We start from the raw sequence: 99864 nt of genomic DNA on the forward strand, positions 1-99864 counted from the left end.
ACCACTCCCCACACCACCCCCACTTTTGCTGGGCTCTCTCCTCATACGCGGTCCGTTTCGGCGGCCCCATATCCCAACCGCCCGCCCCCCCCCCCCGCCACTGTTCGAGGGAGGATAAATGGCTGAGTTCAAAAAACGCGCACTGGTCACCGGGGCGGCCATGGGCATCGGCCGTGCTGTCGCCGAAAGACTAGCCGGGCAAGGCGTCGACCTGATTCTGTTCGACCGGGCGGGCGATCAGCTGGATGACGTCGCGGCGCAGCTTTCGGCGCGCGGCGTGACCGTGCACACCGTGCTTGGCTCGACCGCCGACACTGAAGCCTGTGGCCGCGCCGTCGAGCTTGCCCGGTCCGCGTTCGGCGGGCTCGACATGCTCTCCCACAATGCCGGCATCCAGCGTTACGGAACGGTGGAGACCACGGACGAGGCGCTTTGGGACGAGGTGATGAACGTCAACCTCAAGGCTGCCTACCTGCTCTCCCGCGCGGCGATGCCGCTGCTGCGGCAAAGCCGCGGCGCCATCGTCCATATGAGCTCGGTGCAGGGTCTGGCCAGCCAGGAAGGGGTTCTGGCCTACAGCACGGCCAAGCACGGCCTGATCGGGCTGGTCAAATCGATGGCCGTCGATTATGCGCCGCTGGGTGTGCGCGTCAATGCCGTCGCTCCGGGCGCGGTCGACACGCCGATGCTGCGGGATGCGGTCAAGCTCAACGATAAGCCCGACGAGATCCTGCGCATCCTCGACAACATGCATCCGCTCGGCCGTACCGCCCAGCCGCAAGAGATTGCCGCAGTCGTCGCCTTCCTGCTGTCCGACGATGCCTCCTTCGTCACCGGCGAGGTCGTACGCGTCGATGGCGGCCTGCTGGCGCGCATCGGCGGTTCTCCGCGCAAGGAATAACGTCGGCGCTGCTGCTTGCGCAGGCATTTCATGAACGGCTTGACGCTGCAGAGCCTATAAGGGGTCGCCGATGGCAGGGCTTTTGGGAATGCGGACCACCACCGAGGGGCGGTTGGGCGAAACCGGCCCCGGCGTATCGGTCGCGGCGAGGACGTTCGAGGTTCTGCTCGACCAGATCCTGACCTTCCGTCTGAAGCCGCATGAAGTGATCTCGGAAAAGGCGATGTCGGAAGCCCTTGGCGTGAGCCGCACGCCGGTCAGGGAGGCGCTCGCCCGGCTGGCCGGTCTTGGCTTGATCGACATTTATCCGCAGCGCGGCAGCATGGTGGCGCCGCTCCGGATTGCCGATCTCGAGAAATCGCAGTTCCTGCGCGAAGCGCTCGAAGTCGGCCTGATCAAGCGCGCGGTCGAGAGCCCGCGCCGTGCCGACCTGCTTGCCGTGCTCAAAGGCGAACTGGCCGTCCAGGAGACGTTCGCCTCAATCGCGGACGACAGGCGCTTCTTCAAGTCGGACGAGCTGTTCCACCAGCACATCGCCAGCCATGCCGGCTTCCCCGGAATCTGGGCCGACATCAGCGCGGCGAAGCTGCACATGGACCGCTTCCGCTTCCTGTCTTTTCCGCGCCTCGACAGCATGTCGGTGGTCCTCGGCCAGCATCGGCGGATTGTCGATGCGCTTGAGCAGGCCGACGCGTTTGCGGCGGAAGAGGCGATGCGAACGCATCTTCGCCGCATCTTCGAGGTGCTCGAAATCGTCCAGCAGCGCTATCCCCACTATTTCGAGGCCCCAGGCTCGACGGGAAAGAGGACCGAAGCAGCTGCCGTCGGTTTGGCCGAACGTCAACCAATAGTGTGAGCCCGCTGTCAGCCGGCTCAATCCAAGCCTGGGCCTTTCTTCGGCGCTTCCGAAGGTGTCTTGGTCTTGCTGCCGGATTTGTCGGAAGCTGGCTCGGCTTTGCGATCTTGACCCTCGCCGCCTTGCTCCTTGCGGAGCTGCTTTTCCACTATCGATCGCGATCCTTCCGCCGGGTCTTGTTCAGGATGAGTATCGGTTCCCGTCATGTCGGCTCCTATCCATTTTGATCAATTGCGTGCGGCGTGGGCTGACCTCCGCCGCCGGTTCTGTCGCGCCCGATCATCAGCCAGGCGGCGAACAGCACGACCAGTACGACCACGATCCAGGCGACGAAACGAGGCATCGGCCTCATGTCCCTCGCCGCCGCTTGCTGCCGCGTGCCTCCGGATCGGAGCCGGCCTCGACCGTTGGATCGGGCACGACCGGGCCGCGTTCGGCCTCGGAACCCTCAGCTTCGATCTCCTGCACGGCCTGATCCCAGTGCTCGCGCTCGCGTCCTTGCGGACGGCCTTCGCGCTCCCAGATCTCATGGGCTCGCTGCCTGATACGCTCTTCCCTGTCCATGGCCTTTGCCTCCTCATCCCCTAATCCGGCGATCGCTGGTTTGTTCCGCGGTGCCAGCGCCGTTCATCGCGGTTCAGTTGACCTGATCACCCAGCGCTCTAGATCAACCTTCGCGCCGAAGTCGCTTGGTGCGGGGAGAACAATCGTGTGGCAGCAACGCTACAAGCACGTATTGTAAATGCCGTTACAGCCGTCGGTCTTCGACCAGACCGCCCGTGCTTGCTGCTGATAATATTTGTATTGACGGCATGCTCGCCTTCCGACCAGGTCGAGCAGCAGTCGAAAACCGCGGCTTCCGCCACACAGACCGCATCGCTGGTCCTGGAGAGCTGGATCGCCGGGGGAGCCCCGTCGGAATACACGTCGCGCACTTTGCAATCGGTCGGCAAGGCGCTCGCCGATGCCGGTGCGCAAATCCAGTCCGCCAAGTCGCCTGAGCCCAGCGGGCAAGCCGGTCTGACGATGGCGGTTGGACGGCTTTCGGCAGCGGTAATTCGCGCGGCGACGGCCGTGCAGAACGGCAACCGCTCGGAAGTGGAACACGCGCAGCAGGATCTGCGGGCCGCCGCCGCCGATCTGAGCACGTCCTACGCGAAATATTTCGCGCCGAAATCATGAAGAAGCTGCTCGAAATATCGCTCGGCGTCGTCACCAGCGTTGGCGGCTTTCTTGAGGTCGGATCAGTGGCGACCGCCGCTCAGGCCGGCGCGGCGTTCAGGTTTCAGCTGATATGGGCCGTCGTCCTGGGCACGATCTGCATCATCTTCCTGGTCGAAATGGCCGGACGCTTCGCCGCAGTTTGCCATCACACCATCGCCGACGGGATCCGGGAACGGTTTGGCTTCAACGCCTTTCTGTGGCCGTTGCTTGCGACCTTGCTGGTCAATTTCCTGGTCATGGCAGCCGAAATCGGCGGTGTTGCCATTGCGCTCGAGCTCGCCACCGGCATCGGCTTTCATTGGTGGGCGCTGCCGGTCGCTTTTCTGGCATGGCTGTTCCTCTGGAAAGGCACGTTCGGCTTCATCGAAAAAGGCGTCTCGATCCTCGGTCTCGTCACGCTGTGCTTCGTGGTTGGCGCTATCATGCTGAGACCCGATTGGGGGCAGGTCGCGGCCGGCGCCGTGCCCACTCTGCCGGACCACGACGCGGCCAAATACTGGTTCATGGCGGTCAGCATTCTTGGCGCGTCGATATCGCCTTACCTGTTCATGTTCTATTCGTCGGGAGCGATCGAGGATCAGTGGGACAGGAGCTATCTCGGAGCCAATCGGGCGATTGCCGGCATTGGCATGAGTTTTGGCGGCACGATCGCGATCGGTGTGCTGATCGTGGCGGCGCTCGTGCTGGCGGCGCACGGCATAGAGCAGGTCGACGACTACCATCAATTGCCGCTGATGCTGATCCAGATCTTCGGTTTCTGGGGATTCATCCTGTTCGTCGCATCGCTCGGCATTGCCTGCTTCGGTGCCGCGCTCGAAATCGGGCTGCAGCAAGCCTATCTCGTGGCGCAGGGTTTCGGCTGGACGTGGGGCGAGGACCAGAAACCGCGCGACGATCCCGGCTTCAGCACCGTCTACACTGTCTCGCTGTTTCTCGCCGCCATTCCGATCGCACTGGGTCTCGATCCGCTGAAGCTAACCATCTTTTCCATGGCGCTGACGGCCGCCAGCCTGCCGCTGACCGTGGTGCCGTTCCTTTTCCTGCTGAATGACGAGCGTTATGTCGGCGAGCACCGCAATGGCATGATCGCGAATGCCGCGGTCATCTTCATCATTGCGCTCGGTTTCGTGCTCGCGATCGTGACCATTCCTTTGCAGATATTCGGAGGCACGTGATGGATTTGCTACGCGACATTCTGGACAAGCAAGTGGTCGACCGCGAGCAGGTCAAGATCGGCAAGGTGGACGGTCTGGTGGCCGAGCTCAGGCCAGGCAAGCCGCCCAAAATCGTTGCGGTCGAGCTCGGCTCGATCACGCTGGCGCGTCGGCTTGGCGAGCGACCCGGGCGCTGGATGGCGCGGCTTGCGGCAAGGCTCGGCGGCAAGCGCCATGCCGAGCCGCACCGCATCGCCTGGAACAAGGTGCGCGACATCGGCGTCGACATCGAGTTCGATATCGACGTCCGCGAAACGGCGATCTTCGACTGGCAGGACTGGCTGCGCGATCATGTCATTGGGCGCATCCCGGGAGCTGGATGATGGCCACCATCAATCTCGAGCAATTGGCTGGCAGGAATGTGCTTTCGCAGCGCGGCAAAAGCATCGGTCATATCGAGGAGATACGCGCCGAACCGGATGGCGACGACCTTGTGATTAGCGAGTACCATGTCGGCATCTACGCGGCCTTCGAGCGTCTGTCCGCTTCGGCCATCGGCATTGCGGTCCTCAATGTCTTTGGACTGCGCAGTCGCGACAGCATGTACCGCATCCCTTGGGACAAGCTCGACATCTCCGATCCGGCGCGGCCGCGGTTGTTATGCGCGACGGAAGAACTTTCCGGTATGAAGGGGAGTATCGAGGGCGATAAACCGGAATGAACGATACTTTCCCGCCGTCGGAGAATGGGGTCCAGTGAAAGTCCTGGTTACCGGCGCCACCGGCCTGATCGGTGCCTCGGTCGTGGCACGCCTTCTTTCCGAAGGACATGAGGTGATCGGATTGGTCCGCAGCCCCGGCGCAAACCGGACCGGCAATTATCAATTGCTGGTGCTGGACATGGCGGTGGCGCTGCAGCCCGAAGACTGGCTACCGCATCTCAGGGGCATAGACGCCGTCGTCAATTGTGCCGGCGTTCTGCAGGATAGCCCTCGTGAAAAGACGCGCGAAGTCCATCGCGAGGCGGCGGCAGCACTCTTCCTCGCCTGTGCGCGGGCAGGGGTTGCCCGGGTGATCCACTTCTCGGCAATCGGCGTCGATCGGGCGCAGGCTTCGACGTTCTCGGCGACGAAACTGGCCGGCGACCAAGCGCTTATGGCGCTTGATCTGGATTGGGTGATCCTGCGCCCGTCCGTGGTGCTCGGCCGGCCGGTGTTTGGGGCCAGCGCATTGTTTAGGGGTCTCGCCTCGCTGCCGGTGCTGCCGTCCATGCCCGCCACCGGCCGGCTCCAGGTGGTACTACTCGACGATGTGGTCTCAACAGTCGTCTTCCTTCTCGATCCCGACAGTCCGTCTCGCGTCGTGTTGGAACTTGTCGGTCCCGAACAGCTGAGCATGGACGAGGTCGTCGGCAGCTATCGCCGATGGCTCGGCTGGGCTCCTGCAGCCAGGTTTGTCTTGCCGGCGGCTGTTGCAAGGCTTCTCTACCGCCTCGGCGACCTTGCCGCGATGTTCGGCTGGCGTCCACCGATGCGCACCAACGCGGCCAGAGAGATCGGCCGAGGAGCGGTTGGAGATCCCTCGGACTGGACCGCTGCGACCGGCATACGCCCGCAAACCCTGGCGGGCTTCCTCGCGCTCAATCCGGCAACGGTGCAGGAAAAATGGTTTGCCCGGCTGTATTTCATCAAGCCGGCGATCTTCGTCGTCCTGCCCTTCTTCTGGATCATGACGGGAATCGTGTCGCTGACAACCGGCTACGGCAGCGGCGTCGATCTGATGCAAGGCACGGGGGCCGGCATCCTGTCGGCACCGGCCGTGATCGCCGGCGCTCTTGCCGACATCGCCGTCGGCGTGCTCATAGCCTGGCGGCCGGCGGCGCGAAAAGGCCTCTATGGCGGCATCGCGCTCTCGCTCTTCTACCTGGTCGTCGGAAGCTTCCTGAGCCCCGAGCTGTGGAACGACCCGCTTGGGCCGTTCCTCAAGGTGTTGCCGATCCTGGTGCTGCACTTTGTGGCCTTGGCAGTGCTGGAGGAGCGTTGATGCTCTATTTCCTGCTGAAATTTCTGCATGTCATCGGCGCATCCGTGCTGCTTGGTACCGGCGCCGGTATCGCTTTCTTCATGCTGCTCGCCCACAGGACCGGCAATGCCGCGACGGTTGCGGCGGTGGCGCGTATCGTCGTCGTCGCCGACTTCCTTTTCACCGCGACGGCCGTGGTCGCGCAGCCTTTGACCGGAGCCGCGCTTGCCTGGCAGGCAGGCTACTCGCTGTCGGAGGGCTGGATCGTACTTTCGATCGCGCTCTATATCTTCACCGGAATGTTCTGGCTCCCGGTCGTCTGGATGCAAATGCAGATGCGCAAGCTGGCATCGCAAGCCGCCACTGCAGGCGCGCCGTTGCCGCCGCGCTATCATCGGCTCTTCTGGCTGTGGTTCGCCTTCGGCTTCCCCGCCTTCGCTGCGGTACTCGGGATTTTCTGGCTGATGATCACTCGGCCTGCGATCGACTGGTGAAGACAGGCCGCGTGCAGCTGCCGGGATCAGCGATGACTTTCATTTCAGCGAATAGAGATAGGCCGCGATATCCCGCGCCTCCTGCTCGGAAATTCTGGTCGAAGGCATTGCCGTGTGCGGATTGATCTCTCTTGCGGCGCGTATCCAACGAACCATGTTTCGCGGGTTGTTGGACAATACGCCGCCGATATAGACCCGGGTGGCCAAGCTGGCGTCGAGGCGTGGACCGACCAGTCCCTGCGCGCCGGGCACGCCAGTGATCGTGTGGCATCCGGCACAGCCATTGGCCATGATGATTGGTATGGCGCGGGCGCCAACACCGCCGGTTGCATTGTCGGCCTTCTGCTCCACTCGACGGCTTTGCTCGAAGTACAACGCGATCCCGGCCAGGGCTGCAACAAGCACGACAATTGCCGCGGCGCCGAGGATGGGTCCGGACGGAGTGAAGCGCGATGTTGCGCGCACGCCGATGCTGCCAGGGGCATTGTCCGTCTTATGCGCGACCCTGACGAGGCGCTCCGGCCACAACGTCAGCGCCGCCCAAGCTGCGGCCAGCACGGCAATTGCCGTCCCGGCACCAATGACCAGCTTAGACAGCCTGGAGCGCATGCGACGCCTCCCATCTTCTCTGTCCACTTGAGCGAATCCACAGACCGGCCAGCAGCAACGCGGCTCCGCCATAAATCAGGCCGGCCGGAACCCACATCACCGAGCCGGCGAGCTGCTGGTCCTCGAGCGGGCTAAGGCTCCACAATTCCGCGCCGGCTGCGTTTACCGGGTACCACAGCCTTGGCGAGACCAGCAGCAGCACCCCGAGCAGGCCGGTGTGCAGCGAGGTGAAAAAGAGGTGCATGACTGCGCTGCCGTAGGCTTGTTCGCGGCCTGAACGCGGCAGCAGCACCCACCAGAACAGCAGCCCCGTACCGAAGAAGCTGGCATGTTGCGCATAATGCAGGACACCCTGTGCAAGCGCCGCCTCGAACAGCGCCGGAACGTGCCACGCCCATATCGCGACGCCGTGCAGGAAGGTCGCGGCTAGAGGGCGGCTGACGGCGGCCCAAACGGCTCGAAGCACCTTCGCCTGCCCGGCTGCGCCAAATGCCAGCCGCAGCTTGATCGGCAATGCCCACATCATCGCCGCCGCCGGACGGGAGGCGACCAGCAGGGGTGCCGCCACCGCCATCAACAGCTCGTGCTCGATCATGTGGGCGGTGAAAACGCGCTCACCCAATGCATGGAGCGGACTGACCAGTGCTGCCGCCAAAATGGCCCAGCCGGTCGCAAACAGCAAGGCTTGCCGCAACCGCAACGGGCGGCTGCGGGCACTCCGCCGCCACAGCCGAAAGGCGCCTGCCGCGTAAAGCAGTGCGATCATGGTTAGTGGCAGCGTGATCGGCAACGCCAGCGTCCAGCCGGCCTGCGGGGCGCCGGCACCGTAGCAGATCGAGGTCGAGAAGAGCGCGTCGAAGCTCATCGTAGGCAGCCGTCAACAATGAGCGAAGCCGCGCCTTGCATGACGATTACCAGCGCAAACAGCACCGCGCTGAGAATGCCGATATTGGCGACGAAATGCTCGGTGCCGCGCGTACGATCCGGTTTAAAGGCGGCGCCACCTTGCTGTCGCGCCCGCCACGAAAGCACGCCGCCGAGCAAGGCCAGCACTGTCAGCACCAGCGCAATGACCGGTATGACGGGAATGCCGTGGGAGCACTGCCACTCCACGACCGCGTAATTCAGCTGCGTCGACACCGCCCAGGCCAAAGGTCCGGACAACAGCCCGCCCCATGATGTGCCCAAGCGAAGCGCACGCATCTCAGTCAAGCCTCGGCATCCAGTAGATCAACAGATAGATCGGGATCCAGGTCGCGACCACGAAATCCCAGTAGAAGACGTTGTCGCCAACGTCCCCGAAACGCCGGCCGCTATAGCCATGGCGCGTGAACATCAGGACCGTCAGCACCAGCGTGTCGCCGACGTCGGTAATCAGGTGCGTTGTGTGAAGGCCGAGCAGGACCCACAACATCGAGCCGTACGCATTGGTATCCCAATAAATGTTGAGGGCCGGAAATTCGAACCACCGCACGACAAGCGGTGCGATACCGAGCAGCGACATGACGATCAGGCCGATGCGCACGGGCACCATGGCACAGGCTTCGGCGTAGCGGTTCAGTATGTGATTGGGCACCACGCTGGCGAGCAGCAACAGCGTGACGATGGTGCCCGGCCAATGGTTGGGCGGCGGCACGCCCAATGGCCATTTGGGCGACAGATAGGCGAGGTAAAGATAGGTGCCTGCGGCGAGCGCAAAGCCGGTGCCTTCCAGCGCCATGAAGGCGAGAGTGCCCCACCAGGTCGGGCTGCGCGGTCCGATCCCGAAGGTCGGGAGTTTGGAAAGATCGGCGACAAGACGCTGTTTCATTCCTCATCCTCCGGATCGCCTTTCGGCCAGAACCAACCGATCAAAGTGATGGCGATCGGCCCGGCTCCCCAGACCACCGCCCACGGGCTGAAGATCGAATAGAGAAAGGTGGCGCCGACGGCGAGCGCGGCGAACAATGGCCAGATCGACGGCGTCGCCGACTTCTCGCGCACCTCTGGATGCGCCTCTGCCACGGTCGAAATGACAAGTTCGCGCGCGTCGACGCGAAGCCCGGTCGCGACAGGCAGCGTGTCACGTTCGGCCCAGAGCGGCTCGGCGTGGGTAACCACCGGGATCCGAGCGAAATTATAGCTCGGCGGTGGAGAGCTCGTCGCCCATTCCAGCGTGCCGGCATTCCAGGGATTGTCCCCGGCCGGGGCGCCCCTCGAGGCGCTGTACACCAGGTTTATAGTGAACAGAACGAAGCTTAGGAACAGGATGATCGCGCCGGCTGTGATGAACAGGTTGATGTTGCCCCAGCCGAGTTCCACCGGATAGGTGTAGACCCGCCGCGGCATGCCCCACAGGCCGACAATGTGCATCGGAAAGAACGCCGCATTGAAGCCCAGGAAGGCAAGCCAGAAGTGCCAGCGTCCGAGACGTTCGCTCATCATCCGGCCGGTGATCTTGGGGAACCAGAAATAGGTCGCGCCGAGCAGCGGGAACACCGACCCGCCGATCAGCACGTAATGGAAATGCGCGACCACGAAATAGGTGTCGTGCACTTGCAGGTCCAATGGCACCGACGCCAGCATCACCCCAGTCAGGCCGCCCGCGACGAACGTGAAGAAGAAGCCGAACACGAACAGCAGCGGCGTTCTGATTATCGGGCGTCCGTCCCACAATGTCGCCAGCCAGCAGAAGATCTGCAACCCGTTCGGAATGGCGATCAGCATGCTCGAGGCCGTGAAGAAGCTCGCGCCGAGCTTGGGCAGACCGGTTGCGAACATGTGGTGAACCCACAGGCCGAACGACAGAAAGCCGACTGCGATCAAGGCGAGTACCATGCCCAGATAGCCGAATACCGGACGCCGGGCGAAAGCGGCGATGATCGAGGACACCATGCCGGTAGCCGGCAGGAATATGATGTAGACTTCGGGGTGGCCGAAGAACCAGAACAGGTGCTGGAACAGCAATACGTCGCCGCCCTCGGCGGGATTGAAGATATGGGTGCCGACCAGCCGGTCGAGGATCAGGAACGTCGACGTGATCATGACCGCCGGCATGGCGAACACGATGACGAAGGAGGTGACCAGCATCGCCCAGACATAGAGCGGAATCTTGTCCAGCGACATGCCCGGCGCACGCTGCTTCAGCACGGTGACGATGGTGGCAACCGCGACCGCCAACGATGACACTTCGGTATAGGTGATCATCTGCGCCCACACGTCGGAACGCTTGCCCGGCCCGAATTCAGGGCCGGACAGCGGCACGTAGGAGAACCAGCCGACGTCGGGCGCCATGTCGAGTGCAAACGACACCCAGGCGAAGAGGCCACCGGAGAGATAAATCCAGAAGCTGAATGCATTGAGGCGCGGAAAGGCGATGTTGCGGGTGCCGACCATCAGCGGCACGAGGTAGATGCCGGTCGCCTGGACGATCGGCACCGCAAACAGGAACATCATGGTCACGCCATGCATGGTGAACAGCTGGTTGTAGCGGTCGGGCCCGATCAGCCCGCGCTCCGGCCCCGACAGTTGGATGCGCATGGCAACGGCGCTGAGGCCACCGAGGCACAGGAAGGCGAAAGCGGTGATCAGGTAGCGCCGCGCGACAATCTTGTGGTCGACGCTCGAGAGCGCACCGATGATGCCCGGCGCCGTCTGCCATGTCCGCGCCAGCCAGCGGTCGAGGCTGGAGTCGTCGAGGCTGGTATCGCGAGGACCGTCGCGCTCGGGGGCCAGGTCTCCTTTGCCGGCCGCTGCTCGCTCGCCGGCGAGCCGACGCTCACGGGCCACGTCGGCGCTGCTCATTTCAGGCCCTCGAGATAGGCGACGATCGCATTCAGTTCGTCCCCGTCCAGTCGCACCACGGGCATGTGGGCGCCTGGCTTGATCCCCTGCGGATTGGCTATCCAGGCTGCGAGATTGCCGCGGCTCATTGTCAGCGTGCCGGCAGCGAGCGTTTGCCTGCTTGCGATATGGGTGAGGTTTGGGGCGACCGTGCCGCCGGCGATGGTGCCGCCGATCTTGTGGCACATCACGCATGGCCGTTTGAGGAACAGGTCGTGGCCGGTTTTGGCCTCGGCCGACACGGGAGCGGCCGCCGGCCGCAGCTGATCGTTCAGCCAGGCATCGAAGACGGGCCGAGGTTCGGCGATGATGAAGGTGCTCATATTGGCATGCTGCGCGCCGCAGAACTCGGCGCATTGCCCGCGATAGACGCCGGGCTTGTCCGCCTTCAGATCGAGAACGTTCTCGTGGCCGGGGATAAGGTCCAGCTTGCCCGAGAGGTTCGGCACCCAGAAGGAATGGATAACGTCGGTCGAGGTCACCACAAGCCGCACCGGCTCGCCCGCCGGGATGTGGATTTCATTGGCGGTCGTCAGGATGCGGTTCGGCTGATCGTTTTCGTAGCGCACCTCCCACCACCATTGATGCCCGGTCACCCGGATCGTCAGCGCCGAATCCGAGCCGATGGCGGCGAGCGTCCGGTTAGCGAAGTAGCTCAGCAGCGTCAGGCCGACCAGGATCAGGGCGGTAGCGGCGAGTGCGGCGACGACAATTCGCATCTTGCTGCGCTCGGCGGCAGCGTCGAGGACAAGCGGGTCGCCGAGCGGCGCCGGGCGCCGGGCCAATGGCACGATCAGCACGGCCATCACCAGAAGCCAGACCACCGTGCACAGCGCGGTGAAGAACCAGATCAGCCATGCGAGTTCGCCCGCGGCCGGCCCCTTTGGGTCGAGCGCGGATTGCCAGCCGCTGCACCCTGCAAGGAGCAGGATGCAGGCCGTGCCCCCGCACACCGTCCAGACACCGCGGCTCACGGCGACTTCCCCAGCGTCGCGGCGTCCGGCAGGCGATTCTCGGATGGATGGGGCATCATGTCGTCGTCGCGGCCCGGCGCGGCGGAGGACGGTGCGTTGCCGCTCAGTGCCCGGACGAAGGCAGCAAGCTCCCATATTTGGTCATCCGGGATCGTGTCGCGGAAGCTCGGCATGCCGTTTGGCCGGCCGTCCCTGATCGTGGCGTGGATGCTTTCGATCGAGCTGCCATAGAGCCACTTCTGGTCCATGAGCGCCGGGCCCATGCCGCCGCCGCCATTGGCATGGCAGCCGGAACAGTTGAACCAGTTGAACAGACGCTTGCCCTCGCTGAGGTGGAAGGCGTTGGCCTCGAACACGCCGGCCTTGCTGTCGGACGAGGTCGGCCGTTGGCCGCCCGGCTCGAGGGCAGTCACGGCTGCCGGTTGATCGCCCGAGCCGAGCGCCGATTGTGGACGCGTGTCGCGTTCCTCACGCCGGCAAGCGGCAACCGCGAGGATTGCGAACACCAGCAAGAGAAGACCTCGCTTCATTTCAAGGCGCTCCGACAGGATCGAGGCGGGGCACCTGGTAGGTCGCCAGGATCGCGTCGATCTCGGCGCGGCGTCTGGTCAGGGCGGCGTTCACCTCGCTGCGCAGCGTATCGTCGCCACGGCGCACTCCCATCGAGATGTCGAAGATCATCGGCAGTTGCGGGCCGTCCACGCGCGGCGAAACCGGCGTGATCCGCAGCGCCACCTTCTGCCTGGATGCAAAGTAGCCGGCCAACGGCCCCCAGACGACGGCCATATCGATGTCGCCATTCGCGACCGCCTCAATGATGCGCGCTGGCGGGTTCGGCGCCGAATAGTCCCCATAGACGGGGAAACCGATGAGATGGCCGACGATGCCACGACGGCCAAGCGCCTGGACGGGGGGCGAGTTGGCGCCATCGTCGCCGATCAGCTGGACGCCGATGTGCAGATCGCGCAGGCGAGGATCGTTGAAGGACGTGATTTCCGGCGCATCCTTGCGTGTCACGAACACATAGGAAGACCGGTAGTAGGGCGCGGTGGTGCGCAGCATCTCAAGATTGGCGGGCGCGCCGGGCACCAGATCGCATAGCCCGGCCTTCAGCGTGTTGCGGACGAAGCCACGGCGCTGTGCCCACCATGTGTAGGAAACAGTCGCGCCAAGCTCCGTCGCGACGAGTTCGGCGATCTTGTTTTCAAAGCCTTGCCTGGCGGCATTGGAGAACGGCATGTTGTTGGGATCAGCGCAGATCCTCAATTCGCGCGCATCGGCAACGGCGGCGACGAGCGAGAGCGCCAGTGCGCCGACCGCGGCGCCAACCCGCCGGGAAGATTTTCTCCGTGCGCGCGCAACTCGGCCGGTCGTCTCAAGGGAGCCGGAACACATACAGTGTACCTCCCGGCGTGGTTACATCCTTCAGATCCTTCATGACGTTGACGAAGCCGAGCGCGGCGGTGGCGTCGCGCGGATCGAGATCGCCGGATACGATCGCGCCGGCCCAGCCGCCGACGCCCGAAAGAATCGCGACATATTGGTGCCCGTCCGGGCCGCGATAGGTGACCGGCTGGCCGATGATGCCGGACGACGTTTTGAACTGCCACAGCAGTTCGCCGGTCCTGGCGCTGACCGCCTTGAACCAGCCTTCCATAGTGCCATAGAACACGATGTTGCCGGCGGTGGCGACGGCGCCGCTCCACACCGGAAAGTTCTCCTTCAGGCTCCACGCCGGCTTGGCGGCGGCGACATCCCAGGCGGTGAAAGCACCGCGATTGCCGCCCGGCCCGGGGATCATGCGCACGTTCATGCCGACATAGGGCGTGCCGGCGATGTAATTCACCTCGACGCCCTCTTCATCCATGCAGAGATTGTTGTGCGGGATGTAGAGCAGACCGGTCTTGGGCGAGAATGCCGAAGGCTGCCAGTCCTTGAGGCCCGATGCGGTCGGGCAGATGTCGCGCACGACCTTGCCGGTGCCGGTCTTCTTGTCCGGATTTACAATCAGCCGGCCGGTCTTGAGGTCGACGCCCGTGCTGGAATTGACTGGCCCGAAGGGGACTGCCGACAGGACCTCGCCTGTGGTGCGATCCAACAGATAGACGTAGCCGTTGCGTTCCGGTCGGACCAGCACCTTGCGGGGCTTGCCCTGCCAGGTCATGTCGAGCAGCACCTGTTCGTTGATGCCGTCGTAGTCGTGCAAATCGTGCGGGGTCCATTGATAGAACCATTTGGCTGCGCCGGTGTCGGGATCGCGGGCAAAGATTCCGGCGGTCCATTTGTTGTCGCCGGGCCGCAGATCCGGATTCCACGGACCGGGATTTCCGGTGCCATGGAAGATCAGGTTTAGGTCCGGGTCATAGGAGATCCAGCCCCACACATTGCCGCCGCCGATCTTCCAGGCGTCGGGCGGCCACGACGTCACGCCGAGATCCTTGCCCTTGTCCATGTCGTAATGCGGCTTGAAATCGGGGCCGATCAGCACCTCGGCGTCCGGGCCGGTATTGTAGGCCGTCCAGACGACGTGCCCGTCGCTGGCGTCGAGCGCCTTGATCCAGCCGCGTACGCCCATTTCGCCGCCGGAATTGCCGACCAGAACTTTGCCCTTCACCACCAGCGGCGCCATGGTGATGGTCTCGCCGATATTGACGTTGCCGATATGGGTGTTCCAGACCGGTTTGCCGGTGGCCGCATCGACGGCGATGGCATGGCCATCGAGCGTGTTGAAATAGATGCGCCCTTCGAAGAAGGCTGCACCGCGGTTGACCACGTCGCAACAGGCAACTCCCTGCGCGGCGGGCTCGGGGTTGGGCTCGAATTTCCACTTCATCGGCGCGCCGGGCTTGGTAAGGTCAAGCGCATAGAGGATGTTGGGGAAGGGCGTCACGATGTACATCGTGTTGCCGACGACCAGGGGCGCGGCCTCCTGGCCCTTGTTGACGCCGGTCGAGAAGGTGAAGGCCACCTGCAGGTTCTTGACGTTGTCCCCGGTGATCTCCGCAAGTTCGCTGTAGCGGGTCGAGGCGTAGTTCTTTGCCGGCATCGCCCATTGGCCGTCGTCGGGCGGAGCAGCTGCGGCAGGCGGATTTATCGCAAAGCTTGACGTTGACTGAGCAACCGCCGCGGTAGTCAGCGCGAAGCCTGCCAGCAGCGTCCATCCCAGCATCGCAGCCAATGGCCTCTTTCCCCTTTTGCCAGGCACCCTATTTTTCGCCGCCACCAGTCGCGCTTGCCTCATTGGCTGTCGAGTTTGCCGACGTTGGCGCAGAGCTCCATTAGCTGCAGCTGCGCCGTGTTTGTTGAACACTCTCCAACGCGTGAGCGGCGCAGAAGTGCCAAATGCAACGAAATAAATGTCGGATTCGGTTGGCCAAAGTCGGCGGCCGGGCGCTCGGGACAGCCGATCCGAATGTTAGCACTCAAGTCGGAAGTAAATCTATTCCCGGTGGTCCGGGTTCGGCTGGAACGGAGCGGCGCTTTTCGCAGTTGTGTCGAATGCTGTCTGCAGTCGAGCAACTGGCTCAATCGGTAAAAGAGCGGCGAGCGATCTTGTTCGTTGGAGCCGGGGTGTCGATGAGCGTCGGCTTGCCGTCCTGGCAAAAGCTCATCGAACACATGCAAAAAGAGCTCGGTCTGGACGAGGATACGATCGGTGCGCCGGAGGCCAGCTATCAGGCGCTTGCCGAATACTACCGGCTGAAGCAGGGGAGCCTCGGCCCTTTGCGCAGCTGGATGGATCGTGAATGGAGCGTCTCGCGGGAGAAAGTGCAGGGCTCGGCGATCCACAAGCTCATCGTGTCGCTCGATTTTCCGATCATCTACACGACAAACTACGACCGAAATCTCGAAGTTGCCTTCGAGATCCATAGCCGGCCCTTTGTCAAAGTCGCCAATGCGAAGGATTTGCCAAAGGCCACTGGCGAGGTGACGCAGATCATCAAATTCCACGGCGATTTCGACGACGACAAATCTTTGGTCCTGGCGGAGACCGACTATTTCGACCGGCTATCCTTCGATTCGCCGCTCGACGTGAAATTTCGGGCCGACGCGCTCGGGCGCACCATCCTGTTCATCGGCTACAGCATGTCCGACATGAACATCCGTCTGCTGCTGCACCGGCTTTGGCAGACCTGGCGCCGCTCCGGCTATGACAAGAATCGCCCGAAATCCTTCATCTTCATGTCGCAGCCGAGCATCGTCCAGGAGGCTGTCCTCGGCCGCTGGGGCATCGATATGCTGACCGAAGCGGCCGACGATCCTGAGGACGCGCTGCTCGCATTCCTGAACGAACTCAAGGACAGGGTGGGCCGGCCAGAAAGCGCGTGAGAGAACCTGCGGAAAGCGGATTGGTCCGGCAGTGGGAACCGGCTGATCCGATGTGAGTTCGGGAGGACTAACGTATCCGGGACCGAGCCTCGATGAGCGGACGCAAACACAAGCGCAGAGTGCATGCCAAAGACGGCCTGTCGGCCGAGCAGGCCTATGAGGTCAATTTCTTTGCCCGCAGGTGCGGCCTGACCAGGGACGAAGCACTCAAGATGATGCGAAATGCCGGCAGGTCCAACGATGGCACCAAGGCATCTGGCGAATCCGGGCCGAAGTAGCCGCATGGGTTCTACATAGCGGGCGGCCGGGACGGTCATCCGGCACAGCTGCTTCGTCGTCGGTCTCGGTAATCCGCATGGCAGTCGGTGGTGGCGCGCACCGCTGAGGATCGAGCGATGCAGCGGCCGCCGATGGAACATCCGCCGACAATTTTCGTTGACATGCTCCACAAGGCGAGAGGTCGAACATGTCGAAGTTCCAAGCCGCTACCCCGGAGCGTTTGCAGCAGCTCAGGCTTGAGGCGACAGCGCACTTTGCGCCGCTCATACTGCGCGAGGCGCTGGTGCGTCTCTGCCGAGCGTGTGGAAGCGAGAGCCTCGAACGGTTCGAGAAGACCATGGTTGACCAAATCGAGGCATCGCGTGACGAAAAGGCCGATTTCGACACGATGAAGGAATTTGCCATCGAACAGCTCTATGGCTGGATTCGAGAGGTCAGGTCTTCACCGGACATGACACAGCCGCTGGAGAATGTAGACACCCGAAGGACCCCTGGCCGCTCGGAAGAGCCGCAGACGCTGGAAGACCAGCTGCAGGCGGGTCTGGAGGATTCTTTCCCCGCAAGCGACCCGCCGGCTGTTGTTTCCACCGCGATCCCCGGCGGATCGAAGAAGCTGGTCGGAACCGACGAGGTCCTCAGGCAGCAGCGGGAGAAAAAGGCCGAGGAAGCCAGCCATTCGTGATAAACGGCTCTGCGGGGAAGCAGCCTGCCGGTTCACCCGCCGTCCGGCATGAAGGCTGTCCGGGCATGTGTGTCATGCGGCTCGCCTTCGACAAGAATCTTCGCTTCCAAAGCCGCGTCGATAAATGCTTCGCGGGCTTCCGCTGCCGTAATCTGGCCGATCTGGGCGCCATCCAGTGCATCTCCCGCCATCAGCGACAACGGGGCATTGCGGGCAGGCCATTTCTCGCTTTTGAGGCAGTAAGAAGCCTCGAAAACGGAGCTGACCATTCGCGATCGTCCCGGCTTGCCGAAGTAGATGCAAACCGGAGCATCGAACTTTATCTCCAGCATGGCGGTCCTCCCGATTTAACCACCCTTGATATAAATTAGCCTCAGCGGGTCACATGGCCTGCTGGGCATTTTAGCCGACGTCGCGAACCGCAGTGGGATTGATGCCTGCTGGTATTTCGGCGGCGATATCGTAGGCCAGAATGCCCGCCTTGCGGGCGAATGAATCGAACGCCGCGCGCACCGTCTCGACGTCGACCTCGTCAGCCAGCCCGGCGCGACAGGCGTCGAACGCCGCCTTGTGCGCCGGACCGCGGCTCGGCCATTCGTTTAAGACGTCATAGGCCTGCCAGATATTTTCGACATGGCGAGGGAAACCAAGGCCGACGAGAATTGGAACGGGGCGGCCAAACGATTTTTTTGTCATCTGTGTCTCCGCGAAAGAGCCTGTCGCATCAACGCTGGGCGGACGCGAGGCCCATGCTCTTTAACGCGGGATTGCTGCACGGGTTGCAGCGGGTTTGTTCGATCGTGCGCCGGCCGATGCTGGCGTCATTTGTTGGTCCGCATCTTTTGCCGGGGATTGATACCGCCTTGAGGCGTGGTGTCGTTCTCGACATCGCCTTCGAACGTGTTGTCGCCCTGATCGAGCCGGTCGCCCTCCTTGATCGTGCCCTTGGAACTGCCGATGCCGGGATCGTTGGCAAGGTCGCTATCGGCCGGCGTTTTGCCTTTGGCGTGCTTGTTTCCTGTCATGGGTTCCTCCTGTTTTGAGGTGGCGGACTGTCCTTGAGGTGGCGGCCCAGGCTCGCTGCGAAAATCGCGTTTCGACACGCCAATGGCGGCGCCCCGGATTTTCGGACGGCTTAGATTCCAACTCCGCGATCCCGACGGTTGTTCCGTCAAAAATATCGCCGTCGGCCGGGATTGCCCAGCCAAGCCGCTCCGGTTCCTGGACCGGGTGATTTTCGCCAGCCGGAACGATCTTTCGCCCAATGCATTTAACTGGTCTGCGCTCACGAACTCATTCTGGACGGGAGCTGGACCATTGCCACCTACAGCCTACGCCTTGGCGACTCGCGAAACCGAAGAAGTTTCCATCGTCGACCTCATACCCGCTTTGAGGGCTTTCGCCCGCACCTTCTGCCGCACTCCCGATGATGCCGACGACCTGGTCCAGGAGACGCTGACCAAGGGCTTGGCCAACATTGACAAGTTCGAAGCTGGAACGCGCATGAAGTCATGGCTCTTCACGATCATGCGCAACACCTACTACACGCGTGTCAGGGCCGCGGTGAGGGAAGCGCCCGGCCTGCTCGACTGCGCTTCGCTGCGGCCGATCTCGGAAGCGACGCAGGAATGGTCCGTACAGGGCAAGGAGGTCCACCAGGCCATCCAGAGTCTTCCTGAGCACCAGCGCGAGGTTCTGATGTTGATAGGCGTTCTGGGCATCAGCTATGAGGAAACGGCCGAAATATGCGGTTGCGCGGTGGGAACCGTGAAGAGCCGGCTCAACAGGGCACGCGCCGGCGTGCTGGAATACCTTGGCGAAAGTTCCTCACAGACCCTGATGGAAAGGCGCAGCTATCTGTCCGAAGGACAGCTGGACTTCGAAGCCGAGAGGCGCCGCTAATACACGTCACGTTAGTTGCTGGTCTCGCGCAAGCGCCTTTCGACAAGCGCATGCTGCAACTCGATCGCAAGTTTGGTCAGCCTGTCAGGAACCCTTTCCTGCTCGATGGCCGCAAGCAAGGAAGCGATTTCCCGGTCTATCGTCAGATCGGCACGCGTGCTGACGGAATCTTCCCTTGAGCGAGACATCGCGTTCTCTTGGCAAATGTTGGTCCCTTCACCTCACTCTGGTGGCAACAGTGCGAGTTTGCAAGAATTTGCAGGGCGTCCATGCGACCGGCTTCGGTCCTTGCACAGCTTCGTCAGCGGTTGGGTTCTCGCGGTGTTTCAATTGCTCGCCGGCCGCAAGCCACATGCTGCCGCAACGATCAGTCTTCAGGCCGCCGATCCGCTGAATGATCCTGGTACTGCTCGGACTTGACCCGATTGCCGTCGAGCCCACGCTCCTTGGTGTGCTGCTTCTTGTCTCTGTTGGACAGAACGGCGTTCTCTCCGATCTTGTCCTTGGGAAGATCGGTCATCGCGCCAGCGCCAGCGCCTTTGCCGTGACTGCCGCGACCGATGTGCTTCTTGCTGCCGGACGCCATCTTGTTCTCCTTCATACTGTCGAATAGCGGCTTTTCCCGTTCGGCATCCGAACCAGCGTTGGGCCGCAATGTTCCGATGGAAATCGTAAGCAGGAAGGCATCGCCGTCCCAGTGCCGGAAAGGCTTTTCGCCGTCGACGAGGACTTGCATGCCATTTGCGTTGGCGAAGTTATGGACATCGGCGCGATCCAGCGCCGGCGATCCGCGATATGAATAATTCAAAAGCACGGCCATGCCCGGCCTCTTCAGCACGCGCGCGATTTCCACGAAATGTCGCTCCGCAAGGCCGGCCAGCACCAGATAGGGAAAGCTGTCGACGGCCAGCACGCGGTCGAAGCTGGCATCGCAAAAATCGGCAAGATCGAAACCGCGCGTAGGGCGGAATTCTACATTGCCGAGCCCGGCGCATCGCCGGCGGGCGATCGAGATCATCGCTGGGGATATATCGCTGCCGACGATCCGGTGCGACAGAGCGGAGAGCGCCTGTTCGAACCGACCGATACCACAGCCGATATCCAGTATGTCGCGGTCAGTGCCGGTAAAGCCTCGCCTCTCCAGCCATGCAACGATCTCAGCCGTAGCGGCAGAGAGCTTTTCCTCATTGCCCAGCGATGACAGCTGCACGCTCGCCGCCGGGGAGATCGCCGCCGCCGCGTCAAACCCGGCCGCCAGCCGCTTGACGACCGCATCGTCGGTCTCGTCCTCGCCACGCTCGTGCCGAACGGCACCACCTGTTTTGCGCAGCGTGGCGAAGATCTCGGGCCTGCGCCGCAGCAGGTCGGCAATCCGTTGCAGTTTTGCCGTGTTTCGCGGGTCAGCCGAGTGCGTGTTTTGCGCAATCTTCGCCAATTCTGCAGCATCGATTCCTGTCTCGAAACGGAGAGCCAGCCTTGCGATGACGGCTTCGACGCCGGCACCGTCTGCCATGCAATCCTCCAGCACCCGCCTTGCTGATGTCGACCGCCGAGATTCCGGCTGGGTCGCGCTCATCGCCCTTTGCTCCGCGTCCAGATCTTGCGCATCGTCCACCGGTCTACCGCGCCCCAGCTGTACTTGTAGGCCTCTTGTCCGCGCAGAAAATCGAACTCTTCCGCGCCTTCGCAGATCGCCTGCCTTATCGCTTGGCCGATGAGCAGCGCGCCGGGACTTTCCTCGGCATAGGCCGGATCGAAGCCACCGAGATAAGCGCAAGCGCGGCCACGATGATGGAACCCGTAATAGGCGCCCACGATCGCGTTACCGATCGTGATAAGCCAGCATCGGGCAAGCACCTGTGCGACCAGCTGCGGCAGCGCCTGACGGTGGAATGCTTCCACGCGGGAATCGGACAGAACGCCGTCGCCGTGTCCGGCCCAGCGCGCGCGGTGAAGGCGGATCAGATGGTCGAGGAATGTCTGCGGATCGGACAAAGCGGGTTCGATGGAGACACTGCCGCGTCTCGACGCGGCCCTGTGGGCGCGGCGCAATTGGCGCCTCCGCCGCGCCGGAACACAGCCTTGAAGCGTCTGGTCGCCGGCGAGGGCGAGCACCGGGCAAGCGGCGTGACCGACGGCTTGGCACGATTCGAGCGCGGCATGCCTGATGGCAAGGCCGGCGCCGCCGGGAGGCAGGTCCTGCAAGATCCACTGTGTCCAGCCGACGGAAAGAACGGCGCCACCGATGACTGCGCCGACCGGTTCGGCGATCTCGGGAAGACAAAGGACATCCAGATAGTCGCTCAACGAAATGCCGAGCGGAAGCAATCGCGCGCCGGCATCGTGGCGTTCCAGATAGAGTGGCGCCAGGCCGACCAGATCGTCGCCACGCCAGATGGCGACCGTCGCTAGCTCGCCGGGAGCAAATGTCCGCCACCATGGCAGCAACCATGCGGGAGACTGGAACGGCGTCGCCGAGGAACTGCGCGACCAGAGTTCCCACCAGTGCGGCTCGAGGGCTTCGAGGTCCGCTGGATCGTCGATAATCTCACTGCGGAGCATGTCGCGCTCGCTTTGCCGTCGCGAGCTGCCCGCTGTCTGTGCCGAGCCGTGCCAGCGCCCGATAGGCGTCCATGTAGGAGGAAATCATGCGGTCGAGTGAAAAGCGCCGCCGCGCCTCGGCCCGGCAGGTCTCGGGGTCCAGGCTGGGTGCGGCAGCGATGGCTTCGGCCATCTCGTCGACATCCCCGACCAGATACCCGGTCTTGCCGTGCTCGACCACATCCGGCAGTGCGCCATTCGGGAAGGCCACCACGGGGGTGCCGCAGGCGAGCGCCTCCATGGCGACGAGCGAACTGGTTTCCGCGGCAAGGCTCGGGATGACTAGGCAGCGGGCTGTATTCAGCAGGCGCCGCTTGGCGACAAAGCCGAGCGGACCAAGGAAGCGGCGCCGGTCGTCCAGCCGGGGTTCGACCTCGTCGCGAAAATACGCTGTGTGCGTTTCATAGGGGTAGACCTTGCCACCGATGACCAGCGGCACGCTGGCCTTCTTGGCTGCGTCCAGCGCCAGATGGATGCCCTTTTCCGGGCAGACGCGGCCGAGCACGAGCGCAAAGTCGTGTTTGGCCTGCGGTTCGCTCAGCGCGTCGAAGTCCACTCCGTTGGGAATCGGCCCGATCAGCCTGGCTCCCGGCGGCGCGGTTCTTTGCTGAGCCGCCGATACCGCATGCAGCCACAGATCCTCCCGCGCCGGATTGAGAGCGTCGGCCGGATACCAGTCGAGCGGCAAATGCAGGGTCACCAATGTCGGCCCGTCGCCCGGCAGATAGGCATCGAAATCGATACCGTGCAAATGGACCACGTCGATTGGCCAGCGAGCGCGTGCGGTAGCAATTGCGGCACAATGAACACGCTGCGCCCGGCGCTTCGCCGCTTCATCGAGCACGCCCGGTTCGGCCGGCGTCTCGATGAGGACACCCGCAGCGCTCGAGCCCTGGCAGCCGATCACGATCGAGCGGTGTCCGGCCTGTACGAGCGCCTGGTCGAGCACCGACAGCACCTGCTCGGCACCACCGACCGCATCCGGCCCGACCGGGGCGAGGGGATAGGCGACGTTGAGGACGGTGAGCGTCATGGCTGGAGAGCCGAAGCTCCTCACGCTGCGGAGGCGCGCAGCCTGCCGACCGAAGGGGCAGCGATGCTGCCGGCATATCGGCGCGTCATTGCCGCGCAGAAGTCGGCGAATTCCTCCGGCACCAGCGGCGGACTGCTGTGGTGCGGCATCATTCCGCGGTGTTCCGGCGTGAAGCAGAAAGTAACCGTCACGTCGAAGTCGGCCAAAGCCTCCATCTGCCGGTCGAACCAGTCAAGTGCGTTCGGCCTGAAGCTGTCGGCCCAGGAAAGCCCGGTGCGCAGATTGGTGACGCCGAGCCGTTTCATCCAGGCAACGGCGTCGTCCAGCCGGTGATCTTCGAAATGGAACCACTGCACCAGTCCCATTGCCGGCGTGTGGTGCAGGAACTCCTCGAGCGCGGGCTTTGGCGTGCCGTCCTGGCGGAGCAGGCCCATGTAGAAATGGCGGTAGTAAGACGAGCCTTCCGCCTCGCGATGGCGCGTCGTCGCTTCCCACTCGCGCGGCAGGTCGTAGAGGCTGTACCATTGGATGCGCGGTGCGTTGCCGACCAGCAATTCCGCGGTCCGGCGCAGGCCCCAGACCTGTACCTCCTCGGCGCCGAAGGTCGACACGCCGACCTCGCTGACCCATACCGGAAGATCGGTAACAGCCGAAATCTCGCCGATCTTCTGCGGCCATTCGTGGATCTGCCAGAGGTTCCAGTCGAGCGGAAAGCCGTGCACGGCGACCGCATCGACATGATCGAGCACGCCGAACTCCCTCATCCGTGTCATGAAGCCGGCATCGATCGGCGAGATGCCGCCGAGGACTTTGGTCAAGGCGGGATTCTCCGACGCGATCGCGTCGGCGGCCAGGATTGCCGTAGTGGCGAAGCGGCTCCAGTCGGGGTCGAGCTCGGGATCCCAGTGGGATTTGTTGTTGGGCTCGTTCCAGATCATCGCGGCTTCAATCATTTATCTGTCCTTTCGACGGGTAGACGGCGCCGCCGCCGGCCGGGACGTCGGCGGTGCGGCAGAAATAGACCTCCTGCTCCGGTTGCAGCACGATCTCGAAGCCGGCGCTGCGCAGCATGGCTTCGGTGCAGGCGCGATTGGGAATCCACCAGTTGGTAGGGTCGTCGGCGTAACGATGCTCGATGAAATGCAGCTTTGGGAACTCCGGCCGGTCGAACAGGTCGTGAGTCCAGAAATGATAGTTCTGCTCGAGCGCCGGCACGTTGGTGCTGCCGCGCTGCATCGACTGGAAGATCATCAGGTCGTCCGCGACATGCTCCCGGATCAGATCGAGTGCGAGCAAGGGATGGCGCAGATGGTAGAGCACTCCCATGAACAGCACGATGTCGAACCGCTCGCCCAAGGCGCCAACGTCGTAGACCGAGAGCCGCCGGAATTCGACGTCGCAGTCCGCAACCTCGGCGGCAAAGCGCGCCTGCGCCAGGTAAGCCTCATCGAAATCGATGCCAAGCACGCGGCCGGCGCCGCGGCGTTTCATCTCGATCGAATAGAAACCCGCATTGCAGCCTATGTCGAGCACCGCCTTGCCGGAAAGATCGGCGGGGATGGCGTCCGCGAATTTGCGCCATTTGATCAGCGGATAGTTGCCAAGGAAATGGTCGGGAGCGGTTTCGATGCCGGCCAGTTCCATATTGTGGAACCATGGGCCGAGCGCATCGATACGGCGGCGGATTTCGGCATCGGAATGCAGCATGGCTAGCCTCCTTCGCCTGCGAGGACAGGGACGTGCTGGTGGCCGGGCAGCGTAATGGCGACTTGGTCGTCCTTGGTACCGGCGGCGCTTTCAAGCAGGCGAAGTGCGGTGCGGTAGCCGTTGAAGGTGCCGACGTCGACATAGGCGGTGCCAGCCTTGATGCCATAGGCATCGCCTCCGGCGGCGAGATAGGCATTGACCAGCGTGCCGATATATTCGTCGCACCGGTCCCGTTCCCGCCACAGCGCGGCGAGCTGGTGAAGGGTGCGGCCGGGCATCTTGAACGCACCCCAGATCCAGTTCGATTGGGCATTCTGCTGCTTGACCTGGATTTGCTTCACCCGGTCGTCCTGGTCGACAACGACGGCATCGAAGAACTCCGGCTGGTCCACCGGAAACAGCAGGAAGGACAGGCCGTCGTCCGGGAGGGCCAGGAAGCCGTCTTCGGGAAACCAGATCGTATCGGGCAACCCGACCAGAACGGTCTCATCGGCTGTGACGAGCGGTGCGGCACGGAAGATGGCGTCGCAAAGGCCGACCGGAGAGGGCTGCACCACAAACAGCCCAGTCGCGTCGGCATAGCCGGCAGAATAATATTCGAGGATATCCGACTTACCCGAGCCGATGACGAAGCAGATCTTGTCGGCCCCCGCGCGCACCATGCGGCGCACCAGGTATTCGCTGACCGCGCAAGGCCGCTCGGTGTTGCCGTCGATGCGGCTGCCGACCGGCAGAAGCTCCTTCGAAAAGCCGAGCGGCTGGATGCGGCTTCCCCGTCCGGCTGCGGGCACGATGCCCAACATCAAACTGCCTCCTTCAACGGCTCGCCATGCGTGGAGCCGTGCAGTGCATCGGACAGGATGCGGTCGAATTCCTTCGCGCGCCGCGCCGAGGTGTGTTCGTCCAGCACCCGCTCGCGCGCTCGGCGGCGGATAGCGTTAAGCTCGGCGTCGGACAGGTCGAGCGCGGCGACCACGTCGTCGGTGCTGTTCGCCACGACGATCTCTTCGCCGGGCCGGAAAAAGGCCTCCAGTCCCGGCCATGTGTCGCTCACCATCGCGGCACCGCAAGCGGCGGCTTCGAACAGCCGGCCGGAAGGACACCAGCCCCTTTCGGCCATCGCCTCGCGGGTCACGTTCAGGGTCAGCCGTGATGATGAAAAGAAGGCGGGGTGGTCGGCCGGCGGCAGATGCCGGACGAAGAAAATATTGTCGCTCCACGGGAATTCCTGCGGATATTGTGCGCCGCCAATGATGAAGCGGCGCTCCGGCAGGCGCGCAGCCGGACTGACCAGCAGCCTCTCGACCCCGACCTGGCGGTCTGCCGCATAGGTCCCGAGATAGGAAAGGTCGCCGGCAAACTCCGGCCTGGGCGGAGCCGGCCGGTGTCGCTCTGGATCGACATGGCCGTAGAGCGGCATGACGCGGCGTGCACCCAGCATCGACTTCAATGCGTCGATCGCGGTGCCTCCCGTGTAGCTCAGCACGAGATCGAAATCGCGAAGCCCTTCCGGCCCGAAATAGGCCGGAGGCTCACCTTGTTCGATCCGCGCCAGCGTCACCGGCGTATCCAGATCGTAGAACACCTTCAGCCCGCGACAGGCCTGGTGGGCAAGGCGCGATGCGCTCACGGCATCGGGGCAATAGGAGGTGACGATGACCACATCGGCCTCATTCATCGCCTGCTCGGCAACGCGCTGGATGTCCTCCCAATCCTGATAAAGGACGAGGTTGCCGCCATCCAATTGGTCGAGGTCGCGCGTCCCGGCATAATAGGGAGTGTTGCGTTCGAAGAAGGTGATAGACCAGCCCAGCCCGGCCATCGCCCGGATCAATCCGCGCCACAGCGTGGCGTGCCCATTGCCCCACGACGATGTCACGGTAAGACCGAAAATGACCATGCGCATCCGGCAATTCCTCGTCAGGCAGCTTCGTTGAGTCTGATCAGCTTCGACCCCCAGTCCCCCCAAACAACCGTGGTGATCGACGCTGGGTCGATATCGAAGCGAAAGCAGTTTCCCAGCGACAGGCCGAGCACCTTGCACACGGCGGCCTTGATGACGTCGGCATGGCTGACAAGTGCGACGCCCTGGTTCTGGTAGGTGCCGCGGACCTGCTCGATCAATGAGACGACGCGTTGCTGCACGTCCAGCATGGTCTCGCCGCTCGGTGTTCTCGCCTGCTGACGCCGGTCGTTCCACACCCGCCAGTCGGCATCCTGGTTCAGCTCTTCGAAGGTCTTTCCCGACCAGGTGCCGAAGTCGATCTCATCGAGTTCCTCGCGGATCACGATCTCACCGGCATTGCAGGCGAGCGCGATCGGGTTGGCAGTCTCCTGCGTGCGTTCGCGCGGGCTGCAGAAGATTGCCGCTATCGCCTCGCGTGCCATGCGGTCTGCCAGATGCGAGGCCTGTGCCTTGCCGGCTTCGCCGAGGCAAACGCCGGCCATCCGTCCGGCAAGATAACAGCCGACATTGTCGTGCGCGGCGTGGCGCACCAGAAAGAACGTCGTCGTCATTCCGCGGCATCGAGCATCGGCTCGTCCTTGCCGGCGATGAAAGAGAGCGTGCGCTGGCGGGCTTCCGCGTCGGTGAACTGCTCGGGCGGCGATTTCATGAAATAGCTGCAGGGACCGGTCAGCGCGCCCGCGATACCGCGGTCGAGCGCCAGCTTGGCGCAACGCACCGCATCGATGACGACGCCGGCCGAATTGGGCGAATCCCACACTTCCAGCTTGAGCTCGGCATTCAGCGGCACACCGCCGAAGGTCGTGCCTTCGACCCGGATATAGGCCCACTTGCGATCGGTCAGCCACGGGACATGGTCGCTCGGCCCGACGTGAATGTTGCCGGGCTCCAGGGGAACGTCGATCTGGCTGGTGACGGATTGCGTCTTTGAGATCTTCTTCGATTCCAGTCGCTCGCGCTCCAGCATGTTGAGGAAGTCGGTGTTGCCGCCGAAATTGAGCTGGTAGGTGCGATCGATACGCACGCCGCGCTCGCGGAACAGGTTGGCGAGCAGACGATGTACGATCGTCGCACCGACCTGGCTCTTGATGTCGTCGCCGATCAGCGGCAGGCCGTGCTGCTCGAAGCGGCGGCGCCACTCCGGCCGCGAGGCGATGAAGACGGGTATGCAGTTGACGAAGGCGCAGCCGGCCTCGAGCGCGCACTCGGCATAAAAGCGCGTTGCCTCCTCCGAACCGACAGGCAGATAGGACACCAGGATTTCGGCGCCGCTTTCGGCGAGGATCTTGCTGATGTTGGCGACGGGGTCGTCGGCCTCCTGAATCTCGTCGCGCAGATATTTGCCGATGCCGTCCAGTGTCGGCCCGCGTTCGACGCGAACGCCGGTAGCCGCCACATCGGCAAAGCGGAAAGTATTGTTCGGCGCGCTGTAGATCGCGTCTGCCACATCGCGTCCGACCTTGCCCTTGGCGACGTCGAAAGCGCAGACCACTTCGATGTCCTTGACATGATAGCCGCCAAGATCGGCATGCATCAGCCCGGGTATGGGCTCATTGCTCCTTGCGTCGCGGTAATAGGTGATGCCCTGAACAAGGGAGGAGGCGCAGTTGCCGACGCCGACTATTCCGATCCGAACTTTCTTCGATCCCACGAAACCGCTGCCTATGCTGTTGAAGGTAAGTTCTTCGTGCCAAACCGCCTGCCTCGCTGATTGTTCCTTGCCGGCTGCAAAAATCGTGCAACCGATGGTGGATCAAAGTAGCGCTCGCCGAGTTGTGCAGTGAGGCCAACCGGGACGGGACAATGATCGTCTATGGCGACCACAAGCGAATTGAGAGCGCGGGATATGTTCGCGGCTCAGCCTGCAAAGCGGCCGGGCACATTGCGGACATGCCAAGCGGGATCGAACGCCACGCAGCCCTGGTCGGCCTGTTCATCAAGATCTCGGAATTGGTCCAGGGCCTTGCCGATGCTGAATTCGAGGCCAACTGCATGGACAGGAATTCCCGACAGCGGATCGCGGGCGCAAATCTCCTGGTCGGCTTGGCCCGGGACGTGGGCAGATCGTGGGCGGCCGGATTCGCGATCGACGGCCCGGTCCGTGCGGACGTGCCGCGAATGCTGGCCGAACTCGATTGCGACGGCGAAATCCTCATCGACACGGCCGAGGGCTACGCCCATTACGCGCTCTATCCGGAGAGCTATTTCGTCGCCGCGCGGCAGTCGGGTCTCGATGCGAACACATGCGTAATCGGCATCCGCAGCATCGGCCTGGGGCTTGCAGCGATGGTGGCTGCAGCCATCGGCGCACCGGCACCCGTCAGCGTCCGTCCGACCGGTCATCCGTTTCGCAGGCGGCTTGCCGCCGATCCGGAACTGATCGGTAGCTGGATGACGAAGCCGTCGGCCCGCTTTGCCATCGTCGACGAAGGCCCGGGCCTGTCAGGAAGTTCGTTTCACGCCGTCGTCGCATGGCTGCAAAGGCTGGGCATCGATGCCGGGCGCATCCATCTGTTCCCCAGCCATTCGGGCGGGCCGGGTCCCGAGGCATCGGCGGACAGTCGTGAGGCATGGACGGTTTGCCAAAAACACACCGCGGATTTCGAACGGACTTTCCCCGCTGGATCCGCTGTCCCGACGTTGCGGGATTGGGTGGCCAGGACGATCGGCCGCACAGCGGCCAGCCTGACCGAAACATCCGCCGGAGAGTGGCGTCGCTTGCACTATGGCTCGCTGGATCATTGTCCACCTGTTCACCGCGGCTTCGAGCGGCGAAAGTTCCTCGCTTTTGCGGGCCGGGGAAAATGGTCGGTCAAATTCGTTGGCCTCGGCGAAATCGGAATGCAAAAGGCCGAGACCGCCAGGAAGCTGCACGATGCAGGCTTTGGCCCGGAAGTCGCCGGGCTGTGCCATGGCTTTCTCGTCGAACGCTGGATCGACGGTGCAACGCTGGACCGGGCAAGGCTTTCGAAAGAAAAAATGGTCACTCGTCTCGCGCGCTATCTGTCCTGGCGGGCAGCCAATCTGCCCGCCTCCGAACCGGGCGCCTCGCTGGAGGCGCTTGCCGACATGGCCGTGCGGAATACAAGCGAGGCTTTGGGCGAAAGCCGCGCGGCGGAGCTGCGGAACTGGTTCTCGAAACAGGCTCCACCAAAGACCATGCAGCGGGTCGAAATCGACGGGCGGCTTCATCCGTGGGAGTTCATCCTTTCGCGCGGCGGAACGCTGATCAAGACGGACGCCCTCGACCATTGTCGGTCGCACGATCTGGTCGGCTGCCAGGACATCGCCTGGGACATTGCCGGCGCCCGTGTCGAGTACAGCCTCGCCGACGCGGCGACTGCGGTACTGTGCAAAGCTGTCGAGGCGACTACGTCTCGTCCCGTCGATGCCAATCTGGTCCACTACTACGAGCCCTGCTATCTCGCCTTCCAGCTTGGCTTGTGGAGCATGGCTGAGCGATCGGGCGATGATCGGGAACAGATCCGGCTGGCGGCCGCGGCAAGACGTTACGCTGCCGCGCTGCTTCGTTTCCTGGAAAGCCAAGGCGACCTGCCGCCGCTCGACCAGGATCAGTCCAGCCGGCGCAGCATATCCGCTTCCTTTTCGAGGATGGCCGCTACCTCCTCGCGCTGAAGATGCGTCATCATCAGGCTCACACAACATTCCAGATAGGTGATGGAGGCGCGCCGCAGGAAGGCAGCCGTCTCCTTTGCGGCCATTTGTTCGATGTCTTTGGCGGATCGCTTCGGATGCACAATCGTCTCCATGCCGGTACCTTGACAGAACCAGAAGCTGGACGGGTTGTTCCCGCGACGAGAAAAAGTGACCAAATCCGAGACGACGGCGCTTTCATGCAGCGGCCAGACGCTCCCCGCCTCAGGCCGGCAGGTTTTGCAGCCGGCCTGAGGCAGAACGCACGGTGGCGGCAATTCGACGTCTTCTGTCGACCATCTGCGCCGTCTCAAGCTCGGCAAAATAGGCGATTGTGCGCATCAAACCCTGCCTGAGCGGCACTTTGGGCGACCAGCCGAGAAGCTTCCTTGCACGGGAAATGTCGGGTTGCCGACGACGAGGATCGTCTTGCGGCAGCGGCAGGAATTTCAAGTCCGATTTGGTGGCGGTCATGCCTCTCACCAGGCCCGCCAGTTGCAGGATGGTGAACTCCCCCGGATTGCCTAGATTGATCGGCTGGCGCGGGTTGGGATTGACCTCCATCAACCGGATCAAGCCGTCGACCAGATCGGAAACGTAGCAGAACGACCTGGTCTGCAGCCCGTCGCCGAATATCGTCAGCGGCCGTCTCTCGAGTGCCTGCATGATCAGATTGGAAACGATCCGTCCATCCGCAGGATCCATCCTGGGACCATAGGTGTTGAAGATGCGCGCTACACGGATATCGGCCTTTCCCATTCTCAAATAATCGAAGCACAAGGTTTCGGCGGTGCGCTTGCCTTCGTCATAGCAGGCGCGGGGGCCGATGCAGTTCACGTGGCCGACATAGTCTTCCTTCTGCGGATGCTGTTCGGGATCGCCATAAATTTCGCTGGTGGACGCCTGCAGGAACCGGGCGCCATTGCGGGCGGCGAGCTCCAGCAGATTGAGCGTTCCGATGACGCAAGTCCGCGTCGTATGGACCGGGTCGGCCTGGTAACGCGGCGGCGAGGCCGCGCACGCCATGTTGAAGATGCGATCCACCGGCTCGCCAAGCTCCAACGGTCGGCAAATGTCCTGCTTGATCAACCGAAAATCCGGACGATCGGCGATCGATGCTATGTTCTCCATACGGCCGGTAAGGAAATTGTCGACGCAGATCACGCGCCAGCCGGTCTGGAGCATTGTCTCGCAAAGATGCGAACCGAGGAAACCGGCGCCGCCGGCGACAAGCACGGTCCTGGTCCGTTGCGCCTTTCTTGATAGCTGCATCTCTATTTTCTCCCGTCTGCGGGTCATGCTGCACTCTCGACATCCAGATCGAGAGCAGAACGTGGCGATTTGGCCTGCGCCAGCAGCGAAACGAATTCGCGGGCTCTCGCGGTGCTTGTGTGGGCTGCCAGGATGAGCGCGCGCGCTTGCCTGGCCATGGCAAGCCGGGCGCTGTCGGATTCCCCAGACAGGATGCCGATCACGTCCTCGGTCCTGCGCGCCATGTGGATCGTTTGCCCCGGAAACAGGCTGTCCAGTCCCGCCCAGCTATCGCTGATGATCGCCGTGCCGCAGGCGGCTGCCTCGAAGAGGCGCACGCTGGGCGACCATCCGGCCGCGATCATGGAACTGCGCGTGACGTTCAACGTATAGCGTTGGCGGCTGTAAAAGGCGGCGTGATCTGCCGGCGGCAGGTGTTCGATGCGATCCACATTGTCCGGCCAGGCGATTTCGCGCGGATATTGCGAGCCTGCCACGACGAAGCGGCGCTCCGGCATGCGACGCGCCGGTTCGAACAGCAGGGCCTCCAGCGTCGCCTGGCGGTCGGGGCTGTAGGTGCCGAGATAGCCGAGATCCCAGCGGATTGGATCACCGGTTCCGTGATGCCGTTCCGGGTCGACGGAGCAGTAGAGCGGCTCGGCCCGCCTCGCGCCGAATTCCGCCGTCAGACGGGCAAGCGTCGGCCCGCCGGTGAAGGAGAAGTAGACGTCGAAATACGGGACCTGCCGCCTGGCAATGTACTCGCAATCATCGGTCGAAAGCTTTGCCAGCGTGATCGGCGTGTCGATGTCGTAGAAGCAGAACTGACCCGTGCATAGCGATGCCACGACGTCGATGATTTCAGGGCCTTCGGGAACGAAGGAGCCGACGACCACGATATCGGCATCGCGCAAGCAGCGAGCAAAATTGCGGCGAAGATCATCGATCGTTTCATAGTAGCGCAAGGCGCAGAAATCGGGATCGCGCAGATCCCGGTGACTTGCGTACCACGGCACGTCGCGTTCGAGAAAGGTGACGCGGTGACCGAGTTCGTGGAAACCTTTAAGCAGCCCCCGAAAGGTGGTGGCGTGGCCGTTTCCCCAGGATGAGGAGAGCGACAGGCCAAGAAAGACGATGTCGAGCGGCTTTGTCATTCGGCCGCCTCCACGGTCGGACGCTCGAAATGGCGCCTGAAGATAGCGTCGGCTAAAACGGCACGTGTCGTATAGGTATGTTCGCCAAGCACGCGCCGAAGCGCCGATGTCCCGATCGCCTTAGCCCGTTCGGCACTAAGGCTTTGCATGATCTCGGCGACGTCCTCGCCATCGCGCGCGACCAGGATTTCCTCGCCGGGTTTCAGGAACAGGTCGACGCCGAGCCAGGCGTCGGTGATGAGGCATGCGCCGGCGCCCGCCGCCTCAAAAACGCGCGTCGCAGGTGAAAAGCCATTGGCCGCCATGCTGTCGCGGCTGATGTTCAGCACCGCCTTGGCCGTGACGTTCAATGCATTGTGGTCGCGCGTGCCGACATGGCCGAGCCATCGGACATTGGCGGGCATCTGCTTGTCGCCCCAGCCCGATCCGCCGAGCAGGAAGCGCTGATCGGCGGAGCGGCCGGCCGGGTCGAGGAAGAAGGCCTCGACGCGCGCCTCGCGGTCCGGCAGCCGGTTGCCGAGAAAGGCGAGATCACAGGCAAAGCGCATGTCCTTGCCGACCGGATGATGCGTTTCCGGATCGAGCGCGTTGTAGATCGGCACGCATTCGGCCGCCCCCATTGCCCGATAGGCCCAGACCACCGGGTCGCCGCCGCCATAGGTCAGCACGAGGTCGATTTCCTGCAGCGCGCGATGCAGCGGATGGTCGGGCTCGTCGCGCAACTGGCCAAGCGTCGCCGGCGCATCGACATCCCAGAATACGGTGAGCGCACCGGCACGGGCGTGATCGAGCACCGCCCGCAACAGGGCGTCGTCGGCGAAACCGACGCCGCTCGCCTTGACGACGATATCTGCCTCCGCCGCCCGCGCCGCCACCTGCATCAGCGCCTGTGGGGTCGCCTCATAGACGACGACGGCACACCAGTCCGGCGCCTCGATGTCGCGGTTCTTCTGGCGATCGTAGACATCGGGCTCATAGAAGGTGATGTCATAGCTGAGCCTGGCCAGAGCCTTGAGCAGCCCGCGGTAATAGGTGGCCGCGCCGTTCCAGTAGGACGACAGCAGGCTTGACCCGTAAAATGCAATCTTCATTCGGCGGCCTCCGTTGCAAGGATCGTGTCCGCGGCTTGGCGGCGCCCACATTCGGCGAGCACGCCGAACAATTGATCCGCCCGGTGCCGGCATGTGTGCCGCAAGCGGATGGTCTCGAGGCCCGATGTCGCCAGAGAAGCGGCGAGATCCGCGTCGTGCAGCACGGCGCGAAGATGACGCCGCATCTCGGAACCGTTGTTTGCAAACAGAAAATCTACGCCGGGCCTGAACAGGCGTTCGACATCGGACCACGGCGCCGAAACGAGCGGGATGCCGCAGGCGAGCGCCTCGAACATGCGGATGGTCGGGATGCCGGGCAGGCTTTCGCGGTATGGACGCCTGGGGATGTGCACTGTGATGCGGTTTGCTGCAAACGCCTTCGGCACGTCGGCGTTGGCGATCCAACCTTCGTAGTGCAGGCCGGCGGCCGCAAGGTCGGCGAGCGCTTGCCGTGGATAGCGAACGCCGTGGACAGTGCCGCTCAATCCTAGCTCACGCACCGGCTCGACCAGGAATTCCCCGATTTCGGCGCTGCGCTCGTCGTCGCCCCAATTGCCGATCCAGATCAGGTCGGCGCTGCGCTCGATTTCAGGATGGGGCTGGAACAGATGATCATCGGCTGCCTCGTGCCAGGTAAAGACCCGCTTGCCCCATCCGGCGCGAAGATAGCTTTCCCGCAGCGCCTCGCCGAAGGCGAGCACGCCGTCGTAATGTTCAAGCTGCAAGGCAGAAATCGCTTGCGTGGCCGAGATGGCGCGATGGTGCGTGTCGTGGAACAGCAGCGTGAAACGGCCGCCAGTTGCTTTCGCCTTGCCCAGCCGCGCAACAAGGTCCGGCTCGGTCCACTCATGCACGATCACCACATCGGCATCGGATATCCAGGCTTCGTGGTCGAAAGCGGCATCGTAGGTCACCGGCATCAACTCAGGGAAATCCTTCCGGAATCGCTCGATCGCGAAGGACCCTTTCTCGGCTACCAGGTTCGACCGGCTCCAACCGTCGGCGGGTTCCAGCGCGATCGCCTGGTGCCCGCGCGCGACCAGCTCGCGCATGATGCCGCGCAGGAAATGTGCGTTGCCGTGGTTCCAGTCGGAAACGATCGAATGGGTGTAGAATAAAAATCGCATAATCAATTATCCGCCATGGTGGCCAGGGCCGCCTTGTCGTAGACGCCGCGCATGGCGGTCGCCTGCCTTGCCAGTGAAAATCTGCGGCTTCGGCGCGCCGCCGCCTCACCGAGCTCTCGCCGGCGCTGCGCGTCAATGCAAAGGCCATTGATGCAGCTGGCGAGATCACTCGGATCGCGCACATCGTAGAACAGGGCCGCGCCGTCCCACAGTTCCCGGTAGGTCGCGATATCGGCAAGCACCAAGGGCGTTGCCGACATTGCGGCTTCCAGCGTGGCCAGGCCGAACGGTTCGTAGAGCGACGGCGATACGAAGATACCGGCCCGAGCCATCAGCGAGCGCACTTCCTCATGTGGCACCGGCCCGAGGGGAACGGCGCCACTGAAGCCAACATGCTGGCCGTCCGGCCCTTGCTGCGAGCCGGCGACGAAGACCGGCCATTGCGTCAGGGAGGCGGCCTGGTCCAGCACCGTTGCATTCTTTCCTTCGTCCCACCAACGCGCGGCGGCGAAAACGACCGATTCCCGCCTTTCGCTCTTCGCGCCGGGCCGTGCGCCGTTGCCGACGACGCTCAGGCGCGCGATCGGCCCGTAGCAGGTTTCGAGCATGTCGGCATGGCTGCGGCTGGGCGCAACGACCATGCCTGCTTTGTCGAAACCGCGCCGGTTGCGGTCCTTCTGCCAAGCCCATTCGCCGTCCGCCGCCTGTCCCTTGACGGCGTGGAACCATGTCACCACGCAGGAATGCGACACCGCCACGACGGGGCAGGGCACGTCGAGCCCCGCGGCCTGCGTCGGCGCGTTGAGATGGACGACGTCGATAGCGTAGTCACGTAGGAGTGGGTGCAGCTCCTGCTGCAGGGTGTCGAGGTCGTGCTCGTTGCGGGTCATCCAGTCGGGCGGCGTGTTGAGCCAGGTCAGCGCCGCGAATGACTGGGCCTCCTCCGCCTGCTGCCTGGACGGTTCCGGACCAAGCCCGGCAAGCACGACGCTGTCGCCGCCGGCGACCAATTGCCTGGCCAGATCGAGCGCATAGCGCCAGACGCCACCGACGGCATCGACGGTCATCAGTATGCGACGCGGCGGGCTCAGCGTCCGCAACATGTGGCCTCCAATTCAGCCAGCGGACGCGGACGCTTCTCCTGGATGTCGCTGAACGTTCGGAAGGATGCGAGGTAATGTTCATGCGCGCGCTCCCAGGCGAGATCGTCCGGCTCGCCCCAAAGTTCGCGGTAGCTCGGCGAACTCGGATAAGGATAGAGCGGCACCGGTTCGTTGGCCCAAACGCCGTTGTCGATCAGGTGCTTCCGCCAATAATCGACGAGCGCGGGATCGTCCTCGACCACGCCGATCAGATTGGCCTGCACGAACGGCACGTGGCGCCTTGCGTCGACCAGCAGCGCGGCCAGCTCCTCGGTGCCCAAACGGCAGCGTTTTGCCAGCATGGCGCGGCCTTCCACAGTCAGGCTTTCGAGGCCCGCCTCGATCGAGACGCAGCCGGCGGCACCGAGCAGCTTCAGCAATTCCGGCTTCCAGAGGTCGATACGGGTCTGCACGCCGAACTTCACATCACGATCGACCAGCGCTTCCAGCAATGCCTTTTGCGGCAGGAAGATCTCGTCGATGAAGTAGATGTAACCGACACCCTGTGCGATCAGCCGGTCGATCTCGGCGATCACTGCTTCGTGGTTCCGGCGGCGATAGGCGTCGCGGAAATCGATCTTGGCGCAGAAGCTGCAATTATACGGGCAACCGCGTGACGCCTCGACCTCCGCGCCAAAACCGACCTGGTTGTCGTCGAAGCGATGATGGTGGTGCGAATGCGCGGCAATCCAGTCCGATGGCCATTCGAGCGGCGGGTGATCGATGAACGAGCTCGCATGCACGCCGCCGTTCGAGACCAGTTCTCCATCCTCGAAATGGGCCGTGGACGGCACCGCAGTCCAGTCGTCGCGTCGGGCAAGTTCCGCGACCACTTCCTCGCATTCGCCGCGCACGACGATGTCGACGCCAAGCTTGCGCAAAGTCGGCGTCGGCGTCGCCGAGCCATGCGGCCCGACGGCGACGGTGCGACCGCCGCGCCCGGCAAGATGGTTGAGGAAATCGGCCGGCACGCGCAACTCGGGCGGTGCGCAGCGCCAGAACAGGTAGGTCGGCGCGGTGCTGACGACGGTCATGCCAGGCTCGAATGCGGCGACGCGATCGGCGAGCGCGGCGTTGTCGAGCTTCTGGATCTGCCCGTCCAGCATCAGCACCTCGTGGCCGGCGGCTTCGAGCAGCGCTTTCGAATAGCCGAGTTCGAGCGGCAGATGCGGTTGGCGGCAGCCGAAATAGATGCTGTCCTGGTACGTCCAGGACGGATTGACCAGGGCGACCTTCATGCCACGTACCTCGCCGGTTCGGGATGCGGGTCGAGGCGATGACGCTGCAGCCAGTCGGCGAGGTCGCGGATGCCGTTTTGCCACGGGACGTGCGCTTTCCATCCCAGCGCCGCCTCGATCGCGCGTGTGTCGGCGACGAAGAACGGTTGGTCGCCGGTGCGTTCGCGGTCGTAACGGATCGGAACGTCACGTTTCGTTATGTCGCGAATCTCCTTCAGCAGCATGCGCAGGCTGACGGCGTTTTGTGGTCCGCCGCCGAGATTGAATGCCTGGCCGCTGATTTCCTCGATCCGGTCGAGCACGGCGCGATAGGCCGCGACCGCATCGGCAACGTGGAGGATGTCGCGCACCTGCTTGCCGTCGCCATAGATGGTGATCGGCCGGTCGGAGAAGGCGCTAAGCAGGAAGTGGGCGACCCAGCCCTGATCCTCCGTCCCGAACTGGCGCGGTCCATAGATGCAGCTCATGCGCAGCACCGCCGTCGGCAGGTCGTATGACTTGGCGTAGTCGAGGACATACTGGTCCGCCGCGCCCTTGGAGCAGCCATAGGGCGTGCAGAAATCGAGGCCGCGCGTCTCGTCGATGCCGTGCGCATGGATGGCCGCGTCGCGAGGCGCGTATCTGCCGTCCTCTTCGCCCATGGCGAGGTCGGCGAGGCGGCCATAGACCTTGTTGGTGCTGGCGAAAACGACGGGGATGCGCTTGCCGCCGCGGCGAGCGGCTTCCAGGACGTTGAACGTTCCGCGCAGGTTAACGTCGAAATCCTCGTCCGGCCGAACCAGGCTCGTGGTGACGGCGGTCTGCGCGGCAAAGTGGAAAACCGCCTTCGAACGCGCCACCAGCGGCGCGAGCGCCTCTGCGTCGCGGATATCGGCGATTTCGATGGTCAGGCGGCTGCCGTGCTTTTGCGTCAGCCATTCCAGGTTCTGTTCGACGCCGGGACGGCTCAGGTTGTCGATGACCAGCACCGGTTCGCCATCCGACAACAGGCTGTCGGCGAGGTTGGAGCCGATGAAGCCGCTGCCGCCGATAATGGCGATGGGCATTTCGCGAAAATCGGGTGACTCCGGTCTCATGATACCAGCCCTCGCGCTTCGAGTTCCCGCTTCATCTCGGCACTGCGATCGATGGCGACCGTGTTGCGCACCCAGGCGACGAAATCGCCGAGTGAATGCTCCAGCCGGTACTGCGGCTGGAAGCCGAGCAGTTCGCGCGCCTTGGAGATGTCGGCAAAGCAATTGCGGATATCGCCGGAGCGTGCCTTGCCGAGGATTTCCGGCTGGCGGCCAGGCACGCCCATCGCTTCGGCGAGCAGCCGGGCGACATCGCTGACCGCGTAGGCTCGCCCGCTGCCGATGTTGATGACGTGGCCGCGTGCCTGCGGCTGTTCCAGCGCCAGCCGGAAGGCGCGGGCGACGTCGCGTACATGCACGAAATCGCGCTGCTGTTCGCCGTCCTCGAAGATCAGCGGCCGCTGGCCGTTGGCGATGCGCGAGGCGAAGTTCGCGAGGACGCCGGTATACGGGTTCGAGAGCGCCTGTCCGGCGCCGAAGACATTGAACAGGCGCAGCGCCACCGCATCGACCCCATAGGCTTCGCCGAAGATCAGTACGGCGCGTTCCTGGGCGTATTTCGTCAGCGCGTAAATTGAGGCGAGATCGACCGGTTTCTGTTCGTCGGTGGGCAGCGGCGACAGGACTTCACCTTCCGGGGACAGGGGATTCCATTGGCCGCTGCGGATGTCGTCCGGCTGCCGTCTTGCATTGTCGATGCGCCGGCCGTCCGGCGTCGCATAGAGACCCTCGCCATAGACGCTCATCGACGAAGCAACGACGATCCGTTCGATCGGGCGTTTGATTAGCGATTCCAGCAACGTGGCGGTGCCCAGATCGTTGGCGCCGACATAGCGGGCGATCTCGTACATGGACTGGCCGACGCCCACTTCAGCCGCCAGGTGAATGATCGCGTCGACATCGTCGACCGCCTCTGCGATGGCGTCGCGATCGCGAACGTCGCCTTTGATCAGCTTGGCGCCTGGCGGCAGGCTGATTGCCTCGCCACCATGCACCTGGTCCAGCAGCGCATCGAGAATTGAAACCCCATAGCCATGTTCAACGAGTTCCTGGGCGACGTGGCGGCCGATAAAACCGCAGCCTCCCGTGACCAGTATACGTTTCACGACAACTCCTCATACGAATGGCTTTGCCGCCCCAAACTTCCGGGCGAAAGGTTTGTTCCCTTGCTTCAACAAAGTTCCCGGAACGCTGCGCTCCGAAAGCGACCCCGCCTTCGGCTGGGCACGGGAACATCGAAGCGCGCTTGGTGTTAGGAGCCATAATCAACCAACCGCGCGCACATGCCGGGCAACAATGCATCTGCTGGTTGTGTGAGGGCAGACCGGAGCAACGCGTGAGATCTCGCGGCCTGCGGTGGAATCGAAGGGAGATTGCGATGTCTGAATCCAGGACGACCACCGATCACGACGAAATCCGCCGTTGGGCCGAGGACCGCGACGGGCGACCGGCGGTGGTGCGCACCAAGGGCGAGGGAGGCATACTGCGCATCGACTTCGGCGAGCCTGAAGAGACGTTCGAGCCCGTTGAATGGGACGAGTTCTTCAGGATCTTCGATGAGAACGAACTGGCCTTCCTCTACCAGGATGAGACCAGCGGCGGAAAGACCAGCCGCTTCAACAAATTCGTCGAGCGCAGCCGGAAAGGCTAACATCGTCTAGTACCCCTGCACAGAGGATTCGACGGGTTCGATGGGTTGTAGCCTGGGTAGGATATCGGGTTTGACGAGCAGTTCAATGCTGCGCGCGAGGCCCGGTTGCCTGCGGATCAATCCGGCCCGCTCGAGGGTGAGCACCATCTGATGGACGGAAGGCGCGGTGACGCTGAAGAAGCGCTGCATGTCGCGTTGGCCGCAGAACTATTCGAGACGACGGAAGCGATCGAGCGCGTCCTTGTCATAAGGGATGCCTCCCAACTCTCGGGGTGCGCCGAGGCTAGACTTCGCCTGGAAAAGGCGACGACGCGCATCATCGACTATGGCGGCGGCGACCTCACGCAAGAACCCTTTCACGTGAGGATCGTGCTTGCAGATGGCGTCGCCGCCTACGTCGGATCGGCCAACCTGCTCAGGCGCTCGAAGGCAGCAAACCCGAGTGCGGAATGTTATCGAGGGTCCGGCTGTTCATGCCGTCAAAGTGCTCATCGATGCGGTTGCCAACATGGGCGGAGGCAATCTCCACCAGGTGCTGACCACGAAACGGTATCATGGAACTATTGCCAATGCCGTCATGGCGAGAGTGTTAGCGCAATCGCTGTCACCGGAAGCGCGCGCTTATGTGCCGTGCTGGAATGCACATGAAGAATCCGCGTCCGCGCGGCCTCGTCGATTTCCTTGCCTTCGAGGAAATCGTCGATCTGTTCATACGTGACGCCATGGGCATCTTCGTCAGGACGAAGCGGGACAAGGTTCTCCAGGTCGGCGGTCGGGATCTTGTCGACGAGTTCGGGCGGAGCGCCCAGATGCGCGGCCAAGGCTCGCACCCTGCGTTTGTTTAGCCCCGAAAGAGGAAGGATATCGGCGGCGCCGTCGCCGAACTTGGTGAAGAAGCCCATCAGTGCCTCGGCCGCATGGTCGGTGCCGATGACCAGTCCTCGGCTGGCGCCGGCGAGCGCGAACTGGGCAATCATGCGCTGACGCGCCTTGATGTTGCCAAGCAAGAAATCCTCGCGGCCTGCGTCGCCGAACTCGACACCAGCCCGCTTGATCGAATCTAGCATTGCGTCGGCAGCCGGCTTTATGTCGACCCGATGCACTTCGTCCGCCCCTATGGTGTCCAAAGCCCGCTGGGCGTCGCTCTCGTCGGCCTGGTTGCCATACGGGAGCCGAACGGCCAGGAATTTGGCGTCGTATCCAGCCGTTCGCAGTTCCTCAACGGCCCGTTGAGCCAGAAGGGCCGCGGCAAGTGAATCCACCCCGCCGCTGATCCCCAGCACATAGGTGCTGAGCCCTGATGCACGCAGATACGTGCCGAGAAAGTCGATACGCCGGCGTGCCTCCAGCGCGACGTCAACACTGGGAGCGACACCCAACGCGTTGATAATCATTTCCTGTTCGGTCATTGGCAGTGGGTGGTCCTGATATCACAGCAATGACGGGTTCGATGGCTTGTAGCCTGGGTAAGATATCGGGTTTGACGAGCAGTTCAATGCTTTGCGCGAGGCTGGGTTGCCTGCGGATCAATCCAGCGCGCTCAAGAGCGAGCACCATCTGATGGACGGAAGGTGCGGTGACGCCGAAGAAGCGCTGCATGTCGCGTGCGGCCGGCGCGCGAGGCCCGTTGGACACTGGATCTGCTGGCCGATGCGTTCGTCAAGCTGACCGAGCACGAACAGCTGTCGCGCGAGACGGTGCGCCGGCGCCTGGCCGAGAACGATCTCAAGCCGTGGCGCAAGGACATGTGGCGCATTCCAAAGGTTGACGCGGAGTATGTCGCGCGCATGGAGGATGTGCTCGACCTCTATGCCGAGGCACCGGACCCGAAGCGGCCGGTGGTGTGCTTCGACGAAAGCTCGACCCAACTCATCGGCGAGGTGCGTCAGCCAATCCCGGCCGCGCCGGGAAGGCTGGAGCGCTACGACTGCGAGTACAAACGCAACCGCACCGCAAACCTGTTCGTCTTCCTCGACTCGCATCGTAAGCGCTGTTTGCCTCGCACCTTGACCAAGACGCCGTTGTGCCGTTTCGAAGACTGCCGCTGTGACGGAGATGGCAACAATGCGCCAACAGCGGACGTTGTTGGATTGCGATCCGCAGCACCAAGGTGACGAAGGCCGTCAATATTCTTCGCGTTGACAGCGGTTCTGTGGGAAGCGAAAGCTGCGTCCAATAGGAAGCTCGCGCTACCTCTTCTCCAGGCCTTTGAGATGTTCGATGAAGGCCCGCAGTTTGGGGTGAACTTGAGACCGCTGCGGGTAGTAGAGGTACACACCCGAGCTTGTCCCGGTGAAGTGGTCCAGAACGACTTCGAGCTTGCCGCTCGTCACCTTGTCGCTGATCGCTTCTTCAGGGCTGTAAACGACCCCTAAGCCGTCGACGGCCGCATCGATCGCCAGCAGAACATCATTGAGGATCAGCGGCCCCTTTACCTGAACCTCAAATTCCTTGCCGTCGCTCTCGAACTCCCACCGATCGTACACACGATTGCCAGCTCCCGCGCAGATGCAAGGATGGGCCAACAGGTCTTTTGGATGTTCAGGGTGCCCATGCTTGTCAAGGTAGGCCGGTGCAGCAGCCACAACCCATCGGACGGGACCGAAGAGTTTGAGCGCCACGACATCTTTGGCAAGGATGTCTGACACCCGTATTCCTGCATCAAACCCGCGCTCGAATATGTTGGTGGCCGCGTTCTCGAAGAAGATCTCAACCGTCACATCCGGGTACTTTTCGATAAAGGTCGCGATCAGCGGCCTAAGGAAGTTCGGATAGACGGTCTGCGGGACATTCAAGCGCAGACGACCGGCAGGCTTGTCCGCTGCGCTTCCCGCGTCCTTCATAGCGGAAAGGATCGCATCCAGCGCCGGTCCCGCCTGTTGCAGGAATTTCTCCCCGGCTTCGGTCAAGCTCGTAGCTCGTGTCGTTCTTGTAAGCAGGGTGACGCCCAGGCGAGTTTCGAGGTGTCTGATCATCTTGCTTATCGCAGGCGGCGAAACCCTGAGTGCTTCTGCCGCCGCCGTGAAGTTCCGCTTCTCGGCGACAAGCGCAAACGCCACAAGCCCATCAAGCTGATCCTTGTCCATTATGAACCTCTGGTTAATGTCGCATCAACCCGAATGCCATTTTTTGAAAGGAACGGCCATCGTATTCTGCGCTCACTCACGAAGACACAGCCGCAAACGCTGATGTGTTTCGGAGGTTGATCAAACCCAGTGGAGGTGCAGCACCATGAAGAACTATGCAGACGATTTCGAAACAGGCGCTCCCGAGATGCCAAGCCGCCGTAAATTGTTCGCCGCTGGGCTAGGCATCGCCGCAGCGTCACTGCTGCCTCTTTCCGAGTCGAGAGCTCAAACGGCAACATCGGGTGCCGCAGCCACAGGTGCAAGGTCATCGAACCTTCAGCGTCGCATGCTCGGCTCGCTGGAAGTCTCTGCCATGGGGATGGGCTGCCAAAACTTTGCCGGGATGTACAGCCCGCCGACGAACAGGCAGGAGGCCGTGCGGATCATCCGGGCGGCGCATGACCGGGGCGTGACCTTTTTCGACGTCGCTGAAGTCTATGGACCCTTCCTGGGCGAGGATATTGTTGGCGAGGCGCTTTCGCCGATCCGCTACCAGGTGATCATCGCGACCAAGTTCGGCTTCGACATCACGCCCGAAGGCCAGGTCACAGGCCTCAACAGCCGCCCTGACAATATCAAGCGGGTGACCGAGCAACAGCTTCGCCGCTTGAAGAGGGACTACATTGATCTTCAATACCAACACCGTGTCGATCCGACCGTGCCCGTCGAAGACGTGGCCGGAGCGGTGCAGGAATTGATCCGTGAAGGCAAGGTCCGCCACTTCGGCTTGTCCGCTGCAGGCGAAGCGACCATCCGCCGCGCCCACAAAGTGCAGCCAGTCACGGCGGTGCAGAATGAATACTCTGTCTGGACCCGCGATCCGGAGGTGGAGGTTCTGGCGACCTGCGAGGAGCTTGGCATCGGGTTCGTGCCATGGAGCCCGCTCGGCATGGGATACCTGACCGGTACAGTCACCCCCATGTTCGTGCATGGCCCTGCCGACCTACGGGCCAACCTGCCGCGCTTCACGCCTGAAGCCCGCCGCGCCAACTGGCCGGTGGTCGAACTGCTACAGCGCGTAGGCGCACGTCATCAGGCTGCGCCCGGCCAGGTCGCCCTTGCCTGGTTGCTCGCCCGCAAGCCGTGGATCGTGCCCATTCCCGGCCCGATAACGGAGGACCAGATGGACCAGAACATGGACGCGCTGCAGGTCCAGTTGAGTGCGGCCGATGTCAAGGAGATCGATGACGGCTTTGCCCGGATCACGGTCCAGGGCGCGCGTCTGAGCCCACCAATGCTCGCGATGATCGATACCGGCGCAAAACTTGGAACGAGTTCCAAGGGCGGAACCGGCATGTCACCGGTCAGGTGACCAACCCACAAGAACCGACGGGCTGAAGTCTAGCCGGGTACCTGCGGCGCTTCTTGTCCGAGGCGCTGCCACCTCTGTGGTCCTCGCTCCGGTCTTTCCGGATCGGTAGGGCCAGCCAGAGAGCACAACGAAGGAGACTACCATGAATAACAACAATCGGGTCGCTGTAATCACTGGTGCATCCTCCGGAATCGGTGAGGCGCTGGCACGTGAGCTTCTTTCAGAAGGATATCGCGTAGCCCTTCTAGGGCGGCGCCTCGAGCGTGTCGCGGCACTCGCAGACGAACTCGGCGAAGGCGCTATCGCGATCCAGGCTGACGTGACCGACCGGGACTCCATCGCTGGAGCCGCCGCGCGCGTCCAGGAGTTCGGCGGCGCCGATGTTCTAGTCAACAACGCAGGCGTGATGCTCACAGCGCCGTTTGGATCGGGCAAGCGATCCGAGCATCGGCAGATGGTCGAAACCAATCTCCTGGGTGCCATGACTGTGACTGAGGTTTTCCTTGACCAACTCCGCGCCAAGAAGGGAGATCTGGTGAACATCTCTTCTGTGGCAGGTCGCGTAGCTCCAGCCGGGTTCGCCGCTTCGCGTCGAACTCCAGCCAGACATCCGCGTGATAGTCATCGAGCCTGGTGCGGTGGCGACAGAATTATCCGACCGCATCACACACGAGGAAAGCAAAAAGTCTGCTCAGGACTACCGCGACAACGTTGCAATTCCGGCTCAGGACATCGCCGAAATCATAGCCTTTGCTCTCAGCCGGCCGAAGCGGACGTCCCTCAACGAGATCCTGGTCCGCCCGACCGTGCAGGCGATGTGAACAACTGTCTTACAGCCCCATGCGCCGCAAGATCGGTGAAGGGCTGACAACATGAAAGGACACATGAGATGAGTAACAAAGTGTGGTTCATCACCGGGGCAGGACGTGGCCTCGGCCTGGACATTGCCAAGGCGGCCCTGGCAGCCGGCCACAAGGTGGTCGCGACTGGTCGTAATCCAGACAAGGTGGCGAACGCTCTAGGTGCTTCCGACGACCTTCTTGTCGTGAAACTCGATGTCACCAAGGCCGCTGACGCCGCCGCCGCCGCGCAGGCGACCCTTGAGCGGTTCGGACGGATCGACGTGCTGGTCAACAACGCGGCCAGCTTCTACGCCGGGTATTTCGAGGAACTGTCTCCCAAGCAGATGCAGTTGCAGCTAAGCACGAGCCTTGATGGTCCGATGATCGTGACGCGGGCGTTCCTTCCGGTCATGCGCAAGCAGCGCTCCGGCCAGATCGTCTCGATCTCCTCGACGGCAGGTCTGATGGGCTTTGAATTCTGCACAGCCTACTCTGCTTCGAAGTTTGGCCTCGATGGCTGGATGGAAGCGCTGCAGACTGAAGTCGGTCCGTTCGGCATCGAGACGATGATCGTCAACCCAGGCTTTTTCCGCACGGAGCTTCTGACGGAGGAGTCCACCAGTTACGCGGAAATCGCGATCGAAGATTATCACGAGCGACGCACGGCACAGATTGCCTTCTGGAAGTCCCAGAACGGCAAGCAGGGCGGTGACCCCGCTAAGCTGGCACGCGCTCTAATCACGCTCGCTGAGCAGGACGAACTGCCACGGCGCTTCCTCGCTGGCTCTGACGCTATCCAGGTGGCGGAGCAGAAGATTGCTCTCTTGCAGCAGCAGATCGAAGCGTACCGAGAACTGTCGAGTTCTCTCGCCATAGACTGAGGACGCTGGAACGCCCTGAGTCCACACCCTGCGTGCGGGCTTTGGGGCATTCGCCGATCCTCTATCTGCGTACCTTCCGAAGTCCGCTTGGGCCGACTGTAGTCTTCGGGGCCACATTACTTCCCCTTGTAAGCCCAAGGCAGCAGCTCATCGATCCGGCTCTGCTTGTGACCGTTGACGATGGCGGTGAGCGTAGTGGTCAGGTAGGCCTGCGGATCGACGGCCTTGAGTTTGCAGGTCTCGATGAGCGATGCGATGGTGGCCCAGTTCTCGGCTCCAGCGTCGTGCCCCGCAAAGAGTGCATTCTTACGATTGAGGGCTATCGGCCGGATGGTTCGCTCGACGCTGTTGTTGTCGATCTCGATGCGGCCGTCGGTCAGGAAGAGCTTCAAACCATCCCAATATTTGGCGATGTACGCCAAGGCCTCGCCGAGTGGAGACTTGGTCGCGACACGGGCGCGGTGATGGACGAGCCAGGTCTGCATGTCGGTGACCAGTGGCGTTGATCGTTCCTGTCGTCCGGCGAGGCGAGCCTCCGGATCAAGGCCACGCAGTTCGGCCTCGATCCGACCCAGTTCGCTGATCCGCTTGACGCCCTCTTCGGCGATAGGTGCTGCTCCGTTGCGGGTTATCTCCACCAGCTTGCGGCGAGCGTGTGCCCAACAATAGGCAAGCTGGATGTCCGAGCCGACACGGTCAGGTGCGATCAGTCTGTTGTATCCGGCATAGCCATCGACCTGCAGGATGCCGGAGAAGCCCTGCAATATCCGTTCGGCATGAATGCCCCGAGCGTAGGTGAAGGCCACACCAGGCGGAGCACCGCCGCAACTGTATGTTCTCAACCGAACAGGCGCGCCTCAAATTGGCCAAGGCCTATCCAAAGCCAACCGCCAAAGAGTCATAATCCATGTGCAGCGATACTAGTTGCCGGCCGGCATGGTCAGTGCAGCAGGTTTGCTCCGCGTGCCTTGACGATGTTTCGCATGATGCCGTTAAGCCAGTCCTCGGTGGAGGAACCGGATCGTCTCCTGTCGATCTCGCCGATGGCCTGCTCGAGCGTCCGCTCGACCAGCCGGTCGGAAGCGTCAACGTCTCCCAGCAGCAGACGCGCTGCGAGCCTGAGCTTAGGCAGCAGGGAAAATACGTCGTCTGACGGCTCGGTCGCCAGATTTCCGCTTGATGCTTTGGGCTCGGAGGGGAAGAGAGCATCGAAAACAGCCTGGCCGTCCGAGGATTTTCTGAGGCTGCTGGCATACCGAAGGCGCTCAGGAATAACGATGTCTTCGTCGCCGCTGAAAAACACGAACGGCACGCCGCGGCGCATCAGTTCGTCCGCGATCGGGAATACCCGTCTTCCGTTGAGATTGACGTCCAGGATCGCGGCTTCCGCCTCATCGGTATGCTTCGACGCCTGTTCGACTGTCGCCACGGGGCCAAGCACGACGGCGCCCATCTTGCTGAAATAACGTGCAAGATCGCCCGCCAGCATCCATTCGTCCTCGACGATCAGGATATGCAAGCCTTGCAGGTCGCGCACCTCATTGTTCCTTCTTTCTGCGGGAGTCACGGCTGTCGGCGCGGACTTGTACAAAATGACGCGACAAAGCCTCTTGCAACCGTTCCGCGCGCGCGAGGAGACGAGGCGGGATTTCTTCGGATACCGGGACCTTGGCCAGATCCGGCGAACGTAACGAGATTTGTTTTGCCGGCTTTATCTCAGGTGGTCGTTTTGCCATTGGAACCGCCTCGAAAACCGGATGTTAATGCCCACCGGCGGTGCTTTGTTCCGTTCGAGGACTATTTACTGGCATGAGGCTCGGTCCGGTCCCTAAAGCACGTCGCGTTTTGCCGGCCTCATGCGACGCGCTTTAGGCTGTTGTTTTTATTCATCTCGTTATCGCAAAACCGCTGCACATTTTTGCGCGACATGCATTAGTCTGAGGTCCGATTTGGCGGTTTCGCAGCCGCGGCTGTTACCGAGGCGTGGCATGGTGTTCCAGAACGGAAGATTTCCCATTGTCGGCGTCGGCGCATCGGCCGGCGGCATTCCCGCGATGGAAGGCCTGTTCAAAGGACTGACCGGCGGCACCGGCATGGCGTTCGTCGTCGTCACTAATCTGAGCCCAGAGCGCGAAAGCCTGCTGCATGACGTTATCGCACGTTACACCGGCATGCCGGTCATCGTCGCCGAGGAGGGCATGGCGGTCCAACCCGACCAAGTCTATGTGATGCCGCAAAACGTCGTCCTCACCATCCGTAAGGGCGAGCTTTCGCTGCGCCGGCCGAACACGCTTAACCGCGAGCGCAAACCGATCGACATCTTCTTCCGTGCACTGGCCGAGGACCAAGGGGAGTACGCCATAGGCATCATCCTGTCGGGGGGGGATTCGGACGGCACGCTGGGCGCCAGGGCGATCAAGGAACATGGCGGACTGACGATTGCCCAAGCCTCCAACGGTTCCGGCGCGCGCAACCCGGACATGCCGCAAAGCGCGATTTCGAGCGGCCTGATCGATATCGAAGCGCCCGCCGAGGAGATCGGCGCAAAGCTTCAGGCGTTTGGCCGCGGCTTCAATGTGCTGAACGGGCTGGCCGAGGGGGGTGGCGAGCACAAGGCTGACATGGATCGGGCCGCCGATGAAATCGACCCCACTCTGCGCGGCCATTCCGGTCACGACTTTTCCAGCTATAAGACGAAGACGTTCTCCGCCAATGAAGAGGCGCAGTCGACTAATGTGGAGCTTGAGGCCTCGAAGGAGGAGAAGCAGTCGCTCAACGAAGAGCTCAGCACCATCAACGCAGAGCTGACCAGCAAGATTGAGGAGCTCGACCGCGCCAACAGCGATCTCAGAAACCTGTTCGAAAGCACAGAGATCGCAACCATCTTCCTCGACCGCAACCTTGTGGTGCGGACCTTTACCCCCGCTGCATCGGCCGTCTTCAATCTGCGCCCATCCGATGTCGGACAGCCGCTGACCGACCTTTCAAGCCAGCTCGACTATCCCGAGCTGAAGCCTCACATCGAGGCAGTGTTCGAGACGGGAGAGACCCTGAACCATCACCTTGCGCGCGACGACAAGGGCCGGTTCTACCTGGTTCGCATCAACCCGTACCGGGACAAGAGCGGCAGCATCCAGGGCGTCGTCGTGACCCTGATCGACGTGACGACGCTGGCGCAGGCGGAAGAGCGTCAGCAGGTGCTCATCTCCGAGCTGAACCATCGCGTCAAGAACATGCTGGCGGTTGTCGCCAGCATCACCAACCGGACCCGTGAAAACTCGGCATCGAAAGAGGAGTTCGCCGAAGCCTTGATCGGGCGCCTGCATGCAATGTCGCGAGCCTATAGTCTGCTCTCGCGCGAGAGCTGGACGGAAGCCTCCGTCGAGGAGCTGCTGCGTCAGGAACTCGATCCCTTCGGCCCCGAACGGTTTGAGCTCGATGGCAAGAGGGTAAATCTCAAGCCGGCACAAGGGCTTTCCTTCGGCATGGCCATCCATGAACTGGCGACGAATGCCGCCAAGTATGGCGCACTGTCGAAACCTGCCGGGCGGATAGTTGTGAAATGGTCGGTGGCGGACGGAACCTTCAAGCTCGTCTGGCGCGAGAAGGGCGGCCCCCGCATCAAGGAGCCAACCGACAGCGGCTTCGGCCTTACCCTTCTGCGCGGAGAAATCGGCTACAGGCTGGGCGGAAAAGTTGAAACAAGTTTCCGCTCAAATGGTTTGGAGGCGGAAATTGCATTCCCTCTGACCCGCGAGGGCTCGTCGTGACCGGAAAGGTGCGTGTGCTGATCGTCGAGGACGAATGGCTGATCGCCGACGATGCGGCGGCTTACCTGCGCAAAGCCGGCCATCAGGTGGTTGGACCTGTTTCGTCGGTGACGGCGGCACTCCGGCTCATTGGCGAAGGCGGCGTCGACGCGGCGTTACTGGATATCCAGTTGAACGACGAAACCAGCTATCCGATTGCGGAAGCGTTGCGGACGCGTGGTGTTCCGTTCGCCTTCCTCTCAGGCTTTGGTGAACGCGAAATTCCGGCCGGGTTCCGCGCTTGCAGGATCGTGCAGAAGCCGGCGAGCCAGAGTGCGATCCTGAATGCCGTGGATGAACTCGCGCGAGCCGGCTGAGGTCGCGATTTGAAAGTCGCGCCAGGTCACATCGGCGTGGTGCGTGCCTGCCGCGAACGACGAACGCCTATGGCAATATCCGCACCGGTACCGATTTGACCGCCGGAACATGAGCCTTCTCGGCTCTGTGCCACAAAGGAACCAGCGGGTTGAGCTCGGGGTAGTAACCGGCGCAATTTCCCTCCGGCACCGAGTAAGGTGTAACGCGCAGCCCGTGCACGCGGCGCTCCACACCGTCCTGCGCATTGGCTTCGAGATCGACTTCCTGTCCGGCGCTCAAACCGAGGCGCTGGATATCCTTCTCGTTCATCAACAGCACCATGCGTGTGCCGCTGATGCCGCGCAGCCGGTCGTTGTAGCCGTAGACGGTCGTGTTGAACTGGTCGTTGGAGCGCACCGTGATCAGTGTCAGCACATCGCGGCCGGCGACATCGATGTCGGGATCAGTTTCAAGGCCACTTGGCAGCTTGAAGTTGGCCTTCTTGTTCGGCGTCTCCCACACCCGCTTGCTCGCCTTGATGTCGCGATGGAAGCCGCCGGGCGTCAGGAAACGCTCGTTGAAGTCGCGGAAATGTTGGGGGTAGCAGCGCTCGATTTCGTCGCGGATGCGGGAATAATCCCCAACCCACTCGTCCCATGGGATCGAACTCCTGCCCGGCACTGTCGCCTTGGCAAGCTCGGCAACGATCCTGGGCTCGGAAAGCAGATGCGGCGAAGCCGGAGGTCGCGATCCGAACGAGCCGTGGATACAGGCGGTGGAATCCTCTACCGACACCCTTTGGTCGCCGCTCGCCTGATGATCTCTTTCCAGCCGTGACAGGCAAGGCAGCAGGTAGGTTGTCCGGCCGGCGATCAGCTGGCTGCGGTTGAGCTTGGTCGCGATCTCGACATGCAGGTCGAGCCCACGCCAGGCTTTCTCGACCAGGCCGGTTTCCGGAACGGCCCGCACGAAATTGCCGCCGAGCCCGACGAAGCCCTTGACCGAGTCCGTCGATGACGCCTTCGCAGGTCTCGACCGTATCGAGGCCTTTTTCGCGCGGCGGTTCGAAGGCGTAGAATTCGGCGAACTTGTCGAGCGGCACGAGCTCGGGTTTTTCCGATATGCCGACGGTGCGCTGCCCCTGGACATTGGAATGGCCGCGCAGCGGCGAAATGCCGGCGCCGGGTTTTCCGATGTTGCCGCGCAGCATCAAAAGGTTGCACAGCATCTGGACGTTCTCGGTGCCGTGCCGATGCTGGGTCAAGCCCATGCCGTAATTGCCGATCACCGCGTTGGCATGGCTGTAGACCTCGGCGACATGCTCCAGGTCGGTCTGCGCAATGCCGGATCGCGCGACGATATCGCTCCACTGGGTTTTGTGCAGGAAGGCTTCGAATTCGGCGAAGCCATGCGTGTGCTCGGCGATGAAAGCTGTGTCGAGGACACGCGTCCTGCCGCTTTCGCGGGCGGCATCGTCGAGGGCCAGCAACGCCTTGGCGATACCCGTCATCGCGGCGATATCGCCGCCAGAACGAACCTGGAAGTAGTCGCTGGACATTTTGGTACCCGGTCCGGGCGACAGCATGTCGAGGGGGTTTTGCGGATTCTTGAAGCGCTTCAGTCCCCGCTCGGGCAAGGGATTGAAAGTGAAGACGGGCACGTTGCGTTGACGTGCCTCCTGCAGCGGATGCAGCAGGCGCGGCGCCGTCACCCCGGTGTTGTGCCCGAAGAAGAACATCATGTCGCATTTCGCAAAGTCTTCGAGCTGCACGGTCCCGACCGGCGAGCCGATCGATTCCGGCAAGCCGACCGAGGTCGATTCATGACACATGTTGGACGAATCGGGCAGGTTCGAAGACCCATAGATCCGCGCAAAAAGCTGGTACATGAACGAGGCCTCGAGCGAGGCCCGGCCAGACGTGTAGAACACTACCGATTTGGGATCGAGCCGCCGCAGTTCGGCAGCTATGTCGCGGAACGCATCGTCCCAGGAGACCGGCTCGTAACGGTCGGTGGCGGCACTGTAGCGCATGGGCTCTGTTAGCCTGCCCTGTTTCTCCAGATCGTGGTCCGGCCAATCGAGCAGTTCCGTCACCGAATGCTCGGCGAAGAAAGCGGGTTCGCAGCGCAGCTTGGTCTGGTCCCACATCGTCGCCTTGGCGCCGTTTTCACAGAATTCGAAAGGCCTCGGCTGGGCTGGCTTTGCCCATGAGCAAGACACGCACATATAGCCGTCGGCCTTGTTCTGCTTGAGCAGCGTGCTCCATATCCCGGACAATAGCAGGCCTTCGCCTCGCGCCTTGCGGACCAGGGATTTGAGCGATCCCCAGCCGCCTGTCGGGTGGTCGTATTTCTTGGTTTCGATGCGATCGGTTACGGCGGGTCTCATGCAAGCCGCTCCCTGTGGAAGAGCACTCATACGAACCCGCCGTGAGGCTGGATGTTCCCGGGCCGGCTCCGTATCGTCACGCCGTCCCGTCTAACCGGAACCATTTCCGCCATTGTTTGTTCGGCTCGAAGAAAGGAGCCGCGCGAAATGGAGCGACGTAACGCGTTAATTGCGATGGTGATTTCGGCCATCATCATCGTCGGCTTTCTCATAGGCTTTTTGTACGGCGATATGGGCTGGCAGACTTCGCCGCTCAAAAGAGCCCCTGAGCAGAACCAGGGTGGCAATGCTCCGGCCGATACCTCGCCTGCCGCCGGCATCAAGAAGAACCCAAAGGAAAATACCGAAATGCCAGGCCAGCAATGACGTAGGGCCAGCAATGAAATCCAGCAGCAAGGCAATACCACGAACTGAAACGGGGTCCTGTTTTTGCGGCGCCATAACGGCGGAGATGCGCGGCGAGCCTTTCTGGATTTGCTCCGATCACGATGACGACTGCCGCAAGGCGATAGGAAGCCCTCTGTCGGTGTGGGTCGGTTATCGGCCTTCCGAATTCACCTTGCTCACCGGCACGCCGAAGACTTTTTCGAAAACCCCCGGCGTGCTTCGGTCCTTCTGTGCGGATTGCGGAACATCGATCGGCTATGTCGACCAGGGCCTGCCCGACGAACTCTATTTGGCGATCGGCTTCCTCGATCATCCCGAACGGTTTCCGCCGCAGGCTCACGCATATTGGGACATGAGGCTGCCCTGGGTCGACTTTCCAGACGAGCTGCCGCGGGTGGGGACGTATTCGAGGCGGCGCGATCCGGCCTTCGGAAACCCGGCGGAACGCTAGCTTTCGATCCCATCGCTGGTTGGGAAACGTGCCTTTCGCGACTTGGTATGAAAACGACAATTGGCGCACGGCTGAAAACGCGCGATCATGTGCCAATGGGCCGCCGTTTGGATGACAAGCTCGATTGCAAGGCGTGCGGGACGATCCTGATGGAGATTCCCGACAATCCGAAGGATTCGACGCCGATCCATTGCAGCAATTGCGGCGCCTATCTCGGCGAATGGGGCGATCTGCAGGAGGATTTCTTCAGGCAGGCGTTCGGTGCCCAGGCCTTCGATCTGAACAACGGAAACATCATCAAGAAATAATCCTGGATCCCGCCGGCCCCAAGCCACGGCCTGTGGACCCGGCTCGTTGCGGCAATCACCGTTAGTGTCGGACCCTTGGGAACCTTTCTCCCGAGCCGCTTGTTTGGGTGGCGGAAGGAGAAACGCCATGAGCACAAAACCTCCGCCTGTGCCGCCGAAGAATCTGAGCCCAAAGGGCGCCGGTGACAAAAAATCGGTAGCAGCCGAACAGGGACCGCAATCAGCCGTTCCGGATCCCGACAAGCAGGGCCAGCAAGGCAATACGAAGGTCAACACCACCCATCAAGGCAACGTCCAGGATCGCTAGGTCATGTCCACGTCGAAGAAGACTCCTGCCAGCATCCGCCATGGCGGTCCCGGCGCCGCGCACGAAAACGCTAAGAAGCCGCTGAGCATCGAAAAGCCGCCGGCCGACTCCGACCGTCGCAGCCTCAGCAAGGTCTCCGGCGGCGGCGGCGAACGCGACAGCCACCATACCCACGACCCCGAAAAGAAAGGCGACACTCGGCCCGCGCATGAGGACAAGTGACGTCGGGCGGCGACGCGACGATCGGTGAGGTTCGAGCGAAGTGTCAGCGGGGACGGCGCGCCAAGGCAAACGGCACGACGTTGTCGACCACCGGCAAGTCGAACAGCATCGGAAGCCCCCTCGTCGCGGCCATTTCCACGATCAGCTCCTCGATGGAGTGATCGGTCAGACGGGTCTCGACGCCCAGCCGGATCATCGCCGCCAGCTTGTGCACCGGCACTGGCACGGACTTCGCCCGGTCGTCGAGCAGCTTGCTGATTTCGATCACGACGTCGGCGTCGATATTCCTGGGCAAGTCTCGCATAAGCGCCTCCCCGCTAAACGAAACGAAAAGCCCGCCGCACCTTTCGATACGGCGGGCGATCCAGTAATGCGTACCGGCGAGGGGATCGGGGTGGGCGTGCCGGCGCGCGCAGATCGCAAGTAATTTTAGTTAAATCCGTCAACTTCGATGTGTCACGGAAAAACGTCTGTACGTTTTTTACCGAACCGCGCGGATCGTTAGCTGTCCCCGCCGTCGCGCGGCGCGGCAGCACGGATGGCGCGATCCATTGCCCTCCGGACAGCGAACTCAAACAGTATACATTATAAACTTAAAACATCTTGCCAGGTGATCCAGCCTATGCTCCACTTGAGCCGGGAACATGGCTGATAGGTCAATTTCTGCCGACACGTGGCTGCATTTCAAACGGCACGACTGCGAGAACACAGCCTCAAACGATATACGAAATCTTCGCATGGGAAGGCGTGGATGACGGAAACGATCGAGCTCAAACGGGTTGGCGATGGCAATCTGCGTGCCCAGGTCTATCAACAAATCCGGCTGACGATACAGCATGGCGAATTGACGCCTGGCCAGAAGCTCGTCGATGTCGATATTGCCGCCCAGCTCGGCATTTCCAGAATGCCTGTCCGCGACGCCTTGATGCAGTTGGTGCATGAGGGCTATCTCGTCGGCACCACACGCGGCTTCACCCTGCCCACGCTTACCGCGACGGATGTCGCCGACATCTTCGAGGTCCGCCGCCTGCTTGAGCCGCGGGCCGCCGCGCACGCCGCACGGACACTTGACGCCGCTGGCCTCAAGACCCTGGCAGCCGCGCTTCGGGAGGCCGAGGCTGCGGCCGCCGCCGGCGATGCCGACCGCTTTTTCCAGGCCAATTCGGCATTCAGAAATTGTTGGCTCGGCGCCGTCGAGAACGAGCGCCTTTCCCAAACGATTGCAAGGTTCGCCGACCATGTGCTCGTCGTCCGTTTAAGGACGCTGTCGCACCAGCCGACACAGGCCGTTATCGTGGCCGGCATGCGCGCCATCTACGAGGCCTTCGTCAAGCGCGACGCCGTCGCCGCTTACGACCGCATGACCCACTTCATTCAGAACGCCGAGGAGCGTTTCATGAAGCTGAGCCCACCGTCTCAACATTCCGCCGGTGAAGGTGAGAGCATGTCGCAGCGGGGGAAATCATGATCAGGAAGCAGCACCCGCTGAAAGGGCCGAACAGGTTCAAGCTCGGCGTCTTTTCCATGAACGCCGATGGCGGCCTGGCAATGACCACCGTCCCCGAGCGCTGGCGCGCCCGCTGGGAAGACAACCTCAATTCCGCCTGTATCGCCGACCGCGCCGGCCTCGAGTTTCTGCTGCCGATCGCCCGTTGGCGCGGCTTCGGCGGTTTGACGCATGTGCGGGAATGGTCGTTCGAGACTTTCACCTGGGCGGCGGGCCTTGCTGTCGCCACGGAAAACATCGGCCTGTTCATGACGGTGCATGTGCCGCTGGTTCATCCCCTGCAGGCTGCAAAAGCGCTGGCGACGGTCGACCACATCTCCAACGGGCGTGCCGGCTTGAACATTGTCTGCGGCTGGAACCCCGACGAGTTCGCCATGTTCGGGCAGACGGTCGGCGATCGAACCTACGATCAAGCGGAGGAATGGATCAACATCATCGTGCGTGCCTATCAATCGAGGGAGCCGTTCGACTTCGGCGGCGAGTTCTATGATCTGAAGGGTGTCGTCAGCCGGCCGCCAAGCCTGCAGGCGCCGCGACCGGTGACCATGAACGCCGCCTTCGGCGCGCCGGGGCGCAACTACGCAGCGCGCCACTGCGACTATCTGTTTTCGACTTTTTCCGAAATTGCCGACGGCCGTGCGCATGTGGTCGACATCACAAACCGAGCGGCCGAAGTCGGGCGCGAAGTCGGCGTCTACACGGTCTGTCACGTCGTCTGCCGGGAGACCCAGCAGGAAGCCGAGGACTACTACCGGCATTACGCGCTGGAATGCGCGGACGAGGGTGCGGTCGACGAGCACATGCGCAAGAAGAAGGAATTCGCGAACTCGCACGATGCGAAGGCTTTCACCGAATATCGGCAAAGGTTCGCCGGCGGTGCCGGAACGTTCCCGCTCATCGGAACGCCGGAAAAGATCGTCGACGATCTCACTGAGATTATGGACCAGGGTTATTCCGGCGCCGCCCTCACATTCGTCAACTACACCTACGAATTGCCCTTCTTCTGCGACCGCGTGCTGCCGCTGATGCGCCAGGCCGGGCTTCGAGTAAATTGATGCCGGAGGCCGCCATTCCGACGCCGTGGGTGGATGGGCACGACGCCATCAATCCGCGCGCCTTCAAGCAGGCGATGCGGGCCGTGGCGGGCTCGGTCGCCATTCTCGCGTCGGAACATGACGAGATCGGTTTTTGCGGCATCACGGCGACGGCCCTCTGTTCGTTCAGCGCCGAGCCGCCGTCGCTGCTGGCCTGCGTCAACCGCAGCAGCACCTTTGCTTCGGCCATTCGCGAAGGTTTGCCTTTTTCGGTCAATCTTCCCGCCGGCGACCAGGAGAACGTTGTGCGCGCCTTTGGCGGCATGACCAAAGCCAAGGGCCCCGCGCGGTTCTCGTCCGGATCATGGGTGCGCGGCGAAACCGGCGCGCCCTTGCTTGTCGGCGCACGGGCAATATTCGAATGCCGGGTGGCCGAAATCATCGTGCGGGCGTCGCACATGATCGTCATCGGCATCGTCTCGGGCGTTGCACTGGATCGCGCTGACCGATCGCCGGTCTTCTACGCGCATGGGCGGTTCCTGACAGTAGGAGATGATGCCAACTAACCGCCGTTCACGCGGCGCAGCGATTGCAATTTCAGATCGGCCCGATCATGGGCCGGATCATGGGCGAACTATCAGAGGGAGTACGGCAATGCGCATTTGGAAATCCCTTGTTCTGGCTGCACTCATGTCGGGTGTGGCGGGTATCGCCACGGCCGAAGAGGTCGTCCTCAACGCCGTGCATTTTACGCCGACGCAGAACGGCTACGCCCAGAGCTTCCTGAAGTTCGTTCAGAAGGTGAACGAAAAGGGCAAGGGCGTGGTCCAGATCAACGTGCGTGGCGGGCCGGAGGTCATTCCGCCGATCCAGCAGGGCGCGGCGCTCAGGAGTGGCCTGATCGATGTGATCGACACACCGGCAGGGCAGTTCCTGGAGCTCGTGCCCGAAGGCGAGGTTTTCTCCGCATCGACGAAGACGCCGTGGGAGGTCCGCGACAATGGCGGCTGGGACTTCATCAGCGGGATTTTCGAGAAGAAGGCCAATGCCCATCTGCTGGCGCATGTCGACGCGGGCTCGGGCTTCAACGTCTTCACCGTCGACGAACCCAAGCTCAATAGCGAAGGCAGCATCGACTGGGGCGGCCTGAAAATCCGTTCCTCGCCGCTCTACCGCGATTTCCTCGAATCGCTAGGCGCGACGGTGATCGTGCAGGCGCCGGGGGATGTCTACACCTCGCTCGAGCGCGGCGTCGTCAATGCCAACGCCTACACGGTATTTGGTTATGCGTCGTTCGGCTGGGACAAATTCACCAAATACCGTGTCGACCCGCAATTCTTCAAAACCGATGTGCTGATCTCGATCAACAAGGCGAAATGGGACACGCTGTCACCCGAGGCGCAGAAGCTGCTGGCCGACACGGCCGTCGAATACGAGCGCGCGAGCTATGACGCCAACCTTGCCGAGTCCGAAAAACAGGCACAGGCGATGATCGCCGGCGGGCAGAAGATTGTCAGCTTGACCGGCGCCGGCCGCGACAAATTCCTGGCGGCTGCGACGCAGGCGAGCTGGGCGAGAATGGCCAAACGCGATCCCACCAACATCGATCAGTTGAAGAAATTCTTCCAGTAGCCCGAGCCGAGGGCGCTGGTGCGCCCCTTCATCAAGGTGGATATGAGGGTCGTGGGAAATGGACGGATTGTTTGCAGCGATCGGGAAGCTGAGCCTTGCGTTGGCGGCGGCGGCAAAAGTGGTGCTTGGCCTCATCATTGTCGCTGTGGTTGCTGATGTATGCGTCCGCAATCTCGGCCTGAGGCCGCTTGCCTGGGCGGTGTCCGCGACGGAATACGGCCTGCTTTACGCGGCATTTCTGCCGATGCCCTGGCTGGTCCACAGCAAGGGCCATGTCTTCGTCGAGTTCCTGCGCCAGGCGCTGCCGGTGCGGGCACGGGCGGTGCTTGAAAAGCTGGTCTATCTCGCCTGCATTGCCGTCAGCCTCTACCTCGGCAGCGTCGCTCTGTCTTCGCTGACAAGTGCCGTTGCGGGCGGCGAATATGAAACGCGCAGCTTCGACATGCCAAAATGGCTGGTCTTTCTGCCCATCATGCTCGCCTTCTACCTCTCGGCGCTGGAATGGCTCAGATACCTGCTCGGCCGTGACACGCTGTACACGCTCGATCCGCTGGAAATGGAAGGGCTCTGACCGGTGGCCTGGCTGTTTCCATTCGCCGTGCTCGTTGGCACCATCCTGGTGTTGATGGGGCTTGGGCTGCCGGTCGCCTTCGCGTTCTTCGTCACCAATGTGATCGGGCTGTACCTGTTCTTCGGCGGTTCGATCGGCGTGACGCAGATGGTCGCCAACTTCTCCGACGCTGTCTCGACCTATGCGCTTGCTCCGCTGCCGATGTTTCTCGTCATGGGCAGCCTGTTCTTCCGCTCCGGCCTCGGCGAGAAGGTCATCTACGCGCTCGACCTGTGCATCGGCAATCTGCGGGGACGCCTTGCCTATGTCGTCCTCGCCGCCGGCACGATCTTTTCCGCGCTGTCAGGTTCCAGCCTTGCCAATACCGGCATGATGGGCTCGCTGATGGTGCCCGAGATGCTGAAGCGAGGCTACAAGCCGCATATGGCCTACGGCCCGGTGCTTGGCGCCGGAAGCCTTGCCGTCATCATCCCGCCATCCTCGCTGGCCGTCTTGCTCGGCTCGCTTGCCCAGATCGACGTCGGCGCGCTGCTCATAGCGGGGGCTCTGCCGGGACTGCTGCTCGTTCTCATGTACGCGGCGCTGATCTTCGCGCAGACAAAGATCGATCCGGACGCCGCTCCGCACTATCCGGTGCCCGCCGTTCCCGCGGCCGAGAAGGTGAGGGCGGTCGCCGTCAACATCATTCCGATGGGCGTCATCGTGTTCATGGTGGTCGGCACGATCATCCTTGGGATAGCGACGCCGACGGAATCGGCCGGACTCGGCTGTGCCGCCGTCTTCGCCTTGTTGTTTGTCTACCGACGGTTCAGCTGGTCGGTTGTCTGGAAGTCGCTGGACGATGCGATGAAGGTCACCGGCATGACCTTCCTGATCATCTCGGCTTCGACGACGTTCTCGCAGATATTCGCCTTCTCCGGCGCCTCCAACGGCTTTATCCAGTTCATCGTCGGCTACGATCTTGGACCGTATCCCATGCTGCTCATGATGGTGCTCGTCATCCTGCTGCTCGGCATGTTCATGGATCAGGTCTCGATGATGCTGATCACGCTGCCGATCTTCCTGCCGATCGCCCAGCAATTCGGGTACGAGCCGGTATGGTTCGGGCTGATCCTGCTGCTCGCCTACGAGGTCGGCTTCACCACGCCGCCGTTTGGTCTGCTGCTGTTCATCATGATCGGCGTTGCGCCGAAAGGCACATCGCTCAAGACGGTTGCCATGGCTGCGGCGCCTTACATCGCGCTGACGCTTCTGCTGATCCTGCTGATTGTCCTCTTTCCGCAGATCGCTCTCTTTCTTCCGAATTTGATCTAGTCGAACTCGATCCAGCAGGTGTCCACATGCGCTTTGCCTATCTTGCTTTCTTCCATGATGACCGCGAGGCAAATTTGGCCATCGCCGGTGAAGACGTTGACGCCGTGCGGCGTGTGATTGCTTCAACGCCGGGCCTTGCGCTTGCAAACATCTATCTGCCCGAAGTGGCGACGGACATGTTCAACAACGATGGTCCACCGCCGGTCTTTGGCTTCCAGCTCTATTTCGACGAACTGGCGGACATGGAGGCGGCGCTGGCGCCGTCCGGCCATCTGCAGGCGCTTGCCGCACCTGGTATGCTGTCGAGCATCGCCGGTTCGAGGCCGACGCAACAGGCAATGTGCGTGCGTCCGTTTCCCGTCGACGACGCTGGCGTCAAGACGTCCGGGCTGCCCTGCAGCTATCTTGTCCACTATCCCGGGCCGGCCGAAGACATGAATGCCTGGCTCTACCACTATGTGACGCATCATCCGCAATTGATGCGGGGCTTCCCCGGCATTCGCCACATCGAGGTTCTGTCGCGACTGGATTGGTGCGGTTCGCTGCCCTGGCCGCGGATCGACCACATGCAGCGCAATCGGGTCATGTTCGACAGTCCCGCGGCGCTGACGCACGCGTTGCAATCGCCGGCGCGGCTGGAGATGCGCGCCGACTACAAGACCTTCCCGCCGTTTTCAGGCGGCAGCCGGCATTTCCCGATGTCGACGGAAGCCGTGCATCCTTCGTCAAGGACCACATAGGCAAACAGGTTTTTTGCCGACGCCGAAAATTTCTGGAGATTTCATGTACGACTTTCGCAAGAAATGTGTCTCTCTCGATCGCCTCATCGGTACCTTCTGTGCCATCCCGCACCCTGTGGCGGTCGAAGTGGCCGCCGCCAGCGGGGTCGATTTCTTGTGCATCGACTGGGAGCATTCGCAGATCGGCCGCGAACGGCTCGAGGATCTGATCCGCGCCGCCGATGTCCACAAGGTTCCCGCGATGGTGCGCGTTCCCGGCCACGCGCCGGAGTGGATGGCGGCCGCGCTCGACGCCGGCGCGTCGGGTGTCCTGGTACCCCGCGTCTCCACGGCCGAGCAAGCGCGCATGGCGGTCATGGCCTGCCGGTACCCGCCGGTCGGCGCCCGCGGTGTCGGCCCGGGCCGCGCCGCCGGTTACGGCTACAGGATTCCGGACTACCTCAACTCGGCCAACGAGGTCCTGACGGTCGCCATCCAGGTCGAGACGGCCGAAGGGCTCGCCAACATCGACGACATCGTCCAGGTCGACGGCGTCGACGTGATCTTCATCGGTCCCGGCGACCTGTCGGTTTCGATCGACGCGATGGGGCCGGCCGGCCAGGAAAAGCTCAATGCAGCGATTATGAGGATCGCGGCCGCGGCGCGCACGGCCCGCAAGGCCGTCGGCATCTTTCGCCCTTCGGCGGATGATGTCAGCAAATGGTCGCGGCACGGCATCAGCTTCTACATCCTGGCCAGCGACACGATGTTTCTCGGGGCCGGCCTTGCCGCCGGCGTCGCCTCGGCGCGCAGCGCCTCATAACAAGAGTTTGCCATGAAGATCATCAAGACCGACGGTGTGCTGTCAGTCGAGGAGGAGCAGCTGCGCTACCTCGACGGCTTGAACGTCGAATTTGTCGAAAAGACGCTGCTCACGGAAGACGCCCTGATCGAACACTGCCGCGACGCCGACGCATTGATGGTATTGCGGGAGCCGATCACGGCTCGCGTTTTGGCGGAACTGACGAGGCTCAAGGTCATCGGGCGGTTCGGCGTAGGGCTCGATTCGATCGACGTCGAGGCCGCCAGCCGTGCCGGTGTTCAGGTAACCTACGTGCCGGACGCCAATCTGGTTGAAGTCAGCACCCACGCCATGGCCCTGATCCTGGCCTTGACGCGCAGGCTGAAACAGTTCGACAGCGCGGTGCGCGCCGGCCGCTGGGCTGCAATGACCGACGGCGCCGGCATCGCGCGGCCCGACAGGCAGATCCTCGGCCTGATCGGCTTCGGCCAGATCGGGCGGCTGACTGCCGAGCGGGCGCGGGTCTTCGGCTACCACATCATCGCCTACGACCGGCATATGCCGGCCGAGCGCATCGCGGCCGGTGGTGCCGAACCGGTCGGCTTCGACGAGCTGCTGGCCAGGGCCGACATCGTCTCGCTGCACGTTCCAGCGACACCGGAGACCAGAAACATCATGTCGGCGCAAGCCCTGTCGTGGATGAAGGAAGGGGCGATACTCATCAACGTGGCCCGCGGCGGCCTGGTCGACGAGGTCGCATTGGCGGACGCGATCCGGCGCGGCCATCTGGCAGGCGCCGGCATCGACACGTTCGAGCGGGAGCCGCCTTCGCCCGACAATCTGCTGCTGGCGCTGGACACCGTCCTGGTCAGTCCACACGCGGCGCACTACTCGACCCAGTCTTACGCGGAGGTTCGCAACAAGGTGTTTGCCGATGTCGCATCGGTCCTGCGCGGCGGCAAGCCGGTATATCCGGTCAACCGGATATGACCAATTCCCGATGTCGGCACCACCTCTATCCGCCTGCTCCGCGGAACCCAGGTCCTGCAAGTCGGCGTTCGCAGGGCGATAAGGGGCAGCGCAACCTGTCGCGGTTGTCCGGTTTGCCACATTTTGTTCTTGCTTTGTGCCGGCAGCTATGCTACTAATTTGGGTATGGTGCTGATTCGAACCGAGGACCCGCCGCAAGGCGGTTTTTTGTCTTTAGGTTTCAGCGTCATCCGTCGAGGCTCAACTCGGCTTGTCGCGACGCTCGACGATGTAGATGTGATCGGCGACCAGTACCACGTCGCCATGCTGGTTGATCACCTCGCAGCGCTCGACGACCCGGCCTGAATCGGGTCGCTTCGGGTCATCTTCCCTAGCCGAGATGGTGGTGCGGGTCCTGATCGTATCGCCGATGAACACCGGCTTGATGAAGCGCAGCCGGTCGTAGCCATAGGAGAAGGCAACCGGGTTGACGACGCTGGCCGTCAGCCCGACGCCGACCGAAAAAACCAGCGTGCCGTGGGCGATGCGCTGGCCGAACGGCGTCGTCTTCATGAACTCGGCGTCCATGTGGTGGGGAAAGAAATCACCGGTATGGCCGGCATGGACGACGAAGTCGGTCTCGGTGATCGTGCGCCCGCTGGTCATGCGCGACGAGCCGATCCGGTAGTCCTCGAAATAGACAGTCTGCTCCATGTCAGGGCCTCGCCGCTATCGGTGTTGCCGGCGCCGCGCTCGATCGGTAGGCGGCTTCGACCAGCGCCATAGTATTCCAGCCGTCCTCGACGGAACTGACAAGCTCGGCGTCCTCGCCCGACGCGTAGCGCTGGACATTGGCCATGCGGCCGGCAAAGGCGTCCGGAAACCATGCGCCGAGGAGTGGAACCGCAATCCAGTCCGTGCCGCCTTTGGGGTAGATTTCGAGAATGTCCGGCTCGCCGCGCGGATAGTCGAGGTTGACGCCCAGTTTGAGGTAAGCGGCGCCTTCGGTGCCGCAGATGCGGAATTCGCAGGCCTGGTGTTTTCGACCGAATTTGTGATCGTGGTTGATCGACAATGCACAGCGCACCGTGTCGCCATAGTCGAGAATCGCGCTGGTGCGCGTTTGCGCAACCTTGTGGCCGGGATGGCCGAGCGACTTGGCGTGAACCCCCTTGGGGTCGCCGAGCAATTGCCGGATCAGGTCGAGATAATGGATCGAATGCATGGCGATCTCGACGCGCGGCGCCTGCAACAGGAATTCCCAGAGCTGCCAGGGTGTCGCCAGCGCCAGCCATGCATCGAAATCGACCACTTCGCCCAGCCAGCCCTTGGCGATCGCATCCTTGAGCGCCAGCATCATCGGCGCGAAGCGGAGCTGGAAATTCACCGCCGCCTTCAGGTCTTTGGAGCGGCAGATTTCGAGGATCTCGGTCGCCTCGGCGAGATTGCTGCCCATCGGCTTCTGGATCAGCGCTACCGCACCATCGCGCAGCGCCCTGAGCACGCCGGCGTGGTGAGCCGGCGGCGTCGCCAGATCGAAGACGGCGTCCTTGATTGACGCAGCTTCCTCGGGCGACCGGTAAGCGGTGACGCCCCATTTCTGCGCCAGTTTTTCCGCCTTGGCCAGGTCGGGGTCGAAAAGCCCGGCAACCGGAAAACCGGCTTTCCCATAGGCCGGGAAATGCGCATCGCCGACGATCGAGCCGGCGCCGAAAATCACGATCGGCCTGGGCTTTGACGGCTGTGCCCAGGCCTGGGAGAGCGAGGCAGGATCGAAAATGTCATCAGTCATAATGGAAGACTTCGTCCATCGACGCCCACCACTCGCCCTCCTTGCGGGTCGGCAGCGGCTCCTGGCATGGCATGCAGAGCGCCCACCATTCCTGCGTCGTGGGATCGGCGGCCATCTTCGCCATGTCGGCGGCATAGTCGGTGCCGTGGTACTCGAAGGTGCTGAACAAAAGGTGCTCCGGCTCCCTCAGATAAATCGAATAATTCTTGATGTTGCAGGCAGAAATCATCTTGAGGACGTCCGGCCACACAGCAGCGTGAAGCCGCACATACTCGGCGACTTTCTCCGGCTTGAGGCCGAGCACCATTCCCATTCGCTGCATGTCCGCCTCCTATTTTTCTATCGCCATGGTGAATTCCGCGATGCTCTTCGCCTTGATCGCATCCCAGTCCCAGTCGATGCCGATGCCGGGTTCGTCCGGTGCCAATGCGTGCCCGTCCTCGATACGCATTTTCTTGCCGGTCAGCTCGTCGAGCTGGGGAATATACTCGACATATCTGCCGTTCTGAACGGCGCATGTCAGGCTGACATGCAATTCCATCAGGAAATGCGGGCAGACCGGTATGTCGAACGCCTCGGCTGCATGCGCCACCTTCAGCCACGGCGTGATGCCGCCGATGCGGCCGACATCGACCTGGACGATCGAGCACGCGCCCTTCTGCATATATTCGCGGAAATGCCGGATCGAGTAGAGCGACTCGCCGACGGCGATCGGCGTCGACGTCGCATTCGACAGGCGGACATGGCCGTCTATGTCGTCGGCCGGCAGCGGTTCCTCGATCCAGGCGAGGTCGAGTTCACGCAGGCGTTCGGCCCGGCGGATCGCCTCGTCGACCGAAAAGCCCTGGTTGCAGTCGGTCATGATTTCGTAGGAATCTCCAACCGCCCGGCGCACCGCCGTCAGCCGGGCAAGATCCTCGGAGCCGTGCGGCTTGCCGATCTTGACCTTCGAGCCGCGAAACCCCTTGCCCTTGGCGGCCAGCGCATCCGCGACCAGCGCCTCGGTTTCGATATGCAGCCAGCCGCCTTCGGTCGTGTAGAGCGGGCAGCGGTCCTTGGCGCCGCCGGCCAGCTGCCACAGCGGCAGCCTCTGTTTCCTGGCCCGCAGGTCCCAAAGGGCAGTGTCGATGGCCGCGAGCGCGATTGCCGTGATCGCGCCGATCGTCGTGGCATGGGTGGCGAACTCCAGCTCGTGCCAGATCGCCTCGATCATGTCGGCGTCGCGGCCGATCAGCCGCGGCGCAAGGTGGTCGGCCAGCAGCCGCATCACCGAGGAGCCGCCCGTGCCGATCGTATAGCTGTAGCCGGTGCCGACCGCGCCGTCGGCGTCGGTGATGGTGACGATCGGTGTTTCCTGGCTGACAAAACTCTGGATGGCATCGGTGCGCTTGACCTTCGGCACCAGGTCGACCATCCGCAGTTCGATTTTCTCGATCTTTGCCATGGTTTTAACCTCGCAATGTCTTGCCCGTTTCAGCAGAAAACAGATGGGCCTGCGACAGGTCCAGGCTCATCTTGACCCGGTCGCCGGCTTTCAGCGGCTTTGGATTGAGCATCCGCGATACCCAGTCGCTGCCGTTGAATTCGGCGAACACCAGCGTCTCGTTGCCGAGCGGCTCGGTGACGGTCACCGGCAACTCCACCTGGTGGACGTCGACGTCTTCGCCGGAGCTGATGCCATGCCCGGTCGGATAGATGTCGTCGGGCCTGAGGCCGAACACGACTTTGTCGCCGGCCTCGATATTGGCCTTGAACTGGCTGGGCAAAGGCAGCCTCTCGCCGCTGGCGAACAGCAGCTGTCCGTCGTCGACAACCGCCTCATGCAGATTCATCGGCGGCGAGCCGATGAAGCCCGCGACGAAGCGTGTCTGCGGCCGGCGGAAGACCTCGTCGGGTGTGCCGACCTGCTCGATGAAACCGTCACGCATGATGACGATGCGGTCCGCCAATGTCATCGCTTCGACCTGGTCATGGGTGACGTAGATCACCGTCGACCGGACCTTGGCGTGCAGCTTCTTGATCTCGGTGCGCATCTGCGTCCGAAGCTTGGCGTCGAGATTGGAAAGCGGCTCGTCGAACAGGAAGACGTCGGGATCGCGCACGATGGCGCGGCCCATGGCGACGCGCTGGCGCTGTCCGCCCGACAGCTGCGATGGCCGGCGGTCGAGCAACTGGTCGAGGCCGAGAATGCCCGATGCTTCGGCGACGCGACGGTCCATTTCTTCCTTTGCGGCGCCGGCTATCTTGAGCGAGAAGCCGAGGTTTTCGCGCACCGTCATATGCGGGTAGAGCGCGTAGGACTGGAACACCATCGAGATGTTGCGCGAGCGCGGCGGCAGGTCGTTGACCATGCGGCCGCCGATCTCGATGATCCCGTCGCTGATCGCCTCGAGGCCGGCGATCATGCGCAGGGTTGTCGACTTGCCGCAGCCGGACGGCCCGACCAGCGCGATGAATTCGCGGTCGGCGACCTCGAGATCGATGCCGTGCACCACCGCCACCGGGCCGTAGCTTTTGGTGAGGTTCTTGAGCGATACGGTTGCCATGTCAGCCTTTCACCGCGCCGGAAGTGAGGCCGCCGACGAGATGTTTCTGGACGATGAAGGTAAGCGTGAGCGCCGGTATGACCATGACCACGGCGAGCGCGCACATGCCGCGCCAGTCGATGGTGAATTCGGCCGTATAGTCGAGCAGGCCGACCGGCAGGGTCTTGGAGTTGATCGAGCGCGTCAGCTGCGAGGCGAGCGCGAACTCGTTCCAGGAGGTGAGGAAGGCAAAGATGCCGGCCGAGGCGATGCCGGGCCCGGCCAATGGAAACTCGACCTGCCAGAAGGCCTGCCAGCGCGTGCAGCCGTCGATCTGCGCGGCTTCGGCGAGATCTTTCGGCACCTGGCGGAAAAAGCCGTCGATCAGCCAGACGGTGAACGGCACGTTGAGCGCGACATAGACGAGGATCAGCCCGAAATGCGTGTCGATGATGCCAAGCCGCGCAAAGACGAAGAACAGCGGCAGCGACAGCGCGATGCCGGGCACCGTGCGCGTCAGCATCAGGCCGAGGAACATCGCCGACTTGGCGCGAAAGCGGTAGCGCGCAAAGGCATAGCCGCCGGCCATGCCGATGACGATGGCGATCACCGTCGAGGTCACCGAGATGATCAGCGAATTGCGGAAGTAGTCGAGCACCGGAATGCCGCCCTGGCCGACGCCGCTGAACATGGCGATGTAGGCGTCGAGCGAGAGTTGCTGCGGGATCCACACCGGCGGCTTGGCCATGATTTCGACGGTCGGCCGCAGCGACGACAGCACGATCCAGATGCCGGGCAGGCAGATGACCAGCATGGCCAGGAACAGTCCGATGCCGTGAACGATGCCGAGCGCTTTGTTGCCGACGCGATGCAGGCTGTTCTGGTCCATCCTCACCACTCCGCCGCGATCTGCGTGCGCGCCGCGGCGAGCTTTCGGTAGAAATAGACGGTGAACAGTATCGATAGCAGGATCGAGAAATAGGCCATGGCATTGGCCATTCCCATCCTGGCATCGCCATAGGCGGTGCGGGCGACCAGCGTCCAGACCAGTTCAGTGCGGCCGGCGGGGCCGCCGTCGGTCATGATCTTGACGATGTCATAGGCGCGCGCGACGTCGAGTGAGCGGATGGTCATGGCGATAAAGGCAAACGGCATGATGAACGGCCAGGTGACATAGCGGAATGTCTGCCACGGCGTGCAGCCGTCGACGCGGGCTGCCTCGACCGGTTCGCGCGGCATCGCCAGCAGCCCGGCAAGGATCAGGATCGCGAACACCGAGGTCGACGACCAGATCTCGGCGATCAGGATGGCGATGAAGGCGAGATTGCCGTCGATCAGCCACGGGATGGCGCGATCGGTCAGGCCGAGCCCCTGCAGGGCGTTGTTCACCAGGCCGATATTGTCATTGAACATGAATTTGAACTGGAAGCCGACGAGGATCGGCGAAAACATCATCGGAAACATCATGATGGTGCGCAGGATCCGCTGGCCGCGCGATGCCTTCTCCACCAGCAGTGCCAGCCCGAGCCCGATCAGCATTTCCAGGTTGAGCGCCACCGTCAGCAGCACCACGGTGCGGGCAAAGGCGACCCAGAAAGCGCGGCTGGTCAGGATGGCGACGTAGTTGCGCGCGCCGATGAAGACCCAGAACGTCTCCGGCCTGGTCAGCCGGAACGGCGTGAAGCTGGAATAGAGCGAAAGCAGCAGCGGCACCACCACCACGGCCGCCAGAACGATCACCGCCGGCAGCAGGAGCAGCAATGGCGGCGAAGGTCTCCAGCCTTTCATGGCGATCCGGTTCTAGTTGGTGCCCGGACACCGAAGGCCGCCATCGGCGAGCTGGGATCAAGACAAAGCGTGTTGCGCATGGTTCGTAAAAAGTTCGGGGACGCCGCTCTTCGATGAGCGCGGCGCCCCCTTGGGAGAATGGTCAAAGCTTGCCGGCGTCCTCGAGGATTTGCGTGGCCTTGGCGGCAGCGTCGTCCAGTGCCTGCTTGGAGGTCTTGTCGCCAAGGATGGCGGCCTGCAATTCGGGATAGACGGCGTTGGAGATTTCGATCCATTCAGGTGTCTGCGGCACGGCAAAAGCGTGCTTTGCCTCTTCCTGGAAAGCCGCCAACACTTCCTTCTTGTAAGGATCGCTGGCCGCCTGCTGGATGTCCCAGTCCCACACCGCCGTGCGGGTCGGCAGTGGGCCGCTTGCCGCCTCGAGCTTCTGACTGTCCTCATTGGTCAGGAACCAGACAAGCGATGCCGCGGCTTCCTTGCTGGCGCAGTTTTCGGTGACCGAAAATCCGTGGTGCCCCGACCAGCCGGTGCGAATGCCGGCCGATCCCTTCGGCGCCACCTTCACGCCGACATTGCCGGCGACCTTCGATGACTTCGGATCGTTGAAGAAGCCTGCCCAGCCCGGCCAGTCGAGGTTGATGGCGACGGTGCCGGAGGCAAAGCCCTGGCCGAGATCGTCCCACAGATAATTGGTGGTGCCGGCCGGCACCGCCTTGGCCTTGTAGAGATTGACGAACCAGTCGAGCGCGTGCACGCCGGCTTCCGAGTTGAAGGCCGGCTTGCCGTCCTTGTCGAGGTATTCGCCGCCGTCGGCGATGAGCATCTCGTAAAAGCGTCCGTTGATCGCCTCTTCCTTGCCGGCGAACTGGGTGCCGTAGAAATCGGGCGGGCTGGCGAAGAATTCCGCCTGCTGGGCGACCTCGTCCCAGGTGTCGGGCGGTGTCAGTTCCTTGCCGTACTTGGCCTTGTAGGCGGCCTTCTTGGCTTCGTCCTGGTAGAGGCTCTTCTGGTAATAGAGCGCCGACACGTCGAACTGCGCGCGCGGCAGCATCACCAGCTTGCCGTCGAGCGTCGAGGCCTTGATCGTCGACGGCACGAAGGCGTCGATCTCCTCCTTCGGCAGCAGCTTGTTTAGGTCGGTGTAGATATCAGGATATTGCGGCGCGAAGGACGAGTGGTTCGACCCGACGCACCAGTTGATGCTGCCGGAGGCGATGTCCGATTTGATTTCCTTGTCGAGCTCGAAGTGGTTTTTCTTCGAGATCACGTTGACCTTGGCGCCGGTCAGTTTCTCCCATTCGCCGATGCGTGCGTACAGCCCTTCATATTGCTGGCCGCCGATCAGCTTGGCGTCGATGGTGACGCCGTCGAATTTGCCGGGCAGGTCGGCAGCAAGGGCACTCGCACCCAGTGCGAGCAGCGTTACGCCGGCCGACAGGCCGCAAAACAGTTTCGTCATTGGTATCCTCCCAAGAGTCCGCGTCGATCCATAGCGAGGCCGGATCGGCAGCTTCATTCATATACAAACAAAACATTTACAGGATCGTCAAGCCGAAAGTTCTTTCGGAAACAATACCGTTATGCGCATATGAAAAGTGCAATTCACTGGAGAAGCGGAATGGCAGAGGACGAGGAAGACGACCGCTATCGAGCCCCGGCGCTGGACAAGGGGCTCGACATCCTCGAGCTGCTGGCCGGTGTCGATGGCGGCCTGACGCAGGCGGAAATCGCCAAGAAGCTCGACCGCAGTCCAAACGAGTTCTACCGCATGCTGGACCGGCTGGTGCGGCGCGGCTACGTCACGCGGCCGGATGGCGACCGTTATTCGCTGACGCTCAAGCTGTTTGGCCTGGCGCAGCTGCACGCGCCGGTGCGCCGGCTGGTTTCCTATGCGACGCCGCTGATGCGCGAACTGGCCGAAACCACACAGCAGGCAAATCAGCTCGTCGTCTTCGACCGCGGTTCCGCGGTGGTGATCGCACAGCAGGAGGCGCCGGATTACTGGGGCATCTCCATCCGCGTCGGCTCGCATATCAGCCTGTTCGACACCGGCTCCGGCCATGTGTTGCTGGCGTTCCGCCCGCCGGAAGAGCGGCAGATGATGATCTCAGAACATCTGCGCAGCACCGACAAGCCACCGCAATCGCCGGAGTTCTTTGCCCGCCTCGACCAGATCCGGGAACGCGGCTACGAGATGATGGCATCGATGCAGACCGCCGGTGTCTTCAACCTGTCGACACCGGTTCTTGGTTCGGACGGCAGGGCGATCGCCGCGCTGTCGATTCCCTACATAACCCTGGTCAACGCACCCAAGGCGCCCGACATTACGAGGACGATTGAGCTGCTGCTGGCAGCGACCGAAAAGCTGTCGCAACTGGCGGGATCGACCGTCAAGCAATCGCGATGAATTCTTATTTGAATGAAGAATTTCTCCGTGAGATGATCTCGAAGTCGCCAAGGAGGAGCGCCACCATGATCTTCGACACCCATCTGCACCTGATCGACCAGTCCGCGCTGCGCTATCCCTGGCTGGCCGGCGTGCCGGCACTCAACCACGATTTCTCCTACGACGAATATGCAGTCCAGGCCCGCCGCGCCGGCATCGAGGGCGCATTGCATATGGAGGTCGATGTCGATCCTGCCGACATCGAGGCTGAAACCAGCCGTGTCAAAGCGCTGTCGCGGGAAAAGGCCAGCTTGCTGCGGGGGGCAATTGCCTCCTGCCGCCCTGAGGAGCCTGGCTTTGCCGCCTATCTCGAGCGCCAGCGCGCCGATCCTTTCGTCAAAGGCTTTCGCCGCGTGCTGCACGTCATGCCGGACGAGCTTTCGGAGGGCGCGCTGTTTCGTGAAAACATCAGGCGGCTTGCCGGCAGCGGCCTGACCTTCGACCTTGTCGTTCTGCCGCACCAGATCCCCAAGGCGATTGCACTCGCCGACCTCGCGCCAGATGTGCAGTTCGTGCTCGACCATTGTGGCGTGCCCGACATTAAAGGCGGTGCCGAGCACCCCTGGCGCGAGCACATGGCGGAGATCGCGCGGCGCCCGAACGTCGTCGGCAAAATTTCCGGTGTGGTCGCCTATGCGGATGCCGGATCCTGGACTGTCGAAACGCTGCTTCCCTATGTCGAGCACACCATCGGATGCTTCGGCCGGGATCGCGTCGTCTGGGGCAGCGACTGGCCGGTCTGCACGCTCGGCGGCGGGCTTGCGACCTGGGTGGCGGCAACGCACGCGCTGCTTGCCGGCACCAGCGCCGATGAACGGCAACAACTGCTGTCCGGCAACGCCAAGCGGCTGTGGCGTTTGTAGAGCATTTTGCAGCCAAGTGACGGATCACTTGGCGTCGCACAAATGCGGCTCAAACGAATAGGTGGCCTCAGATCGTCGCCGACACGTGCCGCTCGCGACCGTAGAGCGAAACCAGGAGCACGATGACCAGGCCAAGTGCCGCCTGCACGGTCGAGGGCCGGAAGCCGAGGCCGATCAACAGCGTGTTGATCTCCGTCAGCACCAGCACGCCGGCAATGGTGCCGAAATAGCTCCCGCGGCCGCCGACAAGGGCGGCGCCGCCGACCACCACTGCCGCGATCGTCTGGAACAGATAGGGCTGGCCGACATCGCCATAGGCCGAACCGGTGAAGCCGAGCAGCAGCACGCCGGCCGCGGCGGCGAAGAAGGCGCTCGCGGCATAGGTCACGGTCCACATGCGGACTGGATCGATCAGCGCCAGCGGCGTAGCACCTGGATTGCTGCCGAGGGCGTAGAGACGGCGACCGTATGGCGTGCGCGCCAGCACCAGCGCCACCAGCAAGGTCAGCACCGCGACGCATGGCACCAGCCCCGGCACCGGCAGCGGTCCGACCGAACCGCCGATCGATACGAAGGCGGAAACCGCTTGCGGCGCCGATCCGGATGGAAAACCACCGGTCCACAACAGGACGGCGCCTTGCACAATCATGCCGATGCCGAGCGTGACGATCAGCGGGTGGATGTCGAGCCCGCGCGAGATCAGGCCGTTCAGCGCCCCGATCAGTAAGGCGAGCGCGCTGACGACCGCGCAGACAAGAGCAAAATTCCAGCCGACGCCGTAGAGCTGTGCGGCAACGACATTGGCAAAGCCGATGATGAAGGGGATCGACAGATCGATACCGCCGAGGATGACGACGAGGGTCTGGCCGATCGATGCCACCGCCAGCAGCGAGGCGATCACCAGCAGCGCCCGGATGGCGAACGGCTGGGAGTAGCCCGGGATGAGCAAGGTGCCAAGGAGATGCAAGGCGACAGCGACGGCAAAGGCACCGGCGACGCGGGCATTGCTGGACTGGAACCAGTTCCGGCTCATGCTTCTCAGCCTTTCCGTCCCGAGAGCCGCTCCTGCAGCGCCGTCATGATGACGGCCACAACCAGGATCGCGCCATAGGCGATCTGCAGCACATAGGTGGAGACGTTGAAGGCGGTCAGCACGCTCTGCAGCAGAAAGATGTCGATGGCGCCGATCGCGGCCCCGGCGAGCCCGCCGCGTCCGCCGGCAAGGCTGACGCCACCGAGCGCCACTGCGGCAATCGCGATCAGCGTGTAGGTTGGCCCGATATTAGGGTCGGCCGAACCGATCAGGGCGGTCAGCATGAGGCCGGCACAGGCGGCAAGTATGCCGGTCATGACATAGGCTATGAAACGTACTTTCGTCACCGGAATGCCGGCCGTGTAGGCGGCGCGGTCGTCGCTGCCCACCGCCATCAGCTGGTCGTAATAAGGCGTCTGCCGGACCAGCCACCAGAACAGCAAGATCAGCGCCAGCGGCAGTGCCGACCAGGGTCCGGCCATTGCCTTCAGCCAGCCCGGCGCCGGCCCGATCGGCGCCGGCAGGACGGTCAGCGTCATGCCGGTGAGGATCAGATAGGTGCCGAGCGTCGCAACGATCGGCTGGATGCGAACGATGGTCGCCAAGAAGCCGTTGGCAGCGCCGACGATCGCGCCGATCAGAAGCGCCGCCGGCACGATGACCAGCGGCGAAGATATGCCAAGCCTGAGAAACAGCACCTGGATCACCATCGCATTGACGAAGCCCATCAATGGCCCGACGGAAATGTCGATGCCGCCGCGCCCGGCGAGGATCACCGGAGCCGAGGCGAGCGCTGCGCCGATCAGCGGCGCGGCGAGCCCGATCAGCGCGCCCCAGGCGGCAGGATGGAAGCGCGCCGGATTGAGCAGCAGATTGACCGCGATCAGGATCACCAACAGCACTGCCGCAAAGCCGGCGCCGCGCCATCGCGCCGCCATGCGCCGCAACCCGCTCATGCCGCGCGCCCGAACATGGCGGCGATCACCGTATCGCTTTTCATCTCGTCTCCGGTGATTTCAGCCGCCACCTGCTGTTCGCGGAACACCAGCACGCGATGGCAAAGCAGCAGGATCTCCTCGATCTCGCTCGACAGGATGACCAGAGCCATGCCGTCCGCCGCCAGTCGACGAAACACATCATAGAGGACATGGCGCGTCGCCACGTCGACACCGCGCGTCGGATCATTGAGGAGCAGGATCGCCGGTTCCAGCGCCAATGCGCGGGCCAGCAGCACCTTCTGCTGATTGCCGCCGGAAAGCGTGGTGATCGGGGCGTCCGGCCGTGGCGCGATGATCGACAGTCTGTCCCGATAGCGTTCATAGCGCTGCCGCCGCGCGGCGAAGCTGAGCAGACCGAAACGCATATCGCGCGACAGCGTCGAGACGGCAAAATTGTCGAGCACCGATTGGGTCGGAAAAATGCCGGTGGTGCGCCGGTCGCGCGGCAAATAGGCGATGCCGCCGGCGACCGCCTTGCGGAAATTGGTGATCGCAAGCGCTCCGGTTGGCGCCTCGACGGTCACCTCGCCGCCGGCCGGGCGTTCCAGGCCGGCCAGCACTTTCAGGAACCGTTCCTGTCCATGGCCGTCGAGGCCGGCAAGGCCGACGATCTCGCCTGGCGCAATGGTTTGCGTCATGGGGCTTGCGCCCGGCGCGATCACCAGGCCGCGCACCGAAAGGCTGGCGCGATCAGCCATGCGCCAGCTCCGCCGCCGTGCGTGGCGCCATTGCCTTGAGAAGTTCGGATGCGGTGGACGTGCCGCGTTCCTCAGTCGTCACCACGCTGCCGCCGCGCAGCACGGAAATCCGGTCCGAAAGCGACATCACCTCGTCCATGCGGTGGGTGATGAACAGGATCAGGCAGCCTTCCGAGGCAAGCTTGCGCATCATGGCAAAGACCGCCTCGCGATCGGCAAAGTCGAGCGCCGCTGTGACCTCGTCGAGGATGAGAATGCGCGGGTTGCGGACCACGGCGCGGGCAAGCACTACCAATTGCTGAACCGCCAGCGGCAATTGCCCGGCCAACTGGTCGAGCGGGATCTCGGTCACCGCGAAGCGCTTCAGCACCGCGTGCGCGCGTTGCCGCCGCTCGGCACGCGGCACGGTGCGCGCCAGCAAGCCGTCGAGGCCGAGCAGGATGTTGTCCGTCACCGAACGGTCAGGCGCGATCAGCACTTCCTGGAACACGGCGGCCAACCCGGCGGTCTGGAACGCCGCCGGCGAGAGGCCGGTAAAGGGCGCTCCGTCGAGCAGGATCGCGCCGCTGTCCTGCTGCACGATCCCCGACAGCAGCTTGACCAGGGTGCTCTTGCCCGAACCGTTCTCGCCCAGGATGGTGTGGATCGTGCCGGCGCGGAACGCGATGGAGGCATTGGCCAGCGCAATCGTTTCGCCGTAGCGTTTCGAGATGGCCTGGACTTCCAGCATGAGCAATCCTGATGGAGAAAGCCGGCACCGCTGGTGCGGAGCCGGCCCTCATAAATGCTACTTGGCGCAGGCGTCCGGCACCTTCGAATAGTCCCAGCCCTTGGTCGGTGCCGGATTGGCGAAGTAGGCATCGAGCCATTCCTCCGGCATCGGATCCTTCGGCGGGACCGGGAAGATCGAGACGGCGTCCGGCGTCATGCAGTCCTTGTACCAGGCGCCGAGGTCGGCATTGTGCACCGGCGGAATCGGGATCAGCAGCGTGTTGAGCTTGGGCTTTTGCCCATCCAGCATGCGCGCCGCGACACGAAACAGCGTCTCGGCCGTCCAGTGCGGCAGAACCGCATGGCCTTCGAAGCGGTATTTGTCTGGATTGGCCTTCCAGTAGCCGAGCGCATCGCCGGTGATCGAGCCGGTGATCAGCGGGGCAGGGCGGCCGGCTTCGGCAAAGGCCTCGGCGACGACGCGGCTTTCGCTGCCCGTCGTCCACACTGCATCGATCGGCGCCGGATTGGTGGCGATCGCCTGCAGCACCGCCGTCTTGGTAACGTTGGCCGTCCAGTTGCCGTTGACGCTGCGCGAGACCTTGAGCTTTGAATTTTCGGCCAGCGCCTTGTCGCCGCCCTGGCGCTCCTGCACGACGATCGGGTGACCGGCAATGCCTTCGACCAGAAGCACGCTGCCGCCGTCCGGCATTGCTTTGCCGATCGCGGTCATCATGTCGTAGCCCCAGCGCGCATAGTTGGAATCGACATTGATCGAATTCGGGCTGGTCACCGACCCAGCTGCCGTGATGAAGGGGATGCCGGCTTTGGCTGCGGCATCGATGGCATCGTCCAGCGCCGTCGCCGAGCCGGGGATCGAGGTGATGATCGAGCATTTCTTGTCGATGAAGGCGCGGATCTGGTTGATCTGCTGACTGGCGTCGTTGTTGGAATCCGACACCTCGAAGCTCGCCACGGTGCCGTCGGCGATCAGGCCGTCGACCAGCCGCTTCAACTCCTTGGTCACGGTGACGCGCCACGGATTGCCCTGGTAGGACTCGGAGTGGCACCATTTCCACGGCTTTGACGGCGGCGTGAAATTATCCCAGGCCGACGGCAGCACCTTTTGCGGCGCACCGTCATATTGTGCCTTCAGTTCGGTCGGCAATCCAGCAATCACGCCCGAAACGTCTTGAGCGCAGGCTATGGTCGTGACCGATGCAAGTGCGGTTGCGGCCATAAGGCCGCGGATCAGGCTGTTCATGTTCTCCTCCGTTCGGTTGTTTCAGGCTCCTCCGCCGGCAACGCCGGACACCTGCGTCGAAAGGCTCTCCCGAAACAGGCGATTGAGATCGGCAACGACGCGAGCGGCATTGTGCCTTTCGCTCAGGCCGAGATTGATGCGATCGGACGCCGCCTGCTGGAACGCCATGTAGCCGTCGTGCCGCGGCCTCACCCAGGCACCTTCGAGCGTAGCCCGCGTGTCCTTGTAGAAATTGCCGGCGGCGGCGTTGACGGCGGCATCCGCCCAGGCCGCCGCATGGCCGGGCTGGCCGCCGGCCGAGGCGTAAGGGCCGCGCTGCACCTCACCGCTGGCGATCCAGTAGGCGAAGTCGATTGCTTCCTGTCCGGCCTTCGAGAAGGCCGACACGGCGATGCCGGTCCCGCCGAGCGCCGAGCCTTTGGGGCCGGCATTGCCAGCGGCCGGGATATCCGCGAAAGCCAGGCGGTTGGGTCGAAACCCGGCGATGGCATAGGAGACATAGCCATAGATCAGCGGCGCGCAGGCGATCCGCGAGCCGGATCCGGCCATTTGCTCCAGAACCGCGATCGGATCCATGCCAAGACAGGCCGGGTCGACGAGAGCTGCGATCTCGCGCATCATCTCGAAGACCTGCTTGCCCGCTGCCGGATCCACATGGTCGCCAGGGCCTTCACCGGCGGGCCGTCCGAGATTGCCGGCAAGCGTGTAGAACACCATCAGCGCATGCGGCGGCCTGAGCGGCAACAGCACGTGGCCTTGCCGGGCCAGATCGAGAGCATCGGCCCAGCTCGCCGGCGCTGCCGAAAGCATGTCGGGCCGCCATGCCTGCACCTGGCTGGCCGCGTCGATCGGAAACGCCCACTGCCGGCCTTGCCAGTTGTAGCTCGGAAAGGACGGGCCGACACTGCTCGCCGCAAGTGCTGCACGTTCGGCTTGCCGGCCGGCGACATCGAGCGGCGCCAGGCAATTCTCGGCGGTGATCTGGCCGACATGCGGATGGTCGACGACGATCAGGTCGTAGGCACGGGCCAGTTCCTCGACCGGGAAGGATTCAAAATCCTGCAGCGAGCGCTTGTCCCATTCAACGGCGATGCCAGTTTGTTGCTTCCACAGTCTCGAACAGGCGACCATCGGGTCATAGCCGCGCGGATGGCTCCAGGTCATGCCTTTGAGCGTGACGTCGCTCACAGCCCGAACTCCGCGCGGATTTTTGCGCTGTGCTCGCCGATGCGTGGCGCGGCCCGCTCGACCTTCGCGCGGATGCCGTCTACCCTGAGCGGCGAGCGCGTGGTGAGGATCGAAACGTCATCCTCGCGCGTCACCGTCTGCAGCATGTCGAGGACCTGGAAGCCTTCGCTGGCCATCATTTCCGGCCAGGTCAAAACCTTGGCGCACCAGATGTCGGCAGGCTCGAGAATGGCAAGCCATTCGTCGACCGTCTTCGTTGCGATCTTTTGCGCGATGATCGCCTTGATCTTGTCGCGGGCGGTGAACCAGGTCGACGGCTGGTCGCGATAGGGCGCAAGCTCCTCGAGCCCGAGGAGATCGGCGAGTTTCGAGATCGGCGTCATGGCGATCGCCAGATAGCCGTCCTTGGCCGGATAGACGCCGTAGGGCGCCGAGAGATAGGCGTGCGCGCTGCGGAAGCTCGACCGCCGCGGCAGCCTGCGCCCGTCATTGAGGTGCGTGGTCAGCACCTCGAACTGGAAGTCGACCAGCGCTTCGAGCAGGCTGGTCTCGACATGGCTGCCCTTGCCGGTCACGCCGCGCCGCACCAGTGCGGCGAGGATGCCTTGCGCGGCGGCGGAACCCGCCAGCATGTCGGCGATCGCCAGGCCGAAGGGCACCGGCCCCTGGTCCTCGTCGCCGTTCAGCCACATCACGCCGGAGCGGGCCTGCGCCAGCAGATCCTGCCCCGGCCGCTTGACCCACGGGCCTTCCTCGCCATAGCCGCTGATCGAGGCATAGACCAGGCGCGGATTGATCTTGCGCACCGCCTCGTAATCGAAGCCCAGGCGTTCGATGACGCCGGGCCTGAAATTCTGGATCAGCACGTCGGCCCTGGCCAGCAGTCCGCGCAGCGCCGCAAGGTCGGCCTCGTCCTTCAAGTCGATGGCAAGGCTTTCCTTGGCGCGGTTGATCGCATGGAAAATGGTGGAATCGCCGCCGATCTCGGTGTCGCTGAGATAGAGCCGGCGCGACAGGTCGCCGCCGTCCGGCCGTTCGATCTTGATGACGCGAGCGCCGAGGTCGAGCAGTCGCAGCGAGCAGTAAGGCCCGGACAGGAACTGGCTCATGTCGACAACGATGAGCCCGGTCAGCGGCAGTTCGGCAATGGCAGCCATTGCCTATTTCTCCGTCTTGCAGGCGAAATCGGCCGGATTGCGGTACTTCACCGTCTGCAGGTGCTCGCAATAAAGCACGAGCTCGCCTTCACCCTTGAAGACTTCATAGCTGGCGCGGATCAGCCCCATTTCCTTGTATTTTGGCTTCTTGTCGAGGTTGGAGCGGATCGAATAGATCGTGTCGCCTATGAACACCGGCTTGATGAAGCGCAATTTGTCGTAGCCATACGAAAAGGCGTTGATGCAATTGGTGGCGACGAGACCGAGCCCGGCCGAGAACACGAAGGCCCCTGCCACCAGTCGCTTGCCGAAAATGCCTTGCGTCTCGGCGAACATCTGGTCCTGCACGTATGGATGGATGTCGAGCACCAGCGTGTTGAAGAGATGGCTGTCGCCCTCGGCAATGGTCCGGCGCAGCGAGCGGATCTTCTGGCCGACCGGCCAGTCTTCGTAGAACCAGTTCTCCGCGTTCCAGACGGGAAGGTCAGCGTGATCCCTAGGCATGTTGGCGGGGTGTGTCGATGCCACGCCCACGGTTGGCGCGAAACCACTCATGACGACTTCCTCTGGGAGCGGGAATCGTCCATCGGGGCGCGCCACAGACCAGCGAAATGCATGATCGATCCTCCCGTCAATCTTCTTTTGTGAATAGTATTTTCACATATGGGGTTGTGTTGCAAGCGTGAACAGGCGAAATTTTGCCTGCTCCGTCGGGGCCAATGCCGGCGGAACAAGGAGGAAGTGATGCAGAATGCCTGTCTGGTTTTCGTCGGCAGCCTCAATCGCGACGCCCCGTATTTTCAGGGCGCGCGCGGCATCGGGCTGGGTGTCTACAGTTTCGACGAAGGGACGCTGCAGACGAAGAAACTGGCCGAGACGGGAGACATCGACAATCCCACCTTCCTGTCGGTGACGCCGGACGGCTCCCACATCTATGCCAACTCAGAAGTGTTCACCTGGCGCGAAGGGGTGGTCTCGGCCTACCGTTTCGACAGGCAGGCCGCCACGCTGTCCTACATCAACAAGCAGCCGACGCTGGGCAGCATCACGGCGCACAACACCATCACGCGCGACCGGACCAAGCTGCTGGTCGCCAATTACGGCATGGGCGAGGGCGGCCCCGATCGCTCGGTCGTGGTCTATGGGTTGGGTGAGAATGGCGGCCTGACAGCGCCGTTGTCGAGCGTTGCCCATAGCGGGACCGGACCAGATCCTGCCCGCCAGGAGCGGCCGCATGCCCATAGCGTAACCGAGACGGTTGCCGGCGGCATGGCGATCGTCGCTGACCTCGGCATCGACCGGCTGGTGTCCTATCGCATCGGCTCAGACGGCAGCCTGACGAAGCTCGCCGAGTCGGCGCTTGCGCCAGGCGCGGGTCCGCGCCATCTCGCACTGCATCCGGGCGGTCGCTTCGTGTTCGTCATGAACGAGCTGGATTCGACGGTTGTCTCGCTGGCGCTGGACGAAGCATCAGGCAAGCTTACGGTGATCGACAGCAAGCCGGCCGTGCCGCCCGAGGCGCGCGACGGCAATCACTGCGCCGACATCCAGATCTCGCCTGACGGCCGCTTTCTCTACGGCTCCAACCGCGGTCATGACAGCATCGTGGTGTTTTCGATCGACCAGCAAACCGGCAGGATTGCCCTTGTCGACTATACGCCTTGCGGCGGTGCCACGCCGCGCAATCTGGCACTGACGCCCTCGGGCGGCCATCTGTTCTCGGCCAACCAGAATGCCGACCGCATCTCGATTTTCGCCCGTGATGCCGCAACCGGCCGGCTGACCGACACCGGCCGATCCATCGAAATTGGCACGCCGATGTGCGTGAGGATCGTGCGTTGACGCGATCTCAGAACTCGAGCGCCTGCCTGAGTGCCGGGCCGCTCCTGACGCGCAAATCGAGGTCGGCCTCGATATGGTCGATGTGGTGCAGCATCAGCGCGCTGGCGCGTTCGGCATTGCCATTTTCCAGCGCCTCGAGGATCTGCGTGTGTTCGTTGTGGCCGCAGCTCGAGATGCCCGAGCGGCCATAGAGTGCGATCACCAGCGATGAACGAGCGACCAATTCCTCCATGAAGCGCTGCAGGATGACGTTTCCCGCGACCGACGCCAGAAGCAGGTGAAAATCCCCCGACGCCTTGATCTCCGATCGCCTTGCGTTCGGTCCGCGTTCGGCGATGAAACGGCCTTCTTCGTCGAGCTGGGCCTTGAACGCGGCGACATGCGCCGGCGTCATCCGTCCGGCGGCGGCAATCGCGATGCCTGGTTCGATGAGCCGGCGCGAAGCAAAAACCTGCCGCGCTTCCTCCGGCGACGGGTTGGCGACGAAGGCGCCGCGATTGCGCTCGGTGCGCACCAATCCCTCGAAGGAAAGCATCTGCAGTGCCGCACGCGCCACGGTGCGGCTGACATCGAACAGCGTGCCGACTTCGCCTTCGGAAAGCTTTGTTCCCGGCGCCAGCCGGCGATCGACGATCGCGTCGCGCAACTGGTCGCGGATCGCCTGCGCGCGATCCTCGTTGGCGGCCTCGATAGCAGGGAAGGTCTGGTCGGCAATGTTCATGGCAGTGGTCCTGCGTTCTTCTACCCTGAATCGCATCGCTTGGACGAGAGACAAAGTGAATACAGAGATGAAAAAGATTGCATACGATCTTTGCGAAGATCGGCGGCAATCGCCTATAATTTGTGCATTGCACAAGGGCGACGTATCGGCAGCTATATAGAGGCGGCCCTGATTTCTTCGAGGATTCAGTCGGTTGGTGCGGCGGCGCGCAACTGGCACGCATGATGCTTTGGCTAATCCGACCAAAGGGGAAGCTGGATGTCCAAAGCCGCCGAAATCGACATTGTGTCCGTTTCGAAAGTCTATGGCGCGACGACTGCCGTCGAAGGCATCAGCCTGAAAATCCCTGCGGGAACCTATTGCTGCCTGCTCGGTCCGTCGGGCTGTGGCAAGACCTCGACGTTGCGCATGATCGCCGGGCACGAGAGCATATCGAGTGGCGACGTGCGTCTCGGCAACACAGTGGTCACCGACCTGCCGCCGGCCAGGCGCGGCACTGCCATGATGTTCCAGTCCTACGCACTGTTTCCGCATCTCGACCTGATCGACAATGTCGCCTTCAGCCTGAAGATGAAAGGCGTCGGCAAGGAGGAGCGCCGCGCCAAGGCACTCGACATGCTGAAGCTGATGCAGATGGAGGCCTATGCCAGCCGCCGCCCGGCGCAGCTTTCCGGCGGGCAGCAGCAGCGCGTTGCTCTTGCGCGCGCATTGATCACCGATCCCGAGGCGCTGTTGCTCGACGAACCGCTTTCGGCGCTCGATCCTTTCCTGAAGATCCGCATGCGAGCCGAACTGAAGAAGCTGCAGACGTCGCTCGGCATCACTTTCGTCCACGTCACCCACAGCCAGGAAGAGGCGATGGCGCTGGCCGACCTGATCGTGGTGATGAACGACGGCCGTATCGAGCAGGCGGCGCACCCTCGCACGGTGTTCGAGCGGCCGGCCACGGCCTTCGTCGCTCGTTTCATGGGCGACCACAATGTCATCTCCGGCCGTGTCACCGGTAGTCGCGACGGCATGGTCGTTTTCGATGTGCCCGGCGGCGTCACGCTCGCCGCCAGCGGGCAGGGCAGGGAGACTGGGGAGCCCATCGACATCGCCATTCGCACCGACCACGTGCGCATCGGCGAGCCGCCGGCAGCCGGGCTCGGCTTCACCGGCATCGTTTCAAACGTCGAGTACCGCGGTTCGACCGTGAAGCTCTCGGTCAATGGCGCCGGCATCGAGGATTTCACGGTAATCGTCGACGACACCAGCTTCTTCGCCAGGCCGGTTGCCGTCGGCGACGCAGTGCCGATCGCCTGGGACGCCGAGGACGCGATCGTCCTTGGCCGTCTCGATTCCTGAAATCCAGCATAACCAACCAAAACAGGGGAACTGAACATGACCAACACCACCGACAAGAAGACTGGAATATCGCGACGTTCGCTGCTCAAGACAGGTGCCGCCGCCGTCGGTTTCGCCGCCGGTTCCGGCGCCATATCAGGCTTTCCGACCATCTGGGCGCAATCGAACATCACGCTGCGCCAGTTCGGCACCGGCGTATCCAACCTCAATGCCATCGCCGACAAGTGCAAGGCCGACCTCGGCATCACGCTGGAGATGACAGCAACCGATTCCGACGCCGCCGCGCAGCGCGCCGTGACGCAGCCCGACAGCTACGACATCGCCGACATCGAATACTGGATCTGCAAGAAGGTGTTCCCGACAGGCGTCCTGCAGCCGATGGATGTCACCAAGCTGAAATATTACGACGAGCTGGTGCCGCTGTTCAAAACCGGCAAGCTGACGCCGGACAGCGTCATTGCCCAGGGCACCGCGCCGCATACCGTCGGTTACGTCGAGGCGCAGGACAGCAAGGTCTTCGCCAAGGCGCCGACCAACTGGTTCACCATGGTGCCGACGATCTACAATGCCGATACGCTTGGCATCCGCCCCGACCTCGTCGGCCGCGATATCACCACCTGGGCCGACATCATGGATCCGGCCTTCAAGGGCAAGACCGCCATCCTCAACATCCCGTCAATCGGCATCATGGATGCGGCGATGATCATGGAGGCAACGGGCAACATCAAATACGCCGACAAGGGCAACATGACCAAGGAGGAGATCGACAAGACGATCGACTTCCTGATCAAGGCCAAGCAAGCCGGCCAGTTCCGCGCCTTCTGGAAATCCTTCGACGAGAGCGTCAACCTGATGGCTTCAGGCGAAGTCGTAATCCAGTCGATGTGGTCGCCGGCCGTGGCCGCGGTCCGCTCCAAGGGCATCGCGTGCCGGTTCCAGCCGCTCAAGGAAGGCTACCGGTCCTGGGGTGGCGGGCTTGGCCTGGCAGCCCATCTCTCCGGCGCCGAACTCGATGCCGCCTATGAATACATCAACTGGTACACGTCCGGCTGGGTTGGCGGCTATCTCAACCGCCAGGGCTATTACTCGGCCAACATGGTGTCGGCCAAGAAGTTCATGTCCGAGGACGAGTGGGGCTACTGGATCGAAGGCAAGCCGGCAAAGGGCGATATCCTGTCGCCGGACGGCAAGGTCATGGAAAAGGCTGGCGCCGTGCGTGACGGCGGCTCGTTCGAAGAGCGCATGGGCAAGGTCGCCTGCTGGAACTCGGTCATGGACGAGGACCGCTACATGGTGAAGCGCTGGAACGAGTTCATCGCTGCTTGATGCAAGGCAGGCGATAACTGAGATGTTGCATTCCTTCGCGCCCCCCTCTGTCCTGCCGGACATCTCCCCCACAAGGGGGGAGATCGGCTGTGGCTCTCTTCAGCGCTCTTCGTCATACGGCGATCATTGGCGTGGGTCGGCATGCAAGCCAATCTCCCCCCTTGTGGGGGAGATGTCCGGCAGGACAGAGGGGGGCGCGAAGGATCACAGCCCGGCAAAATACCACCGAGGCTGTTCCAGATGACAGTGGCACTCGATCAGCCCGCAACCATTGCCACAAAGCCTGCCAGACGTAGGCGCTCCTTTGCCGCCATCGCACCCTATCTCCAGGCAACACCACTTGCCCTGATCCTCGGCGCGTTCCTCCTGCTGCCGATCCTGATGATCGCCGTGGTCTCATTCTGGGATTACGATTTCGCGGCGATGTATCCGGATTTCCTGACCACCAATTATTCCGACACGCTCGGCTCCTGGGTCACCTGGAAAACCTACCTGAATACGCTGAAATACGCCGCCATCGTCTGGGCGCTGACGCTGTTCATCAGTTTCTGGGTCGCCTATTTCCTTGCCTTCCATATCAGGACCACGGCCATGCAGATGGTGCTGTTCCTTGTCTGCACGGTGCCGTTCCTGACCTCCAACATCATCCGCATGATCTCGTGGATTCCGGTGCTTGGCCGCAATGGCCTGGTCAACTCGACGCTGGTGCAAATGGGGCTGATCCCGAAGCCGATCGAATGGCTGCTCTATTCCGAATTCGCCGTGGTGCTGGCCATGGTGCATCTCTATACGCTGTTCATGGTGACGCCGATCTTCAACACGCTGATGCGCATCGACAAGTCGTTGATAGAAGCCGCGCGCGACGCCGGCGCTTCCGGCTGGCAGGTTCTGTGGAACGTCGTCATTCCGCTCGCCAAGCCCGGCATGGCGATCGGCACCATTTTCGTCGTCACCCTGGTGATGGCCGATTTCTCGACGGTGCAGGTGATGTCCGGCGGGCAGAGCGCCTCCGTCGCGCTGATGATGAAGAACCAGATGTCGCTGCTGCAATATCCGGCAGCCGCCGCCAACGCCGTTGTGCTCTTGGTGCTGGTGCTGCTGATGGTCGCGGGCATCCTGCGCATCGTCGACATCCGCAAGGAGCTGTGAGGCGATGAGCCAGGACAAGCGCACCCTCGAATTCTATGTGTTGGCGGCGTTCTTCGGTCTTTTCGTGTTGTTCCTCTACGGCCCGCTTTCGGCGATCCTGATCCTCTCTTTCCAGGGCGAGAACGGCGGTCTGACATTTCCGCTGAACGGCGTGTCGCTGCACTGGTTCGCCAATTTGTTCGAGCGCCAGGCGGTCGGCGACTTCGGCGGCAGCTTCAAACGCTCGCTCGTCCTTGGCCTGATGGTGATGGTCGTCACTGTCGCCGTGTCGCTGCTCGCCGGCCTGGCCTTCCGGCAGAAATTTCGCGGCGCAACCGCACTGTTCTATCTGGCCGTCGCCAGCCTGGTCGTGCCGTCGATCATCATCAGTCTCGGCATCGGCGTCGTCTTCCAGCAGATCGGCTTCCGCCCCGCCTGGTACACCTCCGCTTTCGGCGCCCATCTGACCTGGACCTTGCCTTTCGGCGTGCTGATTATGTTTGCTGTCTTCAACCGGTTCTCGCCAGCCTATGAGGAAGCCGCGCGCGATCTCGGAGCATCGTCGTGGCAGACCTTCGCACATGTCGTGCTGCCGATGATCGCGCCCAGCCTGATCGGCGTCGGCCTGTTCGGCTTCACTCTGTCATATGACGAGTTCGCCCGCACGCTGATGACCTCGGGCACGTTCAACACCTTGCCGCTCGAAATCTACGGCATGACGACCAATGTCACGACGCCGGTGCTCTATGCGCTGGGCACCGTGACGACCGTGTTTTCCTTCCTGGTGATCCTGCTGACGCTCGGCGCAATCGTCTATGTCGGCCGCCGCCGCGAGCGTGCCTGACAGTGCAGATCCTCGTCGTCAATCCAAACACCACCGCCAGCATGACCGACACTATCGCGGCGGCGGCCCGATCGGTCGCTGCCCAATCGACGAAGATCGTTGCCGTCACCTCGTCGATGGGACCTGTATCGATCGAAGGCTATTACGATGAAGCACTTGCCGTGCCCGGCCTGCTGGTCGAGATCGCCGCCGGCGAACGCTCGGGCGCGCAAGCCGCGATCATTGCCTGTTTCGACGACACCGGCCTCGATGCCGCGCGCGCCATGGCCAACATTCCGGTCATCGGCATTTGCGAGGCATCGCTCAGCACGGCCTCGTTCATCGCCCAGCGCTTCACCGTCGTCACCACCACCGGACGTTCGCGCGTGCCGGTCGAAGGGTTGGTGCAGCGCTATGGCATGGCAGGGCGCGCGCGTGTGCGCGCCGCCGACATCCCGGTTCTTGCCCTCGAAAATCCGGCGTCCGACGCACTGCTCAGGCTGCGCAACGAGATTGCGCGCGCCATCGACGAGGATCGCGCCGAGGCGATCGTGCTCGGCTGCGCCGGCATGGCCGATCTGGCGGCGGCGCTGCAGCGGGAATTCGGGCTTCCGGTCATCGACGGCGTGGGCGCTGCCGTGAAACAGGCCGAGGCATTGATCGCCCTTGGCCTGACGACATCCAAGCGCGGCGCCTATGCAAGCCCGTTGGCAAAGTCTTATCATGGCGCGTTGAAATCCTTCGCGCCTGGCGCCGCCGAGTGATCGCAATGCCCCGAACGATCCGAACGCTCGCACGTGAGGAAGTGCAAACCCTAGTCGATTGGGCGGCGGCGGAAGGCTGGAATCCCGGCCTTAACGATGCCGCGCTGTTTCAGGCAGCCGACCCGCAGGGCTTCATCGGCGCCTTTATCGATGGCGAGATGGCGGCCGGCATTTCGGCCGTTGCCTATGGCGACGGTTTCGGCTTCATCGGCCTCTACATCTGCCGGCCGGACAAGCGTGGCCAAGGCCATGGCAAGGTCGTTTGGGATGCCGGCACGGCGCGGCTCGGCAAGCGCACGATCGGCCTCGACGGTGTCGTCGAACAGCAGGCCAACTACCGCAGCATGGGTTTTGCACCGGCCTACCGGACGATCCGGTTCATGGGGTCACCGAATGTCCCGGCAGCAGTCGGCAACGACATTCGCGCCATAGGGCCGGAACTCGTGCCGGACATACTGGACTATGACCGCCGCTTCTTTCCCGGCCCGAGGCGATCCTTCCTGGAACACTGGCTGCGCCCGCCGCATATGGCGCTTGCGATCCTCAAGCACGGCGCCATTGCGGGATACGGCGTCGCGCGCCAATGCCGGGACGGCTGCAAGATCGGCCCGCTCTTTGCCGACAGCCTGGACGCGGCAAGCCATCTCTTCGCCGCGCTCGCGCACATGTCCGGTCCCGGAAACGTCCATCTCGACGTTCCCGAAACCAGCCGGCAATTTGCAGACTTGCTGTCGTCCGCAGGCCTTCAACCGGGCTTCGAGACGGCTCGGATGTACAAGGGAAAGGCGCCGCAGCTCAAGCAGTCCGGAGTTTTTGCGATAACGACGTTGGAGTTGGGGTGAGGCGGTACAAGCCGACTTCCAGTGCAAAGCCGGGCAACAGGACTACGTGTAGCGCGCAAAATCACTTGGCACCTCCGCGCAACTTCAGTTGGCACCAAATCGCGAGCTTTCAACGGCCGTTAAAGGCGGTTCCAGCGCTGCTTGCCGTCCCGTTTATTTTCCTGCTGCGCAAGCCAAAGGCTGCGCCGCCCGCCGGTGGAGCGCCGGCCTCTTGACGAGACCGCAAGCAGCGCGAGAATTCCTGGGCATGGAAACCCCAGCGAGCGCGCCGGCCTCCAGCCGGTGCGCATGGAGCAATCCGAAAGGCATGTTCGTTATGAAGCATGGAATCTTTGAAGAAGTTCCGTGGTCGGACTCCATCACGGTTTACGACAAGGAGCATTTCACCATCTACCTGCAGATCCTGGACGCCTGCGCTGACAATGCCAGCGAAGAGGAGATGGCCAAGCTCATTCTCGGCATCGACCCCGTCCTTGAACCGGTCCGCGCTCGCAAGGCTCTTCGCAGCCATATCGACCGGGCGAACTGGATGGTAACGACTGGCTACAAGGAATTGTTCGCCAGCTGACCCATCGCGAAGAGCATCTGGCGGCGATCCCCGACATCAGCTAAAGAACGGCTGGGTTTGGGGGATTTAAGGCACATGGGGCTCATCAAGATCAGGGGCATCCTTTCCATATGGAAGGGGCGCGTTATCCCGCGGAGTATGGTTCCGTGGTCAGATCACTGGACCGTTCGGACGGCGGCGATCGCGGCGCACCTGCAATGGATAGGTCCAAATAGCCTTATGCTTGTCGGGGACTCGCTCTTGGAACTTGTTCCGCCGCACCCGCTCGAAGGTCTCAAGGTAGTAAACGCCGGCTTTGGCGGTGCGACAGCGGCCAACGTCTATGCTTCCATTGCATCTTCCGTCGTGTTGTCGGCTCTGAAAGCAAACCCGCCGGCAAAGGCTGTGATCCAGGTCGGAACGAACGACAGCAAGACAGGCGCCAACCCGGTCGCGGTCGCTGAAAAGACCATGGCGATTTGTTCTCTGCTTGGGAGCATCGGCACCGAGGCCATTGTGTTCGCGATCCCGCCAATCGAAGAGAAGAAAACCGCCTTCAGATCGGCTTCTGTGGCCGCCGCGATCAATGATGCGACACGCCTGGCGTGTCTCGGAAGCGGCGTTTCTTTTATAGACCCGTACATCGCAATTCGCGGCTCGAACGACGTGACCGAGGATGGCATCCACTTGGCCCGTGGCGCGACCCTCGCGCTCGTCGACGCCATTCGAGCGGCTTAGGATTTCTTATGATCAAAAAAGTCCCGACAATCTCTGGATTGCACTATCTTCGGGCGATTGCCACCGTGCTGGTGGTTGTGACTCACAACGTAAGCGCCGCTTCTCTGGACAAGTATTTCGGGCCAGGAACGCTCACAAGATTTTTCACGAGTGGCGGCGGAGAAGTGGATTTCTTCTTCATGATGAGCGGCTTCATCATGGTCGTGACGGCGACGAATTCCGCGACCGGCGCCCCGAGATATACACCGCTGGAATTTCTGTTCAGGCGAGCGGTTCGCTTGCTGCCAATGCTCTATCTTGCCGTGGCGTTTTTCAATGTCGCGCTCATGGTGTCCGGCGCGCAGCCAGATTTTTGGGGATCGCTTCGCACGCTCATAATATGGCCCGTTGGAGAGGTAACCCCATCAGTGGCTTGGACGATCCGGTATGAGGTCGTTTTCTACGCTGTTTTTGCATTGTGCTTTCTAATCCGCTCTCAGCTCTGGTGGTTTCTTTTGCTTTGGGCGGCATTGCCGTTGGCGCGATACGTCTTGACCGGGCCATCGGGAGAGACAGATAGCTTGGCCTCCTTCATTATGAGCCCATTCAACATCGAGTTCGGCATTGGGGTCCTGCTCGCGTTGTCAATTCGCAAATGGAAGCCAAGCTTCACCTTCTCCGGCCAGATATTCAGCATGATCGTTCTGTCTTTGGCGATACGCGCGTCTGTTGTGCATTTCGGCCTGGAGATCAGGACATTGGCGATGGTCGTTTCAATATCACCATTGCTACTGGTTACCATGTTGGTTGCGGTTGGCACCACGACGACGCGCGAGAGTCGGCTTGGCCTGGCCCTCGGCGACGCATCGTATTCGATCTTTCTCTTCCATCAGCCTTGCATGCCCGTCACGCTTTTGATCTTAGCCAAGACAATGCCGTGGCTGCCATCCAGTGTGGCCGCGCTAATCAGTTCCTTGGTTGGGATCGCAGTCGGTTACCTCGCGCACATTTTTGTCGAGAAGAGAATTCAGCGCTACTTTGAGCCGATCAAAACGCAACCAAAGCTCCAGCCCAATCCGGCTCATCCCTAGACGCTCACTAGCGGTGCTATAGCCGCAGCCAACTCCGCAGAGCCAGTGTCATTCGGATGGATGCCGTCGCCGATCGAGCCGGTGCCGTTGGTAGTCAGCGTCAGACCATCGATATAGAAGATGTTGGCATCACCGGCCGCCGTTAGCTCGTTCACGGCATCGAGTTCCTGCTGCCGGTAATCTGCAATCTTCAAGGTCAGCGTGTCATTAGCCGCCGAAATCCAGTTCGACGACACAACGTAGATTTTCACTGTCGGCTTGATCGCCCGAACGTTGGCTATCAGTGTCTTCAAAGCAGCCTTGAAGGTAGCGAGAGCGGTCTGCGCCGTGCGATTGTTGAAATCGAACGTGACGAAGGCGACATCGGGATTGGCGTTGCCGAGATCGGTCCCCCACGCGGAATTCACTAGGGAAGAACCATAGCCGAGATTGATGTGCTGCCAGCCCTTGGCGCGACAGAGTATCTCCATCCAGGTCTTGTCGGTGCTGGTGGCATTGAACCCTTGCAAGCGGCTGTCTCCAAGGAACACGGCACGTGGCAGCGTCGATCGTGGCGTCGGCAAGGTGATTGGCGCACCGTACGTTGTGATGCCGAGATGCGCGACCGACGACGAGTAGGGCATGACGATCTCGATCAGGCGATCGGCATTCGACGCGAAATCCAGCCTGACAAAGAACTTGCCGAGTGCCTGCGCCGAGGTGAAGTACGTGTTATGCACCCCGTCGACGAGTATCTCTCCCTTGCCATTATAGCTGCCGGTGACGAGATTGAGGTTCTGGAAATGCAGGACAACGGAGGTCGCGCGCGTTTTGAATCGACGGCGCCACCCTGGATTGGCATTCTGGTAACTGCCGAAGGAGATCGGCCTGACACCGCTGACCTGAGACGACGTTGCGGTGAGCGCGGCTGCGTAGTCGCTGTCCTCGATGTTGGAATTGTTGGGTACGACGTCGACCAGCGGCTCCGCGCCGGCAAGGCCGAAGTTCGACATGGCGGTTAATTCTGACGCGTCCTGCGTTCTGAGCCGAAGGTTGAGCCTTGCGATGGTACCGCCGAACGGGGCCGTGCCTGAGAGACCACTCCCGATGCGAAGAGTGGTGAGCCCTGTCGGGATCGTCAGCGAGCTATCCTGAGCCCCAACCGAACCATCAAACGCCGCCTGCGCATAATTTGGAACAGTGCCCCACGAGGCCGCAAGACGAGAGGTCTTGTCCACAACCGTAATACCCGGAAGAATGTTTGCCTTCACGCTGGTGTCAGTGATCGAAAACTGCCCACCACCAAGCGATGACATCGTAAATACCAACGTCTTTGTGGTGGTGCCGTCATCGATCTGCGCCATGGTGCGTGAAACATTGTCTGGAGCCTGAGTGCGCCCTTCAATGAAAACGGCTCCAAGCGTCGTGTTGAACGGGATGCCTGATAGCGCGATGCTGTTCTGGTCAAGGCCGCGCGAGAAGAACGCCGTCGTTGTCACCATCGGGCTGGTACGATAGTTGCCATTCTCATTCTGCACGAGATCGATGGCGAAGCTGTCGCCGCTGGTGCCGATCTTGAAGCCGACATTAGGATTCGGGAGCGTCTGGGACGGAATGCTCATCCGGTTCCAGTAGCCGTCGGTCGGCGTGACATCAGTCCACGTCGTGCCGCCGTCCATGGTCATGGAGATCGGCCCGATGCCGACCAGGCGCTTGATGTAGGCCGTCTGGAAATAAGCGGCCGAAGCGATGGCGATGGCCTGAAGGACTGTTCCGTTGGCAGATGTGGCAGTGATGGAAGAGGCCGAAGCGGCGTTGCCGTCGAGACCCACCTGGTCGAGCGCCGCCGTTACATTCGACTTGGTCCACGCCGCATTTGTCAGGTCGCGGTTCCACAGCACCCGGTTGGCGCGCGCCGGCTCGCACAGTAGTCCCCTCGGCGCAAGCGACTTGTAGTCGTAGGTGAAGCGGGGGACGTTGACGCCGGCCTGCTTCAACAGCCCCAGCTTGTCGAAGTACCAGCCCGCTGTAGTGCGAGTTGTGGACAGCTTTGCAGTCAAACTGCCGAAGAACCGCTTGGCTGGAGCGGCGGCGTCCTTGATCAGAATGCTTGGAATTGGAGTGTCGAAGGCAATGGCGACGCCGCTGTCGTCATACTGCAGGGTTTGGGAGAGGTCATTCAGGGTCGCGAGCTGCAGCGCGTCGAGGCGGTCGTTCAGAGCCACGTAGGGGCCGCGCGCGGTCTGCACTTCGGCCGCATAACCCGGCTCTATGCCCTCCGGCGAGAAGATGAGCGCCGTCGTGCCAAGCGTAATGCCTGCCGCAGCCATCGCCAGCGTCCAGCGCTCTCCGGTGCCGACTGTGCCGCTCTGCACGACGAAGCCGATATGCGCCAACTCTGCCGCGCTGTCGGCGAAGATCGCACGGGACGCGGCGCCAGCCGCCACTACGGTGTAAAGCCCATTCTCGGCCGGCAGCGTCTGCGAGCCAAGGAAGACGTGATCTCCGGTCACCAGAGCGACGCCGTTGAGTACCGCGGCGTTGATCAGGCCGCTTGCGAGGTTGACGTTGGCGGTCGAGCGAACCTTGACGATCTGGGTAGTCCAAATAACTCCGGCTGTTGCAATAGCCTCGACAGCATCGACACGGCTGGTCAGGTCTTCGACGTCCTCCGGCAGCGAAGCTACTGCGTCGACGCGTACGTTGAGCGCGACATCCGCGGCCGCCCGCGCCGCGCCCTCGGCCGCCAGCGCATCCGCAATCGGCCCGTCGGCTATGATCTGCTCGGCGTGATCGGCCATCGACTGTCGTGCCGTGCGCCGAATTCCGTCGAGTATCGCATTGCCGATCACCTCGTCCAGCGCGGCAACCAGTGGGAGGTCGGTACTATTCATGCCAGTTTCGGCCATCTCAGTTCCCTCGGTTTAAGGCGCGACGTAGCCGCCGCAGTTGAAGTAGACTTGGGCGCCGGTGGTCACGTTGGCGACGTTCAGCGCCGTGTTGACGGTCGACGACAGCGGCGATCGGAATTCGATATCCAGCCGCCCGCCGGCGGCTTTGAGGAAGCCGCGATAGAGGACAGTCGCGGCGCCATCCTTGACCAGAATTTCGGTGTCGACCGTGGCGTGGGCATTTACGGCAGTCAGCCAGGTGATGTGGTTGCGTTGGCCCGCCACCGCTGCCTTCACCGGGACGTCTGCGGTCCCGGTCTCGCCACCGGCAGCCGCGGGGTAGCGCCAGGTGGCGGCCGGGTTCAGCGCCGTCAGGTTCTGGGCAATGCGCTGCAGCCGTCCGTTGAGGCCCGAGGAGGCCGTATCGCTGGCCGGCGCGGCCTCGGTGAGCGAGCCGAGCAGCGCATCGTCGTCGGTCGACAGCGTGACGCTGAGGCTGTTGGCGGCGCTCTTTGCGCCGAGCGTCGACGGCAGCTTGACCGACAGCAGCCGCTTGACCAACGCGATCAAGGAGAACGTGCCGGCGTCGGACGTGGCCGCCGCGTCGGCCGTCCCGCCCAGCGCCTCGTCCATGCCGTCGCGCACGCCATGCATGGGATGGTGCTTGCCGGCGACGAGCTCACTGTCGATCGCGACCGGGGCGCCGGTGACGCTGTCAGTTGTGTTGATCTGGCTGGCGGCCATTTGTGTCCTCTAAAGCACGAGCAAAAGGGTTGAGTTCGCCGCGACTGGCGGCACGAAGTCGTCGGCGCCGATGGTCACGGAAACAATGTCGGTCAGATCGCTCTCGACGCCGGCGACGCTGACGGCCCAGGCCTGCAGCTCGACTTCGTCGCCGAACAGGTAACCGGTCACATCGAAAGCGCCCTCGGCCGGCGAGCAGGACAGTGGCGGTTGCCAGACCAAAGCACCCGAGAGCCTCGTCTGCAGCTTGAAGGCGGCGACGGCGATCGCGTTCGCCGTGCCGCCGCTGACCATAACCCGCAGTCCGTTGGCGTCGCCGGTCTCGACAGTGCCGGTTTCTATGCCCGTGAACTTCGGTATCGCCGGGGGGATCAGGGATAGGTCGATCTCGGCGCCGACGCGGCCGCTCCAGGCCGGCGGCACCTCGGCGTCGGTCAACTCGTCGATGATCGGTGCCGCCGGCAGCATCGCCAGCACCGTCGAATTGTTCTTGCCGCGTGTGATGCCGGCAACGATAAGCGGGATGCTGTCGAGCGCGGCCGGGCCGAAGTGAATGATATCGCCAGCCTTGGGCCTCTCGCCGCTGCCGGTGAGCCGCACGGCCGCGCTCTCGCCGGCGACGGTGGCGATGGTCCGTACCACGCTGGTGCCGATCGTGTCGTCGGCGTCGAACTGGCGGAAGCGAATGGCGTAGCTCTCGCCAGCGACCATCGTGAAGACGCCGTCGGCCTCGACAAGATCGCCGCGTACTGCCTTGACGCGCGCCGAATGCATGGCGCGCTTCAGCACGTCGCGCGAGGCCACCACCAGGTCGCCGGTGGTGGCGGTGCGTGCAGTGCCTTGCTGCACCGCCGAGTAGCTGACGGCGCGGTTCATGATCTCGTATTGCCGGCGGCGGGCCTCGCGCCAGATCTCGTCCGGGTTGGTCTTGCCGGGCAGTTTCAGCTCCTCGGTGATGTCGATCGGGCCGACATAGCCGGGCCACGGCACTAGGCGCTCGCCCTGTTGATAATCGTTGGTCTCGTCGATGAACGGCACGCGCAGCGCATGTGGCGGCTCGAAATAGGAGGGCGACCAGCGGAAGTCTGATGAATTCCTTGGGTTCACATGGTCGACCACCAGCTCGCGCGGCCGATCAATGACGACGGTCCATTTGCGGCCGTCCCATTTGACGGCGGCCCGCCCCGCGGCGCCGATCGCCGCCAGCGTCTCGCCCAGCGTGCTCTCGAAATCGTGGATGCGGTTGTATTTTAGGCCCTTGAGCACGCAGAAGACGTGCCAGTCCTGGAAGGCAGGAAAATCGATCTCCTCGTCCGGAGTGGGCCGGTACAGCCCTGGGCCGCGCAAGGCAAAGAGGGCCAGGGACGCTGGCCATTGCGTGGCCCTGTCTATCCATGTGCCGCTGTCGGCGTCCCAGTCCGGCGCGATCCGCTTGTCTAGCGTGTTGAAGGTGTCGAGCGTGCCGTTGAGCTGCGCCGTCGCCTTGATCCGGAGAGCAGTCAGCGCCACCGGTTTCCTGAAGTTGAACGGGTATTCCGGCCGGAAACTCTGCAGGACCACCCATGTGCAGTTCAAGATAAATTGCGAACCGTTGCCCGGCTCGACCTCCGAGTCAGTCAGCCGCTCGTATTCGATCTCATAGGCACCTCGTACGGCATAATCTATGCGGTCGGCCCGGTAGAAGCCGGCCTTTTTCGTGTTGCGGATGGAGAGATCGGGCAGGTCGGTCCAGGCTTCGGTGCCGGCCAGTCGAATGCGGCGCTTGAACACCACTTCCACCGAAAACTCCTCGCCCTCGTCATCGATCTTGATCAGGCCGGCGGGAAACGACAGGATCGAGATGGACCAGGCGGTATCGCGAGCGGTAAAGCGGCTGACCGGCTTGGCTTCGGACGGCTCACCCTTGATGATCTTGCCGTAGTCGTTGTGCTTCAACGGCCGTTCCAGATCGGTGCCGATGCGCTCCTCGAGCACTTGGTTGGTGTAGAGCGACAGCGGTTCATCGTCGGCATAGCCGAGCCGCGTCTCGATCTCGACCTCGTCGAATTTCGTCAGCAGCGTGTCGCCGAGCTTCTCCTCCGAGATCTCCAGCGGCCCGTAACCGTGCAGGAAGACGGCGCGATCGTAGAGCCAATCGCCGACCACCTCGATATAGGACATCGCCCCGAACGGCGGCGCATAGCGGTGCGTGCCCATGACCATCGGCACGGGCGCGTCGGGGGTGAACTGGTTCTGCCATCCGGCGATCGCATAGGTCGGCTTTTCCTCCCCCGGGGGTTTGGGCAGCGGCAGCAAGGCATTGATCAGCAAGCCGCCGAGCGCCGTCAGGCCAACCGTGAGGGCGGTCTTCGCCACGTTGGCAAGCAATTCCGAGCCAAACAGCGTGGCGCCGGCGGGGAAGAAAAACCCGGCGACGGCGATCGCCGCCACCGAGACGAGGATCTGCAGCACTGATCGAAACGAGTCACCGCCGGGAACGACGCGGATTACCACATGGACGCCGGCATTGGGCCGCGCCCGGTGCCACAGGGCGCGCGGTACCACCTGCATGCCGTCGCCCTTGACCAGTGCGACCCGAGTGCGCTCCAGCACCGGGTTTGTGGCGCCAGGCAGCGCGATCGCCACCATCTCGGCGATCGTCATGCCTTCGGGAAGCGTCAGCTCGATGCGGGCGCGGTCGGGCTGGAAGGCGATGGGTGCCGCGGTGACGTGGACGCTCATGCGCCCCTCCAGCGGTATATGCCCGTCAGCTTCTCCGCCCAGGGCGAGCCGTCGTCGAAGCGCTCGATTTTCGAACAGTCCTGCTCGACCATGTGCATCATCAGGCCGGGCCTGAGATACAGCCCGCAATGGGCGTCGAGCCGGCCGCGCCGGAACCAGAGGATGTCGAGCGGCTGCGGCGTCTCAATCTTCAACCAGAGCGGCGATTGCGCTTCGCGAGCGACTATGGCGGCGACTTCGCGCTGCTCGGCCGAGCTGGGATAAAGGCCGGCATAGGACGGCAGCTCGTTGCCGGCATGCTCGGCATGGACGAGGCGGACAAAGCCCCAACAGTCGCAACCGGTCCAGTCGCGGCCCTTGTCAGCGAAGGGCAGGCCGATAAAGCCTTGCGTCCAGCGGAGATCGCCCTGGGCTGCTACCATCAAGGTCATTTGTGCAGCCCCGGAAAACGTTCCTTCGTCATGCGGTCGGCCGGATAGGGCTCCTCGGTGATCGGCTCCATCGAGAACTTGATCGATACCTGGCCGCTGTCGCCGTCTGCGCCGGTCATCAGCATGCCGATCCATTCGGCCTCGACATTGTCCGGGCTCGACCCAAGTACTATCGCCATGTGGCAGGTCGCCTGCACGGTGGTCGACGTCAAAATATCGGCGATGTCGCTGTCGAGGATCTCGAGCACCAGCGAGGCCTGCGCCGGAGCGTCGTCTTCCTCGTCGGGGACGAGCGCGTCGAGCATGATGAACAGGAACGGCGAATCATCTTCGGTGCGCCAGGTCGAGCGGGTGCCGTACATCAGCGGCTCGACCGAGATCCGGTCGGCATTGTCGGAGGAGAGCCGCACGGGCGTGTCGAGCAGCGGGTGCTCGATGATGACCAGCACAACCTCCAGCTCGTCGGTCGCGACCTGGTCGAGAGCCAGACGGGCGTTGAGCGAGACCCGCCTCATGGCATCACCGCAACGTCGAAGCTGACGCGCCACTGGATGCCCGTGGGGGAGCTTGGGGCGCGCGCCGGCAGCTGCTGGCCGATCAGGCAGAGCCACGTCTCTGCTATCAGGATCGGTGTCCCGTCCTCGGTGGTGATCGGCGTGCCGTCATCGGTCAGCAGCGGCAGGCCGTCGGTGTCCCACGCCGGCATCAGGAAGGGCTGCGTGCCCTGCTTGATCTCCTCGTTGTACCAGCGGTCGAAGCGGGCAAGCTGCGCCCTGGTCAGCACGGTCGAGAAGGCAACGGTGTCAGCGACTGCCGAGAAGCGGCGCCGCACGTTTGGCGGGCCGGCGTCTTCGGCCCTGCGGGTGCGGCCATCGCCGCGCGTCACCTGGTAGGGTGCCCGTTCCGGTCTGGGCAATTCAGGGGGATACCAGACCAGGCTCATCGCCGTTTCACCGGCTGCCTGGCGCCGCGACCCGCGAGCGTCTTATTGAAGGAGCTGCCGCGCCGGTTTGCGGCGGCGGTCAGCTTTTCTTCGATGATGATGTCCTCGCGGCGGCCGCCCTTGCCGTCCTCGGTTTCCTCCTCGCGCACGCTCACGCCGGCATAGTCGTGATAGTGCCGCTCAACACGGGTCGGCTGGGCCGACTGCGATGACCAGCCGCCCATCGAGGGAGAGCCGGAGCTACCGGCCCCGGGCATGGCATAACCGCCCTCGTAGTAGCCGCGGCCCGATTTGGCTGTGCGCCGCAGGCTGTCCAGGAACGGCACGCCGAGCGCTCGCACCACCGGGGCATCCATGACGTACTCCTGCTCATGGACCAAGCCGGCGACCCTGCGCGGGTCGTTGCCGCCGGTCGCGCCGCCCACATCGTAGAGACCGCCGGCGCCCGACTGGATCGCCGACCAGGCTGCTGGTGACCTGAAGAAGCCACTGATCATCGACCAGATGCTGGAAAATCCAGACAGACCGCCGCCCGCCGGCGCCGCCGGGAACTGGCTGAGCGCATTGCCGAGCTGGCCAAGCCCGCCGCCGAAGGTGCCGAGGTCTTTCGTGGCAACGTTTGCCGTGCCCTGGAACCTGGCCAGCGCATCCTGCGAGGCGGTCAGCCGCTTTTGCCAGAGCGCGATGTTTTCCGGATTGGCCTGCGACCAGCCCTCCGCCCGCTCGAAGCCGGCGAAGGCGCCGGTCGCCGAGCGAACATCGGTCGAGCCTAGCAGCCGCTTCAGCACGCCGCTCTCCGGCCCTTGCAGCTCTTTCCAGATATAGTCGAGCTGTCCACCGACGCCAGGCAGCTTGCCGCCATTGGCCGACAGCAGCCCGGACAGCCTTCCGCCCAGCCATTGCGGCAGGCCGCTGGCGCCGCCGTTCGGGTTGACGGCATTGGGGTTCAGGCCGCTCTCGGCGCTCAGATTGCCGATGATGCCGGCGATCTGATGCGACTGCAGGCCCTTGGCCGCGAAGTAGTTCCAGATCTGGGCGCCGACGCCGCCGGAGGCAGGTGCTGCCATCGTCGTCTCGCTGCCGCGCATCCCCGACCACGGATCGGCTGAATTGCCGTTGGCGGGGGAGAACAGCCGCTTGACGCCGTCGACCAAGCCGCCGGCGCCGCTGCCCAGCTCGCCATTGATGTTGACGACGCCGGCCTGCACATCCATAGCGCCGACCGACTGACCGCCGGCGGGCTGCGGACCGCCGAGCAGCGTGCTCAAAAAGCCCGGCAGCCCGCCGATGCTGTCCAGCGTCGGCAGGCCCTTGTCGTAGACCGCGTTGGCCAGCGGGTTCTTGATGCCGAGCTGGGTCAGCTGCTTCAGCACGTCGTCGGCTGCACTCTTGAGAACGCTGTCGATGTCGGCGAAACCGCCCACGGCGCTGTCGACGATGCCGCCGATTGCGTCGACGCCGGTCTCGCGCACGTCCTCCCAGATCTGCTTTTGCTGCTTCAGCAGCTCGTTCATGCGGATGACTGCCGCCGCTTCGGAATTGAGGTCGACCGCCAGCCCGGCGCCCTTCAGCCGGTCGGCAACCGCCGCCTCGATCGGCGAGCGGCCGAGCTGGTCGCGCTCGAACTGCAGGTCGCGCGCCCGATTTGCGCGGGCCCCGGGGTCGGCCCGCGCCGCCCGCGACCCCACGGTGGCGCGCCAAGCCGCCGCGTGCCGGGCGGTGAGGGGC

109 protein-coding genes and 5 pseudogenes are annotated in these 99864 nt (G+C 62.9%); 48 read left to right on the forward strand and 66 right to left on the reverse strand.

The genetic code is table 11. The features are described from left to right. Positions 1-118 precede the first annotated feature (118 nt). Together NKJ55_RS20840 and NKJ55_RS20845 are read left to right on the forward strand one after the other, a co-directional pair. Positions 119-901 (forward strand): SDR family NAD(P)-dependent oxidoreductase, encoded by a 783-nt coding sequence (locus NKJ55_RS20840; RefSeq protein ID WP_352451506.1) that lies wholly within the window; start codon positions 119-121, stop codon positions 899-901. Between the two features lie 70 nt (positions 902-971). Beyond that, positions 972-1757 (forward strand): GntR family transcriptional regulator, encoded by a 786-nt coding sequence (locus NKJ55_RS20845; RefSeq protein WP_352451507.1) that lies wholly within the window; start codon positions 972-974, stop codon positions 1755-1757. A 17-nt stretch (positions 1758-1774) separates the two neighbouring features. Here NKJ55_RS20845 and NKJ55_RS20850 read toward each other — a convergent pair whose 3' ends face one another. From NKJ55_RS20850 to NKJ55_RS20860, 3 genes are read right to left on the reverse strand one after another with little or no spacing between them, the layout of a single operon-like run. Further along, complete coding sequence (locus tag NKJ55_RS20850; RefSeq protein WP_352451508.1) at positions 1775-1963, reverse strand: hypothetical protein; 189 nt, start codon at positions 1961-1963, stop codon at positions 1775-1777. An 8-nt stretch (positions 1964-1971) separates the two neighbouring features. Then, entirely contained in the window at positions 1972-2100 is a 129-nt protein-coding gene (locus NKJ55_RS20855) for a hypothetical protein (protein WP_280952094.1), read from the reverse strand. Positions 2101-2105: 5 nt separating this feature from the next. Further along, positions 2106-2321 (reverse strand): DUF2934 domain-containing protein, encoded by a 216-nt coding sequence (locus tag NKJ55_RS20860; RefSeq protein ID WP_023676165.1) that lies wholly within the window; start codon positions 2319-2321, stop codon positions 2106-2108. Between the two features lie 240 nt (positions 2322-2561). Here NKJ55_RS20860 and NKJ55_RS20865 point away from each other — a divergent pair, with 240 nt between their 5' ends. From NKJ55_RS20865 to NKJ55_RS20890, 6 genes are read left to right on the forward strand one after another with little or no spacing between them, the layout of a single operon-like run. Then, entirely contained in the window at positions 2562-2939 is a 378-nt protein-coding gene (locus tag NKJ55_RS20865) for a hypothetical protein (protein WP_352451509.1), read from the forward strand. Next, positions 2936-4156 carry an NRAMP family divalent metal transporter gene (locus NKJ55_RS20870; RefSeq protein WP_352451510.1) on the forward strand — a complete coding sequence of 407 codons (1221 nt, stop codon included), beginning with the start codon at positions 2936-2938 and terminating at the stop codon, positions 4154-4156. Before NKJ55_RS20865 ends, NKJ55_RS20870 begins: the two co-directional genes overlap by 4 nt. Continuing rightward, on the forward strand, positions 4156-4518 hold the full coding sequence (locus NKJ55_RS20875) for a hypothetical protein (RefSeq protein WP_352451511.1): 363 nt from the start codon (positions 4156-4158) through the stop codon (positions 4516-4518). The genes NKJ55_RS20870 and NKJ55_RS20875 overlap by 1 nt, the downstream gene beginning before the upstream one ends. Then, positions 4518-4856, forward strand: coding sequence for a hypothetical protein (locus NKJ55_RS20880; protein WP_352451512.1), 339 nt, complete (start codon positions 4518-4520; stop codon positions 4854-4856). The genes NKJ55_RS20875 and NKJ55_RS20880 overlap by 1 nt, the downstream gene beginning before the upstream one ends. A gap of 34 nt (positions 4857-4890) precedes the next feature. Further along, positions 4891-6177, forward strand: coding sequence for an SDR family oxidoreductase (locus NKJ55_RS20885; protein WP_352451513.1), 1287 nt, complete (start codon positions 4891-4893; stop codon positions 6175-6177). Further along, complete coding sequence (locus tag NKJ55_RS20890) at positions 6177-6650, forward strand: DUF2269 family protein (RefSeq protein ID WP_352451514.1); 474 nt, start codon at positions 6177-6179, stop codon at positions 6648-6650. Before NKJ55_RS20885 ends, NKJ55_RS20890 begins: the two co-directional genes overlap by 1 nt. Before the next feature lie 39 nt (positions 6651-6689). Here the strand turns inward: NKJ55_RS20890 and NKJ55_RS20895 are convergent, their stop codons facing one another. Genes NKJ55_RS20895 through NKJ55_RS20935 form a run of 9 tightly spaced genes read right to left on the reverse strand, consistent with a single transcriptional unit; the run spans position 6690 to position 15224 of the window. After that, positions 6690-7259 (reverse strand): c-type cytochrome, encoded by a 570-nt coding sequence (locus NKJ55_RS20895; RefSeq protein WP_023676158.1) that lies wholly within the window; start codon positions 7257-7259, stop codon positions 6690-6692. Continuing rightward, the gene (locus NKJ55_RS20900) at positions 7240-8124 is read right to left on the reverse strand and encodes a cytochrome c oxidase assembly protein (RefSeq protein ID WP_352451515.1); all 885 of its coding nucleotides are present in this window, start codon (positions 8122-8124) and stop codon (positions 7240-7242) included. The genes NKJ55_RS20895 and NKJ55_RS20900 overlap by 20 nt, the downstream gene beginning before the upstream one ends. Beyond that, positions 8121-8462, reverse strand: coding sequence for a hypothetical protein (locus tag NKJ55_RS20905; RefSeq protein ID WP_352451516.1), 342 nt, complete (start codon positions 8460-8462; stop codon positions 8121-8123). The genes NKJ55_RS20900 and NKJ55_RS20905 overlap by 4 nt, the downstream gene beginning before the upstream one ends. Before the next feature lies 1 nt (position 8463). Beyond that, positions 8464-9069, reverse strand: a complete 606-nt coding sequence (locus NKJ55_RS20910; RefSeq protein ID WP_352451517.1) for a cytochrome c oxidase subunit 3 — start codon at positions 9067-9069, stop codon at positions 8464-8466. Then, positions 9066-11042: a cytochrome c oxidase subunit I gene (gene ctaD / locus NKJ55_RS20915; protein WP_352451518.1), complete on the reverse strand. Its 1977-nt coding sequence runs from the start codon at positions 11040-11042 to the stop codon at positions 9066-9068. Before ctaD ends, NKJ55_RS20910 begins: the two co-directional genes overlap by 4 nt. Then, positions 11039-12055, reverse strand: coding sequence for a cytochrome c oxidase subunit II (coxB, locus tag NKJ55_RS20920; RefSeq protein WP_352451519.1), 1017 nt, complete (start codon positions 12053-12055; stop codon positions 11039-11041). Before coxB ends, ctaD begins: the two co-directional genes overlap by 4 nt. After that, complete coding sequence (locus tag NKJ55_RS20925) at positions 12052-12585, reverse strand: c-type cytochrome (RefSeq protein ID WP_352451520.1); 534 nt, start codon at positions 12583-12585, stop codon at positions 12052-12054. Before NKJ55_RS20925 ends, coxB begins: the two co-directional genes overlap by 4 nt. A 1-nt stretch (position 12586) precedes the next feature. After that, complete coding sequence (locus NKJ55_RS20930) at positions 12587-13450, reverse strand: substrate-binding domain-containing protein (RefSeq protein ID WP_352451521.1); 864 nt, start codon at positions 13448-13450, stop codon at positions 12587-12589. Beyond that, positions 13431-15224 (reverse strand): methanol/ethanol family PQQ-dependent dehydrogenase, encoded by a 1794-nt coding sequence (locus NKJ55_RS20935; protein WP_352451595.1) that lies wholly within the window; start codon positions 15222-15224, stop codon positions 13431-13433. Before NKJ55_RS20935 ends, NKJ55_RS20930 begins: the two co-directional genes overlap by 20 nt. 329 nt (positions 15225-15553) lie before the next feature. On the opposite strand from NKJ55_RS20935, the gene NKJ55_RS20940 reads away from it, so the two are divergent. The 3 genes from NKJ55_RS20940 (at position 15554) to NKJ55_RS20950 (ending at position 17345) form a co-directional block, all read left to right on the forward strand. Further along, on the forward strand, positions 15554-16384 hold the full coding sequence (locus NKJ55_RS20940; RefSeq protein ID WP_502894793.1) for an SIR2 family NAD-dependent protein deacylase: 831 nt from the start codon (positions 15554-15556) through the stop codon (positions 16382-16384). A 92-nt stretch (positions 16385-16476) separates the two neighbouring features. Next, the gene (locus NKJ55_RS20945; protein ID WP_352451523.1) at positions 16477-16662 is read left to right on the forward strand and encodes a hypothetical protein; all 186 of its coding nucleotides are present in this window, start codon (positions 16477-16479) and stop codon (positions 16660-16662) included. 188 nt (positions 16663-16850) lie between these two features. Then, entirely contained in the window at positions 16851-17345 is a 495-nt protein-coding gene (locus NKJ55_RS20950; protein ID WP_023676147.1) for a hypothetical protein, read from the forward strand. Positions 17346-17377: 32 nt separating this feature from the next. Here the strand turns inward: NKJ55_RS20950 and NKJ55_RS20955 are convergent, their stop codons facing one another. The 3 genes from NKJ55_RS20955 to NKJ55_RS20965 form a co-directional block, all read right to left on the reverse strand. Next, positions 17378-17677 (reverse strand): DUF982 domain-containing protein, encoded by a 300-nt coding sequence (locus tag NKJ55_RS20955; RefSeq protein ID WP_023676146.1) that lies wholly within the window; start codon positions 17675-17677, stop codon positions 17378-17380. Positions 17678-17747: 70 nt separating this feature from the next. After that, complete coding sequence (locus tag NKJ55_RS20960) at positions 17748-18041, reverse strand: DUF982 domain-containing protein (protein WP_352451524.1); 294 nt, start codon at positions 18039-18041, stop codon at positions 17748-17750. A gap of 125 nt (positions 18042-18166) precedes the next feature. After that, the gene (locus NKJ55_RS20965) at positions 18167-18370 is read right to left on the reverse strand and encodes a hypothetical protein (protein WP_023676144.1); all 204 of its coding nucleotides are present in this window, start codon (positions 18368-18370) and stop codon (positions 18167-18169) included. A gap of 313 nt (positions 18371-18683) precedes the next feature. On the opposite strand from NKJ55_RS20965, the gene NKJ55_RS20970 reads away from it, so the two are divergent. Together NKJ55_RS20970 and NKJ55_RS20975 are read left to right on the forward strand one after the other, a co-directional pair. Beyond that, on the forward strand, positions 18684-19247 hold the full coding sequence (locus NKJ55_RS20970; RefSeq protein WP_023676143.1) for a sigma-70 family RNA polymerase sigma factor: 564 nt from the start codon (positions 18684-18686) through the stop codon (positions 19245-19247). A gap of 50 nt (positions 19248-19297) precedes the next feature. After that, complete coding sequence (locus tag NKJ55_RS20975) at positions 19298-19426, forward strand: hypothetical protein (RefSeq protein WP_352451525.1); 129 nt, start codon at positions 19298-19300, stop codon at positions 19424-19426. A gap of 188 nt (positions 19427-19614) precedes the next feature. Here NKJ55_RS20975 and NKJ55_RS20980 read toward each other — a convergent pair whose 3' ends face one another. The 10 genes and pseudogenes from NKJ55_RS20980 to NKJ55_RS21025 form a co-directional block, all read right to left on the reverse strand. Then, positions 19615-19833, reverse strand: coding sequence for a hypothetical protein (locus NKJ55_RS20980; protein WP_023676213.1), 219 nt, complete (start codon positions 19831-19833; stop codon positions 19615-19617). A 222-nt stretch (positions 19834-20055) separates the two neighbouring features. Next, positions 20056-20823, reverse strand: a pseudogene (locus NKJ55_RS20985) (class I SAM-dependent methyltransferase); the annotation flags it as partial. Continuing rightward, positions 20820-21809 (reverse strand): GNAT family N-acetyltransferase, encoded by a 990-nt coding sequence (locus NKJ55_RS20990; protein WP_352451526.1) that lies wholly within the window; start codon positions 21807-21809, stop codon positions 20820-20822. The pseudogene NKJ55_RS20985 and the gene NKJ55_RS20990, both read right to left, overlap by 4 nt. Next, a complete protein-coding gene (locus tag NKJ55_RS20995; protein WP_352451527.1) occupies positions 21796-22881 on the reverse strand; it encodes a glycosyltransferase family 4 protein in 1086 nt (361 codons plus the stop codon). Before NKJ55_RS20995 ends, NKJ55_RS20990 begins: the two co-directional genes overlap by 14 nt. Before the next feature lie 20 nt (positions 22882-22901). Continuing rightward, a complete protein-coding gene (locus NKJ55_RS21000) occupies positions 22902-23834 on the reverse strand; it encodes a glycoside hydrolase 5 family protein (RefSeq protein WP_352451528.1) in 933 nt (310 codons plus the stop codon). After that, positions 23827-24588, reverse strand: a complete 762-nt coding sequence (locus tag NKJ55_RS21005) for a TIGR04290 family methyltransferase (RefSeq protein WP_352451529.1) — start codon at positions 24586-24588, stop codon at positions 23827-23829. The genes NKJ55_RS21000 and NKJ55_RS21005 overlap by 8 nt, the downstream gene beginning before the upstream one ends. Positions 24589-24590: 2 nt before the next feature. Continuing rightward, complete coding sequence (locus tag NKJ55_RS21010; protein ID WP_352451530.1) at positions 24591-25391, reverse strand: nucleotidyltransferase family protein; 801 nt, start codon at positions 25389-25391, stop codon at positions 24591-24593. Next, positions 25391-26494 (reverse strand): CgeB family protein, encoded by a 1104-nt coding sequence (locus tag NKJ55_RS21015; protein ID WP_352451531.1) that lies wholly within the window; start codon positions 26492-26494, stop codon positions 25391-25393. The genes NKJ55_RS21010 and NKJ55_RS21015 overlap by 1 nt, the downstream gene beginning before the upstream one ends. A gap of 14 nt (positions 26495-26508) precedes the next feature. Continuing rightward, a complete protein-coding gene (locus tag NKJ55_RS21020; protein ID WP_352451532.1) occupies positions 26509-27105 on the reverse strand; it encodes a histidine phosphatase family protein in 597 nt (198 codons plus the stop codon). Beyond that, positions 27102-28205 carry an inositol-3-phosphate synthase gene (locus tag NKJ55_RS21025; RefSeq protein WP_352451533.1) on the reverse strand — a complete coding sequence of 368 codons (1104 nt, stop codon included), beginning with the start codon at positions 28203-28205 and terminating at the stop codon, positions 27102-27104. The genes NKJ55_RS21020 and NKJ55_RS21025 overlap by 4 nt, the downstream gene beginning before the upstream one ends. Positions 28206-28444: 239 nt before the next feature. Here NKJ55_RS21025 and NKJ55_RS21030 point away from each other — a divergent pair, with 239 nt between their 5' ends. Further along, a complete protein-coding gene (locus tag NKJ55_RS21030) occupies positions 28445-30190 on the forward strand; it encodes a protein kinase family protein (RefSeq protein WP_352451534.1) in 1746 nt (581 codons plus the stop codon). Here NKJ55_RS21030 and NKJ55_RS21035 read toward each other — a convergent pair. From NKJ55_RS21035 to NKJ55_RS21075, 9 genes are read right to left on the reverse strand one after another with little or no spacing between them, the layout of a single operon-like run. Continuing rightward, positions 30127-30486, reverse strand: coding sequence for a hypothetical protein (locus tag NKJ55_RS21035; protein WP_352451535.1), 360 nt, complete (start codon positions 30484-30486; stop codon positions 30127-30129). The two genes, NKJ55_RS21030 and NKJ55_RS21035, sit on opposite strands and share 64 nt — an antisense overlap. Next, a complete protein-coding gene (locus NKJ55_RS21040; protein WP_352451536.1) occupies positions 30434-31480 on the reverse strand; it encodes a UDP-glucuronic acid decarboxylase family protein in 1047 nt (348 codons plus the stop codon). The genes NKJ55_RS21035 and NKJ55_RS21040 overlap by 53 nt, the downstream gene beginning before the upstream one ends. A 23-nt stretch (positions 31481-31503) precedes the next feature. Further along, entirely contained in the window at positions 31504-32613 is a 1110-nt protein-coding gene (locus NKJ55_RS21045) for a CgeB family protein (RefSeq protein WP_352451537.1), read from the reverse strand. Then, positions 32610-33704 (reverse strand): CgeB family protein, encoded by a 1095-nt coding sequence (locus tag NKJ55_RS21050; RefSeq protein ID WP_352451538.1) that lies wholly within the window; start codon positions 33702-33704, stop codon positions 32610-32612. Before NKJ55_RS21050 ends, NKJ55_RS21045 begins: the two co-directional genes overlap by 4 nt. Then, complete coding sequence (locus tag NKJ55_RS21055) at positions 33701-34831, reverse strand: CgeB family protein (RefSeq protein WP_352451539.1); 1131 nt, start codon at positions 34829-34831, stop codon at positions 33701-33703. The genes NKJ55_RS21050 and NKJ55_RS21055 overlap by 4 nt, the downstream gene beginning before the upstream one ends. Positions 34832-34833: 2 nt before the next feature. Beyond that, positions 34834-35934 carry a glycosyltransferase family 4 protein gene (locus tag NKJ55_RS21060; RefSeq protein ID WP_352451540.1) on the reverse strand — a complete coding sequence of 367 codons (1101 nt, stop codon included), beginning with the start codon at positions 35932-35934 and terminating at the stop codon, positions 34834-34836. Beyond that, the gene (locus NKJ55_RS21065) at positions 35919-37211 is read right to left on the reverse strand and encodes a TIGR04295 family B12-binding domain-containing radical SAM protein (protein WP_352451541.1); all 1293 of its coding nucleotides are present in this window, start codon (positions 37209-37211) and stop codon (positions 35919-35921) included. The genes NKJ55_RS21060 and NKJ55_RS21065 overlap by 16 nt, the downstream gene beginning before the upstream one ends. Beyond that, positions 37208-38287: an NAD-dependent epimerase/dehydratase family protein gene (locus NKJ55_RS21070; RefSeq protein WP_352451542.1), complete on the reverse strand. Its 1080-nt coding sequence runs from the start codon at positions 38285-38287 to the stop codon at positions 37208-37210. The genes NKJ55_RS21065 and NKJ55_RS21070 overlap by 4 nt, the downstream gene beginning before the upstream one ends. After that, positions 38284-39390: an NAD-dependent epimerase/dehydratase family protein gene (locus tag NKJ55_RS21075; RefSeq protein WP_352451543.1), complete on the reverse strand. Its 1107-nt coding sequence runs from the start codon at positions 39388-39390 to the stop codon at positions 38284-38286. The genes NKJ55_RS21070 and NKJ55_RS21075 overlap by 4 nt, the downstream gene beginning before the upstream one ends. Before the next feature lie 272 nt (positions 39391-39662). Here NKJ55_RS21075 and NKJ55_RS21080 point away from each other — a divergent pair, with 272 nt between their 5' ends. Continuing rightward, positions 39663-39935, forward strand: a complete 273-nt coding sequence (locus NKJ55_RS21080; protein WP_352451544.1) for a hypothetical protein — start codon at positions 39663-39665, stop codon at positions 39933-39935. Between the two features lie 6 nt (positions 39936-39941). On the opposite strand, the gene NKJ55_RS21085 is transcribed toward NKJ55_RS21080, so the two are convergent. Together NKJ55_RS21085 and nadE are read right to left on the reverse strand one after the other, a co-directional pair. After that, positions 39942-40124, reverse strand: a complete 183-nt coding sequence (locus NKJ55_RS21085; protein WP_352451545.1) for a LexA family transcriptional regulator — start codon at positions 40122-40124, stop codon at positions 39942-39944. 386 nt (positions 40125-40510) lie between these two features. Beyond that, the gene (gene nadE / locus NKJ55_RS21090; RefSeq protein ID WP_023676120.1) at positions 40511-41344 is read right to left on the reverse strand and encodes an NAD(+) synthase; all 834 of its coding nucleotides are present in this window, start codon (positions 41342-41344) and stop codon (positions 40511-40513) included. 180 nt (positions 41345-41524) lie between these two features. On the opposite strand from nadE, the pseudogene NKJ55_RS21095 reads away from it, so the two are divergent. After that, positions 41525-41977, forward strand: a pseudogene (locus NKJ55_RS21095) (transposase); the annotation flags it as partial. Between the two features lie 147 nt (positions 41978-42124). Here NKJ55_RS21095 and NKJ55_RS21100 read toward each other — a convergent pair. Further along, a complete protein-coding gene (locus tag NKJ55_RS21100) occupies positions 42125-43021 on the reverse strand; it encodes a LysR family transcriptional regulator (RefSeq protein ID WP_352451546.1) in 897 nt (298 codons plus the stop codon). 328 nt (positions 43022-43349) lie between these two features. Between NKJ55_RS21100 and NKJ55_RS21105 the strand changes: the two genes are divergently transcribed. From NKJ55_RS21105 to NKJ55_RS21120, 4 genes and pseudogenes are all read left to right on the forward strand, one after another. Continuing rightward, positions 43350-44375: an aldo/keto reductase gene (locus NKJ55_RS21105; protein WP_352451547.1), complete on the forward strand. Its 1026-nt coding sequence runs from the start codon at positions 43350-43352 to the stop codon at positions 44373-44375. Positions 44376-44517: 142 nt separating this feature from the next. Then, a pseudogene (locus NKJ55_RS21110) lies at positions 44518-44898 on the forward strand (SDR family oxidoreductase); the annotation flags it as partial. 91 nt (positions 44899-44989) lie between these two features. Next, a complete protein-coding gene (locus tag NKJ55_RS21115) occupies positions 44990-45196 on the forward strand; it encodes an SDR family oxidoreductase (RefSeq protein ID WP_352451599.1) in 207 nt (68 codons plus the stop codon). 68 nt (positions 45197-45264) lie between these two features. Further along, complete coding sequence (locus tag NKJ55_RS21120; protein WP_352451548.1) at positions 45265-46098, forward strand: SDR family NAD(P)-dependent oxidoreductase; 834 nt, start codon at positions 45265-45267, stop codon at positions 46096-46098. Between the two features lie 116 nt (positions 46099-46214). On the opposite strand, the pseudogene tnpC reads toward NKJ55_RS21120, so the two are convergent. From tnpC to NKJ55_RS21135, 3 genes and pseudogenes are all read right to left on the reverse strand, one after another. Next, positions 46215-46922 (reverse strand): annotated as a pseudogene (tnpC, locus tag NKJ55_RS21125) (IS66 family transposase); the annotation flags it as partial. A gap of 116 nt (positions 46923-47038) precedes the next feature. After that, positions 47039-47635 (reverse strand): response regulator, encoded by a 597-nt coding sequence (locus tag NKJ55_RS21130; RefSeq protein WP_036238319.1) that lies wholly within the window; start codon positions 47633-47635, stop codon positions 47039-47041. A gap of 1 nt (position 47636) precedes the next feature. Beyond that, positions 47637-47834 (reverse strand): hypothetical protein, encoded by a 198-nt coding sequence (locus NKJ55_RS21135; RefSeq protein ID WP_156937318.1) that lies wholly within the window; start codon positions 47832-47834, stop codon positions 47637-47639. 252 nt (positions 47835-48086) lie between these two features. Here NKJ55_RS21135 and NKJ55_RS21140 point away from each other — a divergent pair, with 252 nt between their 5' ends. Next, a complete protein-coding gene (locus NKJ55_RS21140) occupies positions 48087-49868 on the forward strand; it encodes a chemotaxis protein CheB (protein WP_352451549.1) in 1782 nt (593 codons plus the stop codon). 14 nt (positions 49869-49882) lie between these two features. Next, entirely contained in the window at positions 49883-50224 is a 342-nt protein-coding gene (locus NKJ55_RS21145) for a response regulator (RefSeq protein WP_352451550.1), read from the forward strand. Positions 50225-50291: 67 nt separating this feature from the next. On the opposite strand, the pseudogene NKJ55_RS21150 reads toward NKJ55_RS21145, so the two are convergent. Next, a pseudogene (locus tag NKJ55_RS21150) lies at positions 50292-52593 on the reverse strand (FdhF/YdeP family oxidoreductase). Between the two features lie 147 nt (positions 52594-52740). On the opposite strand from NKJ55_RS21150, the gene NKJ55_RS21155 reads away from it, so the two are divergent. The 5 genes from NKJ55_RS21155 to NKJ55_RS21175 all read left to right on the forward strand — a co-directional run bounded on the left by NKJ55_RS21155 (position 52741) and on the right by NKJ55_RS21175 (position 54268). Then, the gene (locus tag NKJ55_RS21155) at positions 52741-52959 is read left to right on the forward strand and encodes a hypothetical protein (RefSeq protein WP_254818791.1); all 219 of its coding nucleotides are present in this window, start codon (positions 52741-52743) and stop codon (positions 52957-52959) included. A 13-nt stretch (positions 52960-52972) separates the two neighbouring features. Continuing rightward, positions 52973-53431: a GFA family protein gene (locus NKJ55_RS21160; RefSeq protein WP_352451551.1), complete on the forward strand. Its 459-nt coding sequence runs from the start codon at positions 52973-52975 to the stop codon at positions 53429-53431. A 47-nt stretch (positions 53432-53478) separates the two neighbouring features. Next, positions 53479-53739: a hypothetical protein gene (locus NKJ55_RS21165; protein WP_352451552.1), complete on the forward strand. Its 261-nt coding sequence runs from the start codon at positions 53479-53481 to the stop codon at positions 53737-53739. Positions 53740-53866: 127 nt separating this feature from the next. Beyond that, positions 53867-54046, forward strand: coding sequence for a hypothetical protein (locus NKJ55_RS21170; RefSeq protein ID WP_023676107.1), 180 nt, complete (start codon positions 53867-53869; stop codon positions 54044-54046). Between the two features lie 3 nt (positions 54047-54049). Next, positions 54050-54268, forward strand: a complete 219-nt coding sequence (locus tag NKJ55_RS21175; RefSeq protein WP_352451553.1) for a hypothetical protein — start codon at positions 54050-54052, stop codon at positions 54266-54268. Positions 54269-54311: 43 nt separating this feature from the next. Here the strand turns inward: NKJ55_RS21175 and NKJ55_RS21180 are convergent, their stop codons facing one another. After that, entirely contained in the window at positions 54312-54572 is a 261-nt protein-coding gene (locus NKJ55_RS21180; protein WP_352451554.1) for a hypothetical protein, read from the reverse strand. Between the two features lie 447 nt (positions 54573-55019). Here NKJ55_RS21180 and NKJ55_RS21185 point away from each other — a divergent pair, with 447 nt between their 5' ends. From NKJ55_RS21185 to NKJ55_RS21225, 9 genes are all read left to right on the forward strand, one after another. Beyond that, complete coding sequence (locus NKJ55_RS21185) at positions 55020-55736, forward strand: GntR family transcriptional regulator (RefSeq protein ID WP_352451555.1); 717 nt, start codon at positions 55020-55022, stop codon at positions 55734-55736. Further along, positions 55736-56830: an LLM class flavin-dependent oxidoreductase gene (locus tag NKJ55_RS21190; RefSeq protein WP_352451596.1), complete on the forward strand. Its 1095-nt coding sequence runs from the start codon at positions 55736-55738 to the stop codon at positions 56828-56830. The genes NKJ55_RS21185 and NKJ55_RS21190 overlap by 1 nt, the downstream gene beginning before the upstream one ends. Beyond that, positions 56830-57375, forward strand: coding sequence for a flavin reductase family protein (locus NKJ55_RS21195; RefSeq protein ID WP_352451556.1), 546 nt, complete (start codon positions 56830-56832; stop codon positions 57373-57375). Before NKJ55_RS21190 ends, NKJ55_RS21195 begins: the two co-directional genes overlap by 1 nt. Positions 57376-57463: 88 nt before the next feature. After that, complete coding sequence (dctP, locus tag NKJ55_RS21200) at positions 57464-58441, forward strand: TRAP transporter substrate-binding protein DctP (protein ID WP_352451557.1); 978 nt, start codon at positions 57464-57466, stop codon at positions 58439-58441. Between the two features lie 58 nt (positions 58442-58499). Next, on the forward strand, positions 58500-59012 hold the full coding sequence (locus NKJ55_RS21205; protein ID WP_352451558.1) for a TRAP transporter small permease: 513 nt from the start codon (positions 58500-58502) through the stop codon (positions 59010-59012). A 3-nt stretch (positions 59013-59015) separates the two neighbouring features. After that, a complete protein-coding gene (locus NKJ55_RS21210; RefSeq protein ID WP_352451559.1) occupies positions 59016-60326 on the forward strand; it encodes a TRAP transporter large permease in 1311 nt (436 codons plus the stop codon). A 26-nt stretch (positions 60327-60352) separates the two neighbouring features. Next, positions 60353-61066: a hypothetical protein gene (locus NKJ55_RS21215; RefSeq protein ID WP_352451560.1), complete on the forward strand. Its 714-nt coding sequence runs from the start codon at positions 60353-60355 to the stop codon at positions 61064-61066. 43 nt (positions 61067-61109) lie between these two features. Next, a complete protein-coding gene (locus NKJ55_RS21220) occupies positions 61110-61868 on the forward strand; it encodes an HpcH/HpaI aldolase family protein (protein ID WP_352451561.1) in 759 nt (252 codons plus the stop codon). A gap of 12 nt (positions 61869-61880) precedes the next feature. Then, the gene (locus tag NKJ55_RS21225; protein ID WP_352451562.1) at positions 61881-62837 is read left to right on the forward strand and encodes a C-terminal binding protein; all 957 of its coding nucleotides are present in this window, start codon (positions 61881-61883) and stop codon (positions 62835-62837) included. A 240-nt stretch (positions 62838-63077) separates the two neighbouring features. On the opposite strand, the gene NKJ55_RS21230 is transcribed toward NKJ55_RS21225, so the two are convergent. The 8 genes from NKJ55_RS21230 to NKJ55_RS21265 form a co-directional block, all read right to left on the reverse strand. After that, positions 63078-63530: a MaoC/PaaZ C-terminal domain-containing protein gene (locus tag NKJ55_RS21230; protein ID WP_352451563.1), complete on the reverse strand. Its 453-nt coding sequence runs from the start codon at positions 63528-63530 to the stop codon at positions 63078-63080. 1 nt (position 63531) lies between these two features. Then, on the reverse strand, positions 63532-64608 hold the full coding sequence (locus NKJ55_RS21235; RefSeq protein WP_352451564.1) for a Gfo/Idh/MocA family protein: 1077 nt from the start codon (positions 64606-64608) through the stop codon (positions 63532-63534). Next, complete coding sequence (locus NKJ55_RS21240; RefSeq protein ID WP_023676093.1) at positions 64601-64930, reverse strand: L-rhamnose mutarotase; 330 nt, start codon at positions 64928-64930, stop codon at positions 64601-64603. Before NKJ55_RS21240 ends, NKJ55_RS21235 begins: the two co-directional genes overlap by 8 nt. A 9-nt stretch (positions 64931-64939) precedes the next feature. Continuing rightward, complete coding sequence (locus NKJ55_RS21245) at positions 64940-66052, reverse strand: mandelate racemase/muconate lactonizing enzyme family protein (protein WP_352451565.1); 1113 nt, start codon at positions 66050-66052, stop codon at positions 64940-64942. Between the two features lie 4 nt (positions 66053-66056). Next, positions 66057-67154, reverse strand: a complete 1098-nt coding sequence (locus NKJ55_RS21250) for an ABC transporter ATP-binding protein (protein ID WP_352451566.1) — start codon at positions 67152-67154, stop codon at positions 66057-66059. A 1-nt stretch (position 67155) separates the two neighbouring features. Further along, the gene (locus tag NKJ55_RS21255) at positions 67156-68022 is read right to left on the reverse strand and encodes a carbohydrate ABC transporter permease (RefSeq protein ID WP_352451567.1); all 867 of its coding nucleotides are present in this window, start codon (positions 68020-68022) and stop codon (positions 67156-67158) included. Between the two features lie 2 nt (positions 68023-68024). Beyond that, on the reverse strand, positions 68025-68921 hold the full coding sequence (locus tag NKJ55_RS21260) for a carbohydrate ABC transporter permease (protein WP_352451568.1): 897 nt from the start codon (positions 68919-68921) through the stop codon (positions 68025-68027). Between the two features lie 142 nt (positions 68922-69063). Further along, entirely contained in the window at positions 69064-70380 is a 1317-nt protein-coding gene (locus NKJ55_RS21265) for a type 2 periplasmic-binding domain-containing protein (protein WP_352451569.1), read from the reverse strand. A gap of 159 nt (positions 70381-70539) precedes the next feature. Here NKJ55_RS21265 and NKJ55_RS21270 point away from each other — a divergent pair, with 159 nt between their 5' ends. Both NKJ55_RS21270 and NKJ55_RS21275 read left to right on the forward strand, forming a co-directional pair. After that, positions 70540-71328, forward strand: coding sequence for an IclR family transcriptional regulator (locus NKJ55_RS21270; protein ID WP_352451570.1), 789 nt, complete (start codon positions 70540-70542; stop codon positions 71326-71328). A gap of 65 nt (positions 71329-71393) precedes the next feature. After that, positions 71394-72230 (forward strand): amidohydrolase family protein, encoded by an 837-nt coding sequence (locus NKJ55_RS21275; RefSeq protein WP_352451571.1) that lies wholly within the window; start codon positions 71394-71396, stop codon positions 72228-72230. Positions 72231-72297: 67 nt separating this feature from the next. On the opposite strand, the gene NKJ55_RS21280 is transcribed toward NKJ55_RS21275, so the two are convergent. Genes NKJ55_RS21280 through NKJ55_RS21315 form a run of 8 tightly spaced genes read right to left on the reverse strand, consistent with a single transcriptional unit; the run spans position 72298 to position 79834 of the window. After that, positions 72298-73263 carry an ABC transporter permease gene (locus tag NKJ55_RS21280; protein WP_352451572.1) on the reverse strand — a complete coding sequence of 322 codons (966 nt, stop codon included), beginning with the start codon at positions 73261-73263 and terminating at the stop codon, positions 72298-72300. Between the two features lie 5 nt (positions 73264-73268). Then, positions 73269-74219: an ABC transporter permease gene (locus tag NKJ55_RS21285; RefSeq protein WP_352451573.1), complete on the reverse strand. Its 951-nt coding sequence runs from the start codon at positions 74217-74219 to the stop codon at positions 73269-73271. Continuing rightward, positions 74216-74959: an ATP-binding cassette domain-containing protein gene (locus NKJ55_RS21290; protein WP_352451574.1), complete on the reverse strand. Its 744-nt coding sequence runs from the start codon at positions 74957-74959 to the stop codon at positions 74216-74218. The genes NKJ55_RS21285 and NKJ55_RS21290 overlap by 4 nt, the downstream gene beginning before the upstream one ends. Continuing rightward, positions 74952-75689 carry an ATP-binding cassette domain-containing protein gene (locus NKJ55_RS21295; RefSeq protein WP_352451575.1) on the reverse strand — a complete coding sequence of 246 codons (738 nt, stop codon included), beginning with the start codon at positions 75687-75689 and terminating at the stop codon, positions 74952-74954. The genes NKJ55_RS21290 and NKJ55_RS21295 overlap by 8 nt, the downstream gene beginning before the upstream one ends. A 57-nt stretch (positions 75690-75746) precedes the next feature. Further along, entirely contained in the window at positions 75747-76934 is a 1188-nt protein-coding gene (locus NKJ55_RS21300) for an ABC transporter substrate-binding protein (RefSeq protein WP_352451576.1), read from the reverse strand. 21 nt (positions 76935-76955) lie between these two features. Beyond that, a complete protein-coding gene (locus NKJ55_RS21305; protein WP_352451597.1) occupies positions 76956-78098 on the reverse strand; it encodes an ABC transporter substrate-binding protein in 1143 nt (380 codons plus the stop codon). 20 nt (positions 78099-78118) lie between these two features. Beyond that, positions 78119-79279, reverse strand: a complete 1161-nt coding sequence (locus NKJ55_RS21310) for a CaiB/BaiF CoA transferase family protein (protein ID WP_352451577.1) — start codon at positions 79277-79279, stop codon at positions 78119-78121. A gap of 3 nt (positions 79280-79282) precedes the next feature. Next, positions 79283-79834, reverse strand: a complete 552-nt coding sequence (locus NKJ55_RS21315; protein WP_352451578.1) for a MaoC family dehydratase — start codon at positions 79832-79834, stop codon at positions 79283-79285. Between the two features lie 189 nt (positions 79835-80023). On the opposite strand from NKJ55_RS21315, the gene NKJ55_RS21320 reads away from it, so the two are divergent. Further along, positions 80024-81121, forward strand: coding sequence for a lactonase family protein (locus NKJ55_RS21320; protein WP_352451579.1), 1098 nt, complete (start codon positions 80024-80026; stop codon positions 81119-81121). Positions 81122-81128: 7 nt separating this feature from the next. On the opposite strand, the gene NKJ55_RS21325 is transcribed toward NKJ55_RS21320, so the two are convergent. Continuing rightward, positions 81129-81842 carry a GntR family transcriptional regulator gene (locus tag NKJ55_RS21325; RefSeq protein WP_023676076.1) on the reverse strand — a complete coding sequence of 238 codons (714 nt, stop codon included), beginning with the start codon at positions 81840-81842 and terminating at the stop codon, positions 81129-81131. Positions 81843-82100: 258 nt separating this feature from the next. On the opposite strand from NKJ55_RS21325, the gene NKJ55_RS21330 reads away from it, so the two are divergent. The 9 genes from NKJ55_RS21330 (at position 82101) to NKJ55_RS21370 (ending at position 90427) form a co-directional block, all read left to right on the forward strand. After that, positions 82101-83189: an ABC transporter ATP-binding protein gene (locus NKJ55_RS21330; protein ID WP_352451580.1), complete on the forward strand. Its 1089-nt coding sequence runs from the start codon at positions 82101-82103 to the stop codon at positions 83187-83189. Positions 83190-83225: 36 nt separating this feature from the next. Further along, positions 83226-84515: an ABC transporter substrate-binding protein gene (locus NKJ55_RS21335; protein ID WP_352451581.1), complete on the forward strand. Its 1290-nt coding sequence runs from the start codon at positions 83226-83228 to the stop codon at positions 84513-84515. A gap of 240 nt (positions 84516-84755) precedes the next feature. Then, positions 84756-85664 (forward strand): ABC transporter permease, encoded by a 909-nt coding sequence (locus NKJ55_RS21340; RefSeq protein ID WP_352451582.1) that lies wholly within the window; start codon positions 84756-84758, stop codon positions 85662-85664. Positions 85665-85668: 4 nt separating this feature from the next. After that, on the forward strand, positions 85669-86487 hold the full coding sequence (locus tag NKJ55_RS21345; protein ID WP_352451583.1) for an ABC transporter permease: 819 nt from the start codon (positions 85669-85671) through the stop codon (positions 86485-86487). 2 nt (positions 86488-86489) lie between these two features. Further along, positions 86490-87230: an aspartate/glutamate racemase family protein gene (locus NKJ55_RS21350; RefSeq protein WP_352451584.1), complete on the forward strand. Its 741-nt coding sequence runs from the start codon at positions 86490-86492 to the stop codon at positions 87228-87230. Positions 87231-87235: 5 nt separating this feature from the next. Then, positions 87236-88072, forward strand: coding sequence for a GNAT family N-acetyltransferase (locus tag NKJ55_RS21355; protein WP_352451585.1), 837 nt, complete (start codon positions 87236-87238; stop codon positions 88070-88072). A 307-nt stretch (positions 88073-88379) separates the two neighbouring features. Next, the gene (locus NKJ55_RS21360; protein ID WP_502904502.1) at positions 88380-88640 is read left to right on the forward strand and encodes a hypothetical protein; all 261 of its coding nucleotides are present in this window, start codon (positions 88380-88382) and stop codon (positions 88638-88640) included. Positions 88641-88715: 75 nt separating this feature from the next. After that, a complete protein-coding gene (locus tag NKJ55_RS21365; RefSeq protein ID WP_352451586.1) occupies positions 88716-89357 on the forward strand; it encodes a GDSL-type esterase/lipase family protein in 642 nt (213 codons plus the stop codon). An 8-nt stretch (positions 89358-89365) separates the two neighbouring features. Next, positions 89366-90427 (forward strand): acyltransferase family protein, encoded by a 1062-nt coding sequence (locus NKJ55_RS21370; protein WP_352451587.1) that lies wholly within the window; start codon positions 89366-89368, stop codon positions 90425-90427. Here NKJ55_RS21370 and NKJ55_RS21375 read toward each other — a convergent pair. The 7 genes from NKJ55_RS21375 to NKJ55_RS21405 all read right to left on the reverse strand — a co-directional run. Then, entirely contained in the window at positions 90424-93300 is a 2877-nt protein-coding gene (locus NKJ55_RS21375; protein WP_352451588.1) for an SGNH/GDSL hydrolase family protein, read from the reverse strand. The genes NKJ55_RS21370 and NKJ55_RS21375 overlap by 4 nt on opposite strands. A 30-nt stretch (positions 93301-93330) precedes the next feature. Then, positions 93331-94041, reverse strand: coding sequence for a hypothetical protein (locus NKJ55_RS21380; protein ID WP_352451589.1), 711 nt, complete (start codon positions 94039-94041; stop codon positions 93331-93333). A 9-nt stretch (positions 94042-94050) separates the two neighbouring features. Continuing rightward, positions 94051-96762 (reverse strand): TipJ family phage tail tip protein, encoded by a 2712-nt coding sequence (gene gpJ, locus NKJ55_RS21385; RefSeq protein ID WP_352451590.1) that lies wholly within the window; start codon positions 96760-96762, stop codon positions 94051-94053. Beyond that, on the reverse strand, positions 96759-97193 hold the full coding sequence (locus NKJ55_RS21390) for a C40 family peptidase (protein WP_352451591.1): 435 nt from the start codon (positions 97191-97193) through the stop codon (positions 96759-96761). The genes gpJ and NKJ55_RS21390 overlap by 4 nt, the downstream gene beginning before the upstream one ends. Then, positions 97190-97708, reverse strand: a complete 519-nt coding sequence (locus tag NKJ55_RS21395; protein ID WP_352451592.1) for a DUF1833 family protein — start codon at positions 97706-97708, stop codon at positions 97190-97192. Before NKJ55_RS21395 ends, NKJ55_RS21390 begins: the two co-directional genes overlap by 4 nt. Beyond that, entirely contained in the window at positions 97705-98136 is a 432-nt protein-coding gene (locus NKJ55_RS21400) for a hypothetical protein (RefSeq protein ID WP_352451593.1), read from the reverse strand. Before NKJ55_RS21400 ends, NKJ55_RS21395 begins: the two co-directional genes overlap by 4 nt. Further along, a partial coding sequence (locus tag NKJ55_RS21405; protein WP_352451594.1) for a phage tail tip lysozyme occupies positions 98133-99864 on the reverse strand: 1732 nt, incomplete at its 5' end. The genes NKJ55_RS21400 and NKJ55_RS21405, both read right to left, overlap by 4 nt.

Source organism: Mesorhizobium sp. M0106 (assembly GCF_040322715.1).
In the GTDB taxonomy this organism is placed as follows: Bacteria; Pseudomonadota; Alphaproteobacteria; order Rhizobiales; family Rhizobiaceae; genus Mesorhizobium.

Coding starts and splice junctions, on each gene's coding strand:
- NKJ55_RS20840 (WP_352451506.1), top strand. CDS start 119: ATGGCTGAGTTCAAAAAACGCGCACTGGTCACCGGGGCGGCCATGGGC.
- NKJ55_RS20845 (WP_352451507.1), top strand. CDS start 972: ATGGCAGGGCTTTTGGGAATGCGGACCACCACCGAGGGGCGGTTGGGC.
- NKJ55_RS20850 (WP_352451508.1), bottom strand. CDS start 1,963: ATGACGGGAACCGATACTCATCCTGAACAAGACCCGGCGGAAGGATCG.
- NKJ55_RS20855 (WP_280952094.1), bottom strand. CDS start 2,100: ATGCCTCGTTTCGTCGCCTGGATCGTGGTCGTACTGGTCGTGCTGTTC.
- NKJ55_RS20860 (WP_023676165.1), bottom strand. CDS start 2,321: ATGGACAGGGAAGAGCGTATCAGGCAGCGAGCCCATGAGATCTGGGAG.
- NKJ55_RS20870 (WP_352451510.1), top strand. CDS start 2,936: ATGAAGAAGCTGCTCGAAATATCGCTCGGCGTCGTCACCAGCGTTGGC.
- NKJ55_RS20875 (WP_352451511.1), top strand. CDS start 4,156: ATGGATTTGCTACGCGACATTCTGGACAAGCAAGTGGTCGACCGCGAG.
- NKJ55_RS20880 (WP_352451512.1), top strand. CDS start 4,518: ATGGCCACCATCAATCTCGAGCAATTGGCTGGCAGGAATGTGCTTTCG.
- NKJ55_RS20890 (WP_352451514.1), top strand. CDS start 6,177: ATGCTCTATTTCCTGCTGAAATTTCTGCATGTCATCGGCGCATCCGTG.
- NKJ55_RS20895 (WP_023676158.1), bottom strand. CDS start 7,259: ATGCGCTCCAGGCTGTCTAAGCTGGTCATTGGTGCCGGGACGGCAATT.
- NKJ55_RS20900 (WP_352451515.1), bottom strand. CDS start 8,124: ATGAGCTTCGACGCGCTCTTCTCGACCTCGATCTGCTACGGTGCCGGC.
- NKJ55_RS20905 (WP_352451516.1), bottom strand. CDS start 8,462: ATGCGTGCGCTTCGCTTGGGCACATCATGGGGCGGGCTGTTGTCCGGA.
- NKJ55_RS20910 (WP_352451517.1), bottom strand. CDS start 9,069: ATGAAACAGCGTCTTGTCGCCGATCTTTCCAAACTCCCGACCTTCGGG.
- ctaD (WP_352451518.1), bottom strand. CDS start 11,042: ATGAGCAGCGCCGACGTGGCCCGTGAGCGTCGGCTCGCCGGCGAGCGA.
- NKJ55_RS20925 (WP_352451520.1), bottom strand. CDS start 12,585: ATGAAGCGAGGTCTTCTCTTGCTGGTGTTCGCAATCCTCGCGGTTGCC.
- NKJ55_RS20930 (WP_352451521.1), bottom strand. CDS start 13,450: ATGTGTTCCGGCTCCCTTGAGACGACCGGCCGAGTTGCGCGCGCACGG.
- NKJ55_RS20935 (WP_352451595.1), bottom strand. CDS start 15,224: ATGCTGGGATGGACGCTGCTGGCAGGCTTCGCGCTGACTACCGCGGCG.
- NKJ55_RS20940 (WP_502894793.1), top strand. CDS start 15,554: ATGCTGTCTGCAGTCGAGCAACTGGCTCAATCGGTAAAAGAGCGGCGA.
- NKJ55_RS20945 (WP_352451523.1), top strand. CDS start 16,477: ATGAGCGGACGCAAACACAAGCGCAGAGTGCATGCCAAAGACGGCCTG.
- NKJ55_RS20950 (WP_023676147.1), top strand. CDS start 16,851: ATGTCGAAGTTCCAAGCCGCTACCCCGGAGCGTTTGCAGCAGCTCAGG.
- NKJ55_RS20955 (WP_023676146.1), bottom strand. CDS start 17,677: ATGCTGGAGATAAAGTTCGATGCTCCGGTTTGCATCTACTTCGGCAAG.
- NKJ55_RS20960 (WP_352451524.1), bottom strand. CDS start 18,041: ATGACAAAAAAATCGTTTGGCCGCCCCGTTCCAATTCTCGTCGGCCTT.
- NKJ55_RS20965 (WP_023676144.1), bottom strand. CDS start 18,370: ATGACAGGAAACAAGCACGCCAAAGGCAAAACGCCGGCCGATAGCGAC.
- NKJ55_RS20975 (WP_352451525.1), top strand. CDS start 19,298: ATGCTGCAACTCGATCGCAAGTTTGGTCAGCCTGTCAGGAACCCTTTC.
- NKJ55_RS20980 (WP_023676213.1), bottom strand. CDS start 19,833: ATGGCGTCCGGCAGCAAGAAGCACATCGGTCGCGGCAGTCACGGCAAA.
- NKJ55_RS20990 (WP_352451526.1), bottom strand. CDS start 21,809: ATGCTCCGCAGTGAGATTATCGACGATCCAGCGGACCTCGAAGCCCTC.
- NKJ55_RS20995 (WP_352451527.1), bottom strand. CDS start 22,881: ATGACGCTCACCGTCCTCAACGTCGCCTATCCCCTCGCCCCGGTCGGG.
- NKJ55_RS21000 (WP_352451528.1), bottom strand. CDS start 23,834: ATGATTGAAGCCGCGATGATCTGGAACGAGCCCAACAACAAATCCCAC.
- NKJ55_RS21005 (WP_352451529.1), bottom strand. CDS start 24,588: ATGCTGCATTCCGATGCCGAAATCCGCCGCCGTATCGATGCGCTCGGC.
- NKJ55_RS21010 (WP_352451530.1), bottom strand. CDS start 25,391: ATGTTGGGCATCGTGCCCGCAGCCGGACGGGGAAGCCGCATCCAGCCG.
- NKJ55_RS21015 (WP_352451531.1), bottom strand. CDS start 26,494: ATGCGCATGGTCATTTTCGGTCTTACCGTGACATCGTCGTGGGGCAAT.
- NKJ55_RS21020 (WP_352451532.1), bottom strand. CDS start 27,105: ATGACGACGACGTTCTTTCTGGTGCGCCACGCCGCGCACGACAATGTC.
- NKJ55_RS21030 (WP_352451534.1), top strand. CDS start 28,445: ATGCCAAGCGGGATCGAACGCCACGCAGCCCTGGTCGGCCTGTTCATC.
- NKJ55_RS21040 (WP_352451536.1), bottom strand. CDS start 31,480: ATGCAGCTATCAAGAAAGGCGCAACGGACCAGGACCGTGCTTGTCGCC.
- NKJ55_RS21045 (WP_352451537.1), bottom strand. CDS start 32,613: ATGACAAAGCCGCTCGACATCGTCTTTCTTGGCCTGTCGCTCTCCTCA.
- NKJ55_RS21050 (WP_352451538.1), bottom strand. CDS start 33,704: ATGAAGATTGCATTTTACGGGTCAAGCCTGCTGTCGTCCTACTGGAAC.
- NKJ55_RS21055 (WP_352451539.1), bottom strand. CDS start 34,831: ATGCGATTTTTATTCTACACCCATTCGATCGTTTCCGACTGGAACCAC.
- NKJ55_RS21060 (WP_352451540.1), bottom strand. CDS start 35,934: ATGTTGCGGACGCTGAGCCCGCCGCGTCGCATACTGATGACCGTCGAT.
- NKJ55_RS21065 (WP_352451541.1), bottom strand. CDS start 37,211: ATGAAGGTCGCCCTGGTCAATCCGTCCTGGACGTACCAGGACAGCATC.
- NKJ55_RS21070 (WP_352451542.1), bottom strand. CDS start 38,287: ATGAGACCGGAGTCACCCGATTTTCGCGAAATGCCCATCGCCATTATC.
- NKJ55_RS21080 (WP_352451544.1), top strand. CDS start 39,663: ATGTCTGAATCCAGGACGACCACCGATCACGACGAAATCCGCCGTTGG.
- NKJ55_RS21085 (WP_352451545.1), bottom strand. CDS start 40,124: ATGCAGCGCTTCTTCAGCGTCACCGCGCCTTCCGTCCATCAGATGGTG.
- nadE (WP_023676120.1), bottom strand. CDS start 41,344: ATGACCGAACAGGAAATGATTATCAACGCGTTGGGTGTCGCTCCCAGT.
- NKJ55_RS21100 (WP_352451546.1), bottom strand. CDS start 43,021: ATGGACAAGGATCAGCTTGATGGGCTTGTGGCGTTTGCGCTTGTCGCC.
- NKJ55_RS21105 (WP_352451547.1), top strand. CDS start 43,350: ATGCTCGGCTCGCTGGAAGTCTCTGCCATGGGGATGGGCTGCCAAAAC.
- NKJ55_RS21120 (WP_352451548.1), top strand. CDS start 45,265: ATGAGTAACAAAGTGTGGTTCATCACCGGGGCAGGACGTGGCCTCGGC.
- NKJ55_RS21135 (WP_156937318.1), bottom strand. CDS start 47,834: ATGGCAAAACGACCACCTGAGATAAAGCCGGCAAAACAAATCTCGTTA.
- NKJ55_RS21140 (WP_352451549.1), top strand. CDS start 48,087: ATGGTGTTCCAGAACGGAAGATTTCCCATTGTCGGCGTCGGCGCATCG.
- NKJ55_RS21155 (WP_254818791.1), top strand. CDS start 52,741: ATGGAGCGACGTAACGCGTTAATTGCGATGGTGATTTCGGCCATCATC.
- NKJ55_RS21160 (WP_352451551.1), top strand. CDS start 52,973: ATGAAATCCAGCAGCAAGGCAATACCACGAACTGAAACGGGGTCCTGT.
- NKJ55_RS21165 (WP_352451552.1), top strand. CDS start 53,479: ATGAAAACGACAATTGGCGCACGGCTGAAAACGCGCGATCATGTGCCA.
- NKJ55_RS21170 (WP_023676107.1), top strand. CDS start 53,867: ATGAGCACAAAACCTCCGCCTGTGCCGCCGAAGAATCTGAGCCCAAAG.
- NKJ55_RS21175 (WP_352451553.1), top strand. CDS start 54,050: ATGTCCACGTCGAAGAAGACTCCTGCCAGCATCCGCCATGGCGGTCCC.
- NKJ55_RS21180 (WP_352451554.1), bottom strand. CDS start 54,572: ATGCGAGACTTGCCCAGGAATATCGACGCCGACGTCGTGATCGAAATC.
- NKJ55_RS21185 (WP_352451555.1), top strand. CDS start 55,020: ATGACGGAAACGATCGAGCTCAAACGGGTTGGCGATGGCAATCTGCGT.
- NKJ55_RS21195 (WP_352451556.1), top strand. CDS start 56,830: ATGCCGGAGGCCGCCATTCCGACGCCGTGGGTGGATGGGCACGACGCC.
- dctP (WP_352451557.1), top strand. CDS start 57,464: ATGCGCATTTGGAAATCCCTTGTTCTGGCTGCACTCATGTCGGGTGTG.
- NKJ55_RS21205 (WP_352451558.1), top strand. CDS start 58,500: ATGGACGGATTGTTTGCAGCGATCGGGAAGCTGAGCCTTGCGTTGGCG.
- NKJ55_RS21215 (WP_352451560.1), top strand. CDS start 60,353: ATGCGCTTTGCCTATCTTGCTTTCTTCCATGATGACCGCGAGGCAAAT.
- NKJ55_RS21220 (WP_352451561.1), top strand. CDS start 61,110: ATGTACGACTTTCGCAAGAAATGTGTCTCTCTCGATCGCCTCATCGGT.
- NKJ55_RS21225 (WP_352451562.1), top strand. CDS start 61,881: ATGAAGATCATCAAGACCGACGGTGTGCTGTCAGTCGAGGAGGAGCAG.
- NKJ55_RS21230 (WP_352451563.1), bottom strand. CDS start 63,530: ATGGAGCAGACTGTCTATTTCGAGGACTACCGGATCGGCTCGTCGCGC.
- NKJ55_RS21235 (WP_352451564.1), bottom strand. CDS start 64,608: ATGACTGATGACATTTTCGATCCTGCCTCGCTCTCCCAGGCCTGGGCA.
- NKJ55_RS21240 (WP_023676093.1), bottom strand. CDS start 64,930: ATGCAGCGAATGGGAATGGTGCTCGGCCTCAAGCCGGAGAAAGTCGCC.
- NKJ55_RS21245 (WP_352451565.1), bottom strand. CDS start 66,052: ATGGCAAAGATCGAGAAAATCGAACTGCGGATGGTCGACCTGGTGCCG.
- NKJ55_RS21250 (WP_352451566.1), bottom strand. CDS start 67,154: ATGGCAACCGTATCGCTCAAGAACCTCACCAAAAGCTACGGCCCGGTG.
- NKJ55_RS21255 (WP_352451567.1), bottom strand. CDS start 68,022: ATGGACCAGAACAGCCTGCATCGCGTCGGCAACAAAGCGCTCGGCATC.
- NKJ55_RS21260 (WP_352451568.1), bottom strand. CDS start 68,921: ATGAAAGGCTGGAGACCTTCGCCGCCATTGCTGCTCCTGCTGCCGGCG.
- NKJ55_RS21265 (WP_352451569.1), bottom strand. CDS start 70,380: ATGACGAAACTGTTTTGCGGCCTGTCGGCCGGCGTAACGCTGCTCGCA.
- NKJ55_RS21270 (WP_352451570.1), top strand. CDS start 70,540: ATGGCAGAGGACGAGGAAGACGACCGCTATCGAGCCCCGGCGCTGGAC.
- NKJ55_RS21275 (WP_352451571.1), top strand. CDS start 71,394: ATGATCTTCGACACCCATCTGCACCTGATCGACCAGTCCGCGCTGCGC.
- NKJ55_RS21280 (WP_352451572.1), bottom strand. CDS start 73,263: ATGAGCCGGAACTGGTTCCAGTCCAGCAATGCCCGCGTCGCCGGTGCC.
- NKJ55_RS21285 (WP_352451573.1), bottom strand. CDS start 74,219: ATGAGCGGGTTGCGGCGCATGGCGGCGCGATGGCGCGGCGCCGGCTTT.
- NKJ55_RS21290 (WP_352451574.1), bottom strand. CDS start 74,959: ATGGCTGATCGCGCCAGCCTTTCGGTGCGCGGCCTGGTGATCGCGCCG.
- NKJ55_RS21295 (WP_352451575.1), bottom strand. CDS start 75,689: ATGCTGGAAGTCCAGGCCATCTCGAAACGCTACGGCGAAACGATTGCG.
- NKJ55_RS21300 (WP_352451576.1), bottom strand. CDS start 76,934: ATGAACAGCCTGATCCGCGGCCTTATGGCCGCAACCGCACTTGCATCG.
- NKJ55_RS21305 (WP_352451597.1), bottom strand. CDS start 78,098: ATGACCTGGAGCCATCCGCGCGGCTATGACCCGATGGTCGCCTGTTCG.
- NKJ55_RS21310 (WP_352451577.1), bottom strand. CDS start 79,279: ATGGCTGCCATTGCCGAACTGCCGCTGACCGGGCTCATCGTTGTCGAC.
- NKJ55_RS21315 (WP_352451578.1), bottom strand. CDS start 79,834: ATGAGTGGTTTCGCGCCAACCGTGGGCGTGGCATCGACACACCCCGCC.
- NKJ55_RS21320 (WP_352451579.1), top strand. CDS start 80,024: ATGCAGAATGCCTGTCTGGTTTTCGTCGGCAGCCTCAATCGCGACGCC.
- NKJ55_RS21325 (WP_023676076.1), bottom strand. CDS start 81,842: ATGAACATTGCCGACCAGACCTTCCCTGCTATCGAGGCCGCCAACGAG.
- NKJ55_RS21330 (WP_352451580.1), top strand. CDS start 82,101: ATGTCCAAAGCCGCCGAAATCGACATTGTGTCCGTTTCGAAAGTCTAT.
- NKJ55_RS21335 (WP_352451581.1), top strand. CDS start 83,226: ATGACCAACACCACCGACAAGAAGACTGGAATATCGCGACGTTCGCTG.
- NKJ55_RS21340 (WP_352451582.1), top strand. CDS start 84,756: ATGACAGTGGCACTCGATCAGCCCGCAACCATTGCCACAAAGCCTGCC.
- NKJ55_RS21345 (WP_352451583.1), top strand. CDS start 85,669: ATGAGCCAGGACAAGCGCACCCTCGAATTCTATGTGTTGGCGGCGTTC.
- NKJ55_RS21355 (WP_352451585.1), top strand. CDS start 87,236: ATGCCCCGAACGATCCGAACGCTCGCACGTGAGGAAGTGCAAACCCTA.
- NKJ55_RS21360 (WP_502904502.1), top strand. CDS start 88,380: ATGTTCGTTATGAAGCATGGAATCTTTGAAGAAGTTCCGTGGTCGGAC.
- NKJ55_RS21365 (WP_352451586.1), top strand. CDS start 88,716: ATGGGGCTCATCAAGATCAGGGGCATCCTTTCCATATGGAAGGGGCGC.
- NKJ55_RS21370 (WP_352451587.1), top strand. CDS start 89,366: ATGATCAAAAAAGTCCCGACAATCTCTGGATTGCACTATCTTCGGGCG.
- NKJ55_RS21375 (WP_352451588.1), bottom strand. CDS start 93,300: ATGAATAGTACCGACCTCCCACTGGTTGCCGCGCTGGACGAGGTGATC.
- NKJ55_RS21380 (WP_352451589.1), bottom strand. CDS start 94,041: ATGGCCGCCAGCCAGATCAACACAACTGACAGCGTCACCGGCGCCCCG.
- gpJ (WP_352451590.1), bottom strand. CDS start 96,762: ATGAGCGTCCACGTCACCGCGGCACCCATCGCCTTCCAGCCCGACCGC.
- NKJ55_RS21390 (WP_352451591.1), bottom strand. CDS start 97,193: ATGACCTTGATGGTAGCAGCCCAGGGCGATCTCCGCTGGACGCAAGGC.
- NKJ55_RS21395 (WP_352451592.1), bottom strand. CDS start 97,708: ATGAGGCGGGTCTCGCTCAACGCCCGTCTGGCTCTCGACCAGGTCGCG.
- NKJ55_RS21400 (WP_352451593.1), bottom strand. CDS start 98,136: ATGAGCCTGGTCTGGTATCCCCCTGAATTGCCCAGACCGGAACGGGCA.